We start from the raw sequence: 113,779 nt of genomic DNA, 5'->3' as shown, positions 1-113,779 counted from the left end.
CGGCGTCGCGGCATGACGGCGCGACGCTCGAGCTGGTATCGGTCTCACCCAGCTTCTCGCACAGATAGCGCGCAGTCAGCCGGACGCGGTGGCGCAGTTCGGCGCGACCGCCGACGGTGCTGAGATCCAGATCACCGTAGCTGACCGATTGCGAGAGGCTCTGCGTGCTTTCCGGCACCTTTCCATAGCTACCCGAGACGATGATCTCTTCGTCTGCGGACTGGGCGAGCGCTGGTGCGGCGAGGCCCGCGAAGGCGGCGCCAGCGATCAGCCAGCTGAGTTTCTTGGGGAATAACAGTCGTTTCATTTTGGCATCCTTCCCAAAAGCCAGCCCATGATCACAGGCTTTGCTCCCCTCGGCCGGCGGGGATTAAACCCGCGCCTGCCGGGTCATGTTCCGGGCGCGGGCCGGCCGCCCGGCAAGTCCTTGGGCCGCTTGTGCTTTTGATCACCCCATCACGCGTTGTCCCGGGGCATTCTCGCATCATCTCGTGAGGGGAGCCCCAGTCCATGAAACTCGCAGCCCTATTCCTCGGGTTCCTGCTTTTAACCGGGGGCAGCACGGCACAGGCCCGCGGAATCGATTGCGCGAAGGCGGTCACAAAGCTTGATCGGGCCATCTGCGCCGATCCTGTCGCGCTGGACTATGACAGCCGGATGGCGGCGGCCTATGCCCGGGCGCTCGCCAGCTGGAACGGCGCGATTGCGCGCTATGTCCGGCTCGATCAGCAGGAATGGCTGACGAGCTTCCGCACGATCGAGCTGGAAACCGCGTTCGATTCGGATTGTGTCGTCACGGATCGGGCCTGCATAAGCGAGGAGCTGCGGCGGCGTGTCGACGATATCGAGAGCGGCGCCTATGTCCATTCGGGCGTGTACCGCACGGCGAGCGGGATGAAGCTGCTTCTTCATCCCGGACGCGCCAACGGTTATCGTGTCCGGGTCTATGATCCCGCCAGGGCCGGCAAGGTCAACATCGTCACCCTCGACGAAGACCGCGCCGCGCTGTGGGACGGGCCGCAATTCATGGTGTCGGCGATGGGCGATGCCAACGGCCTGCCTTTCGCGCCGGAGGACGGCTGCACGCTGCGCCTGTTGCCCGAACCGCTGTCGATCCAGGTGTTCCAGAAGGGGGCATGCGGCGGGCACATATTCGAGGGCACCTATAATCGGCTGCTCGATGAGACATTGCGCAGCTACGAGCTCGAACTGCACTGATCGCCAGCCGCTCATTTTCGACGAACATCCTGCACGGTCGACGGCGGTCATCCCTTCCGCTTGAGCCGCGGGGCCGGGCGCTCCACGATCCCGCTTTCAAAAAGGGAGAGACTGTCGATGCGCATTATCAGGATTCTGCCCGCGCTGGCCGGCGCGGCGCTGCTGCTGGCTGGGGTGGCGCACGCCGCGACGCCGGCCTATCTGACCGCCGCGGTCGCGGCGGCCGGGCGTCCCGCCAAGGCCACCGAGCTCGATGCCGGGCGCAAGCCCGCCGAGGTGCTGACGTTCCTGGGCCTGAAGCCCGGCATGGCCGCTGCCGACATCATGACCGGCTCGGGCTACTGGGCGGAGATCATGGCCAATGCGGTGGGGCCCAAGGGGAAGGTGACGGCCTTCGAACCCCAGCAATTCTACAATGATCCCGACGAGCAGAAGATATGGAAGGCGCTGACCGATCGCCGCGCCGACATCGATTTCGTCCGCTATCCGTTCGAGGATTTCTCGGCGGGCGGGCGCCATTTCGACATGGTGATGATCAGCCTCAACTATCACGACCTCTATTGGGAATCGGTGCAGTACAAGATCCCGCGTACCGATCCGAAGGCGTTCCTCAAGGCGCTCTATGCGGCGGTGAAACCCGGCGGCGTGGTCGGGGTGATCGACCATGTCGGGCCGGCGGGCGATACGCGCGCCGTGGTGGACAAGCTCCACCGCATCGACCCGGCGACGGTCGAGGCGGATTTCAAGGCGGCGGGGTTCACGCTGGAAGCGAAGAGCCCGCTGCTGGCGAACCCCGCCGACGATCATGGCAAGATGGTGTTTGACCCGGCAATCCGCGGCAAGACCGATCGCTTGCTCTATCGCTTCCGCAAAGCACGCTGACCAAAAATTTTCACGAATGGTCCGCCTGACGTAGGAAAGGCGTTAGCGCGGTTCGGGCGGACCTATTTTCAGCCGCATTTGCGGTGAAGCGAGGCCGGTCTTAACCTCTCATTAGCTGTCCGGTCCTAGGCTTCTCTCAAGGGAGAATGCCATGCCTGCGACCGTTATCGCCATTGCCCGGAGCCGCACCGCCGCCGCGCCGTCGCACGATGGACGCTGGCATCCCGCGCGGCGCGCGCTGACGATGGTCGCGCTCGGCGCGCTGGCCTGGGTCCCTGTGATCATCGCGGGCCGGCTGATCGTCAGCTAACGCAGCCCGAGGAACAGTCTTCGGCTCATCGTCCAGCGCACCAATATCGATTGCAGCAGCATCGGCCCCGCGATCGCGGCGGCCAGCCCGACGATCAGGTGCACCGCCAGATCGCCGATGCCTATATGGCTCAGCAGCAGCCGTGTGCCCACCACGAAGAAGATGTGGAACAGAAAGATCGCGAAGGAGGCATGGCCGATCTTCGCGAGCAGGGCGATGCGCGGAGCATGGGCGACCAGCAGCAGCGGGGCGAGACCGCCAATCACCAGCGACAGGATGGTGCCGCGACGCGCGCCCATATGCGGCGGCATCGTCGCGACATTGTGGATGTGCAGCGCCAGCGCCGCGCACAGGACGAGCGTGAGGATGATCGTCTGCTTGGGCGTGAACGCGCCGAAGAGGCGCCGGGAAGCGATGCCGATAAAGAAGAAGGGGCCTAGGAACATCGCCCCGTTGATCGACAGGAAATCGAGCGGTTCGGTGGGCACGGTGAGCGCGAAGGCGACCAGCACGGCGATCATAACCCCTTGCCAATGGCCGAGCAGATAGCGTTCGAGCAGCGGCAGAATCAGGAAGATCAGCAGCATCGCCTGCAGGAACCAGTAAATCTCATAGGAAAAGAAATAGGCGTGGAGCAGCCCGAGGGCGGCGGGGCCCGGCGGCATCGGCGCGCGTGCCAGCGCGACCAGATAGAAGAGCGTGGTCACCGACAGCAGCGGCAAAGCCAGCCGCCGCAGCTTGCCTTGCAGGAAAGGCCGCGGGGCCGCGGGATCGAGCGGTTTCAGCGCATAGACATAGCCGGAAATGAAGGCGAACAGCGGCATCCGGATATAGATCAGCACGTCGAGGATTTGCCGGGTGACCGTGCCATCGGCGATACGCAACCCGTCATTGGGATTGCCGCCGACCACATGGAACAGAACGAGCAACATGCAGGCGATGCCGCGTGTGACCTGGACCCGGTCGACTGCTGACCGGGCGGCGGCGGTTATGTGCGGCGGCGCGCCTTCGAGAGCGGGCTGTTTCACCGCAGCACCAGCGCGGGCAAATGCCGGTCCGCGGGCCGAGGCTGGAACTGCTGCCAGAGATAGCCGCTGCCCCAGCCGAGATGCATGATCATTGCCGCGATCCCGCTTGCTGCCGCGCAACCGGATCGCGCCCTGACGCCGATCATCAGGCCGTAGAGCAGGCAGATCGACGCCCAGCCCAGTGCCGGTAGGGCGAAGGTCGGGTGGAGGGGCGCGAGCAGCAGCAACAGCAGCGCGACGGGGACCAGCAGCGGCATGGCCTGCCGCGCCTTGAGCCTTGTGCCGTGGAGCCGCATCGTCTTCGCCCGCCCCTCGCCATAGCGGAAATATTGGCGGAGCAGCGCCAGCGGCGTCCGCCGGGGGTGATAGATGATCGCCTGACTGGGTTCGAGCCAGATCCGCCCCCCGGCGGCCTGGAGGCGCAGGTCGAGCTCGGCGTCCTCGTTATGGCTCTGGCTTTCGCGATACCCGCCCACCGCCAGGAACAGGTCGATCCGCATCAGCGCATGATGGCCGTGATCGACATAGCGGCCCTCGCCGACGTGGCGGTGCGGCGACCCGCCGGTGCCGATCAGCGAATTCTGCGCGAAGGCGCAGGCGCGCTGGAAGCAATGACGGCCTTGGGTGACCATCGGCACCACGACCGAGCTCGCGTCCCGGCGCGCCGCGCTGTCGAGCAACCCGGCCATATAGCCCGGTGGATAATCGCAATGGGCGTCGATGCGCAGCAGCCAGCGCTTGTCGCGTCCCATCGTTGTGACGGCGAGGTTGACCCCAGCGCTCTGGATGCGGCGCGGATTGTCGAGCAGGTGGAGATTGGGATGGTCACGTTGATAATCGTAAACGATCTCACGGCTCGCGTCGGTGCTGCCGCCGTCGGCGATGACGATGTCGGCGCCGTTGGCATCGGCGAGCAGCTGGTAGAGCAGCCGCGGCAGATTGGTTTCCTCGTTGAGGCAGGGGACGACGATCAGCACCTCGCGGGCGTCGGCAGCGAGGCTGGTCATCCCGCGCGTCCCATCATCGCAGCGGCCATACGGTCGCAGTCGAGCTGGCGGGTCACCAGATCCGCCGTGGGAATGCGATCCACGCGCGCTCGTTCGGCCTCATAGGCCGGTATGTCGAGCGGCCCGAAGAACAGGGGCAGGTCGCGTAGCGGATCGTCGACGAGCACGCCCGCATTGTGATTGAGGAGCCAGGCCCCGGTTTCCACCTGGCGCAGTGCGATCGGTATCGATCCGTGGAAGCTCCCTTCATAAAGCCGGTTGGGTAGCAGCCAGGCGGAGTTCAGGCCCTCTTCGAAATAGTCGATCGCCCAAGTAAAGTGTGTTCGCCGATACAGTTCTGCCAAATCGTCCGGGCGATATGCGCCGAAATATTCCAGTCCATCGATTCCCGAAACCGCCGAGTCGAAATCCTCTATCTCCGAATAAGCTGGCTTCCCGGCGATCAGAACTTTGATGCGCCCGGCCGAGCCGACGACCAGCGATGTGAGAATTTCGAGCGATTTGCGGCATCGCAACATGCCAAGCCATCCGATCGTCCAGGGTGGACCGGCCTCGCGGACGAGGTTCGGACGCGTCGAGGGCCGCATGATCCGCAGGACCTTGTTTTCCAGAAGCAGCGGGGGCTCCACGGGATCCATGCGTGGCAGGAAATAGTTGGACAGGAAGGCGGGTGAACTGGTGATCAGCAGGTCGATCCGCCGCAGATAAGCGCGCTCGATCGACTGGATCAGTCGATGCGTCCACCGCCGCCCGAGCAGGGTCCGGTGGATGTCCAGGCATTCGTAGACCAGCCGCGCGCTGCGGCGTTTTCCCATCGCTCCAACAGCCAGAATCAGCGATTCCAGGTTGCGCGCGACGATGATCGCGCATCCCTGCACCGCCTCGCGGATGCGCCCGCCGAACAATCGGTTGCGCAGGATCGCGGCGGCGCGCTGGGCGAGTCTGGCGTCTGCGGTGCGGCCGAGATCGACGACCGGAGCGCCGCCAATATCTGTCGGAATGGCGTCGCTGCGCCGGAAACCCAATATCACCGGATCGAGCCCGGCGGCCTGCATCATCGAGACCCGCCGTGCCACGGCGGCGTCATGCAGGTCATGAACGAAATAGGCGACCTTCAACCTGGATCCTTTCGCGGCCCCCCGCTTTGATCCCCCGTGTCGCCCGATTCCCCTTATTGCACTGCACTATCCATGTTGCGGCAAGAAACGAAGATCTGTCAACGCCGCGCTCTTCTTCGACGATCCGTGTATTTTAGCGGGCCGGGCGAAGGGTTTCGAGCCTGTGCCTGATCTGTATTTGTATATGCTTGCAGAAATGCCATCCCAGACCGTCTGCGTGATCATCGCCGCTTATAATGGTGAACGAACGATAGCGCGGGCCGTCGCCTCGGCGCTGCGCGAGCCGGAGGTTTGCGAGGTCGTCGTGGTCGATGATGCGTCGTCGGATGGCACCTCCATATGCGCGGCGTCGGCGGACGATGGCAGCGGCCGGCTGAAGATCCTGCGGCACGACGTTAACCGCGGTCCCTCGGCGGCGCGGAACCTGGCGTTGCGTTCGAGCCGCGGCACGCTGGTCTCGATCCTCGACGCGGACGACTTCATCGTGCCCGGCCGCTTCGCGCGGCTGCTGGCGGTATCGGGCTGGGACGTGATCGCCGACAATATCGCCTTCGTGCCCGAACCCGCGGTGCCCGGCTTCGCCTTCCACCAGCTGCGCGATTTCGCGTCGGGTGACCACAGGATGAGCCTGGCCGACTTCATCGGCGGCAACATCCCGCGCGCCGACGTCCCACGCGGCGAGCTCGGCTTCCTGAAGCCGGTGATCCGCCGCGATATGCTCGAGCGCGCGGGGATCGGTTATGACGAGACGTTGCGGCTGGGCGAGGATTTCATCCTCTATTGCCGCATATTGGCGGCGGGCGGCAGCTTCCGGCTGGTCGGCCAATGTGGCTATGTCGCGGTCGAGCGGCCCCATTCGTTGAGCGGGCGGCATCGCACCGCCGATCTGGCGGCACTGGCAGCGGCGCATGAGGGGCTGTTGCGTGAGCCGGCTTTGTCAGCCGCGGAACGGCGGCTTTTGCTGCAGCACCGCGACCACGTCCTGCGCAAGCTTGGCCATCGCGATTTTCTTGACCGCAAGCATGAAGGGGGGCTGGCGCACGCGTTGTGGAACTATGCGGCGCGGCCGAAGATGCTGTTCGGAATCGCTTGCGACATAGCGAGGGACAAGTTTTCCCGGCGCCCCATGCGGACGCCGAAAGCCGAACAGATACCACGCTATCTGTTTGGATGAGGGGGCGAGCCGCCGGGGCGGCCGACATTGGAAGGAAGCGCCGTCATCTGAACAGGGAAAGCGATGATCGTTGATTTGAGCGAGGTGGCGGGAAGCCGCCTGTCGGTGACGACCGGCATCTGTATCATCGGCGGTGGGGCGGCGGGCGTCACCATCGCCAAGTCATTGCTCGACCGTGGCATCGAGGTCTGCCTGCTCGAAGCGGGTGGAATGAAGCTCGAGCAGGAGCAGCAGGCACTGCTCACCGGCGAGTCGATCGGTGAGCCCGTCAAGATCGAGGAGGGGCGCTTCCGCCGCCTGGGCGGCGCGACCGGCAGCTGGACCGGCCGCTGCGCCGAGCTCGATCCCATCGATTTCGAGCGCCGCGACTGGGTGCCGCGGAGCGGCTGGCCGATCGGACTGGACGATCTGAAACCCTATTATCGTTCAGCCGAGGCGATGTGCGGCTTCACCGAGCCCTGGCGTCCCTCGGTGCCCGCCTTCGAACGGCTGGCGACGCTCGGCCTGCCGGATGACGAGGCGGTGACGCCCTTCCTGTGGCGTTTCGCGCCGAAGGGGCGAAATCGCTATCAGGATTGGGGCGAACGCTATCTGGCCCTGCTCAAGCGGTCGCGCACCGCCAGCCTGTTTCTCCATGCCAGCCTGACACGCATCGAGGACAGCCCCCATGACAGCCGAGTCCACGCCGTCGTCGCCACCTCCTCGACCGGCGGATCGGTGCGGGTGCAGGCGCAGCATTTCATCCTGTGCTGCGGCGGCATCGAGAATGCCCGGTTGCTGCTGAACGCGGCGATCAATGCGGAAGGGCCGCTGCGTTCGATCGAGGGCATCGCAGGGCGCTATTTCATGCAGCATCCACGGGTTCGCGTGGCCGAAGTATCGCTGAACCCTGCCGGGGTCGCGCTGCAGAATCTGCTCAACCGTTTCTCGGTGCGCAGCGGCACCGAATATGAGACCGGCTTCGCATTGAGCGACCGGCAGCAGCGCAGCGAGCGGCTGTTGAACGCGAGCGCCATCATCCGCTACGCACCACGCGCCGGCTCATTACGCTATGCGATCCAGCAGCTTCGCGCGGGATCGCCTTTGCGCGACATAAGGCTGACCATGCCATCCCACGGCATACGCCCGGCTGGGCTTTGCCGGGAGGTCTGGCGCTACGCCCGAGGGGTCCATCCCTTGCTGGCCGATCCGGTCGCGACTATCGTCGTCGATGTCGAGCAGGCGCCCGATCCCGCGAGCCGGGTCGCGCTGTCTAATGAGAAGGACTTGTTCGGCCTGCACAAGGTGCGCGTCGACTGGCGGATCGCGGATATCGAGCGGCGCACCGTGGCGCATTTCTCTGGCCGTATTCGTGACATGTTCGCCCGCCATGGCTGGGGTGCCTTCGTTCCGATCAACGATCTCGACCATACCGGCGGCCTGACGCGCGAGCATCTGCTGGAAAGCTATCATCATATCGGCGCGACAAGGATGTCGGACAGCCCGGCAACCGGCGTCGTCAATGCCGACTGCCGGGTTCACCGCATGGCCAATCTCCATGTTTCAGGCGCGTCGGTGATGCCGACCGGCGGCCATGCCAACCCGACCTTCACCATCGTCGCGCTGGCGTTGCGGCTCGCCGATCGGATCGGTGCGCAGATGCGGCTCAACTGACCAGCAGCGGCCGCACCCCATACATGCCCTGGTCGGTTCGGCGTGCGTCGAGATAGGGCTTGATCGCCGTCCGCCGCAGCAGGTGGCGTGCCATCATGCCCAACTGGCCCAGTTCGAACTTGCGGTCGGTCACCCCGGTCAGCCGGCGCATCCGATAGGTGACCGGCAGCAGCAGATTGCCTTCGATCGCCCCGCGCAGCGGCCTGGGGAAGCCGGCAATCGCGCCGAAGAAGCGCTGCGCCTCGTCGCGGTTCTGGAAGATCGAGCGCGCTCCACGCTGGAAGATCCGGCGCAGCGCCGACAATTCCTGCCCGCACAATGTCGATACGCCGAGCGCGGCGGCTTCATGGGCGGCCTGCTGGAAATCGGCTACGGCCAGGTCCCATAGGCCCTTGCGCGCCATGATACTGCCGCGCTGGATGCGCGCGGTGAGCAGCTGGCGGTCGGTCAGCGCCCCGGCGCCGCCGATGTAGAACTCGTGGAGCTGGTGGCTGAAATAGATTTCCCGGAAGATAAGGTGGTTATATTTCCGCCAGGCTTGCTCGACCTCATGCGCCTTCACGCTGGCGTTCTTCGGCCCGCGCACCCCCTGGTGATGGCGCTGATGGAACGCGACGATCGGCACCGCAATGCCCGGAAAGTTGCGGCCCAGCCGCAACGCCATCTCATAATCCTGCGATCGTGCTAGCCGGGTATCGAACGGTCCGACGACGTCATAACAGCTCCGCCGCGCCAGCATCGCACCCTGCCAGATGAAGAAATCCTCCATCAGCCGCACATAGAGGGCAGCGCGTTCGTCGGAGGCATAGGCGGTGTTGCGCTCGCGCGCGTCGTTCGGCCACTCACCGAAGAATTTGTCGCACAGGCCGTAGGAATAGCCCGCCTCGGGGTGATCCGCGAGCGCCTGATGCAGCGCTGCGAGCGTGCCCGCCGCCGCGATGTCGTCGTCGTCGAAGATCCAGACGAACTCCTGCGTGGCGTGGGAGAGGCCGTTGTTTAGGGCGGTCGCCTTTCCGGCGTTGTCCTGCCGTATATAGCGGATCCGCGGCAGGAAGCGTTCGACCACCACCGCCGTATCATCTTCAGAGCCATCGTCGATCACGATCACTTCGGCGGGAGGGGGCTGCTGCCCCAGCACGCTTTCGAGCGCCTCGGCGAGATAATGCGCCCGGTTGAAGGTGGGCATCAGCACCGTCACCGGCAGGGGGGAAGTGTCGTCTGGGGTCGTCAACATCATGTCTCCGCTATCACGCCTCCCCGAGGGCGATTCGGGTTGAATTTCAATCCTATCCGTAACGATTCGACGCTTTGCCCCCCTGCGCCGCCGCCGATTAGCGGCGCAAAGCCTTATAAGTCCGGCTCAAAAATCTAATTCAGCGCTCCGCTTAAAAAAAGATGGTTTTATGCTGCAGTGCGAATATAACTGATTGCCGGGGGCAGTAAACACTAGCCGAAAAGGTGGTGAACTGCCATGCGGACTGGGCCGGTGAAGGGGTCTTCCGAACCAACTACTAATCTTCGGCGCAGTGCTGTTCATGGAACGGTGGCTGTTGGTGGCGCTCAAGCCATAAAGTTCCTTACACAATTACTATCCGTCGTGATTCTGGCACGGCTCCTCGCACCTGTTGACTTCGGCCTTTTCGCAATGCTGATGCCGGTCGCAGCTTTCGTGATGATGGTGCAGGACATCGGCCTGTCGCAGGCCGTCGTCGCCAGCGGCGATCTGACCGATGAACAAGTCAGCACGATGTTCTGGATCAACGCCGGGCTGTCGATGCTGCTGGCCGTGCTGTTCGCTGTGTGCGCGCCGCTGATCGCCTGGTTTTTCGGCGAACCGAAGCTGCTGGCGCCGGCGCTGGCGCTGGCCGCGACGGTGCTGATTTCCGGTCTGGCGACCCAGCATTTTGCTTGGCTGTCCAAGTCGTTGCGTTTCGGCGCGGTCGCGCTGATCGATGTCGCGTCGACGCTTCTGGGCTTCGCTGCCGCGGTCGTGGTCGCGCTCGTCATGCCCGGAATCTGGGCGCTGGTCGCTTCTGTGCTGGCGAGCATGACGGTGGGGTTGATCGGCGCATGGAGCCTGGCGCGCTGGCGGCCCGGACGGCCAGCGCCTTTCGCCGAAGTCCGCGACTTGCTTCGGCTCGGTGCGGGCTTGTCGACCTTCACGCTGACCAATTTCTTCGCGCGCAATCTGGACAATGTGATGATCGGCCGCTGGGCCGGCGCGGTGCAGCTCGGTTTCTATGATCGGGCCTACAAGCTGCTCCTCTTCCCGCTTCAGCAGATCAACAATCCGATCGGCCGGGTGATGGTGCCGGTTCTCGCGAAGCTCCATGACGAGCCGCACCGCTATCGGCATGCCTATAGCCGGACGTTACGGCTGATGCTGCTGTTCACCGTCCCAGGCGTCGCCTTCATGCTCATGTTCGCGAAGCCGCTGATCGTCCTGCTGATGGGCGACCGCTGGGCGCCCGCAGCGGCGATCTTCACCTGGCTGGCGATCGCGGCGCTGCACCAGCCGATGAGCGCCACCTTTGGCTGGCTGTTCATCAGTCAGAAGCGCGGCGGCGATTTCGGGCGCTGGGGCGTATTCAACATGGTCACCAGTATCGGGGCCTTCGCGATCGGATTGCCCTGGGGCGCAATCGGCGTTGCAGCTGCCTATGCCCTAAGCGACCTTCTGATCCGTATGCCGGTGCTGTGGTGGTGGGTCGGCCGCACAGGGCCCGTGCGCCACCGCGACCTCCTCGAGATCGTGAAACCGTTTGCGTTCGCACTCGCGGGAACTTTAGCCGCCTTGTATCTTTATCGAAACATGTCTGGCGCGGTCCATTTGCCGGAGATCGTGCTGGGCGGATTCCTCGCATTCGGTTGCTTCTGGACGTTGCTCGCCACCTGCGTCGGCGGCCGGGAAAGCTTGGCTGAGGCGGCACGCCTGCTTGGCGCGCGGCTCGGCCGTTTTCGTAAAGGCGACGGGATGAGCCGGCGCGGCGACGGACGCAGCGGGAGCGTGGCGCGCGCCACAGTGGATTGATTTTTTAGTGCAATAGGGAGGGGGGCCCAAAGGTTCAGTGGAGGTTGATAGTCGGTCATGACAGAGCATGTGCAGGAATTCCCGACGCTCGAGGCCCGTCCTGAAGGCAGCCGCCTGAAGGGACTGCTGCCGGACCCCGGCCATATGTGGATGGTTTTCAGGCGTCACCTGTGGCTCTTTCTCTGCGTCGGGGCGGCGGTGCTCGCCCTTGTGGCTCTGCGTACGCTGACGATGATGCCGGTCTATACCAGCACTGCCAGCGTCGTGATCGAACCGCGCAAGAACGACGTCATCAAGGTCGATTCGGTGGTGCCGGACCTTCCCGCCCAGAGCGACGTCGTCGACACCGAAGTCCGCATGATCACCTCGCCGACGCTCGCCATGCGAGTCGTCACCGACCTGAATCGTCAGGGCTATGACATGGGCCCGATCGCGACCGAGACCCAGCTGGAGCGCGCCGCCGCGAAGCTGTCCCGGAACATCGCCGTGGTGCGCGCCGGCCTGACCTACGTCATCGACATCACTGCCAGCTCGGACAATCCGGACCTGGCCGCCGCGATCGCCAACACCGTCGCGCGCCAATATGTCGCCAGCCAGAAGGACGCCAAGGTCGGTGCGACGCGCTCCGCGAATGTCTGGCTGAACCAGCGTCTCGCCGAGCTTCGCAACGCGGCCGGTGCCGCCGACGCCGCCCTTCAGAACTACAAGGTCCGCAACGGCCTCATGAGCGCGCAGGGCGCGACGATGGCCGAGCAGGAGGTCTCGTCGCTCAACCAGCAGATTTCGCTCGCCCGCGCCGATCTTGCCGAAAAGCAGGGCCGCCTGTCGGCCGCGCGTGCGCAGCTGTCGCGCGGCGGCGGCGGCGCCGATGTCGGCGCGGCGCTCGGCTCGGGAACGGTCGGCGGGCTGCGCGCCCGCGAGGCCGAGGCAAGCCAGAATCTGGCGCAGCTCGAAGCGCGTTACGGGCCGCTTTATCCCGACGTCCAAACCGCGAAGAGCCAGCTCGCCGATATCCGCGCGCAGATCCAGCAGGAGATCAACCGCATCCTGTCGAGCCTCGAGGCGGATGTGCGGGTCGCTTCGTCGCGTCTCGGATCACTTCAGGGCAGCCAGTCGTCGGCGCGGGGGGCGCTCGCTTCGAACAGCACGGCGCAGGTCGGTTATATGGAGCTCGAACGGCGCGCCGAGGCGAGCAAGCAGATCTACGAAGCTTTCCTCAACCGCTCCAAGGAGACGGCGGCGCAGGAGGGCCTGCAGCAGCCGGACGCGCGGATCTCATCTTTCGGCACCGTACCTGCGCTCCCCGATTCGCCCAATTATCCGATCGCGACGCTGTTCGGAATCATCGCCGCGCTCGTCGCGGGGCTGATTGCGGTCGGCCTTGCCGAATATCTCCAGCGCGGCGTCCAGACCAAGAACGACGTCGAGCGCCGCCTGCGCGTCCGCTATGCCGGCGCGGTGCCCAGCCTGGAATCGACGCTGAGCGGCATGCGGGAGACCGAGGCGCCGCAAGACTATATCGTCTCGCATCCCTTCTCGTCCTTCGCCGAATCCTTCCGCAGCCTGCGGGCCTTCGTCGCGCTCCGCAGCCGCGCCCGGGCGCTCGCCATCTCGTCGCCGTTGCCGCAGGAGGGCAAGACCACGACCTCCGTCTGCCTCGCGCGGACCGCTGCGCTTTCGGGGACCAGCACCGTCCTCGTCGACTGCGACCTTCGCCGTCGCGGTACCAGCAGCCTGTTGCTGCGCGAGCCCAGGGCCGGGCTGGTCGAGGTGCTGACTGGCGAGGCGCGGCTCGAGGATGCTCTGGTGCTCGACGAGGCGAGCGGGCTGTATGTGTTGGGAACATCGGAATCGCCTGCGACCACCTTTGATCCGCTGACGCCCGCCAATCTCGACAAGCTGATCAAGCAGCTCAAGGAGCGCTTCGAGTTCATCGTCATCGATACTGCGCCGGTCCTCGGCGTCGCCGATGCGCGTGCGGTGGCGGCAGCGGCCGACAGCGTGCTGGTGATCACCCGCTGGAGCAAGACATCGATCAACGCCGCCGAGGCCGCGATCGAGCTGCTGCTCGATGCCAACGCCAATGTGGCAGGGCTGGCGCTGACCCAGGTCGACATCCGCCGCTACGCCAGCACCGGCCAGAGCGACGTCTACGGCTACCACAAGAAATTCTCGGGCTATTACCAGAACTGAACAGCCTTTGGGGGCAGGCAAAAACCCATCCAGAGGAGGTTCCATGCGAAAGGTTGCGATATTGGCCGTGCTCTCGGGCACGGCCCTGGGCTCGGTCGCCCAGGCTCAAGACGTTCCCCCGAATGTCGGGGTAGCCGATCGCCCGCGGCCGGCGTTCGACGCGCTGGGCATCCGCGCCGGATCGGTCTTCGTTTATCCGAGCGTAACCGGGCGGGTCGAATATGACGACAACGTCCTTGCGAGCCCGGCCGGCAAGCGCGGCGACACCATCTTCTATGTCGAGCCGGAGGTCCGGGTGCGCAGCGACTTCTCGCGCCATGCCTTCGACACGCGCTTCTATTATGGGCGCAGCTTCCACAACAAGCTGGGGAGCGAGGATAGCAGCCAATATGGCGCTACGGGCCGCGGTGTGCTCGACGTCACCCGGCGCACGCGCATCCGCCTTGGCGGCAGCTATGAACATCGGGCGGAAAATCGTGCCAGCCTGTCCAGCTTCACCGGCTCGCGCACGCCGGTCAAATATGACCGCGCCGCAGCGTCGTTGGGCCTAGAGCAGGAAGTCGGCGACTTCGTTCTGCTCGGGCGCGGCGAATATCGGCGGCTGAAATATGACGATGCCGTCGATCCTTTGGGCAACCCGATCGATCTCGATTTTCGCAACTTCAAGATGCGGATCGCGACCGGGCAGGTCTCCTATCGGCTGCGCTCGGGCACGACGGCGTTCGTGCGGGTACAAGGGGAGCGGCGCACCTACGATCTCCGCCCCGGCGACCCGGGCTTCGACCCCTTCACCCAGACCGACCGCAGCAGCACGGGATTCCGGGCGGAGGCCGGCCTTGGCCTCGAACTTACCCGGCTGATCTACGGCAACATCCGCGCCGGCTATATGCGCCAGAAATATAAGGACATTAAGCTTCGCGACACGAGCGGGCTGTCCTATGGCGCGGACATTTTGTGGAACGTTACCCCGCTCACCACCTTCCGGCTGACCGCCGAGCGGAGCGTCGACGAGACGAGTTCACAGACCACCGCCGGCAATCTGCGCAGCGAGTTCACCGCCAACGTCGACCACGAACTGCTGCGCTACGTGATCCTTTCCGGCGGCGTTCGTTACGCGCGCATCAACCCGGCGGGACTCAGCCCGAACAGCCGGGAATATGAGGCCAATCTTGGCGTCCGCTATCTGATGAACCGCTATATGGAGCTTCGCGGCGGCTATTCTTATGAAAAGCGCAGTTCATCTGCCAATGTGATCCGCTACAGTTCCAACCGGGTGTTCGTTGCGCTCACTCTGAAGCGCTGAACTCAGGACGGGTTCCGCACGGGGCGCCGGGCCGCGCTCCAGTCGGTCCGGGGTGGAACCCGTCCTCCACATAACAGCCCGAGCAGCGCAGGAGATATCCGCCGAAGGATCATCGCCGCGCCAAGGCCGGCGAGCAGCGCCTGAAGCGGCGCGGTTGCGAAGAACAATGGGTAGAGCGGGTGATCGTAGCTGATCCCTGCCGCTTCCAGCAGGTGCCAGGCCAGCGCCAGCCACAGCACATGCGAACAGAAGATGATGAAGATATAGGGTTCGATCGCCTGGATCAGCGGGTTCCACCGCTGCCGCAAGGTCCAGCGCGCGACGATCCAGACGAACCAGGCGACGCAGATACGCTCGACGATAAGGCCGATCGTGAAGGCGAGTTGCAACCAACCAGCGCTCGCGGGCCCGACCAGCATCTCGACCATCACGGCCGCCGTGAAGCCCGGCACGAGCAAGGCGGCGATCATGAGCAGGCGCTTCTGCCGGGGATCGGGTTCGGCCGACAATTTGCCCAGCGCGATCGCGACGCCCGCCGTGAAGAACAGCAGCGGACCCGATCCGATAAACAGCGGATAGGTCCACCCCGCTAGCGACACGATCGCCACCAGCGTCAGCGTCGCTACCGGCGCGCGATCAATCGCGAGGCGGATCAACGGGAAGAGCAGCGCACACAGGAAAATGTCGCGCAGAAAATATAGCGGGCGGATTGCCGGCTCTTTGCTGATCGCAAGCAGCCCGTTCGTCCATTCACCCACGGTTGTGTAAGGAGCATGCCGGGTCAGCGCCGTGGTGAGGAGGACGGCGATCAGGTTCCACCCGACCAACGGTATGAGCAGCGAACGGGCCTTTTTGCGAAGTCGCGTGGCGGCGTTCATCGCGCCGTGCTGCTGAACCATCAGATAGCCCGAGATGACGCTGAGCAGCGGCACGCTGGCCCGGCCAAACAGTTCCTGACAATAGAGGAAGAACAGGTCGAACGCCTCGATTGACCGGGGGGGATCGCCGAGGTCGATGCGCCAGGGCGGGACGTGGATCATGACCAGGCCCAATATGCCGATCACCCGCGCGACCCGGATCGAATCCGATATGTCAGGTCCCATCCGGGTCACCGGCAAGTCGCGCGTCCGCGCGCTGTCAATGAACCCTCTGGGCGACGATCACCCGCCGCCGCTCGCCGCGGAAGATGCTTGGCCGTACGGCTTCAGCGGTGTTGCCGTCGAGCCAGCCCATGCCGATGACCAGCGCGGCGGCAATGAGCGAGGTGGTGTAGTGGAACGGACCGGTGCCGATCGATTCGAACGGCATCCGGACGATCTCGTAAGTCAGCAGCGCGCACCAGCCGACCATGATCGCATTGGGGCGGATCATCGTCCGGAGCAGCAGCAGCACCGCGAGAATCGCGAAGGTCGCGGCGAACAGGATCATGCCGATCATGCCGAAATGGACCATCAGTTCGGTCGGTGTGCTGTGGAAGTTGAAGCCCGAACGCGAGGTGATACCCGCATGACGCCAGAGCCCTTCGGCGTCGAGATTGCCACGCCGCCAGAAGGCGTTGTAGCCGAGGCCCAGCAGCGGCCGCTCGTGGATCAACGCTGCGGCCCGATCCCAAAGATAGACGCGCCCGGTCAGGGTGCTGTCCTTGCCCATCGCCGTCGACAGCTGGTTGATCAACGGTTGCAGCCAGATCTTCTGGGTAAGCACCGCCGTCGCGATCGAGATGATCGCCACGATCGCAGTGACGACGCGCGCAGGCCGCGAGAATAGCCGGGAGAAATTCCACAGCATGAGCAGGGGCAGGGCGATCCCGACCGCCATGATCGCGCCTGCCGATCGCGCGGCGATCAGCGCCTGGAGTTGTACCGCGACGCCGCCCAGCGCCAGCATGATAAACAGGCGCTTCCGCTCCTCGATCGAGTCGATTAATATCGTTATCGACAGGATCAACCCGACGGCGGCGCAGTCGCCCGCCGTGTTCTTGGCCTGGGCAAGCCCGGCGAAGGCCGAATTGCCCATCGCTCCGCCACCCCATGTGACGCTGCGCCCGAAGATAATCGCCGCGATCCCATATATCGCAAACGCTAGGAACACGCCGCGTGTAGCGGCTTTCCGGTCCAGCCCCGCTCCGATGATGCAACCGATCAACGCGGTGATCAGGAATTGCAGCCCATAATAGCGGGTCGCATAGGAATCGACGGACCACAGCCAGGATGCCAGCGCGAAGGCGGGCAGCAGCAGATAGGGTGCCGACGAGGCGAGCATCCGGGGCAGATCCTCGCGCCGCCAGACGACGTGAATGGCAAGCAGTCCGAGCAGCAGCAGCGGCGTGAGCGACTTCAGCTGCGGCACGAACAGCATCAGGCTGATCGCGGCATAGCCGAAGAAGATATCATAGCCTTTGGCGGCCCGAATGCCGCGCATATCCGTCGGCGCTGTCAGCCGCGCCGGCAACGCAAGGGTGGCCATGGGACGGCTCCTAGAAGAAGCGTTCTCCGACGCGGATCGTATCCCCCGGGGCCAGCGTCACTGCGATGCCCTTGATATCGACGGGGCGTTCCGAGGTGTCGAGCGCACGCTTTATGAAGACGCGACGGGTATTTGCGCGGTAGCTGAAGCCGCCCGCCATCGCCACCGCCTGCTGGACGGTGATGCCGTTGACGAAGGGATATTCGCCGGGCTTGTTGATCTCGCCCAATATGTAGAAGGGGCGATAGTTCAGCACCTCGGCGGCGACCCGCGGATCCTTCAGATAGCCAGAGGCCAGCTTGGCGCGGATATCTTCCTGCACGGCCTCCACCGTGTGTCCGCGCGCCGGAATATTGCCGATCAGGGGGAAGGAAATCACCCCGGTGCTGCTGACGACATACTCTCCGTCCATCTTGGGTTCGCCGAAGACACTGATCCGGACCTTGTCGCCGGTCCCCAGAATATAGGCCGGTGCTTCGGCGGAAACCGGGGCTGCCGCTTGATTGTCGACTGCCGCCGCCGGCACGGCCAGGCCGATGCTCATCAGCAGGAGAAGAGCGATTTTGAAAAGGCGCATCGGCGCCGCCAACAGAGGCAATGTCATTCTTATACCCTTTCCCGTTTCGGGCTTGGGCGGTCCCCTCCGATCAATAGGCCTGTTTGTGGAAAAACAGGGTGATCGCCGTCCTTGCTATGATGATCAGGTCGAGAGAGATCGACCAGCGTTCGATATATTCGAGGTCGCTGTCGATCCGCCTTATGATGTCCTCCTCGCGGAGGGTATTGCCGCGATAGCCGCGGACCTGGGCAAGACCGGTGAGGCCGGGGAGCACCCGATGCCGTGCCGGATAGCGCGCGACCACTTCCTCATAGAGACGGTCCGCCGCCTTCGCGCCATAGGCGTGGGGGCGGGGCCCGACGAGCGACATGTCGCCACGCAGAATATTGATCAGCTGTGGCAGCTCGTCGATGCTCGAGCGGCGGAGGAACGCGCCAACTTTAGTCACCCGCGAATCGCCGCGCGTCACCAGGCGGTCGGCATTCTGGTCGGTCGCTTCGAGATGCATGCTGCGAAACTTGAACATCGTGAAGGGTTCGTTGTTCATGCCGCGGCGCTTTTGCCGGAACAGCACGGGGCCGGGCGACTCGATCCAGATGGCGAGCGCGCAGAACAGCATCAGCGGTCCGAAAAAAAGCAGGGCGAGGGCGGCGACGGTGCGGTCGATCGCGATCTTAACCAGCGCACCGATACCCTGCATCGGGCGCTGATAGAGGGCGATAGTAGCAAAAGGGCCGCATCGTTCGATTCGCATCGTCCGGCGGGCCAGCTGTAATTCCGATGGCACGATCATGACGTCGACATTCACCTCTTCCAACCTGCGGACGACCTGTTCGATCACCCCCTGGTCGCTCCAGGGCAGGTTCAGTAGGATCGCGTCGATATGTCCGGCGCGGGCCCGGGCGATCAGATCGTCGAGGCCACAACGCACATCGATCCGATCGGGTGCCGCGACTTCGACATCGTCATTTTCGCCATAGATGCTGTCGATCTGGAACCGGCGGTCATTCTTCTGAAGAATGTTGAGCAGATGCTCGATCCGCCCGTTGGTGCCGTAGATGGCGAGCCGGTCCCCGAGCGTGCCGCTGCGGTGAAGCGAGGCGGACAATTGCTCGGACAGCGCCATAACGATGAAGATGACGCCGCAGCCGGTCACGATGCCGGTGCCGAGCCACATGCGTGACAGCTCGAGATGATCCTTGGTCAGGAAGGCGACGACAATCATCGCACCAGCCGCCTTGAGCCAATAGCCGATCTTTTGCGCCAACCGGTCGGTCATGCAGTCGAGCGGCGAATCGCGGCCGACGGCACACAGCCCGGCATAGGTGGCCAGCCACAGCATCGTTCCCCAGAAGACGCTGTTCGGCTGATAGATGATCCAATTCGGAAATAGCGAGGCGCTGAACATCAGTGATGCGGCGAGCGCGGCAAACTCGCACGCGCGCCGCGTGTCGCGGGCGATGTGAAAGGAAAGCCCCTTCTTGCGAAGCGGAGCCGGGCCAGCAGCACCTGCCGACGCATCACCGATGATCTCGTCGGGACGCAGCGGCGTGCTGGCAACGTCATTACTGGGCTGCAGCCGGAGGTGCATCGTCGAACGAAGCATTGAGAATCTCCCTAAACCCGCATCGACGCGAGTTTCGATCTTCCCCCTGCGATTACTTTGCAATGCACCATGAAGAGGGTCAATCGCGGTCGGCCCGGAAATGGGGATTTCCGCCATATTCACCGCATGTACGGCACATTTCACCGAGGGGTGGTTTTGTTCCAGCTTTTTAACGCCGGACCAAGATTTTTTTGGCGTGATAATAACGGTTTGTCGGCAATTTCGTTCCGCTCATCTAAATATTGGCCGTTGTGTCTTTTTGACGCGTTTCCATTCATCGCGGCGAAATGTTTCGGCGCTGCGGAATTGTTCTCAGGCCTTCGTGCTGCGTTGCAATAAAGGAGCGGATCGTGAGCCGATTTCCATCGAATATAACTGCACTTACTGTGTTCGCGGTTGCAGCCGGCGCAATCAACGGGATTCCGGTCAGCTCCGCAATAAGGTCAGGCCCGCCAGCCGGGCTGGCCATGTCCCCCAGCTTCGTCGAGGAGTTTGACGGCAGCCGCCTGCGTCCCGATGTCTGGCGTCATGCCTTCAAGGGCTGTGGACGGCCCGGCACGATCGCAAACCGCAGCCTCTATGGAAATCGTGAGCGGCAAATCTATTTCGACCCCGAGTTCCTCGACGCGGGAGTTCAGCCCTTCTCGCTTAAGAACGGGGTGCTTACCATCACGGCACGGCCGCTGGAGTCCCGCGTCCAGGGGCGGTTGCGCGAAGCGCTGGCAAAGCAGCCTGAGAGGATCCGCAACAGCGCGTTGCGCGACGTCCGCTACAGCTCGGGCCTGATCACCACGAAATGCAGTTTCCAGCAGACCTACGGCTATTTCGAGATGCGCGCCCGCTGGACCGGCGGGAAAGGCGTATGGCCCGCCTTTTGGCTGCTGCCCGCCGGCGGCGGCTGGCCGCCCGAGATCGACATCATCGAGGCGCATGGCGACAAGCCTGGCACCGCGTTCCAGAGCCTCCATTCGAAGGTCCACAAGCCGGTCACGCGCAAGGTCGCGATGAACGGCTCCAGCGACCAGTTTCATCTCTATGCGGTGCTGTGGACCCCGGAGACGCTCGATTATTATATCGATGGCGTGAAAACGGCTTCGATCCCGACGTCAGCAGACGCTGACAAGCCGATGTATATGATCGCCAATCTCGCGATCGGCGGAAAATGGCCCGGCGACCCCGATGCATCGACAGTGATGCCGGCGCGGATGGAGATCGATCACATCCGCGCCTGGCGCTTTACGGGCAGCCCACGCTGAGCGCGGCCATCGCGATCGCCGTCAGGCGACCGCGGGGGCGGTGCGACGCGCCGCTTCCTCCGCTGGCGCGACCGGAGTGCGGCCGATCGACAGATAATGGAAGCCTGCCTTTGCCATGTCGGCGGGCTCGTAGACATTGCGCAGGTCAACGAACAACGGATCGGCGAGGAGATCGCGGACCCGGCCCAAGTTGAGCGCGCGGAACTCGTTCCATTCGGTCAGCAGCACGACGGCCGCCGCGCCGTACACAGCGCGATAGGCGTTGTCGACGAAATCCACGCCGGGCAACAGCGATTCGGCTGCGGTGCGGCCCTCGGGATCATAGGCGCGCACCGTTGCGCCCGCTGCCTGGAGTTCGGGGATCACGACGAGGCTCGGCGCGTCGCGCATGTCGTCGGTGTTGGGTTTGAAGGTCAGGCCCAGCACCGCGATCGTCTTGCCCGCGACGCTGCCGCCACAGGCGGCGATCACCCGGCGCGCCATCTCCTTCTTGCGCTCGTCATTGGCCGCGACCGTCGCATCGACGATTCGCAGCTTGGCGTTCGCCTGCTCGGCCGTCCGCAGCAGCGCCAGCGTGTCCTTCGGGAAGCAGGACCCGCCATAGCCCGGGCCGGGGTTAAGGAACTTGTTGCCGATGCGCCGGTCCATGCCGATGCCCTTGGCGACGCCCTTGACGTCAGCGCCGACCGATTCACACAGGTCGGCGATCTCGTTGATGAAGGCGATCTTCACCGAAAGGAAGGCGTTGGAGGCATATTTGATCACCTCCGCGGTACGGCAGTCCGTAAACAGGATCGGCGTCTCGCGCAGGAAAAGCGGGCGATAGATCTCCGCCAGGACGCGCTTGGCATAGTCGTTCGATACGCCGACGACGACGCGGTCTGGCCGCTGGAAATCCTCGATGGCAGACCCTTCGCGCAGGAATTCGGGGTTGGAAGCTACGTGCAGTTGCTTGCCCGGCGCGACCTCGGCGATGATCGCCTCGACTTCGCTGGCGGTGCCGACCGGGACGGTCGACTTGTTGACGATCACGCAGCCCTCGTCGCAGACGGTGGCGAGATCGCGCGCGGCGGCGAAGACATAGCTGAGGTCGGCATGGCCGTCGCCGCGGCGCGATGGCGTGCCCACCGCGATGAACACCGCTTCGGCGCCCTTCACCCCTTCGGCGAGGTTGGTGGTGAAGGACAGGCGTTCGCCCTTCACATTGCGGCGGATGAGATCCTGAAGCCCCGGTTCGAAGATCGGGACGCGTCCGGCGTTATATTCGGCGATGCGATTCTCGTCGATGTCGACGCAGGTCACGACATGGCCGAACTCGGAGAAGCAGGCCGCCGAGACAATTCCGACATACCCCGTTCCGATGATCGTCAGGCGCATAATCTTGCTTCCTCGTTGCTGTGGGGTGGTCGCGCCGCAGATGTTCCGGCGAGCCATTCCCGAAATGATTGATAGCATGCATCGGGTGAAAAATGCACCCGGGCGGTGGTCAGGGCGCGCTCCGCAAGCGCGCCGCGCGCTTCGTCGGAGTCGATAAGCTGCAGGATCGCCGCTAGGAAAGCCGGGGAGTCGTCGGCGCGGGCGACCGCCGGACCGGCGGTTTCCTCGACCCCTTGCAGTGTCACTGCCGTCGCGACGGTCGCCTTGCCGCGGGCCAGCGCCTCGATCAGCTTGATCTTCAGCCCCGAGCCGTGGAGCAGCGGTGAAATGACCACCCCGGCGCGCGCGTAGAAGGGCGCGAGATCGTCGACCAGGCCGTGAAAGACGACGCCTTCGGGCCCGCCCGCCGGAAAGGCCGCGGCGACCGCGCCCGCGACATCGAGCACCACGCCGGGACGCGCCGCGTGCAGATCGGGCCAGACAGTCTCGATGAACCAGCGCAGGCCATGGACATTGGGCGCGGTGTTGCTGCCGACGAACAACAGGCGATCGGAAAGGCCGGGTTGCGCCGCTTCTACGGGGTGCGCAGCCATCGGAGCCAGTACGACCGCGCTGTGCGGCAGGGCCCGCCGCACGAAACCCGCTTCGGCGGCCTGGATCGCGATGACGGCATCGGCCCTGCCGAGCAGCGCCAATTCGCTGTCGCGGCTGATCCCCGCCACGCTGTCGCGGTCGCCGGTGGCGGCGAAGCCGTCGGAGCGGGCGTGGAACAGGTCGTGCATCACGATCGCGGTCGCGGCGTCGGGCCGCGCGGCATAGGGAAAGGCGCGCGCCAGGAACATATAATCGGCGATCATGATATCGGCCTTGGGGCGCGCATGGGCGGTGACAAAAAGCTGATCGGCCTTGGTCCAGGGAGCGGTGACCGCATAGGGGGCGGGGCGGTCGATTGTCCAGAGCGCGTCGATGCCGAACCGGCGCGCCGTCCGCCGCACTATGCCGATCGTTGCATTTGCCCAGACATGCGGATCGCGCGCGATCATCCACGCGCCGATCCGCCAGCCGCCACGCAGGTGGTGCGAGGCAAAGACCTGCATCTCGGGGCGCAGGCGGAAGAAGGGCGTCCGCCCAAACAGCGCCGGAGAAGGCTGGACCAGGTGCGGCGCGTAGCCCGCCGTGCGCGCCGCGCGCGCCAGATCGATCAGATAGGCCGAACTGCCATTGGTCGCGCCTGCGATCCGCTGGTTGCTGATGAAGCAGGCTGCCGGCGCCGAGCGCGGCGGAGCTTCGTCGGCCTTCCGGTTCAACAGGCTCCTGAGCTTCGCTGCGACCGGCATCCGGAATAGGGGAAGCAGTCCCGGATGGCGGATCGCGGTCGCCGCCGCCCCCGCCAGGCGGCGGGTCTTCAAGGCTTCGATCGTCAGGGTGAAGTCCCGGCTGTTGCGTAGCGCCCGGTTGCGGCGTGCGAGAGCGCGGCGGACGTCGGCAGGCGCACCGCGCAGATCGGCGGCCAGTCGTTCGCCCGCCAGCACCATCGCCTCGATATTGGCGAGCGACAGCCGGTGCGAGATCGACGCGCCATGCTTGCGATAGAAATAACCGGCCTCGGCGACGGTACGGTAGCGCGCCCCGGCGCGCAGCAGCTGGATGATCAGATCGTCATCCTCGGCGATCCGCAGGCGCTCGTCATAGCGAATGCCATGGTCCCGGATCAGGTCGAGCCGGATCAGCGGCTTGAGGAAGCCGAGGTTGGGCGCTCTTCCATAAAGGACGCTTTCGCGGAAATAGCCTGCGAGCGATACCCAGTCTCCGCGTTTCGATCGCGGTGCTGCGAAAAAGCCCGTGGGAGGCGTTTGGTCCGCGTCGTCGAAGATGATGAGATCGTCGGCGATCATGTCGGCTTCGACCGCATCGCAGACCGCCACCAGCCGCTTGAGCCGCTCGGGATGATAGAGATCGTCGCTGTCGAGGATCGCGACGAACCGGCCCTGCGCCAGGTCGAAACCGCGGTTGCGCGCAGCGGCGGGACCGCCGTTGCTGTCCATCCGGTACAGGCGGACGCGGTGGTCGGTGGCGGCGAGTTCCTTTGCGATCGCCTGGCTTCCATCGGTCGAGCCGTCATCGACGATGATCACCTCGATCTCGCGCAACGACTGGTCGAGCGCCGAACTCACCGCGGCGCGGAGATAGGCCGCTGCGTTGAAGCAGGCCACGATCACGCTGACCAGGGGGCGATCCGCTGGCTGGGTCATGCTGGAACACTTGGCAAGATCATCTCCGCTGCGGGAAGGCCGGGCTTCAATCTGGCGAAGCGGGCATGCGCGAGCGAGGATGACCAGCGATCAGCAGGAATTCCATGACGATTCAAGTCGTTCCGTCCTGCGGATACAAGCAGTCGTCTCAAAAATATCGCGGCGCTCTGGAGCGTCAAAGCAAAGCTATTCAGTATTAACACAAGGTGAATCGTGGCTTGCTCGCGACGGATGATAGCTTTACACCAGTTGGCGTGGAAAGCGCGCCAGATAAGATAGGAACGGAGACCGGAGAGGACGCCCATGGCAAACCGCTCAGCGCTGCCTTCTTGTCTGTCCGCCCAGCGGTATCTCCGGCTCGTAGCCTGCGCGCATATCTGCGTAAGCGGATGGAGCAGCCCATCACTATAACCGACAATGAGTATCGGTTCCCCGGTGCTGTGCGTGCTGCCGTAGCCGTGTCGCTTGCCATCGGTTCTTGGGCCGTCATTCTTGGCGGCGGATGGATGATCGCCCGCTATATATTCCGCTGAGTTACACGCGCGTGACATCGCCGCGCTCCTCACCGGTCTGAATCAAACGCACATCGCCATCCTCGATCCTGATCGCCGTCAGAATTCCTGATCGGTAGGCGCCGGTATCGATACCGATACGGTTCGGACGGATGCATGCTTGCTCTTCGATCGTGTGGCCATGAACGATGATCTTCTCGAAGCGCGCGTTCGATGCGGTAAATTCCCCGCCTATCCACAGCAACGCGTCATCGCCTTGCTCGGCCAGCGGTGTTCCCGGCCGAATGCCGGCGTGGACGAAGGCATAATCGCCCAGCACAAGCATGGACTCGGCATGCTCGAGGCAATGAAGGTGCGATGCGGGCATCTGCTCGAGCATCGCATCGCGCGCTTCGACGAAGCGGGTCGGCGGCGCGCCGGTCTCCGGCGGTTCGACGCCATAGGATCGCAGGGTCGCATCGCCGCCGAACATCAGCCAGTCGTGAGGCCCGGGCTGTTCCAGGAAATCGAGCATGGCCCGCTCATGATTGCCCATGAGCTGCTGGAACTCGATGTCGCCGCGCCGCTGGAGCCACGCCGCGGCCTCGACGACCTGCGCCGATTGCGGGCCCCGGTCGATCAGGTCACCCAGCTGGATGATGATCGGCCGTCGCCCCTGCGCGCTCGCGGCGGCGTCGGCGGCAATCCTGGCCAGCAGGTCGCGGAACAGGTCGTAACAGCCATGAACATCGCCGATCGCATAGACGAGCTGGCCTTCGACATCGCCCGGACGCGGCCGACTGGCCGGTTCTGGGGCGGTTAGGACGGCGCTCGTCATATCCGGTCCCGCCGCCGGCCATTGACCGAAAGCCGCTCGAGGTCCTCCGCGAGTTCGCGATAGCCGGCGACGACCCCGTCAGGGTCACTCGAGGCGCGGTCGCGCAATTGGGTCCAGCGGCGCTGATGCGCGACGAGGAAGCGCCGCTCGACGCCCTCACGGATCGCATTGGCATAGGCCAGACGCAGCATCCGATCCGCCTTCAATATATCGTGGCGCAGGCACCAGTGACGTTCCAGCCGGTCGCCCTCGCACTGGGCGCCGAGCGACGCGGGTTCCGCAGACACCATGCGTTTCTCGGGCGGTTTCGCGGGCTCCTCCGGCCTGTCCACTTTGGCAAGGCGAACCGGGTCGGGCCGCTTGACCGGTGTCAAAGTGGTGGGGGAGGGAGCTGCCTGCTCAGCCGAGGGCGCCGCCGCAGCGGGCGCTGCCGCAGCGGGCGGCGTTGCATCTTCGAAGGGGCTCGCGGCAACGGTCGTAGCGGGCGCTGTCGCCGACGTGTCCGGCGCAGCATGGCCGATGAGCCGAGGCGTCCCGATCGCGGCCATGCCGACTATCAGCCCGGCAAGCCCGGCGGCGAGGAGCGGGGCGGGCTTCAGGTTCCGGCGCGCCGGGGGCAGTGGCGGGGGTTCCGCTTTCCGGAGCGGCCTTGTGCGCTGCGGCCCGGCGTGGCCCGTAATCGCATTCTCGCCGAAGATCGCGGCCATATCCCGCCGGACGTCGGCCAGCCGGGGCTGGGCCGACGGCTTGCGCGATGCGGCGGCCAGCGGGGCATCGGCGTGGTGGTCGGTTTCGATGATCATGTCAGAAGCCGCCTCCAATTCCCGAAGCGCCTACGTGTTCCCTCGTGCGGTTCGCCAGAAGCCGTCTGCCACATGCGGCGATCCGAGACGTCCGCGCCAAAGCGCCTGAAAAACAAGGCTGGGACGGATAGCGGCGCGAGCCGGTTAGCCGTGCGTTCCGTTCGTGACGACTTGAAAAGCGCACGCTTCGACGCGAAACACGATAGCAGAAATTCCGTAAAATAAAGCAACATCGCGGTGATACTCCGGCTTATCCGGCACCACCCCCAATTATTTCTCCCAAAACGACAAGAAGGAGATTTATTTCGATATCGTATCGAATATCTCTTCTTCATGCTGATTGTTCGCGTGCGATATGTCAACCGGTTGCATTGCACAAAAACGGTTGACGCAACGAACAGATCATGTTCCTATTTAGCCGTTACAAGTCCGATCCAAGGTTTGTCTTAACCTGAATTACACGGGGTTTGCTGGCGCGGTTTTCGGTGTGGGGCCGAATCCGGGCTGGCTTCTACTGGTGCGCGGGGGGCGTGCCGGGGCCTGCTGGTCCTGGCCGTGACATATCTGGAAAGGAATGTGCATGCGGATCCTCGTCACCGGCAACATGGGCTATGTCGGCCCTGCCGTCGTTCGGCGCTTTCGCGAGATTTACCCCGGCGCAATCATCGACGGCTTCGACAATGGCTATTTCGCCCATTGCCTCACCGGTGCGGTCCGCCTGCCCGAGCTGCTGCTCGACCGGCAATTTTTCGGCGATGTCCGTGAGCTCGATGAAAATGCTCTGAAGGGTTACGATGCGGTCGTCCACCTGGCGGCGGTGTCGAATGACCCTATGGGCAGCCGGTTCGCAGCGGTCACGCGCGCCATCAACCAGGATACGTCGGTTCGGATCGGCCGGATGGCCAGCGCGGCGGGCGTCCGCAACTTCGTCTTCGCGTCGAGCTGCAGCGTCTATGGCGTCGCCGAGGGCGGCCCGCGCCGCGAGGGCGATCCGCTCAATCCGGTGACCGACTATGCCTCGTCCAAGATCGGCACCGAGGCCGAGCTCGAGCGACTCGATGGCGATATGGTCGTCACCTGCCTGCGCTTCGCCACCGCGTGCGGCATGTCGGACCGGCTTCGCCTCGATCTCGTGCTCAACGATTTCGTCGCAGGCGCCCTGGCCGCAGGCGAGATCACCGTACTCAGCGACGGCACCCCTTGGCGGCCGCTGATCGACACGCAGGACATGGCCCGCGCGATCGACTGGGCGGCGACGCGCCCGGCCAGCAATGGCGGCCGCTTTCTGGTCGTCAATGCGGGGATCGACAGCGCCAACTACCAGGTTCGCGATCTCGCCAATGCGGTGGCGGCGGCGGTGCCGGGAACGACGGTGAACATCAACACCGAGGCGCCTGCCGACAGTCGGTCCTATCAGGTCGACTTCAGCAAATTCGCGGCGCTGGCCCCCCATCATCTGCCGTGCATCACGCTCGACCAGTCGATCGCAGAACTGGTTGCCGGGCTGAGCGCCATGGGATTCGCGGACCGCGACTTCCGGGCATCTCCGCTGATCCGCCTGCGAATATTGCAGGACCATATCGCCAGCGGGCGGCTCTCCGAGAGTCTGCGCTGGCTGCGTCCTTCCGACACCGCCGCCATCGCGGCCTGAGCGGAGGGATCATGCGCAAGATTGCCCTGCTCGCCGGCGGGTTCGGTACCCGTTTGAGCGAAGAAACCACCGTACGGCCAAAGCCGATGGTCGAGATCGGCGGCCGTCCGATCATGTGGCACATCATGAAGATGTACGCCTATCACGGTTATAAGGATTTCGTGGTGATCGGCGGCTACAAGGTCGACTTCATCCGCGATTATTTCCTCAGCTATCGCAGCCGCGCCTGCGACTTCACGATCGACCTCAAATCGGGCGCGGTGGACTGGCTCGAGGCGGTGGGCGAGGACTGGCGGGTAACGGTGGTCGACACTGGGATCGATACGCTGACCGGTGGGCGCTTGCGCCGCGCCCGGCACTTGCTCGAAGGCGGGCGTTTCGGTCTGACCTATGGGGACGGCGTGAGCAATGTCGATATCCCGGCGCTGGTCGCGACGCATGAAGCGACCGAAGCCTGGTGCACACTGACAGCGGTCACCCAGCCGGGGCGCTACGGCGCCCTGCGGCTCAGCGACGACCGCAAGCTGGTCCACGGCTTCCGCGAAAAGGGCGCGGCGGACGGCGGTCTCATCAATGGCGGCTTCTTCGTGTGCGAACCGGAGATGCTGGACCTGATCGACGGCGACCAGACCACGCTGGAGGCCGAGCCGATGGACCGGCTGATCGCGCACGGCAAGCTGGCCAGCTATCACCATGACGGCTTCTGGCAGAGCATGGACTCGCTGCGTGACAAGCATCTGCTCGAGGATTTGTGGGCGAAGGGCGACGCCCCGTGGAAGGTCTGGGAATAACGTACCGCCCGGGTTCAGGGAGAACAGGCGAATATGATCATAGTCGATACGGCCTTGCGCCGCCGCGCCGAGGAAGGACGCCCGATCCGCGTCGGTATCGTCGGCGCGGGCTTCCAGGGCGCCGCGGTCGTCCGGCAGGTCGTCACCGCGACGCCGGGTATGACGGTGGTGGCGTTGGCCAATCGTAACATCGCCCCGGCAAAGGCGGCGTTCGAGATGCTCGGCCTCGTTCCGCGCCCGTGCGATTCGCGTCTCGCGATCGAGGCGGCGATCGCCGCGGGCGTTCCAGCGGTGACCGAGGACGCGGTCGGCCTTGCCGAGGCAGACGGCGTCGACGTCGTCGTCGAGGTGACCGGGTCGATCGACTATGCCGCGACGGTGATCGTCGCCGCGATCCGCGCCGGCAAGCATGTCGTGCAGATGAACGCGGAGGTGGATGGAACGGTCGGCCCAATCCTGAAGGCCAAGGCTGACGCCGCCGGGGTGATCTACAGCTTCTCTGACGGCGATCAGCCGGGCGTGCAGATGAACCTTTTCCGCTTCGTCGCCGGGCTGGGCGTCAAGCCGGTGCTGTGTGGGAATATCAAGGGGTTGCATGATCCCAAGCGCAACCCGACGACCCAGCAGGCCTTTGCCGAGAAATGGGGGCAGAAGGCGGCGATGGTCGCCTCCTTCGCCGACGGCACCAAGATTTCCTATGAACAGGCGATCGTCGCCAACGGCACCGGCTTTGCTGTCGCGCGCCGCGGGATGATTGGACCAGACTTCTCCGGCGGGGACCCCACGTCCCCCCTGGTCCCGCTGGAGGAGACCGTCTCGGCCTTTGCCGATGCGCTCGATGGCGCGGCGACGGGCCTGGTCGACTATGTCGTCGGCGCGCGGCCGGGGCCCGGAGTCTTCGTGCTGGGCACGCATGACGACCCGCGCCAGCAGCATTTCCTCAATCTCTACAAGCTCGGCGCTGGGCCTTATTATTGCTTCTCGACGCCCTATCATCTCTGCCATTTCGAAGTGCCGACATCGATTGCGCGCGCTGCGCTGTTCGGTGACGCGGTGCTGGCGCCCGCCGGAGCGCCGCGGGTCGGGGTTATCGCGATGGCCAAGAAGCCGCTCCAGCCCGGCGAGCTGATCGGCGAACTCGGCGGCTATGAGGCCTATGGCGTCGCCGAGAATAGCGATGTGATCGAGCGAGACGGGCTTCTGCCGCTCGGCCTCGCCCTCGGCTGTACGCTGGTACGGCCGGTCGCGGAGGATCAGCCGATCGGCTGGGACGATGTGGCGGTTCCGCCGGGACGGCTGATCGATCGTCTCTACGCCGAGCAACGGCAATTTTTCAGCAACCAGCTTCAGGCGGCATGAGGACGCTCCATGATCTTTCACGAAACCACGCTCAAGGATGCCTGGCTGATAGACCTTCAGCCCTTTGGCGATGCGCGCGGCACCTTTGCGCGCACGATGTGCAGCAAGGAGTTCGCCGAGCACGGCCTGCTCACCAACTTCGTCCAGCAGAATATGTCGGTCTCCGCCGAGGCCGGGACGATCCGTGGCATGCATTATCAGCGGCCGCCCTATACCGAGGCGAAGCTGGTCCGCTGTGTGCGCGGCGCGATCCTGGACGTGATCGTCGACATGCGCAGCGGTTCGCCGACCTATCTGAAGCATGAAGGCTTCGAGCTTTCGGCGGAAAATCGCCGCCAGCTCTATGTCCCGCCGGGTTTTGCGCACAGCTTCCAGACGCTCGTCGGCGATATCGAGGTCAGCTATCTGGTGACGGCCCCCTATACGCCGGAGGCGGAGGGCGGGGTGCGCTACAGCGATCCGCTGCTCGACATCAGCTGGCCGCTGCCGGTTTCGACGATTTCGGACAAGGACGCCAACTGGCCGCTGATCGACCTGTCGGCGGAACCGCTATTCTGAAGCGTCGCGCCTCGGAAGCGGCGCCCCGCTGCCGCGCGGCTTCAGGCCGCGGCGACAAGCAGCGGCTCGGCCATCATCATGAAGGACTGCCAGCCGCTGGTGTCGATCGGTGCGTCGGCGGCCTCGATCGACGGGTGGAAGGCGATCCCGGCCAGCGTGCCCGCCGCGACGATCCTCGCCTTGCGGTACTGACCGGTCAGCAGCAGCTTCGCCGCCAGCTTCGCCTGGCGCGACAGATGGCGGGCGAAGGCGCCGGCCGACTGATAGCGGCGGACGTTATAGGCCTGGTTGCGCAGGAAATAATAATGATAGCCGATCCGCACCGGATTGGTCTCGGTGCGGATGTCGAGCCTGCCGTCGAGCTGGCGGACATGGACGGCGCGGCTGTTGCCGACCAGATAGCCGGCCTGCTCGCGCGTGATCCGCGCGGTATATTCGGTGTCCTCACCCCAGATGAACATCGAGGCGATCGGCAGGCCATAGGTGTCGAGCGTCGCGCGCGGCAGCAGGATCGACACGAAGGTCGCGCGCCGCACCGGCACCAGGCAATGTTCGAGCAACTCGGGCCAGTTCTGATAGGACAGGCTGTTCCGGCTCAGATCGATGTCGGGAACATTGGTGACGATGCCGCCCGGGGTCCGCGCGGTGGAGATGACGAAGGGCGGATCGAGGTCGCGGGCGCGCAGCAGTGCGTCGGCATCGATCAGCCGTTCGAGCGCATCTGGGTCGGGCATGACGTCATCGTCCATCACCCAGATGGCGTCGGCTTGCGAGCGATAGGCCATGCGCATGCCCGCATTGAAGCCGCCCGCCGCGCCGATATTCTTCGGCAGGACGTGCAACTCGATCTGGTCGGCCCAGTTGCGGGCGAGCATCTCCGCCGTGCCGTCGGTGCTGCCATTGTCGATGACGACGATGCGCTCGACGGCGACGGTCTGGCCCTGGATCGCCCGCAGGCAATCCTCCACCAGTTCGCGCCGATTATAGGTGAGAACCACCGCGGATATCGATCGCATAAGGCCTCCTGGTGAACGCATGGCAACAACGATTGATGGTGCATTACCATAGACGGGTTGATATTACAAAGCATAAAGAAAGAAATTATCTCTAACATGTGACATGGATCACGTTCAAAATGGATTTAAATCATGAATACTATTGATGTCGTTGTAGTGGGTGGCGGCGTCATAGGGTTGTCTATTGCGCGTACACTTTCTGTTTTCGGCCATGAAACGATTATCGTTGATGGGGAGCCGTTGCACGGTACTTGGACGAGTTCTCGTAATAGCGAAGTTATCCACGCGGGTATTTACTATCCGCAAGGATCATTGAAGGCGGCGCTCTGTACGCGCGGACGTGCGCTGCTCTACCGATATTGTGCCGATAATGGCGTGCCGTATGCGCGCACGGGCAAGATCATCTTCGCGGCCGATGCGGCGCAGTCGGCGCAGCTCGACGCTATACAGGCCGCCGCCGATGGAGCCGGGGTCGATGATCTGCGCCGTCTGTCGGCGCGTGACGCCGCAGCGCTTGAGCCCGAACTCGCATGCCATGAAGCCTTGCTGTCGCCGTCGACCGGCATCATCGATTCCCACGCCTATATGAACGCGCTGCTTGGCGAGGCGGAGGCGCATGGCGCAGTCTTCGCCGGCCAATCAAAGGTCACGCGGCTGTCGCGCCGGCCGGACGGGTGGGGCGTGCACGTCAATGGCGAGCGCGAACCGGCGGTGGCGGCGCGCATGGTGGTCAACGCCGGCGGGTTGGCCGCGCATGAGGTCGCGCGCGTCACCGACGATCTGGCCGACGATGATATTCCGGACGTCCGCTATGCGCGCGGCGTCTATTTCACCTATGCGGGAAAGGTGCCGTTCCGCCATCTGGTCTACCCGGTTCCGGTGCCCGGCGGCCTCGGCACCCACCTCACGCTCGACATGGGCGGGATGGCGCGGTTCGGTCCCGACGTCGAATGGATCGACGCGATCGATTACAGTGTCGATCCCGCGCGGGGCGAGCAGTTCCTGGCCGCGGCCCGGCTGATCTGGCCCGGGATCGATCCGGAAAAGCTCCAGCCCGGCTATGCCGGAATCCGGCCCAAGATCGGCGGCCCGGATGCGCCGGTCGCCGATTTTCGCATCGACGGCCCCGAGCGCCATGGGCTGCCGGGCCTGGTCAATCTGTTCGGAATCGAGTCACCGGGGCTTACCGCCTCGCTCGCCATCGCCGAGCTTGTTGCGGCGCGGCTGGACATCGGCACCTGACCGGCGGGCCGGTCAACTTGCGCTTCTGACGGGGTGAGCCGAGCGCGGGTTCGGGAACGCAGGACCGGCGTCGCGCATTTTTTTCCGATATGGGCGGATGACCGCACGATTTGCCTCGTGGCTATACCGCTTTGCAGCATGGGCCATTACCGCGCAGAAATAATGTAGTACATTCAAATAGTTGGGGTTGCGGGGTGTGCAATCGCGCCGTGTTGAGCTGGAAACAGGGTAGATGGAGTATCTCTTCCGATGGAATACCGCTCCTTTGCCGATCTGGCGGCGAGCATCACCCGCAACAGCTATCGCTTGCCGCATGACATCGACCTGATCGTCGGTATCCCGCGCAGCGGCATGCTCGCCGCGAACTTGCTAGCGACCCATTTGAATCTGCCGTTCGTCGATCTAGAAAGCTATCTTGCGGGTCTGCGCCCTTTTGTCGGGCGCACCGTACGCGACACCATGCGGGTCGACGGATCGGTCGCGCCGGATCGCGTTCTGGTGGTCGACGACAGCATATTGTCGGGCACATCGATGGCTGAAGTGCGCGAGCGCATCGAAGCCGAGCGCCCCGGCGCCGATATCACCTATTGCGCGGTCTATGCGGCGCAGGACGAACATCCCGAGATCGACGTCTGGCTGGAGGTCGTCCAGCATCCGCGCATCTTTCAATGGAATCTGATGCGCCACAACCGGCTCGCCGATTCCTGTTTCGATATCGATGGGGTGTTGTGCCACGACCCGGCGGATGAGGATAATGACGATGGAGAACGTTATCAGCAGTTCCTTCTGAATGCTCGTCCGCTGCTCCAGCCCGGGGTGCGCATCAAGCATCTGGTGACTAGCCGTCTCGAAAAATATCGCACCGAGACTGAAAACTGGCTGCGCGAGCATGCCGTCGACTATGAGCATCTCTGGATGCTCGACGGCGTCACCGCCGAGGAGCGGCGGCGGCTCCGGCTTCACGCCGTCCACAAGGCGAAGGTCTATTGCCGCACTAATGCCTGCCTGTTCGTCGAAAGCGACGATCGTCAGGCCGAGGAAATCTCCGAACTCAGCGGGCGGCCGGTGCTTAGCGTCGAAGGGCAGCGGATGGCCTGGCCGTCGACGCGCACGGAGGCCGCGCGTCAGCGTTTCCAGCGGGAGAAGGGGAACGGCCGCGCCGGCGGGCAGGGCCTGCGGCACAGTGTCGCGCAAATGGTGAAAGGTTCGCCGCTGGGCGCGGCTTTCGTCCAGCGCCTGCGATCCTTGAGAGTCTAGCGCCCGGCTCTGCCCAGTGGCGCCGCGGCGGAAATCGTTCGGGCGCGACGATACGGTCGGATGATGCGGTAATGCCTCGCCGCTCCCAAACATCCTGCTGGGGCGGTTCGGTCGCGATCTGGCCCGCCGATCATTTCTGAACGCGCCATTTCGAAGAGCAATCCATCAAGGCCAAGTCGGCGCTGCGGGGCTTCATGAGCGGGGCCGGCCCTTTGCTGACGATCGTCACAGCCGTGAAAACCTTCGCCGTGACGCCGCTCTCCTACGCGGCGGTCGAGCTGCCGGTGCGGGCGCTGGGCCAACGAATCGGGAGCCGGCGCGAGACTTTTGAGGAACGCGAGAGCATTCAGAGCGCCCATCCAAGAGGGCGCTGACTGGACTAAGGATATTCATGCTGCGGCGCGGCGCAATTTGGCCACCACACATCGCACCGCTTCCGCAATAGGTCGTTTGGAATATTCATCAGTCGCTCAATGGCAAATCGGTAAAACCCCCTAGTGACTGTGGAACGGTGCAATAGAACTGTTATTTTTTTGAGATTTTTATTTATTTCGGAAGGAACAAAACCGAATATGCAAGATATATTGTATTTTCCGAATATAAGCATGGTAAATCTTAATTTTATCGGGGTGTTAGAAAAGATATTGGAAAGATCGAAGTGATTGTTCCATTGCCATTGAAAAAATATGGGCCAGATTTATTTTCGATAACGCTGGAATATTGATCGTAGCCTGCTTCATCCAATCTGGATGAAAATGAACGCTACATTGAAGTGTACTGTATGTGACTTTTGCGCTTTGTTGACAGCGTCATGGCCTGACCACACTCTCCTCTGGACCTGCTTGGGCGCTTGTCGCCCAAGCCCGGTCATTGTGTGTGGAGTATGGAGGTTGGAAATGCCCAAAGCCGACTATGAAACCCCTGAGCTCACTGAAGTGGGTTCGTTCGAGGCGGTGACTCAGGGGGGTGCCGACGGCACTGTTCTGGACGCTGCATTTTCCTCTGGAACGCCCGTCTCGGATCTGACTTTTTCCTGATCCTGTCGACGTTTCGAAAAAGGCCAACTGCGGGTCATCCCGCAGTTGGCCGCCACACACCCATAGTCTGATCGGATCAGGGACCATGCCGCTCGCCATGGCGATACCAGCCTCTTCGGTCATCGTGCCGGGTCAGGACGTTGTTTCCTGCGATCTGGACGGCGACGCCGTGCTGCTCGATCTCGAGACCAGCCGCTATTTCAAACTCAATCGTGTCGGCGCGCATATCTGGGAGGCGCTGGGTGGAGGTGCATCGGTCGGCGAGGTGCGCCGTTCGGTCATGGAGAGCTTCGACGTCGATCCCGATCGGTGCGTTAGGGATGTCGACAATCTGCTCGCCGCTCTGCGCACGGCCGGACTCGTCAAGATCAACGATGTTCCGGTTGCGTAGACGCGTGGCGCTGGCCTGGCGTCATGCCGGGCTGCTTTTGCACGCCCTGTCGGCTGTCGCGGTCATCCGCCTGGGCTTGCGGCTGATCGGTTATCAGCCGCTGCTGCGCAGGATCGAGCGTGCTCGCCCGGCGCGGAAGCCCGCCGGCAACGTCCACCTCGCCATGTGGGCGATCCGCCACTCCGCCCGGCTGGTGCCCGGCGCAACCTGCCTGACCAAGGCGCTGGCGGGGCAATATTTCTGCGTCCGCGCCGGACATCCCGCCATCGTGCGAATTGGGGTGCAGCGCCGTGAGGGGCGTGTCGCGGCCCATGCTTGGCTGGTCGACGATCATGATGTCCTGATCGGCGGACAGGAAGAGGATCTGGCCGGGTTCACGCCGCTGGTCGACCTGCGGGGCGCCGCCCGATGAGCGCCTTCGCGGGGCTGTTCCGGCGCGATGGCGCGCCCGTCGCCGCACATGGTGCGGGCGCGATGGAGGCCGCGTCGCGGTCCCGTGGCCGGCTATTCTGGCATCATCGCTACGACTGGGCGGCGGGCGCATCACGGCCGCTCGCGGGGCGGGACGACGCGGCCCCCGTCGTGGTGGCCGCCGACGTTCGGCTCGACAATCGCGACGAACTGGCGGCTGCCCTTGGTTGCCCTGCCGAGACGTGCGAAGCCGGGATCATTGCCGCCGCCTATCTGCGCTGGGGCGAGGAATGTCCGGCAAAGCTCGCCGGCGATTTCGCCTTCATCGTGCATGACCGCCGGCGCGACATGCTGTTCTGCGCGCGCGATCATCTCGGCGTACGTCCCTTCTACTATCATCTCGACGATCGCCTGTTCGCCGCCGCGACCGCACCGTCGATGCTCACCGCCATTCCGGCGATCGGCGACGATCCCGATGAGGCTGGGATCGCCAGCCTGATGGCCGGCGGCTACACCGATCGCACCACCACCGTCCATCGCGGCATAGAGCGGCTGCCGCCGGGCCATGCGCTGCGCGTGACGCGGACGGCGTCGCACGTTACGCGCTTCTGGAGCCCGGCCGATGTGCCGCCGCATAGCCAGTGCGATGCACCGGAGGCGTTTCGTGCCCTGTTCCACGACGCCGTTCGCCGTCGTCTGGAACCGGATTCGGCCGGGGTGATGCTGAGCGGCGGGCTCGATTCATCGTCGGTCGCGCTCGAGGCTGCCTCGATCCGTCCGGTGCGCACCCTGTCCCTGACCCTCGACGGCACGGCCGGCTGGAACGAGCGCCCGTATATCGAGACGGTGCTCGATGCTGGCCGGTTCGACGCAGACTTCATCACGAGCGACGATCATGATCCGCTGGCCGAACTGCCCGGCCTGCTCGCCGAACAGGACGGGCCGTTCATCGCCTACAACGCTAGCCTGTCGCGGCGGCTCTACGCACGTGCGGCGCAAAGCGGCGTCGGCGTGCTGCTCGACGGGCATGGCGGTGACGAGGTCGTCTCGCACGGTCTCGGTCGGCTCAACGAGCTGGCGGCGCGTGGCGATTGGCGCAGCCTCTGGCGCGAGGGCGCGGGGATAGCCGGGATATATGGCGCTTCGCGCTGGCGGATAGTGTCGCCCTATCTCAGCCATAATCGCTATGTGCGCGCGGCGCGTTCTCGTTGGGACAGCGCGCGGGCGGTACTGGGCCATGAGCGCGGAGCATCGGCCGCCGGGCTGGTCGCCGCTGCACTGGCGCGGCGCGTCAGCCTGTCCGACCGGCTCCACAAAATGCCGGCCCGCCGCTCGGCGCGGCATAGCGAGCGCGACTTGCATGTCGAAATCCTGTCTGCGCCGCAGCAGGCCTATGGTTTCGAAGTGCTCGACCGGATGGCGGCCGCGGCCGGCGTTGCGGCTCGCTATCCTTTCTATGATCTGCGGCTGGTCGAGTTCTGTCTCTCGCTGCCGTCGCACGAGAAATTGGCAGACGGTCTGCCGCGGCGCGTCCTGCGCGAGGCGATGAAAGGCACGATGCCCGACACGGTTCGCCTCCGCCTCGACAAATATGACTTCGCCCCTGCGCTTGCCGATGCGCTGCTCCGCCGCCGGCTGGCGCTTTGCACACTCATTCGCGACAACCGGACGGGAGTGGGCAGCTATGTCGACATGGATGCCGCCCGCGCCGCGCTGGCGAAGCTTCTCGACCAGGGGCGGCGGGTGGATGGAAGCTCGCTGTTCGCGGTGTGGCGGACGGTGATGCTCGCGCTCTGGCTGGACCGGCGCGGCGCCGCGGCCGATGCTTGGGCGGAGAGGGCCGCGTGAAGATGCTCAGCCAGGAAGACGTCGGCAGGGCCGCGACGATCCAGCAGCCGCCCGCCACCGAATATTTCGCCTTCGGTCTGACGATCCGCTCGCACATCGCGCTGCCCGAGCTCTCGCCTTCGGAACTGACCGGACGTGAGCCCGATCTTACAGTCGGCCTTGCCCCTTGCGGCCGCCCGCCGCCTCCCCGCGACGCAGGCGTCGTGGTCGATCTCGATCCATCGGGCCGGCATTATCTCGCCTGGCCCGGCGTCGCCGCCTTTCGTTTCGACGGCCTGCGCCGCATCGATGTCGAGCCCTATCCCGGCGTGCCGATGTCTTTCCTGGCCTTTCCGCTGCTCGGCCCAGTGTTCGGCCTTCTGCTTCACCTGCGCGGGCTCGCGGTGCTGCATGCCAGCGCGGTCGAGATCTATGGCCAGACGGCGGCCTTCGTCGGCGACAAGCTGGCGGGCAAGTCGACCACAGCGGGAGCTTTCATCCGCGGCGGGCACCGCCTGCTGACAGACGATCTTCTTGCGATCGATCTTGTCGATCCGATTGTTCCTCGCATCCTTCCGGCCTTCGCCCAGCTCAAGCTATCCGACGAGAGCTCCACCGCCGTCCCGCTGGCCAACGCCGAGGCGTTGCCGCTCGCCTATGACGGTTTCACCAAGAGGCAGTACCGGCTCGCCGCTTCCTCCTTCTCGCATCGCCAGCTGCGCCTCGATCATGTGTTCATCCTCGACCGGGGCGGGGACATGCCGGCGATCGAACCGCTGCATGGCTTCGACGCGCTTGGAGGACTGATGCGCTTCTCTTATGTCAGCCGCTTCGGCAAGGCCTTGCTCGAGGGCCGCAACGAGGCCGACCATCTCCAGCGCTTCGCCCGCCTGAGCCGCCAGATCGCCGTGTCGCGATTGCGGATCCCGGCGGATCTTTCCCGGCTCGACGAGACCGTCCTGCTGATCGAGACCATGATCGGGGAACGCTGAGATGATCGGGCGGATTGCCGATTTCGGCCGTTTCATCGTCCGCCAGACGCGTGGACGTGCCTTGCTGGCATTGCTCTTCCTTATCCTCGGCAGCCTTACCGAGGGCGTTTCGATCCTGCTGCTGATCCCGCTGCTCCAGCTGGCGGGGCAGGGCGGCGGCGGCGTGACGACCGGTCAGCTGCCGTTGATCGGATCGCTGCTGGGGCCTGGCATGCATATAGCGCTCGTCCCGTTGCTCGGCTGCTTCCTCGGATTCGTCATCATCCAGGCGCTGTTCTCGCGCTTCCGCACCGTGCAGATGGCGGAGATGATGCAGAGCTGCGTCGATGATATCAGGCTGCGGCTGTTCGGCGCCATCGGATCGGCGCGGTGGCGGCTGATCGCCCGCACCCGCGCTTCGGACATCCAGCAGGCGCTGTCGGGTGACATCGAGCGGATACGCGCGGCGACCTTCAACCTGCTGCTGCTGTCGCAGGCGATATTGATGGTCGGGCTCTACGCCGCGCTGGCCGCGGTCATATCGCTGAAGATGACCTTGTTTGCGCTGGCGGTCGGCGGCACGGTTCTGGCCGCGCTTTATCCGGTCCGCCGCCGGGCGGCCCATTTCGGGGAAGTGCTCACCGCCTCGTTGCGCCTGCAGCAGCAGACGGTGTCCGAGTTCCTCGGCGGGATGAAACTCGCCAAGGCCTATAATGCCGAGGCCGGTTATGTGGCGCGGCTCGCCGCGATGCTGGGCGATGTCCGCCGCGAGATGATCCACTATGCCCGCGCGGCGGCCAACGGCACGCTGGCCTTTCAAGTCGCCGGGGCGGTTGCGGCGGTCGGATTCATCTATGTCGCGGTGGCTGTCCTGCATCTGCCCCTCGCGCGAATCGCCGTGCTGCTGTTCCTGTTCGTGCGGATCGGTCCGCGCTTCACGATGATCCAGGATGCCATTCAGCAGCTCCTGTCCAACCTGCCCGCCTTCGACAGCGCGCGGGCGATGACCGCGCGCTTCGAAGCCGATCGGGAAAGCGCGGACGAGGCGGACCAGAGCGCGCTGCCGCCACTGCGCCGGGAAATCCGCTTCGATGGCGTCAGCTTCCGCTATCCCGATGGCGATGGCGATATATTGCGCGAGGCGAGCTTCGCAATTCCGGCTGGCGAAATAACGGCGATCGCCGGCCCGTCGGGCAGCGGCAAGAGCACCATGGCGGACATCATCATGGGTCTGGCCGAGCCGAGCGCGGGCCGGGTGCTGATAGACGGGCGGCCGCTCGCCGCCGCCCGGTTGCGCGCCTGGCGGTCGCGGGTGGCCTATGTGCCCCAGGAGGTTTTCCTGCTCAACGACAGCATCGCGGCCAATCTCACGCTCGCTGCGCCCGGCGCTTCGGAGCAGGCGATGTGGGCGGCGCTGGAAGCGAGCGGCGCGGCGGGCTTCGTCCGGCAACTGCCGCAAGGGCTATATACGGCCGTCGCCGATCGCGGCATCCGCCTGTCTGGCGGCGAACGGCAGCGCATCGCCTTGGCACGCGCATTGCTTCGCCAGCCCGATTTGCTGCTCCTCGACGAGGCGACGAGTGCGCTCGATCCTGAGAATGAGCGGCTTATCGTCCAATCGCTCGAAGCCCTGCGCGGCACGATGACGATCGTCACCATAGCGCATCGCGCGCAGATGACCACTCTCGCGGATCAGCTGATCACCATAGAACCGCGGCAAGCGGAGGGAGAGAATGGCGATCGAAGCAGGGTTGTCGCCTTCCATCCGGCGCAGCACGCCGCGCGGTCCGCGAACAGGCCGGTGTCGCATGGCGAGTGAGAGTATCTTCGTCGGGGGTTTGCGGTCCGGCGGCGATGCCGCCGTCCCCAGCGACAGCATCAACGAGCGTCGGGACCGGTCGGCGCGACAAGCGGCCGCCGGGCAAGATATCTGGCTTTCGCCGGAGATAGTCGACCATGCGCCACAGCGTCATGCGCTTCTCCGCCTGCTGGCGGCGGCGATCGACGGTGTCGCTCGGCCGGAGCCGTGGCTCGACGAACAGCTTGATTGGGATGCACTGATCACGACGGCGGCTGCGGGCAGGTTGCTGGCCCATGTCTATCATGGCGCGATCATCTGCGGGATCGATGCGCCACGGTCGCTGCGTGAGGCGGCGCGGGGTTTCCGCGGCAGGAGCCTGCTGGTCAACAGCGTCAACCTGTCGACGATTCAGCGCGTCAGCGGCGCGCTCGACCGCGACGGTCTGGCCTTCGTGGTCATCAAGGGGCCGTTGCAGTTGCACGCGCTCTATGGCGATTATTTCGTTCGGCCGTCATCCGACATCGATCTGCTCGTGGCCCGCAAGGATTATGATCGCGCTGCGCGTGTTCTGTCGACGCTGAACTATCAGCCTGCCGATCGCTGCCGATCGCGCTGGTGGACGCATTATCTCGGCGAGCAGCATTTCATGGCGGACGACAAGACGCTGGCCACGGTGGACCTGCATCACCGCGTTCAGCAGCCCGGCTGTCCCGCGCCGCGCGAACTGCAATCCTATATCGATGAGGCGCGCCGCGTCGCTCTCGGCCATGCCGCGGTGCCGGTGCTGTCCCCGGTCCACGCCTGCTTGCTGACGGCGGTCAGCTTCGTGAAGGCCGTCTACCACCGTGAGCATTCGATGCGCTACCTGTGTGATTTCGCCATGATGTTGCGGGCGATGAATGAGACGGATTGCGCCAGCTTGCGGCGGACCGCCGAGGCGCAGGGGCTGTGCAACCAGCTGATCTTTGCGTGGCGCTGTGCGGCCGATCTTTTGCCGGTGGCTATGCCGCTCGTTCCTCCGCGGCAGGAAGCCGCTCTGTCGCGTTCGGAAATGATAGGAGAAATCGTCCTGTCGCCCGACAGCTCCGGCATCGTCTGGCCCAAGCGGCGCGAGTTGCTGTGGCATCTGTGCGATCCGCGCGGACCGTGGGGGCGGGTGGGCCCATATCTGCGGGAGGCCAGCTTCGCCGCCGCCGCTGAGTTGAGCCGCCTCCGTAACAAATAGAGGCGAATCGTTTTGACCGTATAAATATTACACCACGGAAATCATATAGAGCACGGCCTGCCACGCGTCCGGAACGAGCTGTCTTAAAAGGAAGGCCTGTTTAGACCTTCGTACAAACATAGGTGCACTCAGCAAGGTTTTGTTAACCTTGAAGGCACTGTTGGAGATCGCGAAGCAAGGAGCGATCTTCATGGCGAATTCAAGAGTTTTCATTACCACAGACTTGCAAATGATTTCGGGCGTAAATCTGATTGACGGCGATAAAGATGATGTGCAGTCGCTGATCCATTCGCTCCTCTATCAGGATAAATATGAAATCGTCGGTATCGCTTCGAGTACTTCGGCGCATCAGCCAGGAAAGAACAGTGCCGACCTTATTCATCGTGTTATCGACACTTATGCAAAGGATCGGGACGCCCTTGCCGCGCATGGCAGCGGGTTCAAGACAGCCGATCAACTTCATGCGATAACCTATCAGGGCACGAAATATCTCGCCGGCAGTTCGGGGCTGGTCGCGCCGACCGCCGCATCGGCGGCCATCATCAAGGCCGCGCGCGCCGCGGAAGACGACGGCGTGCCGCTCTATGTCACCGCGTGGGGCGGTGTGGGCGATATCGCCCGCGCACTCCACGATGCGCCGGATATCGCCGACAATATTCGCCTGCTGTCGGTCTCGGGCAAGGTGCAGGAACCCAATGCCCATGCCTATATCTCGGCGAAATTTGCCGGCAAAGGCGAACTCTGGTGGATCAACGAGGCAAGCACGCACAGGGGCGTTTATGGAACGCCCGACAGCAGGGATCCGATTTCGGATGCCTGGGCGCTAGCCAACGCCAAGGGCCACGGCGCCCTTGGCACCATGTTCTATGACAACACCCAGGACGTGCGCGGCCTGGGCGGCACCGTCGACGGGATGAAGATGGGAGACTCCCACACGATCTTCTACCTGATCGATTCTGCGAAGAACGATGATCCGACTGCGGAAAGCTGGGGCGGCGAATATCGCAAGATCGGCGACAAGCTGTGGACCGACCGTACTGACGGCGCCTTCAACTGGACGACCACGACCACCAGCACCAACGGCGCGCATACGATCTATGAGGATCGTGCGGCCTGGACCTCGGATTTCGCCAAGCGGCTCGACTGGCTGAAGGACACGGTGTCGACGACCGCGCCGATCGCACCCACGACCAGCAAGGTCGGAACCAGCGGCAATGATTCGATGCTCGGCACTTCGGCGAACGACACGCTGTCGGGCGGGGCGGGCCATGATACGCTCGACGGAGCAGGAGGCAGCGACCGCATGGCCGGCGGCACCGGCAACGACGCCTATTATCTGCGCCAGACCGGCGATGTGGTCGTCGAGAATGCCGGGGAAGGCACCGATCTGGTCCATGCCTATGTTAACACCACGCTGTCCGCCAATGTCGAGAACATGAATCTGCGCACCGCGGCGTCGATCAATGGCACCGGCAACGGGCTCGCCAACAATATCAGCGGCAACAGCGGGCGGAACGTCATCGACGGCAAAGGCAGCAACGACACGATCTACGGCGCCGAAGCCAATGATACGATCATCGGCAATACCGGCAACGACCGGCTCGCCGGCGGCACCGGCAATGACCTGTTCATTTTCCGGGCCGGGGACGGAGACGATGTGATTACCGATTTCGTGGCGGGCGGGACCGACGATCGCCTGCAGATCATGGGGTACACCCACTATGATGCGAAGACTCAGGTGGGCGCCGACACGCTTCTGACCTTCAGCGACGACAGCATCCTGCTTCGCAACGTTGACGCTCGCGACCTGACAGGTGCCGATTTCCTGTTCGCCTGAGCGAAAAAGGCGTGAAAGGGAGGGATCATGAATTTCGTTTCGGATTCGTGATTTCTCCCTTTTTTTCAATGATTAAACTCGGTTCGTCGCATTTTATCCCCAATTCCGTAGCGAAATCGTTTCGCCCTTAGTGCGCTTTAACGTTTGATAAACCAGACGAGTTCATCCAAAAACCGACCTTAACGGGTGGGCTAACATGATCTATTCTGGCGAAATCGTCGGGGATTCTTCCTCGTTTACTTATTCTATTGGTACGGTAGCGAAATATATTGTCGAGCAGCCGGGAGGCGGCATCGACAAGGTCATTGCGCAAACCAACTATGTTCTGCCGGACAATGTCGAAAACCTGGAAATCTGGGGCGCCTATGCCGGGGTCGGCAACGGCCTGGACAACCGTATCATCGGCAACGGTGAAGCCAACCAGCTGGAAGGGCGCGGCGGCAACGACATCCTGACGGGTGGCAATGGCAGCGACGTTTTCATCTTCGGTCCGGGATCGGGCCGGGACGTCATCAATGATTTCAAGGCCGGAAATGCCGACGACGCCGACACCATTCGGCTGACTGGGCTGAGCAATTTCAAGAGCTTCGATGCCGTTGTTGGCGCGATGACTCAAAACGGCTCGGACGTCGTGCTGCGTCTGTCGGCCAATGATGCGGTGACGATCAAGAATACGAGCATCGACGGCTTCACCGCCTCCAATTTCCAGCTGCCGCTCGATATGTCGGGGATGCAGCTGACCTTTTCGGACGAGTTCAACACGCTGAATCTCTGGAATGGTGACAATAGCGGCGGCGTCTGGAAGACCTGGTATGGCGGCGGAACCTACAAAAGCGGCCTCGACAACCGCACGCTGCGCGGCAATGGTGAGCTCGAAGTCTATGTCGATCCGCAGCTGAAGGGGACCGGGACGAGCCCGCTGGGCCTCAATCCCTTCTCGCTCGACAAAGGCGTGCTCACCATCACCGCCTCCAATACCTCCGCGGAAGCCGAAACCGCGCTCTGGGGCTATGACTATATGTCGGGGGCGTTGACGACGCGCGGCACCTGGGGCCAGACCTACGGCTATTTCGAGGCGCGGCTGCAGCTGCCCGACGACAAAGGCGCCTGGCCGGCTTTCTGGCTCATGCCGACCGACGGCAGCTGGCCGCCCGAGATCGACATCATGGAGGCCTATGGCAACGAGCAGGCCGTCCAGACGCTCCATACCAAGGAGACCGGCGTCCACACCCAGTCCTACACCAAGACGTTCGTCGATGGCGCGACGACGGGCATGCACACCTATGGCCTGCTGTGGACCGAGGATTCGCTGACCTGGTATATCGACGGAACGGCGGTGAAGACCGCCGAAACGCCCGACGACATGCACAAACCCTTCTACATGATCGTCAACCTGGCGGTGTCGCCGGGGACGACGGGCTCGCTGTCGTCCGAGTATAAGGTCGATTATATCCGTGCCTACAGCCTGAGCGAGGCTCCTTCGGCGGCGCCCTCCGCTCCGGCTGCTCCAGCAGCGCCAGCGGTGCCGGGGCAGGGCACGACGGGCGACGACGTGCTGGACGGCGACAGCGGGCACAATCAGATCATGGGCGGGGCGGGAGCCGACACGATCCACGGCGGCGCCGGTAACGACCATCTGTTCGGCCAGTCGCCCAATGGCGGTGCCGATGCGGCCGACCTGATCTATGGCGAGTCCGGCAGCGATTATATCCAGGGCAATGCCGGCAACGACACGCTCGACGGCGGCGACGGCTCCGACCGGATCAATGGCGGCGCGAACGACGACCTGATCCATGGGGCGGCGGGCAACGACAGCGCCAACGGCAATCTCGGCAACGACATGATCTATGGCGACAGCGGGAACGACCTGCTGCGTGGCGGACAGGGCAACGATACGCTGAACGGCGGCGACGGCAACGACACGCTGTCGGGGGATCTGGGCGTCGACCGGCTGACCGGCGGCGCGGGCGTCGATCTGTTCGTCTTCACCGGGCCGGGATCGCCGATGGCGACCCCCGATGTCGTCACCGACTTCCAGGACGGCGTCGATCATCTGTCGATCGGTTACCTGCCGGTGGCGGTATTGACGGGGGCGGCGCAGACGACGCTGGAATCAGCGGCGAGCTGGGCGCAGCATCTCTTCGACGACCATGCCGGGACCGGCGAAGCCGCAGCGATCAGGGTCGGGACCGACACCTATCTCTTCTATGCGGGCAATGGCGGCGCGACGGTCGATGCGGCCGTCAATCTCGGTGCGATCGATCCGCTGGCGATCAGCGTGGCGGACTTCCTGTAAGGATCGCCTGGGTGCCGGTGGATTATTCCACCGTCACCGATTTGGCGAGGTTGCGCGGCTGATCGACGTCGGTGCCCTTGGCCACCGCGACATGATAGGCGAGCAGCTGGACCGGGATCGCATAGACGATCGGCGCAATAAGCGGGTGGACCTTGGGCATGGTGATCGTCGCCATGCACCCTTCGCCCGCTGCCTGGATCCCGTCATAGTCGGAGATCAGCACCACCCTGCCGCCGCGCGCCTGCACCTCCTGCATGTTCGACACGGTCTTGTCGAACAGCGGGCCTGACGGCGCGATCACGATCACCGGGACATTCTCGTCGATCAGCGCGATCGGGCCGTGCTTCATCTCGCCCGCGGCATAGCCTTCGGCGTGGATATAGCTGATTTCCTTGAGTTTTAGCGCGCCTTCGAGCGCAAGCGGATAATCGGTGCCGCGGCCGAGGTAGAGCACGTCGCGCGCGCCTGCGATCGCGCCGGCCATCGCTTCGATTGCCTCGTCATAGGCGATCGCGCCGTTGATCGCGGCGGGCGCTTCGGACAGATGGCGGACGATTGCCTTTTCCTCGCCCGGCGAGAGGCGGCCCTTGGCGCGAGCCAGATTGGCGGCAAGCGCGGCGAGCACCGCGAGCTGGCAGGTGAAGGCCTTGGTCGAGGCGACGCCGATTTCCGGCCCGGCATGGGTGGGCAGCAGCAGGTCCGCCTCGCGCGCCATGGTGGAGGTGGGGACGTTGACCACCACCGCGATCTTCTGCCCTTCCGTGCGGGCATGGCGCAGCGCCGCCAGCGTGTCGGCGGTCTCGCCAGACTGGCTGATGAACAGGGCGAGCCCGCCTTCCTCCATCACCGGCGCGCGATAGCGGAACTCCGAAGCGACATCGAGGTCGACGGGCACGCGGGCGAACTGTTCGAACCAATATTTCGCGACCATGCCCGCGTAGAAGCTGGTCCCGCAGGCGACAATGGTGACGCGGCGGATCGCCGACAGGTCGAAATCGGGGACGGGGAGGGAGACCTGGTCCTCGAGGCGGCGAACATAGGATTTCAGCGTCTGCGCCACGACGATCGGCTGTTCGTAGATTTCCTTAAGCATGAAGTGGCGGTGGTTGCCCTTGTCGACCGACAGGTTCGACACGCCCGAATTGACCACGGCGCGCTCGACCGGTAGGTCGTCGCGGTCGTAGATCTGGGTCTTCTCGCGGGTGATGACGACCCAGTCACCTTCCTCCAGATAGGCGATCTGCTGGGTCAGCGGGGCGAGCGCGAGCGCATCCGAGCCGAGATAGCTTTCGCCATTCGCGCCATAGCCGACGACCAGCGGCGATCCTAGGCGCGCGCCGATCAGCATGTCGGGGTTCTGCCGGAACAGGATGGCCAGTGCGAAGGCGCCGTGCAGGCGCTTGAGGTTGGTCCGCACCGCCTCGACCGGGTCCATGCCGCCTTCGACATCGGCGGAGATCAGATGGGCGACGACTTCGGTGTCCGTCTGGCTCTCGAATGTGCGCCCCTTGGCGATCAGTTCGTCGCGCAGCGGTTTGAAATTCTCGATGATGCCGTTGTGTACCAGCGCGACCTCGCCGGTCGCGTGCGGATGGGCGTTGTCCTGGGTCGGCGCGCCATGGGTCGCCCAGCGGGTGTGTGCGATGCCGATGACGCCGGGCAGCGGCTCGGCGGCCAGCTTCTTCGCCAGATTGTCGAGCTTGCCTTCGGCGCGGCGGCGATCGAGCCTGCTATCGTGGATCGTGCAGATGCCCGCCGAATCATAGCCGCGATATTCGAGCCGACGCAGCCCTTCGAGCAGTCGGCCCGCCACGTCTTCCTTGCCCAAAATGCCGATAATGCCACACATCGACCAACGCCCCACCAAACCGGATCACAATGCGCTCAAAGCATTATTCGGCGCGGCTTACAATCGGGCAGAAAGAGCAGACGCGATCGCTTATTTTTTCGCGGCCTTCTTCGCCTGCATCGCGTTCCGGAAACGCATGGCCCAGCCGGCGCGCGCCTCCTGCTTGCCCCGCGCCACGGCCATGGCGTCGGCCTCCACGTCGCGGGTGATCACCGAGCCGGCGGCGACGATCGCGCCGTCGCCGATCGCCACGGGCGCCACGAGCGCGCTGTTCGAACCGATGAACGTCCCTTCGCCGATCGTGGTGCGGTATTTCAGGAAGCCGTCATAGTTGCAGGTGATCGTGCCGGCGCCGATATTCGCCTTGGCGCCCACGGTGGCGTCGCCGACATAGGCGAGGTGATTGGCCTTGGCGCCCTTGCCGAACAGGCTGTTCTTCACCTCGACGAAATTGCCGACCTTCGCGCCTTCGCCGATGTCCGCGCCCGGCCGCAGCCGCGCATAGGGGCCGATCTCCGCCCCCGCACGCACGGTCGCGCCCTCGATATGGCTGAAGCCGTGGATCGTCACGCCGTCCTCGATCACGGTCTTCGGGCCGAAGAAGACATCGGGCTCGATCACGACGTCGCGGCCGACCACCGTATCATGCGAGAACCACACCGTTTCCGGGGCGATCAGCGTCGCGCCGTCGGCCATCGCGGCGCGGCGTCGCCGCTGCTGCCATTCGGCCTCGACTCCGGCGAGTTCGGCGCGGCTGTTGACGCCCGCGACTTCCCACGCCTCGGCCTCGATCACGATCGAGCGCTTGCCCTCGGCATGCGCGATCCGGACGATGTCGGGTAGATAATATTCGCCCGCGGCATTGTCGTTGCCGACGAGGGCGAGCAGCCGCCACAGCTGATCGCTGCGTACGGCCATCAACCCCGAATTGCACAGGTCGATCGCGCGCTGCTCGGACGTCGCGTCCTTATATTCGATCATGTCGTCGATCGTGCCGTCGCCGCGCGCGAGGATGCGGCCATAGGCGAGCGGATCGGCGGGACGGAAGCCGAGCACGACTGCGACGGGAGCATCGTCGCTATTCAGCCGGTCGAGCATGCGGCGCATCGTGGCGGCGGGAACCAGCGGCACATCGCCATAGAGGATCAGGACATCGCCTTCGAAACCGCGGAGGGCGGCCTCGCCCTGCTGCACGGCATGGGCGGTACCCAGCTGGGGCTCCTGGGTCGCGACATCGACGCCCAGCGGGGCGACGAACGCCTCGACCTGCTCGCGCCCAGCGCCCGTCACGACCAGCTTGCGCGCGGCGCCGAGCACATCGACCGCCGCGATCAGATGGCCGAGCATCGGCCGGCCCGCAATCGCGTGGAGAACCTTGTGAAGATCGGATTTCATGCGCGTCCCCTTGCCGGCGGCAAGGATGAGCGCGGCGAAGGGGCGGCTTATCATGCGGCATCATTTGCCACGAAGCGCTTGCCTTTTCCATATGGGCGGGGTGAAGGATCGGCCATGACAGCCGATTTCCCCTTCGATGTCGTCGCCTTCGATCTCGACGGCACGCTCGCCGATACCGCGCCCGATCTCACCGCCGCGCTCAATCATGCGCTTGGCGAGCTTGGCCGCCTGCCGGTCCCGGCGGAGGATGTCCGCCACATGGTCGGCCATGGCGCGCGTGCACTGCTCCAGAAGGGGCTAGCGGCGACCGGGGAAATGACAGAAGCGCTCGTCGAGCAGGGCTTTCCGATCTTCATCGACTATTATCTTGCCCATATCGCCGACAACACGACGATTTTTCCGGGCCTGAACGCGGCGCTCGACCAGCTCGCCGCGCGCGGGGTAAAGCTGGCGGTATGCACCAACAAAGCCGAAGGACTGGCGCGGCGCTGCATCGACGAGCTGGGCTGGGCCGACCGCTTCGACGCGCTCGTGGGCGGCGACACGCTCCCCGTCCGCAAGCCCGACCCCGCGCCGCTGTTCGAGGCGATCGCGCAAGCCGGCGGGGGCAGGGCGGCCTATGTCGGGGATTCGATCACCGATACCGACACCGGCCGCAACGCCAATATCCCGACCGTCGCGGTGAGCTTCGGTTTTTCCGATCGCCCCGTCGAGCAGCTCGATGCGATGGCGCTGATCGATCATTTCGACGAACTGATCCCCACGCTCGAACGGCTGGGGCAGGCCGAAAGCTGGCTCCGCTGCAATATCTGTGGATCGACGAAGTTCGTCGCGCGGCAGCAGCGCGGCCATGTCCAGTGCGCGGGATGCGGTTCGAACGAGCGGGCCCGGTTGCTCTGGCTGATGCTCGAAACCCATGGCCTGTTGCGTCCCGGCCTGCGCGTCCTCCACCTCGCGCCGGAGCGAGCGCTGGCGGAACGGCTGCACGCGACCTACGGGGACGGCTATGAGCCGGTCGATTTCGATCCGGCGGGCTATCCTCATGTTCCCGGCATCCGGAAGATCGACCTGATCGAGGATGCCGCGAAGCTGCCCTCAAACCTTTATGACGTGATCATTCATTCGCATGTTATGGAGCATATTTCCTGTAATATCACAGCGATACTCTATCATCTTCACAGATCGTTGAAGTCTGATGGCAAGCAGGTCTGCTGCGTTCCTATCACCCGGGACGGCTATTATGCCGAGGAACTCGGGCCGATCAGCGCGGAGGACGCCACGGCGCGTTTCGGCCAGGAGGACCATGTCCGCAGCTTCGGGCGGCACGATATCCAGCGGACCCTCGGCATGATTTTCCGGCTGCCGGAGAATTACGATCTCCTGCGCGATTTTGATGAGGCGACGCTGATCGAGTGCAATATTCCGCGGGTGAACTGGCGTGGCTGGTCGCCCAATTCGGTGTTGGTGCTCGGCAAGGACGACCTGCTGCTCAGGCCCTAGCGTCGAACCAAAGCCGCACCGCCTTCATGGGCCGCAGGGTCAGGCGGCTGACCGGTTCTGGCCTGGCGATGTCGGGATAGCGCAGCCGGAAGGCGCGGACGATGGTGGCGAGGATCAGCATCCCTTCCTGCTGGGCGAAACCGGCGCCGATGCAGATGCGCGGGCCCTTTCCGAAGGGTAGATAGGCGTGGCGGCACGCCTGCACCTCTTCGGGATCGTCGAAGCGCTCCGGCGCGAAGGCGTGGGGACATTTCCAGTTGTTGCGGTTGCGCTGGATCAGCCAGGGCGAAATCACGATCATCGCGCCTTTCGGCAGCAGCTTGTCGCGCAGGCGGGTCGGCGCGGTCGCCTCCCGCACGAGGAAGCTCACCGGCGGATAGAGGCGCAGCGTTTCGCGGAACAGGTTGCGGACCCCGTTCATACCGCGCAGATGCTCGAAAGCGATCGGCGCGCCCTCGGTCTCGTTCGCGATCTCGGCAGCAAGCGCATCCTGCAGGTGCGGGCATTCGGACAGAAGATAGAGCGACCAGGTCATCGCCGAAGCGGCGGTCTCGTGGCCCGCGAGGAAAATCGTGGAGACCTGCTCCATGATCTTCTCATAGGTGAAGGCCTCGTCCGTCTCCGGATGGCGGGCTTCGAGCAATGACTGGAGAATATCCGCCTGCGCCGTGCCGCCGCCGCCGTGCCAGGCGTCGTAACGCGCCCGGACGATCGGGCCGAAGACGCCGTGGATGTCGGCCGCTGCGCGCCGCGCCCGCTTGCGATAGCCGAAAAGCGGCAGGCCGTAGAGCGTCAGCATCGCCCCCGGCTGGATATTTTTCTGATAGCGGTGAAATGCGTGGTAAATCTGGTCTGCACTCGCCTGGTCGAGCTTCACCGAGAAGATCGTCCGATAGATGATGTCGGCGGCGACATGGGTCATCAGCGGATCGACCTCGATCGGGTTCGACCGGTCGAGGGTAGCGATATGCGCGAGCAGGTCGTCCACCGCCGCCTGCATCGCCGGAAAGACGCGCTTGAGGTTGGTATGCGCGAAGGCCGGATTGACCATCGCGCGCTGGTCTTCCCAATCCTTGCCGTTCGCCGAGAAGACGCTGTTGCCGATAAGCGGATCGAGCAGCTCGTTGAGGAATTCATGCTTAGGGAAGACCTTCTCGCGGTCGTCGAGCACCTGGTCGACGACATTCAGGTCGTTGGCGATGTAGAAGTCGAGCCGGGGCAGGCGGATTTCGCCCATCTGCATCGTGTAGCTGCGGTCGAACAGCGTATGGATCCAGCTGTTCCAGCCGGTCAGGAAGCGCTTGAACAGTGATGCCTTGCTCTTGTGCGGAACCGGGTAGGGGGGCGTGAACAGGCCGTCAGACATGGTTTTCCGCCTTGAAGGCATCGATCGATGCTTCGAGTGGCCGCGGACCCGCGCTGATCGCGATATAATCGAGCGGTGATATGCGGTCGAAGGTCCGCAGATAGTCGAAATGGGTCTCATATTTGTTGCGGCGGCGCGCCTCGTAGGTCGCCGGGTCGCAATATTTGAACCATCGCGGGCTGGTCTGGAACAACCGCGCCTTTCGCGGCTGCGCGCAGCTAATGCAGGGATCGATGCCGGCGATGCATGCGCCGTCGGTGATCGAGCCGATGTCGAGCCACCGAAAGTCGCCCTGTCCGACGCTTTCGAGCAGAGCGTGGAAGCGCTTGCTGTCCTTGCGGTTGCCGATCAGTGCGATGCACGATCCCAGGGTGACGAGGCTGAATCTGTCCGGCAGCCGGTTGCCGCAGCGTTCGAGCAGCCGCGCGACGATCGGCACCGCCATGATCGATCCGTTGCTGTGGGTGACGAATAATATCTCGTCCCAATCCTCGTCGAAGGCGGCCTGAATCTGATCGGCGAAGGCGGCCATGCGGTCATCGACATCGGCGGGCAGGCGATCCTTGGCCAGCGTGTCGTTGAAGATGATGAAGCGCAGTAGCCAGAACCCCTGGATCTTCCTCACCACGAACATCGCAACCGCTGCGCCTATCAGCGCGGCGGCGGCGAGCCCCCAGCGCCAGCCCAGCAGGGCCCCCAGCGGGAGGGTCAAGATGATGCCGAACAGGATCGGCAATAAAATCGTTGATATTCCAGGATAATAGAAGGCGAACCTAACGCCGAAAGGGAAGTTTTTAACGATAGGCCAGTCGAGCAGGCGGGTGAAATTCCAATAGGCCGTCAACGATCGCTTCAGCAGGGCAAGCGGATTCTTCGCCCAATGGGTTCGAACCACGTCGTCCCAGCCGAGAAAGACATAGTCGGTTTCGACGCCCGCCTGGCGGTCCTCGACCGACCAGGCGGTCGAATGCGGCGGGAGCCGGCGGCGCTTGCTGATCTCGAGGGGGCGTCCGGCCGTCCGGCCATAGGCGTCGGCCTGCTCCGCGAACAGCTGATGATAGAAACGTGCGCCCCTCGGGTCGAAACCGCTCAGATAGAAGATTTTGCGCTTGAACGCCGGCATCGCCGCTGCTTACTCGCCCCATGGCTGACAAAGAGCGTCGCTACTGCATCTTCATGGACGGCTCCAAGCATAATCGGAACGCCGGCTGCCGCGCACACGACAATGCCTATGGCATATATGGCGGCGGGACCGAGCGCGACCGCCGCCAGGCCGATCTCGCCTTGTACCGCCACATGCGCGCCAACCGCGACTGGCTGGCCCCCGTGGTGCTGTTCTTCGTGACATTCTACGGCTGGTTCTTCTTCAACTATCATGGCCGCCCCTGGCGCGGACAACTCATCCGGAAAATTTTTCCTGGCTATTGAGGTCCGGCATCCGGCGGCAACCTCCACTTCGACGGGGCGTTCTCCCTTCAAACCCTTGAAAGGAGAGCCTTCATGCAGATTTCCCATGATGCCCTTGTCCTGGTGGCTGACGGCCGCAAGTCGCTGTTCCTGCGCAATGAAGGAGATGCCGAGTTTCTCAATCTCGTGGTCGAGGACCAGCGCGCCCAGGCGGACCTCGCCGACCGCGACCTGAAGAGCGACGCGCCGGGCCGGGCGATGAGCCAGGTCGGTGGCCGCCAAAGTACGATGGAAGAACCCGACTATCACCAGATCGAAGAGGATCGCTTCGCGGCGGAAACGGCGGCGATGTTGTCCAGGCGCGCCCAGGCTAAAGACTATGAGCAGCTGATCATTGTTGCTCCGCCGCGCACACTGGGCGAACTGCGCCGCCATTATGACAAGGCAATCGAAGGCAGGATCGTCGCGGAGGTCGACAAGGATCTGGTCAATCATCCGATCGAGCGGGTCGAGGCGGCGCTGAAGGCGCTCTGATCCGGGCGATTGATCGTCCGTCCCCCGGCGGATAGTCTCCGTCTATGGGGATGGGCGCGGATATCATCGCGGTCTACCGGCGTGCGGGCGATTTTGCCCGCGCGGTGCTGCTGATCGTTGCCTTACCGATAGCGGTGGAAATGGCGCGTCATGCGCTGATGTCACCCGGATCGAACCCGCGCGCCATCGTGCTGGCGTTCACCCTGCTCAGCACCGCCACCATGCTTTTCGTGCTGGTGACGGCGCTTCGCTGGTGGCGCTTTGAGGGCGACTGGGCACGGATCCGGATGCTGCGGTGGCGCGTGCTGTGGGGCATCGTGGCGATGATGGCGATCCAGCTGGCCGACGAGATGCTATTTACCGCGGCGGGGCATATGCTAGCCAATCTTGCCGGACATGACCGTGCGGCGTTCGTCTGGGGCGCTCAGCTGATGTGGCTTTTGGTCTCGGTGCCCCTGTTCCCTTGGTATGTGGCGATGATGAGCGACGACCCCCTTACGCTGGCGGAGGCGATCCGGCGCATGCGGCCGTGCTGGCTATATGGTTTCGGCGTCATTCTGGGCGCATTGGCACCCGTTCTCGCGCTCGCCGGGCTGGTGCGCGGGCTACATCCCGTCGTCGGTGACATTGCCGAACAGGTCGGCATAGCCCTCGCCAACGGCATCATGATCGCCGCGACGATGCTGGTCACCGATGCCGCTTATTTCGGCGTCTACCGGATAGCGCGGGCGGAGGACGATGCCTCCGCCGCGCGATAGGGATCAGTCTTCGCTCGCAGTACCGGCTTCGCCGCCATCGGCCAGATCATCGCCGATCGCTGCGTCGTCAGGGGGCGCGATCTCGGCCTCGCCGTCGCTCAGGTCGGCGTCGGCCTCTTCTTCGCTCTCTTCGATCCGCGCCGCGCCGACGACATGCTCGTCCTCAGCAACGTGGAACAGCCGGACGCCTGCCGAATTGCGGCCGATGACGCGGGTGTCGCCGACCGACAGGCGGATCAGCTTGGCCTGGTCGGTCACCAGGATGAGCTGTTCGCCATTGTGCGCCGGGAAGCTCGCGACCACCGGGCCGTTCCGCTCCAGATTGTCGATGTTGCCGATGCCTTGGCCGCCACGGCCGGTCTTGCGATATTCATAGGCCGAGCTGCGCTTGCCATAGCCGTTGGCGCAGACCGTGAGGATGAACTCCTCGGCGTTCTGGAACTCGGCCATACGCTCGGGCGACAGGGTCGGCTCGGTCTCGTTTTCCTTCCAGGGCGCAGCGCGCAGATAGGCGTCGCGCTCCTCGGTGGTGGCTTCGAAGCCCTTGAGGATCGACAGCGAGATAACCTCGTCGCCGCCCTTGAGCAGGATGCCGCGCACGCCGGTCGAGGTGCGGCTCTGGAATTCGCGGATATCGGTCGCGGCGAAACGGATCGCCTTGCCGCCGCGCGTCGCGAGCAGGACATCGTCCTCCTCGGTCAGCAGCGCGACGCCGATCAGGCGATCGGTCGCATCCTCGTCGAAGCGCATCGCGAATTTGCCATTGGTCGGCACGTTCGCAAAGGCGTCCATCGAGTTGCGGCGGACATTGCCATGCGCGGTCGCGAAGACGACGTGGAGCGCGCCCCAGCTCTCTTCGTCCTCGGGCAGCGGCAGCACCGTGGTGATCTTCTCGCCATCGGCCAGCGGCAGCAGGTTGATCATCGGCCGGCCGCGCGCCTGCGGCGCGCCTTCGGGCAGGCGCCACACCTTCTTGCGATAGACCTTGCCGTGATTCGAGAAGAACAGCACCGGCGTGTGCGTCGACGTGACGAACAGTTCGGTGACGGCGTCCTCGTCCTTGGTCGCCATGCCTGAGCGGCCCTTGCCGCCACGCCGCTGCGCACGGAAGGCTTCGAGCGGGGTGCGCTTGATGTAGCCGCCATGGGTGACGGTGACGACCATGTCCTCGCGCTCGATCAGGTCCTCGTCGTCGATATCGTCCCCGGCGGGGGCGATCTCGGTGCGGCGGGGCGTCGCAAACTCGGCGAGAATCGCGTCGAATTCCTCGACCATCACCTCATAGAGACGGACGCGGTTGCCGAGGATTTCGAGCAGCTCCGAGATCGACTCGGCAAGCTTGGCGAGTTCGTCGCCGATCTCGTCGCGGCCCAGCGCGGTGAGGCGGTGCAGGCGCAGGTCGAGGATCGCGCGAACCTGTGCATCGGTCAGCTGATAGGTCGGTGAATCGTCGATATGATCGACCGCTTCGACGAGCTTGATGTAGCTCTCGATCTCGCCGCGCGGCCATTCGCGCGCCATCAGAGCGGCACGCGCCTCGGCCGGGCTCGACGAACCCCGGATGATCCGGACGACCTCATCGAGGTTGGTGACGGCGATGACGAGGCCGAGCAAGATATGGGCCCGGTCGCGCGCCTTGAGCAGCTCGAACTTCGAGCGGCGGGTGATCACTTCCTCGCGGAACTTGACGAAGGCTTCGACGATGTCGCGCAGCGTCAGCGTTTCGGGGCGGCCGCCGCGGATCGCGAGCATGTTCGCCGGGAAGCTGGTCTGCGCCGGGGTGAAGCGCCACAGCTGGTTGAGCACGACATCCGGAGTGGCGTCGCGCTTCAGTTCGATGACGACGCGGACGCCTTCACGGCTCGATTCATCGCGAATGTCGGAGACGCCCTCGATCCGCTTGTCCTTGGCGGCCTCGGCGATCTTCTCGACGAGGTTGTTCTTGCCGACCTGATAGGGGATAGCGGTCAACACGATCTGACGCTTGTCGCCGCGGCCTTCCTCGACCTGATGGCGCGAGCGCATGATGATCGAACCGCGCCCGGTATGATAGGCCTGACGGGCACCGCTCTGGCCCAGGATCAGCGCGCCGGTCGGGAAATCGGGGCCGGGCACGATCTCGATCAATTCGTCAATCGTGATCGCGGGATTGGTGACATAGGCTTTGCAGGCCGCGATTACTTCACCCAGATTGTGCGGCGGAATGTTGGTCGCCATGCCGACGGCAATGCCGCCTGCGCCGTTGACCAGAATGTTCGGGAAGCGCGCCGGCAGCACCTGCGGCTCTTCGCGCGAACTGTCATAGTTCGGTGCGAAGTCGACGGTATCCTTGTCGAGATCCTCAAGCAGCGTCATCGCGACCTTGGCGAGCCGCGCCTCGGTGTAGCGCATCGACGCGGGCGGATCGGGATCCATCGAGCCAAAATTGCCCTGACCATCGATCAGCGGAACCCGCATCGCCCAATCCTGCGCCAGACGCGCGAGCGCGTCGTAGATTGAGCTGTCACTGTGCGGGTGATAATTGCCCATCACGTCGCCGACGATCTTCGCCGATTTGCGATAAGGCCGGCCCGGTACGAAGCCGCCCTCCTGACAGGCATATAGGATTCGGCGGTGCACCGGCTTCAACCCGTCGCGCACGTCGGGCAGCGCGCGCGAGACGATCACCGACATGGCATAGTCGAGATAACTCGACTTCATCTCGTCGATGATCGAGATGGGGGAAATGTCGCTGTTTTCGATGGGCGGCGGTGCGCTGGCCAAAGTCTGTCAGTCCGTTGTTAAAGCTGTCTCAGCCCCGGAAACAGGGCGTGGGAAAGCTCCTAACGAAGGACGGCGGCGAAGGCTAGTACAATGCAGTCTCCACTACGTCACACAGCGCGGAGAGCCCGATTCAGGTGCTCAGCATGCCACTGAGCAGGACGATAGCGAAAGCGATGATGACCAGCGCCAGCCCCCATACGAGCACATAGCGGGTGACGTGCGGTGTCGCGCCGGACCGCGCTTCCTCGGTGGAGAGTTCGACGCCGTTACCCTTGTCCTCGTCGGTCGGATGGACGTGGCTGTTCATGATCCTGGCTCCCGTAAATCTTGTCTTATCAACGGGCCGGACCGGGGGATGTTCCTGAAACGGGCTAGGCTGTCTCAGCGACCCGCTTGCGCACGAAGCGCCAGATGGCGTCGTCCGAACCATCGGCCACGAAGCGATAGCCGTCGCTGTCGAAGCCCTTCAATCCCTCGGGATCGGTGATCCGGTGTTCGCACATCCAGCGCGCCATCATGCCGCGCGCACGCTTTGCGCCGAAGCTGTTGAAGGTCAGCCCCTTAGGCCCGTCCTCGCGGAAATCGATCGTTACGATCCGCACGCCCTTCGGCGGCGATTGTTCGACCGCGTACCAATATTCCTTGCTGGCGCAGTTGATGATGACGTCGGACCCTTCGGCGATCAGGTCGGCGGCGATCGCATCGGAAATCTTGCTGTCCCACAGCTGATAGAGGTTTTTCTTGCGGCCAGGGGCCCAGCGCGTCCCCATTTCCAGCCGGTAGGGGCGGATCAGGTCGAGCGGGCGGAGCAACCCGTAGAGACCCGACAGGATGCGGACATGGTCCTGTGCGAAGCCGATAGCGGGCTCGTCGAGGCTTTTCGCCTCGAAGCCGACATAGACATCGCCCGAGAAGGCATAGAGTGCGGGACGTTCCTCCTGATCGGCGAAGCCGGCATAGCGTTCGGCATTGAGCCCGGAGAGCTTGTCGGAAATGCTCATCAGCTTCGACAGCTTCTTCGGCCCCAGCTTTGCCGCAGCTTGCGCGGTGCTCAGCGCCTCGTCGGCGAAGCGCGGTCGGCTGGCCGTCACGTCGGGGAGAGGGCTGGTATAATCGAGGCTTTTGGCGGGCGAGAGCAGCAGGATCATGTCTCCGCCCTAATCGGGGCCGCGGGCCGGATCAACAGCCTCCGGTTCAATTGCCATTCAGCGAGTTGTGCCTACACCGCGACGAGTTAAGCCGGATCGTTTCGCCCATGCTTGTGCACGGGCAAGGGAGCGATTAGTCAACCGGCGTGTTTTAAGGGCGGCCGCCCCTTTCGGCCGCCGTCTAGGAGGCCTGAAGCATGAACCTTACGTCCCGTTATGCGCTCGTCGCGGCGCTTGGCTTCGCCATCGCCGCGGTGGGACCGGGCGCCCCCGCATCCGCCAAGAAAAAGGAGGAGGCGGCGCAGAGCGCCCTCAAGCTCGGCGATGCGATCCGCAAGCCCCTTAGCGAAGCGCAGAATGCCTTGGCTAAAAAGGACGTGCCGGCGGCCGAGGCTGCTCTCGCAACCGCTCGCGGCATAGCGCAAACCCCCGACGAGAAATTCTATGTTGCGCAGTTGGGGCTCAATGCGGCCCAGGCCTCCGGCGATCAGGCCAAGCTCGCAGCGTCGCTGGACGAGTTGATCACTGCCGGCGAGGCGGCGCAGCGTCTGACCCAGACCGATCGTCAGAAATATTATTGGTATCAGGGGCAGTTCGCCTATCAGGCGAAAAATTACGCCAAGGCCGAGGCTGCGATGAACGCCGCCATCGCCGCCGGCACGCCCGAGCAGGACGCCTATGCGATCCTCGCCGATTCGCAGAGCAAGGCTGGGAAGTCTGCCGAAGCGGTCGCCACGCTTCAGAAGGTGATCGACGCGAAGGCCGCCGCGGGCCAGCCGGTGCCGTCCGAATGGTATGGCCGCGGCGCCGACATCGCGTCGCGCGGCAAGCTCAATAACGAGTTCCTGAAGATCAGCCAGTCGTGGCTGGCGGCCTATCCGGTCAAGCAGAACTGGCATGATTCGCTGTTCATCTATCGTCAGAACGCCGGGCTTGCCGGTGATACCGAACTCGATCTGCTGCGTCTGGCGCGCGCGATAGGCGTGCTTCCGCTGTCGGCGGGCTCGAATTACACCGACTATGCGCTGGCGGTCTATCTCCGCTATCCGTCCGAAGCGGTCGACGTGCTGAACGAGGGCGTTGCCGCAGGCAAGCTCAACCCGGCGACCAGCCAGAACACCCGTGAAGTGCTGGCGCTGTCCAAGCCAAAGGTTGCCGGCGACAAGGCATCGATCCCGGCGGCGGTAACCGCCGCAAACGGAGCCAAGGCGACCTACAAGTCGGTCCTGACCACGGGCGACCTCGTTTATGGCTTCAAGGACTACGCCAAGGCGGCGGAGATGTACAAGCTGGCGCTGACCAAGCCCGGCGCCGACCTCGGCCAGGGCAATTTCCGCCTCGGTCTCGCGCTGGCGCAGGCCGGTGACAAGGAAGGGGCCAAGGCCGCCTTCAACGCGGTTACCTCCGGTCCCTATGCGGCGCTCGCGGGCTATGGCAAGGTTTGGGTAGATCACCCTACCACGTCGTAAGGTGCCAGTTCGGCCGGGCGGCGATACCGTCCGGCCGTCGCCACCTGCCGTCAGATCCCGTCGACCGGCACGCCCGCTATATCTTTCGAGGTGCGGATCGTCAGTGACGTCTTGACGCTGGCGACGTTGGGGGCGGTGGTCAGCTGTGATGTCAGGAACTGTTGAAAAGCCTGAAGATCGTGCGCGACGATCTTCAGGATGAAGTCGATCTCGCCATTCAGCATGTGGCACTCGCGCACCTCGGGGAGCGCGGCGACGTGCGATTCGAAATGCCGAAGGTCTTCCTCGGCCTGGCTGCGCAGCGACACCAGCGCAAACACCGTGATGCCATAGCCGAGCGCCGCAGCGTTGAGCCGCGCATGATAGCTCTCGATCACCCCTGCTTCCTCGAGCGCACGAACCCGGCGCAGGCAGGGCGGGGCGGTAAGGCCGGCTTTTCGCGCCAGATCCACATTGGTCATCCGCCCGTCCTCCTGCAATTCGTGCAGGATGGTGCGATCGATTTGATCAAGCGACGGAGCCGTCATGGAGCAACCTTTCAAAAACTGGGGCTAGCGTTAGAATAAAGTTACGGGGAAGTGCAATTAAAATAGCACGCGCTCCCGCCATCAAACGCCCTTTCCGCACGGTCCATTGCGATTTACACTCATGCCATCGGGGTACGGTCCGGGCGCAGCCTGGGGCCGAGTGGAGTCGGGCCTTTGCGTTTCGATGATATGTTGGCCACGTTGCTCGCGCAGCCCGCGTCGACGCCGGAGGCGCGAGCGATCTTGTGGCGCCAGGTGGTCGATGTGCTGGCGCAGGGCCGGGGTCATCATGTCGATGATCCGCTGGTCGATGCGCCGCGCGCGATGGACGCCTATAATTTCCTGCGCGCTGTGCGCCCGGAAATCCCGGTCGAGTTGCGTCTGGCCGCCGGCCGTGGCCTGGCCGGGCGCCGGGTGCCGCCCGATCTCGTCCTGCTGTTCGCCGAGGATCTGCCGCATATCGCCGCGCCGATGCTGGGTCACGTCCTGCTGTCCAGCCGTCAATGGCTGGATCTCCTGCCGCGCCTGAACCCCAGCGCGCGCAATCTGCTGCGCAACCGTCGTGATCTCGGCGGCGAGGTGGAGCAGGCGCTCGAAGGCTTCGGCGCGAGCGACTTCCTGATCAAGGGGCCGGCGCCCACGCCTGAGGCCCCGCTGGCGCCGCTGGCCGCACCGATCGAGGAACTGGTCGCGACGGCAAAGGTCGAGAATGCTCCCCCCGCGCCGCCGCCATCCGTTCCCGCCGCCGACGTGGAGCCGCCGGTCGCCGGAGCGGTTTTCGCGGTTGCGGAGGACGAATCGGCGGACGACGCGTCGACGCTTCACAGTGAGAGCCAGATCCGCGACCTCCTGTCCCGGATCGAGACATTCCGGACCCGCTATCCGCAGCTGGGCACCCAGCCCGGCGGTGCGGAGGTGCTGCCGGGCTATGGCGATAGCCATGATGCGACGGCGCCGATTGAGAGTTTCCGGTTCGAGACCGGGGTCGACGGGGTGATTTGCTGGGTGCAGGGCGCGCCGCGCGGCCCGCTGATCGGCGAGACGATTGCCGTGGCCGCGCGCCAGACCGATCATGGCGTCGATGGCCATGCTGCTGGCGCCTATCGCAGCCGCACACCGTTTCGCGATGCCCGGCTGACCATCGCGGGGGAAGGGCCGGCGTCGGGCGAGTGGCGGATCTCGGCGGTGCCCTTCTTCGATCAGAAGGATGGGCGGTTCAGTGGCTATCGTGGCACCGCCCGCCGGCCGCGCGCCGACGAGAGCGCGAATCCGCTAGCCGGGGACCGCCGCCGCGACGCCAGTTCCGGCCGCAATGATTCGCTGCGCCAACTCGCCCATGAACTGCGCACGCCGCTCAACGCGATCATCGGCTTTTCGGAGATGATCGACGGGCAGATGCGGGGGCCCGCGTCGGCCGCCTATCGCAACCGCGCCCAGGACATCCTCGAACAGAGCAAGAAGCTTCTCAGCGCGGTAGAGGATCTCGACCTCGTCGCATCCGCGCGCGCCGCCGAGACGATGCCGGCGCCGGCCGCGGTCGACGCCGCCGAGATCCTCACCCGGCTCCACGCCAATTTCGAGACGGTCGCCAAGGAACGCGCGTCGGGCCTCGCCTTTCGCATCGATTCGACTCTCCCGCCGGTCGCGGTCGATGCGCCGACGGTGGAACGAATGCTCTCGCGGCTGCTGGCGGCGACGATCGCGATGGCCGAGGAGGGGGAGAGGATCAGCGTTGACCTGCAGCGCGATCCGCGCCGGTCGACCCATCTGCTGCTGACGATCATGCGTCCGCGCGCGCTAATCGGCCGGGACGAGAAAATGCTGCTCGATCCGGGCTATAATCCCGACGGCAACTGGCCCGACGCCCCGGTGCTCGGGCTAGGGTTTGCCTTGCGACTCGTCCGTAATCTCGCCATCGCCAGCGGCGGGATGCTCGAAATCGATGCCACCCGCTTTCATCTCAGCTTGCCGCTGCGCAATCGCCCCGGGCGCGCCGAACAGGATGTGATCTAGATCAGCTTTTTGCCAAATCTATTTTGCAGTGCAGCGAGGCTCCTGCCCAAGCTGCGGCTAAGCGTTGGTTTTCAGCGGTTTTGATGCTCGAACTGTGCGCAAGGAAACAGATGGAAATCCTGCGCCGCAATAACATGGCGGTAAGGCAGGACCCTTCCATGACCATGTTGGACCGAAGCTATTATCTTCTCCGCGCCGAAGCCGAACTGGCCATCGCGCGCGCCGCGACCCATCCCGCCGCAATGCGGGCCCATTATCACCTCGCCGGATACTATCTCGACAAGGCGCATGGCATGGGACGCGGCGATACCGTGGCCCCGGCGCCTGCGGTGTTCAGCCCCGCCTGATCCGGTGTCGCCGACGCCCCTTTGAAAACGCTGGTGGGCCCGGCAGGACTTGAACCCGCAACCTAGCCGTTATGAGCGGCCAGCTCTAACCAATTGAGCTACAGGCCCCTACCAGCGCCGGTGCGATAGCCGAGGCCCCGCCGTGCGGCAAGACGCCGACGATCGTCGGGAAACCATTTTTCATTACGAACTGTTTACGAAGCCCATGCTCTGTTACGGTGCCGGCAGGGGGATCGGCCAGTCGGGCGCGTGCGCATTCGACGGTTTCGGAGACGTCGATTGACCGACAGAGTTGCGGATCAGATCCCGCGCCGGGGCGTGGAGATCGCCGCCTTTCATGATCACGGGCCGCCGCCCGCGGACTTCCGCACGCTGTTCCTTGCGGGAATCAGCCTGCCCGAGAAAAGCATTGCAGGACAGATGCTGTTCGACCGGCGGTCGACCGCCTTTCGCCGCCTGTGCACGCTGCCCGAATATTATGTGGAACGCAGCGAGCTCGAAATCCTGCGCGACCGGGTGATGGAAATCGCGGAGAAGCTGGGTCCCGCCATCCAGCTGGTCGACATGGGGCAATGTTTCGGGCCGCAGATCGCTCAGCTGCTGGCCACTCTCGACCGGCCCTGGGGCTATGTCGCGATCGATCGCGACAGGGAGCCGCTGATCGTCGACGCCCGCCGCGTCCAGGCGCGTTATCCGAAACTGTGGGTAGAGGCGGTCCGCGCCGACATGCGGCAGGCATTCGATCTGCCGCCCAACGCCGGTGGCGGCCGCCGCGTCGCCTATCTGCCGGGGAACGCGATTGGCAACGTCGATCCCACCGACGCGCTGGAGATGCTGTCGCTATGGGGCCGGGCATTGCGGCCCGGCGGGCTGATGCTGATCGGCGTGGATCTGCGCAAGAGCCTGCTCGTCATCGAATCTGCCTATGACGACCCCCATGGCCTCAACGCGGCGCTGATGCTCAACCTGCTGGAGCGCGCCAATCGCGAACTCAACGCCAGCTTCGACATCCGTCTTTTCCAGCATCACGTCCATTTCGATGCCGATCGCGGGCGGGTGCGATCCGATCTGGTCAGCGCGGTTCAGCAGGACGTGCAGGTCGCGGGCCGGATCGTGCACTTCGCCGAGGCCGAGGCGCTCCATGTCAGCGACAGCTGGAAATATTCAGTCGAGGATTTTCAGGCACTAGCGCGTGGCGCGGGCTTCCGGCCGGTCGAGGTGTGGCTCGATTCCCGCGAACTGTTCAGCCTTCACCTGCTTGCGGCGGGCTGAGTGAGTCGCCTCTTTTCAGCCGCGATGCGGCGGCGCTAAAGAAAGCCGATGGCGGGGCCGAGTTTCAAGTTGGAGAAGACGCATCCGATGCCGCTGGCCGGCGTCGACGAGGCGGGACGCGGGCCGCTGGCCGGCCCGGTGGTGGCCGCCGCGGTGATCTTCGAGACGCGCCGGGCGCCGAAGGGGATCGACGACAGCAAGAAGCTGTCGGCCCAGACCCGCGCCGATCTTTGCCACCGGATCCGCGACAGCGCCCATGTCGGCGTCGGCATCGCGACGGTCGAGGAGATCGACGAGATCAACATATTGTGGGCGTCGATGCTGGCGATGGAGCGCGCCGTGGCGGCGCTCGCGATCGAACCGGCGATGGTGCTCGTCGACGGCAATCGCTGCCCGCGCTGGACACGCCCCTCGCAATGGGTGATCGGCGGCGACGCGTTGTGCCTGTCCATAGCCGCCGCGTCGATCATCGCCAAGGAAGAGCGCGATCGGATGATGGCCGATTACGACGCGCACCATCCCGGCTATGGATGGGCGCAGAACAAGGGCTATGGCACGGCCGCGCATCTGGATGCTCTGTCGCGGCTCGGGCCGTCGCCGCTCCACCGCCGCAGCTTCGCACCGATCGCTCAATATTCTCTGTTTTCGGCCGCCTGAACGGTCAGACGCCGCCGGTATAGTCGAGGCAGCCGCGACGGAAGCCCCAGCTGTCGTTGGGGCATTCGGTGGCGGACTGGATCGCCTGCAACGTCGCCCAGCGATAGCCCAGATCGCGCTCCGAGCATCCTTCGCATCCCGCTGCGGCGCCGGCGTCATATCCTTCGTCGGTGGTGTTGCCGGCGGCATAGCCGCTGCCATAGCCGCTATTGCCGCTCCGGCTGATCAACATGGGTGGGTCGACCGGGCCGTAACTGTTCTGGCGCAGGCCGTAGACCGCCGTCGTGCCGGCCATCATTCCGCCCGCCAGTGCGAACATCGCGCACAGCGCAGGCGGGGACAGGCGTTTGAACCACGGCGTCATGCGCGCAAAAACGAAAGGTCCGGGACGCCGTTCCCGATTTTTTTCGCGAAACCGAACTGGTGAGTCCTTCGCGCCACACCACAAGCGGTTGAGTCTCCCGCCAAGGGCAAGACTCAACATCCGGTAGCGGACTCCTTTCGTTCGCCTTGCTGTCTTGCTCTCTCAGACTCTCGAGGCAAACTATTGTTCTTGACCGCAGAGTCCCGATGAATCACCCTTTGCTGCAGGTTCTACAGGGGTGGTTTCGTCATGGGTGTTCTCGAAAAGATTCCGGCCACGCGCCGGTCGCGACAGGCTGCGGCCGTCATCGAAGCGCGCCTGCCGCTCAACGAGATCATCAAGGGCGATTGCATTGCCGCGATGAAGGCGCTGCCCGATCGCTGCGTAGACATGATCTTCGCCGACCCGCCCTATAACCTGCAGCTTGGCGGCGATCTTCATCGCCCCGACGGTAGCCAGGTCGACGCCGTCGACGATGACTGGGACAAGTTCGACAGCCTTGCCGTCTATGATCGCTTCACTCGCGAATGGCTGGCCGAGGCGCGCCGCATCCTGAAGGACGACGGTACGATCTGGGTGATCGGCAGCTATCACAACATCTTCCGCGTCGGCACCGCGCTACAGGACGAGGGCTTCTGGATCCTCAACGACATCGTCTGGCGCAAGGCGAACCCGATGCCCAATTTCAAGGGCACCCGCTTCACCAACGCGCATGAGACGCTGATCTGGTGCTCGAAGGCGGAGAAGGCGAAATATACGTTCAACTATCGCACGATGAAGGCGCTGAACGACGATATCCAGATGCGGTCGGACTGGACTCTGCCGATCTGTTCGGGCGGCGAACGTCTGAAGGATGACGATGGCCACAAGGCGCATCCGACCCAGAAGCCGGAATCGCTGCTCTATCGCGTGATGCTCGCCTGCACAGAGCCGGGCGACCTCGTTCTCGACCCCTTCTTCGGCACCGGCACCACGGGCGCGGTCGCCCGCCGCCTCGGCCGCCGCTGGATCGGCATCGAGCGCGAGGACAAATATATCAAGGTCGCTACCCAGCGCATTCAGGCGACCCTCCCGCTCGACGAGAGCGCGATGATGTCGATCCCCGAAAAGAAGGCCAGCCCGCGCATCGCCTTCGGCCTGCTCGTCGAAAGCGGCCTGATAGCGCCGGGATCGATGCTGACCGACGGCAAGCGCCGCTGGTCCGCCATGGTCCGCGCCGATGGCGTGCTCGCCAGCGGCTGCGGAAAGACAGGGTCGATCCATGGCCTCGGCGCGCAGCTTCAGGGTGCGCCATCGTGCAACGGCTGGAGCTTCTGGCACATCGAGACGCCCGCCGGTCTCGAGCCGATCGACGCTGTCCGCCAGCGTCACCTTGCGAGCATGGGGGAGTAAGGGTTAGGCCGGAGCCATCCTCGCTTCGGACCCATTATGACTTTCTCCCGCTACGCACGTCTCTATTTCCTGCCGACCGCTTTCATCGCATCGCCCTTCGATCGCGATGGGGAGGTGGCCCGGCTGGCGGGGGGGCTGGTCTGGTTCTCGGCCTATGAGGTGATCGCGGTCGATGGCGGTGTCCGCGCAGACAGCCGGCTCGTTCCAGTCCGCGACATCGACGCCTTCATCGCGACGCTGGCCGACGATCAGGCGGAGGATGCCCGCCGGACGATCGCGCGGATCACCGCGCCGCGCCCGCCAATCCAGCTCGGCGGGCGGACGCTGCGCCTCGATCAGCCGCAGATCATGCTGATCCTCAACATGACGCCCGACAGCTTTTCGGATGGCGGCGATCACCTCGACGATCCCGGCGCGGCGGCGAGCATCGCCTTTGCCATGATCGGGGCCGGTGCGGCGATCGTCGACGTCGGCGGGGAATCGACACGCCCGGGCGCGGCGCAGGTCTGGGAAGGCGACGAGATCGCGCGTGTCGAACCCGTCGTGCGCGCGCTGGCGCGTGGCGGGGCGATCGTCTCGATCGACACGCGCAAGTCGGCGGTGATGGCGGCGGCGCTGACGGCGGGGGCAGCAATCGTCAACGACGTGTCGGCGCTTTGCCACGATCCGCAATCGGCCGCGCTGCTCGCGGAGCAGGATTGCCCGGTCGTGCTGATGCACCATCAGGGCGATCCCGAGACGATGCAGGACCGGCCGCATTATGACGACGCTCTGGTCGACGTCTATGAATGGCTGGCGGAGCGGATCGCCTTTGCCGAGGAGGCGGGGATCGCGCGCAGCCGGATCATCGTCGATCCCGGCATAGGCTTTGGCAAGAATCTGCGCCACAATCTTCAGATATTGAATGGTCTGGCGCTGTTCCATGGCCTTGGCTGTCCGATCCTGCTCGGCGCGAGCCGCAAGCGGATCATCGGCGCGCTGGCGAACGAGGCTCCGGTTGACCAGCGGCTCGGCGGATCGGTCGCGCTCGCGCTGCACGGCGCGCAGATGGGGGCACAGATATTGCGGGTCCACGACGTGCCGGAGACTTTGCAGGCGATCCGCATCTGGCGCGGCCTGCGCGACGAGGCATTGACGCCGCGGCTTTAGCCTGCCTGCTCGATCCCAAGTTCGCCGAGCTTGCGGTAGAGGGTCGAGCGGCCGATCTGGAGGCGGCGGGCGACTTCGGTCATGCGGCCGCGATAATGGCCTATGGCGAGGCGGATCAAGTCGGCTTCGATCGCTTCCATCGGGCGGACATGGCCATCGGGGCCGAACAGCGCGACGTTCTGGATGGAGTTCCCCGCGATCGCGACGCCGCTGGACGGCCCGTCGTCATTGGCCGGGGCGTGGCTATGGGCATGGGCGAGCTGCGGGAAATCGCCCGCGCTCAGCCGCCCGTTGCGGCAGAAGATCGCCGCGCGGAACAGGACATTGTGGAGCTGGCGGACATTGCCCGGCCATTCATAACTGCGCAGCAGCGCGATCGCGCTGTCGTCGATGGCGAGGCGATCGAGGCCCAGTTGCCGTGCGATCCGGCCGAGCAAATGCTCGCTCAGCGGCTGGATGTCACCGATGCGCTCACGGAGCGGGGGCAATGTCACCGGTACGACGGCGAGGCGGTAGAACAGGTCTTCGCGGAAGCGGCCCTTTGCGACGTCGTCGGACAGGCGGCGATTGGTCGCGGCGATCACCCGGACCGAGACCTGCCGCGCCGATGACGCACCGATCGGGCGGATCTCACCCGATTGGAGGACGCGCAGCAGCTTGGCCTGGGCGTCGGAAGGCAGGTCGCCGATCTCGTCGAGGAAAAGCGTGCCGCCATCGGCATTGGCGAACAGGCCCAGCCGCCGCTCGAACGCGCCGGTGAAGGCACCGCGCTCATGACCGAACAATTCGGACTCGACGAGGTTGGCCGGGATCGCCCCGCAGTTGACGGTCACCAGCGGTGCGTCGGCACGCGGGGAGGCGCGGTGGATCGCTTGGGCGAGCACTTCCTTGCCGACGCCGGATTCGCCCTCGATCAGGATCGTCGCGGGGGCCGCTGCGGCGCGCATCGCGGTGTCGACCGCCTTGCGGAACGCCGGGGCCGAACCCACGATGTCCGGGAAATCGAGCGCCTGCGCCCACTTCTCGGCCAGCGGGCGCAGTTCGCCGGCCTTGTCTTGCGCAGCGATGGCGTTGTCGAGCGCGGCGAGCAGCCGGTGTCCGGCAACCGGCTTGATCACCACGTCGCGTGCCCCGGCGCGCACGGCGCGGACCGCGAGATCGACCGAATCCTGGGCGGTGACGACGACGATCGGAAGGTCTAAGAACGCGCCGCGAAGCGCCGTGATCGACCGGATCGCCTCCTGGTCGGGCGACCAGAGATCGATCAGCGCCGCGTCGAGCCGCATGTCGCTGCCGCGGACCAGGTTCGTCGCGGCGTCGACGTCCGGCGCGCGCAGCACGCGCCATCCGGCGCGCTGCGCGAGCGCGCTCATCAAGCCGGCCTGGGCGGGCTCGCTATCGATAAGCAAAAGCCCCGGGGGACTGTCGCGACGCATCCGCTACATCCTTTCAAGTCGGGGTTAGCATTGAAAAGCTAAGGAAAATTAAACCGGTACAAGCCGCAAAAAATCAGGGGCCTTTAGTCTTGAGGCTGCAAAGACCTCCAGCTAGAAGGGCCGCCGAAAAAGGCCACTCAGCGGGGAAGAACATATGTCCGACGATCATGGCGCGCCGATGGACTATAAGGCGCACAACAACACCTATTCGGGCTTTCTGACGCTGTTGAAATGGGGCACCATTCTCAGCGCGCTGACCGGCCTGCTGGTCGTGTTCCTGATCGCCCCGAAGGGCTGATCCCTTGAAAATCGCTGTCCTCAAGGAGGCTGCGGCCGGCGAAAGCCGCGTGTCCGCGACGCCCGAGACCGTGAAGAAGTTCATCGCGCTGGGCGCCGAAATGGCTGTCGAGCAGGGCGCGGGCGAAGGCGCTTCGATTTCGGATGCCGATTATGAAGCGGCCGGGGCGAAGGTCGGCACCCGTGCGGCGACGCTCAAGGATGCGGAGATCATCTTCGGCGTCCAGGGCCCCGATCCCGAATCGATCGGCGGCGCGAAGGCTGGGGCATGGGTCGTCGCGGGACTCAATCCCTTCGGGGAACGCGCCCGTGTCGATGCTTATGCCGCCAAGGGCATCGAGGCGCTCGCGATGGAGTTCATGCCGCGCATCACCCGGGCGCAGTCGATGGATATTCTCTCGTCGCAGTCGAACCTCGCCGGTTACAAGGCGGTGCTGCTCGCGGCGGCCGAATATGGCCGCGCCTTCCCGATGATGATGACGGCGGCGGGCACAGTCTCCGCGGCGCGCGCCTTCATCATGGGCGTCGGTGTCGCGGGATTGCAGGCGATCGCCACCGCCCGCCGCCTCGGCGCGCAGGTTTCGGCCACCGACGTTCGCTCGGCGACCAAGGAGCAGATCCAGTCGCTCGGCGCCAAACCGATCTTCGTCGAGGCCGTCGCCGGCATCGAGGGCGAGGGCGCGGGCGGCTATGCGACCGAGATGTCGGAGGAATATCAGAAGGCACAGGCCGAGCTGGTATCGAGCCACATCGCCAAGCAGGACATCGTCATCACCACCGCGCTGATCCCGGGGCGTCCCGCGCCGCGGCTGATCAGCGACGCCCAGATCGCGACGATGCGTGCGGGCTCGGTGATCGTCGACCTCGCCGCCGAAAGCGGCGGCAATGTCGAGGGCGCCGTCTCGGGGCAAACGGTCGTCAAGCATGGCGTGAAGATCATCGGCGCGAAGAACATGGCGGGCACGCTCGCCGCCGACGCGTCGGCGCTGTTCTCACGCAATCTGTATAATTTCCTCAGCGCCTTCTGGGACAAGGAGGCCGGCAAGCCGGTCCTCGACGAGGAGATCGGCAATGCGGTCCGCCTGACGCAGGGCGGTAAGGTTGTCCACGAACGGCTGCTGGGCTGATCAGGGGGAAAAGGGGCAAAATATGGATTTCATCTCAATCCTCTCGATCTTCGTCATGGCCTGTTTCGTCGGCTATTATGTCGTCTGGTCGGTGACGCCCGCGCTGCACACGCCGCTGATGGCGGTGACCAACGCGATCTCGTCGGTGATCATCGTCGGTGCGCTGATCGCCAGCGCGGCGGAGGGCAGTGCAATCGCCAAATATCTGGGTCTGGTTGCGGTGGTCTTCGCCAGCGTGAACATCTTCGGCGGCTTCGCGGTCACCGAACGGATGCTCGCGATGTACAAGAAAAAAGACCGCAAGGGCTAAGCGGGGGAAACCGACATGCATGAACTCGCCGCCACGCCCGCCTGGGCCTCGCTTGCCTATCTCGCCTCGGGCGTCCTCTTCATCCTCGCGCTGAGGGGCCTGTCGAGCCCCGCCAGCTCGCGCCGAGGCAACCGCTACGGCATGCTCGGCATGCTGATCGCCGTCGTCACCACGCTGATCCTGCACGGCACCGGACTGATCGAAATCGCCATCGCCATCGCGATCGGCGGTGCTATCGGCTTCGTCACCGCGCGCAAGATCGCGATGACCGACATGCCGCAGCTCGTTGCCGCCTTCCACTCGCTGGTCGGTCTGGCCGCGGTGCTGGTGGCGGGGGCCGCCTTCCTCAACCCGGGCGCCTTCGGCATCCTCGACACCGTCACCGGCCACATCCATCAGGTCAGCCGGATCGAAATGGGCCTCGGCGTCGCGATCGGTGCGATCACCTTCTCGGGATCGGTGATCGCCTTCCTGAAGCTCAACGGCAACATGTCGGGCGCCCCGATCATGCTGCCCGCGCGGCACGTCATCAATCTCGGCACGCTTGCCGCGATCATCGGCCTGATTGCCTATTTCGTGACCGACGACGCGCATTGGGTGTTCTTCACGATCACCGCGCTCAGCTTCGTGATCGGCTTCCTGTTGATCATCCCGATCGGCGGCGCCGACATGCCGGTCGTCGTCTCGATGCTGAACAGCTATTCGGGTTGGGCGGCGGCGGCGATGGGCTTCACGCTGCACAACACGGCGATGATTATCACCGGCGCGCTGGTCGGCAGCTCGGGCGCGATCCTCAGCTACATCATGTGCAAGGCGATGAACCGCAGCTTCATCAGCGTGATCGCGGGCGGCTTCGGCGGCGGCGATACCGCGGCGGCGGGCGGCGGCGAGAAGGTCGATCGTCCGTGGAAGCGCGGCTCGGCCGACGACGCGGCCTTCCTGATGGGGCAGGCCGAGCAGGTCATCATCGTCCCCGGCTACGGCATGGCGGTGTCCCAGGCGCAGCATGTGCTGCGCGAGATGAGCGATCTGCTGAAGGCCGAAGGCGTGCGCGTCAAATATGCGATCCACCCGGTCGCGGGCCGCATGCCCGGCCATATGAACGTGCTGCTCGCCGAGGCGAACGTTCCCTATGACGAGGTGTTCGAGCTGGAGGACATCAACAGCGAGTTCTCCCAGACCGACATCGCCTTCGTCATCGGCGCGAACGACGTCACCAACCCGGCGGCGAAGACCGATAAGTCGTCGCCGATCTACGGCATGCCGATCCTCGACGTCGAAAAGGCCAAAACCGTGCTGTTCCTGAAGCGCTCGATGGGCGGTGTCGGCTATGCCGGCGTCGACAACGACGTCTTCTACATGGACAACACCATGATGCTCCTCGGCGATGCCAAGAAGATGGTCGAGGAAATCGTCAAGGCGATGGCGCACTAATCCACCGTTGAGAGACGGTATCGATCACGCCGTCCCGGCCTTTGCCGGGGCGGCGTTTTCTTTGGGCTGACAGCTGCGTAGTCCGGGCGGCGTTGACGAAGATATGCCGGTGCGATTGTGGAAATCGAATGCAAGGATATGGTGCGGACATGTGGCAACTGGCTATCCTGGCTTTGGCGTCATCCGTTCCCGCGGGGCAACAGAGCTTTATCGTTGATGGCGAAGCCTTTGGGCCGCGGCGAACCCTCACCTGCACCTGGTTCACCAATTTCGAGAATAGCCGCTTCGAGCAATGTCAGGATGCAAAGGGCAAATTGCTTCGGGACGGCGATGGGGCGGCTGTCAAATGCCTTCGAGACCTATGTGCACGACTGGATGCCGAAGCCCGAAAAGCGGCCGATTGGCGAAAGCCAGAACCGCCCTGGGGAAGGTTCAAGGTGCGATTGACCGGACGGGTAAGCCTCAACCCTCATGAAAAGCGCTACCTCGGCGACGCCACCAGAACCGTCCTCATAGAGGAACTCGCGAGCGTCAGCGTCTCGAAGTAGCGGCCCCGCGTCATGCGCTCCGGGGCTAGTCTCCGGCCGAGTGACGGATAAGCTCGGGATAGCGCGACGCCATGGCGGCGGGCGACACGCGCTTGCCGGTCAGGTAGCGGTCCAGAAAGGCGAGGCTGGTCGCGTTGATCGCCTCAGTGGCCCGCGCGCCGTCGATCGTGCCGAGCAAGACGTCGCGTTGCGGATCGCGGGGCGCCAAGATCAGGTCGGTCATGCCCATATGGGTGATGTTGCTCAGCCGATAGCGGAAGATGTCGCGATGCCGTCCCGCCGTCGCCCAACGCTCATAGGCGAGATCATAGCTGGTGAAGGTGCGGCCGGCGGGTCCGCCATTGGGGTGAATCGTCCAGTCGCTCTGGATCAGCAGCACCGGCTTGCCCGCGTCGCGGTCATATAGCGTGCTGTCGAACTCGATCCCGTCTAGATTGATCGCGGCGGCGCATCGCGGCTCGCGGACGCAGGCCGAGACCGAGGAGGAGCCGCCGAACGACATGCCGGCATAGGCGAAGCGTCCTTGCCTGATCGCGCTCGCAATCGGGCCGAGGGCCGAGGCGCGATGCGGTCCGATCGCCGCATCGGCGGTGATGCGCAGATCCTCGCGCCAGGTCGTCAGCCGCCTCTCCATATCGCGCATGCGCGTGGATCGCCACAGTGCCGGCAGCAGCTTGCGTTGCGCCGCACGGTCGGGCGCGGCCCAGAAGGCCTCGATCGTCTTCGGATCTGGCTCGGGCGCGACCGGACCCAGCGCGGTCGCCAATGGCCCATGCGACGACGGGAGGTCGGCGGAATCACGGGGATGGGGCACCGACAGCACGACATAGCCCGCCGCCGCTAGCCGCTCCATCAACGCGCTGTTCTGCCGCGGATACATCAGGAAGCCATGGCTGAAGACGACCAGCGGGAAACGCCCGCGCGCGACCGGGGCATCGGGTTGCGCCCGGGTCGACAAGGCGGCGAAATTGTCGAGCATCGTCACGGGCCAGCGGAAGGTGCGCGCCAGGGCGGGGGCGGTGACGGCCTTCTCGGCCTCGGTGAAATAGGGCGCGCGGGGTCCGTCGCTCCGGGCCGCAGGATACCAGGCGACGATGCCGAGCGGCGTGCCGTCGGCGCGCGCGAGTTCGAAAGACCGCACGCCCACCGCATAGCGGCCCTGGAGCGCTGGCCAGGCGATCGGACCGAGCCGATATCGGGACGGATAGGATGGCGGTGTGTTGGCCGCGGGCGCTGCCGCGGCGCCCAACGCAGCAGCCGTCAGAACGAGCCTCTTCATGCGCAACATATCGGAGGCTATGCTTTCTCGTCGGCGTCGACGGTGCGATTCTCGACGATCAGGCCGCGCTCGCGCGAGACGCGCACCGCGTCGCGCCTTTTGCTGACGCCGATCTTCCGGAAGATCGACTTCAGCCGATATTTCACCGTGTCGGGCGACATGCCGATCAACCGGGCGATTTCCTTGTTCGAATAGCCGAAACTCAGATGCTCCAAGATCGTTGCCTCGGCTTCGTTGAGGCCGCCGTGCGAAGCCAGGTTGGGCGCACGGTTGGCGCGCGAACGGGTGATCGTCTTCAGGAACTGCGCGCGGAAACGGTCCATCTGCGACGAGCTGTCCGCGGTTCCGGCGAGCGAGGGCTCGACGAAGCGCCAGCCGTCGATGAAGGGGCGGGCGATCCCCTGGAACATGGCGCCACCCACGGCTTCGTCGAAGCTGGTCTGCGACAGCGCGATCTCGCCGGTGTTGCGCAGACCGTGCGCCATCAGGATGTTGACGTCGATCAGCATCCGTCCCGCGCCATGCTGGCTCGCCCAGCGCTTGAGCTTGCGGAGTTCGGCCAGCGCCGTGGTGTCCTGCCCTTCGAGCAGCACCAGCCGGGCGCGGTTGAGCGACGCAGCCGCGGCGACGGGCCGATAAACCGGCGATTCTTCGGCCATCGCATCGGCCAGCTGGTCGAGCTCGATCGAATCGGCATAGGCGCGCGCCGGCTCGGCCTCTGGCTCATAATGGATCAGCAGTTCGAGCTCGCACAGGCTCGCCAGCAGATCGAGCTGGCGCAGCCGGCGGCGTGCGGCGAGGCGGCGGGCCTGTGCGATCACCTGCCGTGCTTCGTCCATCTGTCCCATCGCGGCATGGGCCCGCACCGCGGTCAGATAGGCGGCGGCGTAGACGTCGACCCAGCCGTCCGACTGTTCCATGTGCGGCAGCGCCCAGCCGAGCAGCGCCAGCGCCTCGTCGGGCTGATCCTGCTCATAGAGGAGTTCGGCCTCGAACGCGGCACAGTTTGCGGCGAGGTCCGAGCGCGCGCCGAAGGCGATCTCGATCTCCGACTGGGCGGTCGACAATATCGCGCCCGCTTCCTTGACCCGTCCCTGCGCCCGCTTGATGCGGGCCTCCAGGAAACGGGTGAAGATGTCGCTGTAGAGCGAGCCGAGCGCCTGATAATGCTCGCGCGCGGTCAGCGTCGGCTCCAGCGCGCGCTCGATCCAGCCGCCTTCGAAATATTTCGCGCCCAGCGTCTCGCTGATGTTCGCGACGATCAGGTGGTCGTCGAGGGGCAGGGTGCGCAGCAGCGCCTCTCGCGCCAGCAGGTCGTCGAAGGTCGTCGGGACATTTTCATAATCGGCCAGCGTATCACCGACGACGCGGATTTCGTTCCAAAGGTCGGCGGAGATATCGGCATCGGCGACCTCGGCGACGAACCGGTCATAGCTGGCGCGCGCGAGCACCATCTCGCCGCGCTTGATCTCCAGATAGACGCGGGCGAGCATCAGGCGCGGCCACGCCGTCACCATGTCTTCGGGAAGCGTCGCAAGCGCGCGCGCCGCGATCGCCTGGTGGCCCTGCGGAATCAGCCGCCAGCCGCCGGAGCTTTCGAAGATGGTGGCCAGGAGCATATTGTCCTCGGCCTGGAGCGCATGGTCGAGCGCGGCGGTGACGTCGCCCTGTTCGAGGAACCAGCCCGCCGCGCGCCGGTGCAGCGCACAGAAGTGCGCCTTGTCGCGCCGTACCAGCCGTTCGCGCAGATATTCGGCGAAGAGCTGATGATAGCGATAGGCCTGCCGCTCGGGCGCCAGCGAGGACAGGAACATGCCCTGCTGCTCCAGCCGCTCGAGCATCAGCCAGCCGTCATTACAATCGCACAGCAGATTGACGACCTCGCCGGTCAGCTCGCCCAGGATCGATGTACGCAGTACGATCTCCTGCGTCTGTTCGGGCAGGGTCATCAGCACTTGCTCGGACAGGTAGCGGGTAAGGTCGGTGCTGGGCACGCCGAACCGCTCGATCAGCTGCCGCTGGTCGACGCCGCGCTTCAGCGACAGCGAGGTCAGTTGCAGGGCGATCGGCCAGCCTTCGGTGCGCTCCAGGATCATGTCGAGATCGCACAGCGCCAGCGCATCCTCATTACCCCCGCCGAGCAGGGCTTCGGCCTCGGGTTGGGAGAATTTCAGGTCGTCGCTGTGGAGCTCGAGAAGCTGATCCTCGGCTGCGAGGATCGATTGCCCCAGCCAGGGATAGTCGCGCGACGCGATCACAAAATGGCAGTTTTGCGGGGCCAGCCGGATCAACGAGGTCAGAAACTCTATTACCGGGGGACTCTCCGCCTGGTGAAGATCGTCGAGGATCAACACCACGGGCCGGGTTTCGCGGGCGATCCGATTGATGATCGCCGACAGCGCTGCGCGCGGGGGCAGGTCCGGCGCAGGCGGATCGCCATCGTCGCCGCGCTCGGCAGGCTGATCCGACGCGTTGAGCGCCAGCGCCAGATATTGGCCGAAGCGCTTCATATCGGCGTCGTCGCGTTCCAGCGTCAGCCAGGCGACGAAGGCCTTATCGTCCATGCGGCGCCGCCACTGTGAAAGGAGGCTCGTCTTGCCATAGCCGGCGGGGGCGTGAATCAGGGTGAGGCGCCGGTTGAGCGCCTCGTCGAGCCTGGCGAGCAATGCGTCTCGCCTGATCTGGTTGCCCAACCAGACGGGTGGGGCGACCTTCGTATGAATAAGCCCGTGCACCCTGCGAAAACCCCTTTCGCCGAGGCGACCATATCCTTCTGTCGCGTCAATTATCGCCATGAGCCTATGCCAGTGGCGACGCCTTCTCAAGCGCGGGGCGGCCATTACCCAAAACCGGGTAATGGCTTACCCATTAGCGCTGACTGCGCCCCGTTTTACGCGTTGCCCGAAAGACCTCGCGGCCTTTAGCTCGACAGTGTTCGAAGATGATATTTGGAGTGAGGGGCAGTGCGGATCGGCGTGGACGTTGGGGGGACCAACACCGATGCGGTGCTGATGGACGGCCGCACGGTGGTCGCCTGGACCAAGCAGCCCACCACCGCCGATGTGAATGCAGGCGTGGTCGCTGCGATCGGCGCGGTGCTCGATCAGGGCAAGGTCCGCCCCGACGCGATCGACGTCGTCATGATCGGCACCACCCATTTCACCAATGCGCTGGTCCAGCGCCAGGCGATCGACCAGGTCGGGATATTGCGGCTCGCCAGCCCATCGGGCGAGGCGCTCCCGCCGCTCACCGGCTGGCCCGAGGAACTGACCGAAACGGTCGGTAGTCACGTCTTTCTTCTCCCCGGCGGCTATGAGGTCGATGGGCGCGAGATATCGCCGTTCGACGAAGCCAGGGTCGCGGCGGCGGCGCGAACGTTGCGCAGCGAAAGCATCGATTGCATCGCGATCAGCTGCGCCTTTGCGCCGATCAACGCGAGCATGGAGGAGCGCGCGGCCGCGGTGGTGCGCCGTGAGCATCCGCACGCGGTCATCAGCCTGTCGAGCCAGATCGGCCGGATCGGCTTCATCGAGCGGGAGAATGCCGCCATCCTCAACGCCGCGCTGACGACGCTGGCTGGCAAAGTGGTTTCGTCCTTCGAACGCGCGCTGGCGGATATCGGCATTTCCGCGCCGCTCTATATCTCGCAGAATGACGGCACGCTGATCTCGGCGGCACAGGCGGCGGCCTATCCGGTGCTGACGATCGGGTCGGGCCCTACCAACAGCATGCGGGGCGCCGCGTTCCTCGCGGGGATCAGCGATGCGATCGTCATGGATGTCGGCGGCACCACCACCGATATCGGCGTGCTCGCCGGGGGCTTCCCGCGTGAATCATCGATCTCTGTGGATATCGGCGGCGTCCGAACCAATTTTCGCATGCCCGATATCCTGGCGATCGGTCTTGGCGGCGGTACCCGCATCCACCTCGATCCCGCGCATTATGAGGACGAGGCGCTCGCTCCCGGCAACCTTCGGGTCGGGCCGGACTCGGTCGCCTTCCGCCTGATCGAGGAAGGCATGCTGTTCGGTGGCCGGACGCTGACCGCCAGTGACATCGCGCTGGCGTCTGGCGACGTCAGCTTCGGTGATCGCTATCGCTTGCCTGTATTCAGTGCACAGGTGCTGCTGGCAGTGCGCGAACGGTTCCGCGCGATGCTCGAAGAGGGCGTCGACCGTATCAAGACCGCGCGTGGCGATGTCGCCGTGCTTGCGGTCGGCGGCGGCAGTTTCCTCATTCCCGAGGGGCTGAAAGGGGTGGCGGAGGTCGTCCGGCCGCCCCATGCCGCCGTCGCCAATGCCGTGGGCGCTGCGATCGGCCAGGTCGGCGCGCAGGTCGAGCGGATCGTCGATTATGACAGCGTCCCGCGCGACGCCGCGCTCGACCGGTTGCGCGACGAGGCGCGCGGCAAGGTGATCGCCGCGGGCGGCGATGCCGACACGGTTCAGCTCGTCGAGGTGGACGAGGTGTTCCTGAGCTATCTTCCCGGGCGCGCCGCCCAGGTCCGCGTCCGGGCCGTCGGCGACCTCGCCGGCGCGAAGCCGGCCAATGTCGATTCCAGCCAAGGCCTTTATGCACATCATGACCATTGATCGCGCGGCGCTGGCCGATCTCGCCCGCGGCGCGGCGTTCCTCGGATCCGGTGGCGGCGGAGACCCCTATTACGGACAATTGGTAGGGGAGGCCGAGCTGGCGCGTGGCGTCCGCTTCGAGCTTACCACGCTCGACGCGCTGCCCGACGACGCTCTCGTCGTGCCGTGCGGCTGGATCGGCGCGCCCACGGTCTCGGTGGAGAAGCTGCCCAACGGCAGTGAGGTGATCGCCGGGCTGCGGCGGCTGGAGGAGATCATGGGCCGCCGCGTCGATGCGGTGCTGCCGATCGAGATCGGCGGCGGCAATGGCCTCGCGCCGCTGGCCGCGGCCGCGCATCTCGGCGTGCCGATCGTCGACGCCGACGGCATGGGCCGCGCCTTTCCGGAATCGCAGATGGCTATCTTCAACATCCGGGGCCTCTCCGCCTGCCCATCGGTGCTGACCGCCGCCTGCGGGGCGCTGACGGTGATCGAGACGCCCAACAACATGACCCATGAGCGGATCGCGCGCAGCTTGGCCGTAGCGTTGGGGGGCATCGCCCATATGGTCGAATATCCGCTCAGCGGCCGCCAGGCGAAGGACCATGCCATCCGCGGCAGCGTGTCCGCCGCGATCGCGGTCGGCGCAGCGATCCGGACGGCGCGGACGAGCGGCGAGGATCCGTTCGAGGCGCTGTTCGCGGCTTTGCGCCGATCGGGCCTCTATCCCTTTGCCGGGGTGTTATTCGACGGCAAGATCGTCGATCTGGAGCGGGAGACCCGCGACGGCTTTTCGGTAGGCCGGGTGGTGATCGAAAGTTTCGAAGCAGGTGGGCGCATGGAGCTGATCTTCCAGAATGAGAATCTCCTTGCCCGTCGTGACGGCGCGGTCTGCGCGATGGTGCCCGACCTGATCACGGTGATGGACCGTGAAACTGCCGACAGCATCACCACCGAGCGGTTGAAATATGGCCAGCGGGTCAAGGTGGTGGGGGCGGCGGCCCCGGCGATGCTGCGTGAGGAACGGGCGCTTGCGCTGGTCGGGCCGGAAGCGTTTGGCTTCACCGACGCCTATGTTCCGATCGAGGATCTCAACGGCTGGAAGACCGCATGAGCGGGGGCAGCGGCATCAGCCAATATGCCACCACGCCTGTTCCGGATGACCAGTCGGTTCCCGGCTGGCGCGTCGCGCTGATCATCGCCAGCTTCTCGATCGCGTTGCCATCCTTCCTCAGCGGTGCGCAGACCGGCATGGCGCTGGGCTTTCGGGATTCAGTGCTCGCCTCGCTGCTGGCCGGGATCATCCTGTGCGCCGGCGGATGCCTGACCTCGATCATCAGCGTGCGGTCGCGGCTCACCACCTATCTGCTGGTGCAGCGATCCTTCGGGCGGCAGGGCGCGACGGTGGTCAATCTTGTGATCGCCGCGGTCCATTATGGCTGGTTCGGCGTCAACGTATCCTTCTTTGGCAGCGCCATGGCCGCCGCAGTGGCGCGCGTCTATGGCGTCCAGGGCGATTTCACGACCTTCGTGATCTTTGGCAGCGTGCTGATGACGGTATCGACGATCTTCGGCTTCAAGATGCTCGACCGGCTGGCACTCATCGCCGTGCCGTTCCTCGGCATCATCCTCGTCCTTCTCTGCTATTATGCGGTGCAGACGGGTGGAGTGGTCACCGCGCCGGCCCCCGTGCCGCCGGTGCCAATGAGCTTCGGCATAGCGCTGTCGGCGCTGATCGGCGGCAACATGCTGGCGGTGGCGGCGATGCCCGATCTCTCGCGTTACATCCGCACTTCGCGCAGCGCGGTGGTCGCAATGCTGCTGTCCTTTCCGGTAGCGGCTCCCATCCTTGCGGTCGTCGCGGCACTGACCGCGCTGGCGACCAACGAGGTCGACATCATCGCGCTCGTCGTGCGCTTCGGCCTGGGCCTGCCCGCGCTGGCGATGCTGGTGCTGTCCTGCTGGACGATCAACGGCTCGAATCTCTATTCGGCCAGCCTGTCGGTATCGGCTACCTTCCCGTCGGTGCGGCCCTGGGTGTTCACCATCGTCGGCGGCTTCATCGGCGGTGCCTTTGCGTTGATGCACATCATCGATGCCTTCATCCCCTTCCTGCTGTTCCTGGGACTGATCATCCCGCCGATCGCCGCGATCTACGTGATCGACGGCTTCACGAAGTTCCGGGAGGCCGATGCGGCGGAGTCGATCCGCGACCTTCCCGCCGTGCATTGGCCCGCGCTCGGCACCTGGATCGGGTCGGTCGCGATCGCGCTGCTCGCCGAATGGGCGGGGCTCAGCCTGACGACGGTGCCGACGCTCGATGCGACGATCATCGCCGCGATCGTCTATTTCCTCTGGCTGCGGGCGGTGCGGCGATGACGGCCGAAATCGGTTCGCATGGCGAAATCGCCGACCTCGACGCCCATGCCCAGGCAAGCCTGGTCCAGCGCGGGGTGGTGCCGCCTCATGCATTGGTCGAAGCCGCGATCAAGCGGATCGAGGCGGTCGATCCGATCGTCAACGCGGTCAGCCACCGCGCCTTCGACCATGCCCGCAAGGCGGCACGCAAGGTTGACCGCATGGCCCCGATGGCGGGCGTGCCTTATCTGCTCAAGGCGTCGATGGAATATCCTGGATTCCCCGTCGTCTCGGGCTCTCGCACGCGGCGCGACGCGGTCGCGAAGCGGCAATTCCCATTCTCGCGCCGGCTCGACGAGGCAGGATTGATTCCCTGCGGCATGTCGACCATGCCCGAATTCGGCTTGCTGGGGGCAGGGGAGGCGCTGGTCTATGGGCCGACGCGCAATCCCTGGAACCTCGACCGCAGCAGCGGGGGATCGAGCGCCGGGGCCGCCGTCGCGGTCGCGACCGGCATGGTCCCCTTCGCTACTGGCAGCGACGGCGGCGGATCGATCCGTATTCCCGCTTCACATTGCGGGATCGTCGGCTTCAAGCCCAGCCGTAACTGGAACCTGCGCGCGCGGGCATCGAGCCTCGTCGACGATTTCCTCACTTCCGACGCGCTCTATGGCCGGTCGATGCGCGACACCATCTGGGCGGCGCGGCTGTTGCGCCGTCAGCCGCCCGCGCCGATTGAAGCCGCACCGCCGATGCGGATCGCGGTCAGCCTGCGCGGGCTGGACGGGGAGATGCCCGATCCCGATATCGCCAAGGTAATAGAGCGCACGGCAGAGCTCTGTGAGACGCTGGGCCATCATGTCGATCATCGCGAATTGCCGATCGATCATGCGGCGCTTAGCCGCGCCTTCGACGTGCTGTGGAGCTATGGCGGGGGAGAGGTCGCCGACCTTTATGGCGGCGTGCGTGGCCCCGATGGCGAGGGGTTGCTCGAACCGTGGACGCTGGGGTTGGCGGCGCGGCGCGATGCGATGACGCCCGAGGATCTTGCCACGGCGCTCGAGCAACCCGGCTTGCTCCATCGGCGGCTCGAAGCCTTCTGGCAGAACTATGACGTGGTGCTGTCGCCGGTCACCAGCGGCATCGCGCCGCTGCTCGGCGTGCTCGCTCCGGATCGTGACTTCGCGGCGCTGTGGCGCGACCATTTCCGCCATGTGAACTACACCCAATTGCAGAATATGGGCGGATTTCCAGGCCTTTCGCTGCCGCTGTTCGAGGCCGCCGAGGGCGTGCCGGCGGGTTCGATGTTCTGGTCGCGCCAGGGCGCGGACAATCTGTTGCTGGCGCTCGGCGTGCAGCTCGAAGAGGCTAGGCCCTGGGCCGCGCGCCGGCCGCCTGTGATCGCGAGCCACGCGAAGGCCGCCTGATCGAGGCGGCCTTCGCGCAGCCCTTAGCTCTCGACGTAGCTGAGCGTGGTCACGTGGACGAGCCGCGCGACATCCTCGCCGAAGCTCTTGGCCGCACGCTCCTCATTGGCGCTGGCTTCGATGATGTAGCGACCCTTCTCCGTGGCAGGCACGGTGACGCGGCCTGCCGCGTCGGTGGTCAGCTTCGTCTCCACGCGCTGCGGCGAGAAGACCGACACCGCCGCATTGGCAACCGGCTTGCCGCGGAGCAGCAGCGTGAACTGGCGGCCGCCGCTCTCGACCGGGACAAGCTCGAAATCTAGCTTCGGCGCAGTGTCGTTGCGGCCCGCACGCGCATAGAAGATGTTGCCGTGGCGGACGCCGCCGTCGGTCCATGGCGCGAACACCTGGTCGTTGCGGAGCCGGACATCGCCCTTGTCCGCAACCGATGCGACGAAATGCCTGTCCTGTTCCTTGCGGATGAGCGCGGCTGGGCGGGCAGGATCGGCGGTGAAGACGACCGACGTCTTCAGCCGGTGGGTCTGATCCTCCTCCTTCTCCTTGGGGGCGATCTCGTCCAGATATATCCGTACGGGGCCCGCATTGTCGCGTTCAAGCCATATGGCATGGGCGGAGGCGGTGCCGGCCAAGGTCAGGGCGGCTGCCCCGGCTAGGAAGATCCTGGCTAATCTCGTCATCATCATTCTCCCAAGGTGCAGTTTCAAGGCCGGACCACCGGCTCAGTTAATCAGGCGGAAGCTGGCTTCGAAGCGCATCCCCAGGACGATCGCGTCGCCGATCGTCGGATCTGCGCCGGGGTGGCGGACATATTGGACATGCGGCTGGATCGTGAACCAGTCGGCGAGCGGCGTCCGATAGGTCAGTTCGACCGCGGTCTCGGACTTGCCGCCGCCAAAGGCCGCGCGATAGTCGCGCGCGGTGAAGGCGGTGGCGAAGGCGAGGCCCAGTTCGTCCTCCTCTGCCCATGGGCTGGTGAGCTTCAGGCCCGCGCTGGCGAAGCGATCGAACATGTTCAGCTTGCCGCTGGCGGTGCCGACTCGGAAGAACCCGGCCAACTCGCCCGTCGGGCCGGAGCCGATCGGCGCTTCGCCGCGCAGATAGACGCCGGCATTGCCGCGCCGCCGTCCGCCGCCATGGTCGTCGAAACGCGCCGTGTAGCGCCAATGGCCGAGCAGCAGCCGCCCGCCGAGCATGGGCGCTTCGGCTTCCCCGATCAGCAATGCGCCATGATCGCCGCCAATGCCGGGTGCCCCGTCGAGAATGGCGGTGCGCAGCGCCCAGCCTTGGGCGGGCTTCACCTCCAGCCGCGCGGCGAGCGAAGTCTCCGGAAAGATCGATGGGCCGTTGAGGCCGGTCTGGGCGATGTCGGTGCCGATGCCGTGCGCGCTGCCGACGAACAGGCCTGCGGTCTCGAGACTGTCGAACTCCGAATTCAGATCGTACCGCCCGGCCTTGAGCGAGACATGCTCGCCGAACCTCTGATCGATCCAGGCTTCGTACAGCCGCAGCTTCCGCTTGCCTGTCTCGATATTGCTCACTGCCTGCGCATCGCCGGCAAGGTCCGAGATCGACCTGCCGTTATTGTACAGGCCGTAGATGTGCAGTTCCGCGCCACGCCATCCGGTCAGCGCCGCGAGGTCGGCTTCGAGCACGATGTCGAGATTGTCGAGGTAGCGCGTGCCCCGCCGCAGCCCGCCGTCGGCGACCGACATCACCTCGCCCGTATAGGTCGTTTCGAGCAGGACCGGGCCCTGCATCTCGTTGATCTCATGACCCGCATGGGTGTGGGCATGGGCGTGCGGGCCGGGCGCGGTAGCGGCAATCACGGTCGCGGCGAGGAGTTCCGTCAGCATCGTCAGACGCCCGGCATCGGGTTGAGGCGGACCCGGTTGAACCGGTTGCACAGGTATCGAGTCACGCGAAAGTCCTTTTCTTGCGACGCCGATGCCAAAGCAGCAGGCCGGTGATGATCATCGCGATCAGCCAGATACCGATCGCGAATATGAGCAGGCGGCCCCCGAGCCCTGCCACGCGTCCGGTGTGTATCGGGACGAGCGCATTGAAGGCGCGCGTCGCGAACGATGCTTTCACGATCGGGAAGCTGCCCCGCACCCGCCCGTCATTGGCGTCGACCAGGACACGGCTGGCGCCATAGGCGCGGCGCATTTCCTGCGGGGTCTGCAATCCTATCGTGTAGGTCGCGTCTTGGGCGGTCGGGAAGCCGACCGAGACGAGCATGCTGCCGGGCAGCGTCGCAAAGGCCGTTTCGATCGCCCGGCCCACGCCGACCGGCGCGCCATGCGCAGGTACTGGTGGCATGGACGGCGTATCGGCGCCGGCCAGATTGGCAACGCCATCGGGGAATTTGAGGAGCGTGCCGGTCACCGCCAGCACCAGCGCAGGCACGACCAGCCACAGGCCGATCGCGCGGTGCCAGCTGAAAAGCCGTGCGGCACTCGGGCCGCGGTTGATCGGTCTCACCACGCTTTTCCAGGGTGCGTTGCGCGGCCACGCCGCCATCGATCCGGCAATCAGGTTGCTGACCAGCAGCAGCCCGGTCACGCCGACGATCCAGTCGCCGGTCGTGCCCGCCAGCAGATTATGATGCAGCCCGACCGCTATATCGAGGATTCCGCCTGATGGTTCGTCGGGGCCGCGCAGGATGGTGCCGTCGCCCGCGATGCGTGCCGAGCGGTTCGCACCCGCTGCATCGGTGAAAAAGACGTCGTAGCGGTCGGGCAGGCCGGCGGTCGTCCACATCGAATCGACCGCCGCCTTCGTCCCGGGCGGCGCGAATCGGTTCAGGCGGCGCTCGATGCCGGCCGGGTCGGTTGGGCGGTGCAGGTCGCTGATCGCCGCGTCGCGGATTTCCCAGTGGAAGACGATCATCGTGCCGGTGATCGCCTGGAGCAGCCAGAAGGCCGCCGCCGCCAGACCGAGCCAGCGGTGCAGCTTGACGATCTTCGCGCGTAGCGGCGGCGCCCCCGTCGTCACGACATCGCCACGGCGTTTGCGTTGGCGAGAGCATGGCGGATCGGAATCATGCAGCGCTCCTGTTCATGGTCGCAGGCTGGTCGACGATGGATGGACCGGGAAACATCCAATTTGCAAAAGATTGAGGGGGCCAGTAGCGATCAGTGCGCCGCGCTGGCGAGCGCGGCTATCGCCGTGCGGCCTTCCTCCTCGGTCAGGCTGGCGAAACCGATCCTGAGGCCACGCGGCGCGTCTTGCGACGCCATGAAGGATCGCGACCGTGCGAAGCGCAGCCCCATTGCCGCCGCGCGCGCCTCCAGCGCGGTGAGATCGCCCCGGAAACGCAACCAGAAGGCAAGGCCGCCATCGGGCAGCCGGTAATCGGCGATCCCCGCGAGACTGCGGTCCATTTCCGCCGCGAAGGCCGTGCGCCGCTGGGCATAGATGCGCCATACCTTGCGCGCATGGCGGCGCAATTCGCCGCTCTCGATAAGTTCGGACGCGACATCCTCGGTCAGGCTGTTGCCCATGCCATCGGTCAGCGAGACGGCGTGCGCCAGCGCGTCGATCACCGGCTCGGGCGCCGCGACATAGCCGATACGCAAGGCGGGCAGCAGCAGCTTCGACAGCGATCCGACATAGAGAACCTGGCCCGGCGCATAGGCGGCCATCGGCAGCAGCGGCTGGGACTGGAAGTGAAACTCATGATCATAATCATCCTCGATGATCGCAAAGCCATATTGGCGCGCCAGATCGAGGAGCTTGAGGCGGCGTTCGGGCCGCAGCGACACCGTCGTCGGAAATTGATGGTGCGGCGTGACGAACAGCGCGCGGATCGGTTGCCGGCGGCAGACCTGCTCGACCGCGGCCACGTCGATGCCGTCGCCGTCGAGCGGAACCGGCACGATCTTCGCGCCCAGCGCGCGGAAGGCGGCGACCGCGGGTTCATAGGTCAGCTCCTCGACGATCACGGTATCGCCGGGCCGCAGCAGTATCTGGCCCGCGACGAAGATGCCGTTCTGACTGCCCCGGGTGATGCAGATGTTCGCCGCGGCGACGGTGAGGCCGCGCTGGCTGCGCAGCATCGCCGCGATGCTCTCGCGCAGCAGCGGTGAACCGCGAGGATCGCGATATTGGAAACCGTTGGTGCGCGATGCACGGTGGGCGGCGGCGCGGTAGGCGCGGCTGAGCAGTTCGGCCGGAAACAGCCGCCCGTCGGGCGCGCCTTCATCGAGTTTCAGGCCGGGCCCCTCGGGTAGCGCCAGCGGATGCTCGGGAGGCCTGGCATAGCTATAATGGATCGCCGGATCGACGCCGGGTGCGACGGCGGCCGGCTCCGCGGCTTTGGGTGCGGGCGTGGGCAGCGAGGCCGATACCATCGTGCCGCGCGTGCCGGCGGAGGTCAGCCAGCCCTGCGCGATCAGATCCTCATAGGCGAGCACGACCGTCTTGCGGTTCACCCCCAGCAACGCGGCGAGCTGGCGGCTGCTGGGCAAATAGGTGCCGGACACCAGCCGCTGCCGCTCGATGTCGCGGATCAGCGCCTGGATGATCTGCATATAGATCGGGACGTTCCCCGCCGGGTCGATGCGTTCGCTCAGGCTGATCTGCCATGGCCGCAGCATTGGCCCCCTCCATAACCATGTTTCGAACGAATGGATGGTCCAGTGTATAAGCGGCGACCAGGCGCGGCAAGGCGGTGACTGGACCCGCATGTTTTCCGTAATTGGGGTTTGCCGTCAGACATCGGCGCTGAAAAAAGGGCGCAAACCATAGGGACACATCGAACGTGACCGACCCACAGGCACAAAACCCTTTCGAGCGCCATTCGCATGACGATGTGCGCGCCCTGATCGGCGACTATCCGCTGGCATGGGTGGTCGCACAGGGCGGTGATGGCGACGAATCCAGCCTTTTGCCGCTGATCGGCGTCTATGGCGCGGATGGCGCGCTGGTCGAGTTGATCGGCCATATGGCGCGCCGCAACCCGCTGCACGCCGCGCTTGCCGCCGATCCACGCGCGCTGATCCTGTTTCAGGGGCCGCAGGCCTATGTCTCGCCCGATCAGGTGGGACGCCGCAACTGGGGCCCGACCTGGAACTATACCCAGCTCCGCATCCGCGCCGAGATCGAATTCACGCCGGACGAGACCCCGGAAGCGCTCGACGTGCTGATCGACGCGGTCGAATGCGACCGGGCGGAGCCCTGGAACGCCGCGGAACTGGGCGACCGCTACCCCGGCCTGCTCGGGGCGATCATCGGCTTCCGCGCGCGAGTGGTCTCGGTGCGGGGCAAGTTCAAGCTCGGCCAGGACGAGGCGGCGGTGGATTATCGCGGCATCCGTGCTACGACCCGCGACCCGGCCATGCTGCACTGGATGGACCGGTTCAACGGGAGGAAAGGTGCATGACGATCCTGCTGGTCGGCTGCGGCCGCATGGGCTCGGCGATGGCAAAGGGCTGGATCGGGCGCGAACGCGTGCTGGTCCACGATCCGGTGGCCGAGCCGCCCGAAGGCACGGAACGGCTCGATATGATTGATCCGGCGAAACTGCCCGATGATCTCATCCTGGTGCTCGCGGTCAAGCCGCAGGTTTTCGCATCGGTCGCGCCGATGCTGCGGCCGCTTGCCGAGCGTGGCGCGCTGGTGCTGTCGATCATGGCGGGCGTGACGCTCGCGGGCTTGCAAGGCGCGCTGGGTGGCAACGGACGGATCGTCCGCACCATGCCGAACACGCCTGCGGCGATCGGCGCGGGCATCACCGCAGCGGTGCCGGGCGCGGGGGTCAGCGCCGCCGATGTCGAGACGGTCGGTCAGCTGATCGCGGCGACCGGTGCGCTGGTATGGCTCGACGAAGAGGGCGATCTCGACGCGGTGACTGCCGTGTCGGGCAGCGGCCCGGCTTATTTCTTCCGCTTCACCGAGGCGCTGGCGAGGGCGGGGGAGGCTGCGGGCCTGTCCTCCGATCTCGCTATGCGGCTGGCGCGCGCGACCTTCACCGGCTCAGCCGCACTTGCGGGGCGGGACGATGCGCCGCTGTCGGCGCTGCGGGTGCAGGTGACGAGTCCGGGCGGGACGACCGCCGCCGGGCTGGCGGTGATGGACGCCGATGGCGCGATTGATCGGCTGGCCGGCGATGTGGTCGCGGCAGCGGCACACCGCTCGCGCGAACTCGCCGGATAGGTCGCGCTCAGTCCTCGCCGGCGGTCCTGATCACGCCGGCGTCGATCAGCGTATCGATCGCCGCATCGTCATAGCCGCAATCCGCGAGGATCGCGCGGCTGTCGGCACCGAGTGCGCGCGGCGCGGTATCGGGCAGGGGCGCTATCCCGTCGAACAGGACCGGCTGCGGCAGCGATCGGGCAATGCCGTCAGGATAGCCTTCGGGAACGTTGAAGAAGCCGATCTCTTCCAGATGCGGATCGTCGAGCAGTTCGGCGGGCGTCGCGATGCGCGAGCAGGGGATGTCGAGAGCGGACAGGGCCTCGATCCAGGCATCGGTGGTGCGCCCGGCCAGGCTGGCCGAGAGCAGCTGATAAAGCTGGCCGATATGCGCCTGCCGGGTGTTGGGATTGCGGAACCACTCCTCTTCGCAAATGTCGGCGCGGTTGATCTCGCCCAGGAAGCGCTGCCACTGGTCCTTCGTATAGGGCAGCACCGCGATCCAGCCGTCCGCGGTGCGGTGCGGACGGCGGTCGGGTGACAATAGGCGCGGATAGCCGACCGCGCCATCATCGGCGAATGTCGCCCCGGCGAGATGTTCGTTGAGCAGGAAGGCGGTCATCACCTCGAACATCGGCGCTTCGATGCGGATCGGCCCAACCTGGCCCCGCGCACGCGCCACCAAAGCGGCAAGAATGGCGTAGAGGGCGTGCAGCGCCGCGACCTTGTCGGCGATGATCGTTGGCATGAACTGCGGCTCGCCGCCCTTCATCGCCGACAGCCCGGCCAGACCGCTCGCCGCCTGGATGATGTCGTCGAAGGCGGGGCGGTCGCGATAGCGGCCCCGCTGGCCGAAGCCGATCGCCGCGCAATAGATGATGTCCGGCTTGATCGCGCTGACCGTGTCGAAGCCGATGCCGAGCCGCTCCGCCGCGTCGGCGCGCATATTATGGAAAAAGACGTCGCTGCGCTCGATCAGCTTCGCGATGGCCGCCTGACCCTCCGGGCGCTTGAGGTCTATCGCCAGCATCCGCTTGTTGCGATTGTTGCTCAGGAACAGTGAGCCGCCACCGGCGCCCTGGGGATGCGCATAGCGTGCGATGTCGCCTTCCAGCGCCTCCACCTTGATGATTTCCGCCCCCATGTCGGCGAGCATCTGGCCGACATAGGGGCCGAGTACCACGGCCCCGATTTCGATGACCTTCACGCCTTTCAGCAGCGGAACCACGCTTTGCCCTCCCGTGAGGATGTTGACATTAATTTCTATATGGAGACAATAATGTACACGAATAGAAATTGAAAGGCATGAGCCGATGGCTGCACCGTTCCGATTCGACCGTCTGTTCATCGGAGGCGAGTGGGTCGAACCGATCGATGGCGGGGTGCGCCCCAGCATCGATCCATCGACCGGCCAGCCATGGGGGGATGTCGCTTATGGCGGTCGCGGGGATATCGATCGCGCTGTCGCTGCGGCGAAGGCCGCGTTCGAGGGGCCTTGGCGCAGGATGCCGCCATGGGAGCGCGCGGCGCTGTTGCGCAAGTTCGCCGATCTCTACGCCACCCGGGTCGATGATCTCGCGCGCGTCGAGGTGACCGACAACGGCCGCGCAATCCGGGAATCGCGCGCCGACATCGGCATCCATTCCCAATATTATCATTGGTTCGCCTCGTTGGCCGACAAGCTCGGCGGGCGTACCATTCCGATGGACGACAGCGTCCATGCCTTCACCTCGCGTTTGCCGATCGGCGTCGTCGGCGCGATCATGCCGTGGAACGTACCGCTGATGGGTGCCGCCTGGAAGCTGGGGCCCGCGCTCGCGGCGGGCTGCACGGTCGTCCTCAAGCCCGCCGAGACCACGCCCGCGTCGTCGCTCGCGCTCGCGCATCTGTTCGAGGAGGCGGGCTTCCCGCCGGGCGTGGTCAACGTCGTTCCCGGCGATGGCCCGGTTGCCGGAGCGCGGCTGGTCGAGCACCCCGACGTCGCGAAGATCAGCTTCACCGGGGAGGGCTCCACGGCGAAGGCGATCCTCAAGGCGGGCGCGGACACGCTGACGCGCTGCACCTTCGAACTGGGCGGCAAGGCGCCGCACATCATCTTTGCCGATGCCGACCTGGAAAACGCGCTGAACGCCGCCACCGGCTCGGCCTGGGCACTGTGCGGACAGACCTGCGCGCTGGGCAGCCGCGTGCTGGTAGAGCGCCCGATATATGATCGGGTGGTCGAGGCGTTCCGCGAACGCGCGGGCCATGTCCGCGTCGGCATGCCGCTCGACCCGGCGACCCATATGGGGCCGCAGGCGCATCTCCAGCAGCTCGAAAAGACGCTGTCCTATATCGATATCGGCAAGCAGCAGGGCGCGGAACTCGCCGCCGGCGGTTCTCGGATCGAGCGCGACGGCATGGCGGGGGGCTATTTCGTCGAGCCGACCGTCTTCGCCAATGTATCTCCAGACATGCGGATCGCGCAGGAGGAGATTTTCGGGCCGGTCGCATCGCTCATCCCGTTCGATGGCGAGGATGAGGCGGTCGCGATCGCGAACGGCACTAGCTACGGCTTGGCCGCTGGCCTCTGGACCCGCGACACCGGCCGCGCTCATCGCGTCGCCGCGCGGATCGAGGCCGGCATGGTCTGGGTCAATACTTATCGCTACATCCGCTGGTCGACCCCCTATGGCGGCGTCAAGGCCAGCGGCTGGGGCCGGGAGAACGGGATCGAAGGGCTCGACCCCTTCCTCGAGACGAAGACCACCATCGTCTCGACCACCGGCACCTTCCCCAATCCCTACGCGAACTGAGGAGAGAATTTCATGCGGCTTCAGGGCAAGCTGGCGATCGTGACCGCCGCGGCATCGGGCATGGGCCGCGCCGGGGTCGAGCGGTTCGTGCGCGAAGGCGCGCGGGTCGCCGCGATCGACTTCAACGGCGCGGCGCTCGACGCGCTCGTGGCGGAGATCGGGGCGGACAAGGTCGTCCCGATCGTCGCCGATCTGAGCACGCCGGAGGGCGCGCGCGACAGCATCGATCAGGCGGTCGCGGCGCTCGGCGGCGCGGACATCCTCTGGGCGCACGCCGGCATGCCGGGCCCAGCGTCGGTCGAGAATCTCGACATGGCCGCCTATGACAAGGCGATCGCGCTCAACATCACCTCGGCGACGCTCGGCGCGGGGCAGGTCGCGCAGCATATGCGCAGGCGTGGCGGCGGATCGATCATCTTCACCGCGTCGGTATCCGGCCTGGTGGGGTCGATGATGAGCCCGATCTACTCCGCCGCCAAATGGGGCGTGGTGGGGCTCACCAAGTCGCTGGCGCTGGCGCTGGCGCCCGACAATATCCGCGTTAACGTCGTCTGTCCCGGTCTGGCCGATACGCCGATGAAAGTGGGTTTCACCGGCCGCAGTGGCGATCCGGCGGAGGCCGCGGCCAACGAGGCCAAGCTGATGGCCAACGTGCCGATGGGCCGCCTGGTCAAGGCGGGCGAGGTCGCCGACGCTGCGCTGTGGCTCGCCTCTGACGAAGCGAGCTTCGTCACCGGCGTCGCGCTACCGGTCGACGGCGGCTTCACGGCGCGCTGACGATGTGCGGCCGCCCGATTCCTTTCGACAAGGCTTTTCCGGGCGGACCGCTTGCGTCATATCGCGATGTGCCGCCTCGCGCGCGGCCCTGTTTCCTCGAATCTGGTGATCGCTCCCATGTTAGTGCGCCAAGCCGCCAATGCATTGCAGATCCTGGAATATTTCGCGGAGCGGCTCCGCCCGGCCAATGCCGCGGAGATTGCCGACGATCTCGGCTGGCCACGGTCGAGCACCTTCAAGCTGGTCGGAACGCTGGCGGCGAAGGGCTATCTCTACGAGCCGCGCGGGCGGGGGAATTATTATCCGAGCCCCCGCTGGCTGGTCCTGGCCGAGAAGGTGGCGCGCGCCGAGCCATTGCCCGCCGAACTGCACCGGCTTGTACAGGACGTCGCCGCCGCGACAGGCGAGACGACCGCGCTCGTCGCCCCAGCGGGGGTCGATGCGATGTTCGTCGATGTCGAGGAATCGCTCCAGCCGGTGCGCTATTTCGCGCGGGTCGGCGATCGGGTGCCGATCCACGCCAGTTCGGCGGGGCGCGCGCTGCTGGCGCAGATGAGCGCCGAGGAACGCGACAGCCTGTACCGCAAGATCGACTTCAAACCCTATTCTCCGACCGCGCCGATGTCGGTCGAGCGCGTCGAGGCCGATCTCGCCGAGGCGGCGGCGCGCGGCTATCACCAGAGCAATTCGGAATATACGCCCGATCTGGCGGGCGTCGCCTTGCCGATCCCGTGGCGGGAACGGCGCCTGTCGATCGTGGTCGTCGGCCCGAAGTCGCGCTGTCTGGAGCAGCGGCCCACCATGGCTGCCACGGTGGCGGCGCACCTCGCGGGGCTGCGGCTGGATATAGCGGCGAACTGACCGTCATCCATCGTTGGAACAAGAACCGGCCGACTCGTTGAGCACGGCCCGCTGGTCGTTGGGAGAGAGGGATATGCGCGAGGATATCGGGACGTTGCTGGCGGCCGCGCCGATGCGCCGGCTGCAGATCATGGTCGTGGCGCTGTGCATCGCCCTCAACGCGCTCGATGGCTTCGACGTGCTGGCGATCAGCTTCGCCGCCCCGGGCATCGCCCAGGAGTGGGGGATGGACAAGGCCGCGCTCGGGATCGTGCTGTCGATGGAATTGTTCGGCATGGCGGCGGGGTCGGTGCTGATCGGCAACCTGGCCGATCGGATCGGGCGGCGGCCCGTGATCCTCGGTTGCCTGACGGTCATGGCGGCGGGCATGTTTTGCGCGACGGCGGCTAACGGATTGGTGATGCTATGCGTGACCCGCGTGATCACCGGACTCGGCATCGGCGGCATGATCGCGTGCACCAGCGCTATGGTGGCCGAATATTCGAACGATCGCCGCCGCAATCTCAACGTCGCGCTCAACATCGCGGGCTATTCGACCGGGGCGATCCTGGGCGGGCTCGCCGCGGCGGCGTTGCTCGAAGCGGGGCATAGCTGGCGCGCGCTATTCCATTTTGGCGGGATCGTGACGCTCGTGGCGCTACCGCTTGCCTTCTTCTTACTGCCCGAATCGATCGGCTCACTGCTCGCGCGCCGTCCGGCCGGGGCGCTGGAGCGGATCAACACCATCCTCGCCCGGCTGCGCCATGCGCCGCTCGACGAGCTTCCCGCGCCGGCCGCCAAAGTCGAGCGTCCGTCGTTCCGCACGCTTCTGTCCGGGGAATATGGCCGCGCCACGCTGTTGCTGACGGTCGCCTATTTCGCGCAGATCATGCTGTTCTACTATGTCGTCAAATGGATACCGAAGATCGTCGTCGACATGGGCTTCGATGCGGCATCGGCCAGCCGGGTGCTGGTCGGCGCCAATATCGGCAATCTTTCCGGTGCGATCCTGATCGGCATCGCGGCGCAGCGTTTCAGCGTCCGGCCGCTGGTGATCGGCGCGATGCTGCTGGGTTTCGTCGTGATCAGCCTATTCGGCCTGGGCAGCGGTGATCTGACCCGCCTGACGGTCATCGCCGGGGTGGCGGCCTTTTTCATCAATGCGGGCGTGGTCGGCCTCTATCCGATCCTCGCCGGAACCTATCCCGCGGCATTGCGGGCGAGCGGAACCGGTTTCGTGATCGGTATGGGCCGGGGCGGATCGGCGCTCGGGCCGGTTGTCGCGGGCGCCCTGTTCGCCGGGGGCGGGAGCCTCCTGACCGTCTCGATGACGATGGGAGCGGGAGCGCTGATCGCCGCGGCGATGCTGTTCCTGCTCCCGGCGGTGCGCGAACAGGAACAGCCGGCGGGTTAATTACCCTCGATGATCGCCTTCTTCTGCGCGTTGCTCATCGCGTCGGCGTTGACATCGGCATCGTCGATCGCCTTTTCCTTGGCATCGCCCGCCGCACGGACGGCGTCTGCCTGTGCTTCGGTCGCGTCCTTGGCGGTGCCGGTCATGGTGTCGGCGGCTGCGTCAAGCGCATCGGCGCGGTTATCGGCGGCCTTCTCCGCCTGATCGCCCAGTTTATCATCCCCCTTGCCGCCGCATCCGGCGAGGGTGATGGATGCCGCGGCTACGGCGGCAAGCATAAGATTTCGCATGGGGAACTCCTCCGGCAAGACCCGAAGCACAGCGCATGCGTGCGGCGAAGGTTCCGTCAGACGGCGGGTTTGCGGGACGCTCTCGCCTTCGCCGGCTTGGCCGACGCGTCGGTGGGATAGGGCATCACCATCGTGCCGTCCGGCGCCGCGGTGAAGGTCGTCTGCGTGAGATAGGCGAAGTCGATCCCCTCCGCCGCGAACCGCTCTAGCAGGGTGATGCACACTTCGTGTCGGACATGGTTGAACACCTCGCCATCCTCGTCGATCACGTCGAAGACCAGCTCATAGTCCAAGCTCGAAGCGCCGAGATTGACCATGCAGCAATGGAGGAAAGCGCTCTTGTCCTGTCGGGTCACGATCTCCTTCACGATGTCGGGAATGCGGCGGCAGAGCGCGGGCGGCGTCTGATAGGTGACGCCGATCATCAAGGTCGCACGGCGCCGCATCGTGTGGGCGAGGTTGTGCAACTCCTTGTTCAGCAGATTGGTGTTCGAGATCACCACCTCCTCGCCCGTCGTGGCGCGGACGCGTGTCGTCTTCATGCCGATCGCCTCGACGGTACCGGTCGTCTGGTCCCATTTGACGGTGTCGCCGCGGCGGAACGGCCGGTCGAAGATGATTGCAAGGCTGGCGAACAGGTCGGAAAAGATGCCCTGCGCGGCAAGGCCGATGGCGATGCCGCCGATGCCGAGGCTGGCGACGAGGCCGGTGATGTTGACGCCGACATTGTCGAGGATGACGAGCATCGCGACGATGAAGCAGACCGACGTCACCAAGAGGCGGATGATCCCGATCGCCGATGCCAGCGTCGATGCGCCGCCCTCCTCGTCTCCGGCGCGATGCTCGACGATGCCGATGATCAGCTCGCGCACCCAGAGGGCCGCCTGGATCGCGGTGGCGACGATGAACAGGAATCGGATCGTGTCGTTCACCATCGCGGGCGGCTGCGCATAGCCGCTGACGATCCGGGCGGAGAGCATGACGATGAAGAACAGGTTGGTCCGCGTGATCGCGCGGCCGACGATGCGCGGCCAGTGGCCGAGATGCTGGCGGCGGCACAGGCGCGCCCCCAGCATGCGCAGGCCATAGAGCAGCGCGATGATGACCGCCCCCGCCGCACAGGCGATCGCGATGTTGAAATAATGGCTGGAAATCCAGGCGAAGGTCTGATCCCAGAACAGCTGGATGTCGGCTGCCGACTGGATCAGCGGAGCATTGCCGTTGTCGATGTCGGCTGCGTTGCCGGTCTTGTTCATGCGGTGACTCGAACTCTCATTTCTGGCTTACAGAGCCCCAACGGGGCTGGGTGCGGCGGCGTTCCGCCATGGAGGGCACGGGTTCGGCGACATCGGCGTCTTCGGGCTGTTCCTTGCCGTCAGGTTGATGTTCGGGTTCGGCCTCGATGTCGCGCTTGCGTTTGCGAAACGGATTCCAAGCGCGTTTCTTGACATAGGTTTGAACATAGCGGTCGAAGCCGATTTCCACGGCGACGATGAAATAGATGAAGGGCTGGAAGGCGATGCCTACGAACGAGCTGCCGAGCATGTAGATCAGATGCGCGTTCTGAAGCGCGCCGGCCAGCGGCGCGACCCATTTATTGTCCCCTTCATGCTTCGCGTAGGTTCGTCGGATGACCTCCATGCGGAATATGCCGATCAAGTGGATCATGAGGAACAGGGCGAGCCCCGGATAGCCCTGTTCACCCAGCATCTCGAAATAGGCGTTGTGGAAGGAGCGGCCGACGTCATAGCCGATCACCTTGACCAGCGTGCCGTCGGCGGTCTTGTAGCTCATGTCGATTTCGAGCTTGTTACCGATATAGGCATTGAACCCGCCGCCCAGCGGATTGCGGCTGGCATAATCGATCGTCCATTTCCACACCGCGATGCGGGTAGCGGCCGAGGCGTCGGCCTTATAGGTGCCGATCGTGTCCATCCGCTCGGTGTAGCTTTTCGGCAGGAAGGGAATACCGGCGATGACGATGCCGGCCATGATGCCGAGATACAGCATCCGCCGCCGCGCGGCGCGCAGTTCCATGAGAGCCATCAGGACGATGCAGAGCAGGCCCGTGCGCGTCTGCGTACCGATCGGGATCAGCAGGCAGGCGAAGGCCAGCGCGTACCAGTAAAGGCGCGCGAAGATCGACGGCGGCACGATCGTCGAATATTTCGACATGTAAAGGATCAGCGGAATCGAGCAGATCGCGAAGGCCGAGATCGTACTGCTCTCATACATGCCGCTGTTGTTGGCGACCATCAGGTTGAGCGTGCCATAGCCGCCACCGCCCGCCAGCGTCTTCGCTCCGCCCACCACGGCGATCGACGAGATACAGAGCAGCATGAACAGCAATATGCCTTCGATGCGGACGCGGGTATAAAGCGTCATCGGCATGAATATCGCGAAGACCAGCGCCTTCCAGACCCAGTCCCATTTTTCATAGGCGGCGTCGGGGTGATCGGCGGTCAACGTCGTGAAACCGCAGAGCAGTAGCAGCAGCACCATCATCACCTGCCGGGGCGTCGGCTTGCTCAACGTCTTGTCGTCGTTGATCGCCCAGCCGAGAAAGGAAGCGGTGAAGAAGATCAGCGAGACCGGAACCGAGCTCAGCAGATAATAGGACAGGCGCTGCGGCGAGACGATGTCGACATAGATATAGGCGCACAGGAACAGGAACGGCCGGCGGAAGCCAAGCACGGTGATCATCACCATGAAACCGATGAGGAAAAGGTCACGCACGGTTCGAGCCGGGCCTGGCTTCACCGGTTTCGACTCCGGCGCGTTTCGGGGGCTGCTGCTTCTTGGGCAGGATCTGTTTGAAATGGCGTCCCGACTGGATCGGCTCGACGTTCAGATCGGGATGGAGCATCAGCTTGATGGCGACGAAACCGAGCAGGAAGTGCGCCAGCAACAGCGATAGCGTGTCTATCATCGGCGCAGCCCCGAGTTGAATCCGGTTGACAATCAAAGCCTCTTCATGCGCGTTCGGCGCACATGAAGATCCTCCACGTCCTCGATCATAGCCTGCCCATTCACAGCGGCTATACTTTTCGTACCCGGGCGATCCTCAAATCGCAGATCGCGATGGGCTGGGAGGTGCGCGGGGTGACCGGACCGCGTTACAATGCGACCGCGCCCGATCCGGCGGAGGAAGAGGGATTGATCTTCCACCGTACCCCGCCGGTCAAGCCTGCGCGGACGCCGGTCGGCGAGTGGCGCGAAGTGCGGGCGCTTACCCGGCGTGTGGCTGAGGTTGCGGCCGCTTGGCGGCCCGACATCATCCATGCCCATAGTCCGGCGTTGGTAGGCCTCGCCGGGCTGCGCGCCGCGCGGCGGCTGAATATTCCTTTCGTCTATGAGATCCGCGCCTTCTGGGAGGATGCGGCGGTCGGCAACGGCACTGGGCGGGCGGGATCGGCGGTCTATCGGATCACCCGAATGCTCGAAACCCACATCGTCCGCCGCGCCGACGCGGTGGCGGTGATTTGCGAGGGGCTGCGATCCGATCTCGTCGCGCGGGGCATCGCCGCGGACAAGATCATGGTGTCCCCCAACGGCGTCGACCTCGACCTGTTCGGGGAACCGCCGCCGCCGGATCGCGCGCTGGCCAGCGCGCTTGGGCTGGAGGATGCCGACGTCATCGGCTTCATCGGCTCCTTCTACGATTATGAAGGCCTCGACGACCTGATCGCGGCGATGTCGATGCTGGTCGCGCGCCGTCCGAAAGCGGCGCTGCTCCTGGTCGGGGGCGGGCCGATGGAGACTGCCCTTCGCGCCCAGGCGGCGGCGTCGCCGGCCGCGGGCAATATCCGCTTCGTCGGTCGTGTTCCGCATCAGGAAGTCGAGCGTTATTATAGTCTTACGGATATTCTCTGCTATCCACGCAAGGCGATGCGACTGACCGATCTGGTGACCCCGCTGAAACCGCTCGAAGCGATGGCGCAGCGGCGGCTTGTCACGGCATCGAACGTCGGTGGACATCGCGAACTGATCGAGGACGGCGTGACCGGGACCCTGTTCGCCCCTGACGATCCGGGGGCCATCGCCGACGCACTGACCGCACTGCTCGACGATCGCGCCCATTGGGACGAGCGCCGTAGCGTCGCGCGCGCCTTCGTGGAACGCGAGCGTAACTGGGGCGTCAATGTCGCGCGCTACCGCCCGGTCTATGAGCGGCTGCTGGCTCGTTAGGCGGACGGAAATTGTTCTGATCCTATAACGGATCAAAGAGAATCCAAATTTTGCCGTAATATAAGGCGATAGATTGTCGAATATGGGCTTACCGATGGTGCAGAAGGACACGCGGCGGCGATCCAGCCTGATTTTGGGCATCCTGCTGGCGTTGCTGCTGGGGGTCGCGGCGGGGCTGTTCGTCCTTGCGGTGCCCGTCCGTATGCTCGAGACGGTGACCACCTTCACCCGCCTGTCGAAACTGATGGTCCAGGCCGAACCGCCTATCTCGCCAAGCGACAGGAGCTTGCTGGCGGTGTTGGCCGGCATCCTCACATCGGGCATCGGCTGGGTTCTGGTCGATTGGCTGCTGTTCGGCCGGGCGGGTCTGAACAGGCTGATCAAGCCGCGCGAAGACGAATATGAAGACGAGGATGGCGACAGCTTTCGTCCAACCGATCCGCTCGACCTCGTCTCGCCGGTTTCGCTGCCGGTGCCTGAATGGACGCCGTCGCCGGCTGGCGACACGCGCCGTCCGCTCTCGGCGCGCACCGACATCGGCGATCCTCCGAAGCCTGCCACGCCCTTTGGCGGGGGCGAACCGCCGCTCAATCCGTTCGGTCAGATTTTGCCCGGCGTTGGTGGCTCCGCCCCGCCGCTTCAGCCGGTGGTTCCACCGCTCGGCCAGCTACCCTTGGGTGGAGGCTGGGGTAGCCCAGACCCAGACGCCTCCGGCGCGGCGCCGGTTGCATCCTGGCCCCCGCTCGACTTCATCACCGGTGCGCCAGCGCCCCAGGCTGGCGCTCCGGAGCAGCGTGCGCCGGCCCCGACGGGCTGGCTGCCCGTACCCGGGGCCCGGCCCGATGGCGGGCAGCCGGGTTTCGAGGCCAGCCATCCGGTGAATGCTCCAGTGCCCGTCGAGCCTCAGCCTGCTGTGATACCGCCTTTGCCGGTTCCGCCCGCACTGACGCCAGTGTCCCAGAATGAGGCCGAGCCGCCACAGCCGCCGGCTTTTCCTGCCCCTCGGGAAACATTTGCTGCCCCGCCGCTCGAACCGCTGACGCCGCCACCGGCCGCGTTCGAACCGCCGGTTGCGCCGGCCCCCTTCATCACACCGGTCCTGGCTGCGGTCGAGCCCGCGCCGGCTGCGCCCGATCCCGTAGTGGCTCCGGTTGCTCCCCCCATGCCCGCGCCAACGCATGCTCCGGCTCGGGAATCCGCGCCTGCCAGGGGGCCTTCGGAAAGCGGTTTCGACAAGGCGCGTCTCGAGGAGTTGCTCGTTCGGCTGGAGCGCGGGCTCGAGCGGCGGCGGGCTGCGGCCGCGGCTGCCGCGACGGCGGTTTCCGCTCCGGTCAAGCCTGCGGCCCCCGTCGCCGCGCCCGTGGCCGCTCCGGCGGCGCATCCCGTACCAGCGCCGGCGTTCAGACCGGAGGCGCCGGTCGAGCCGCCCGTTGCATATGCCGCGCGGATGCCGGACGTCCCGCCCGTCATACCGGCTTACACGCCGCCGCCGGCTGAGCCCGCGCCGGTCTTCACCATCGCGCCTTCGATAGCGCAGCCGCCTGCACCGGAGCCCGCGCCGGTCGCCGTGCCGACGATCGCGCTGCAAACGCCGGAAACCGCGGCGCGCAATGACGGCATGCTCGACCAGCCCCTGCATGTGACGCTGGATCTGCTGCGCAGCATGGTGAAACGCTGACGGTTAGGGGGCTTCCCGCCGCTCAGGCCCGAATCGTCAGAGCGTCGAGCCGGACTACGGCGTCACCGGCTTCGCGATCTATCCCGATTATGCTGATCTCCGCGATCAGATGGCCGGGAATCTCGAACTCGGGCGCCGCGATCTCGGCGGACAAGGCCTCGATCGCCGCATCGACACGGTCTCCACCCAGGCGGATTTCGATCCGGTGCCGTCCGCCGTCGAACAGCAGGCTTTGCCATGAAGCGCTGTCGCTTCCTTCAAGCGAAAGATCGGCGAGAGCGCCGCATCGCCGCCGGATTCGCCCGGCGATAGCCTTGACAGCATCCGCCATCAGCGCTGCCCGGGCGCGTGGGGGTGGTCGCTCAGATAGGCGGCGACCCGCTTGACGGTCGCGTCGCGCGGTTCGCGGCCCCGGCGCAGCATCGTGACGAAACACGGATCGCCCACCGCGTCACGCCCGAAGCGCGAGGCGGTCACGCCGCTCTCCCGCAGATAGCGCTCGATGGTCGATAGCAAATGCATGGTCCTTGTCCTCCTCGACTCATGTGTTCGCTATATGTTCTTTTTTGATTCCCTACTTGTCTAGGAAAAATCCTATCGGTATTGGATGGAGATGGCCGATGAAGTCCGTGAGGCGCTCGACGCCCTGATCCGCAAGCATGGCGAGGATTACAGCGCCATATCGCGGCTGCTCGGCCGCAACCCGGCCTATATCCAGCAATATATCAAGCGCGGCACACCACGGCGGTTGTCGGAGGAGGACCGGCTGCGGCTGGCGGCCTATTTTCGCGTGCCGGAGGAACGGCTGGGCGGGCGCTCCGGTGCCGTCGCGGAGCCCGCGCCTGGGTTGCTGGCTGTTCCCCGGGTCGATATCGGCGCGTCAGCCGGCCCCGGCGCAGTCGCCGAGATCGAGGAGCAGGGGCCGCCGATCGGTTTCGATGCCGCGACGCTGCGGGCGCTGGGAGTGAAGCGGGCCAGCCGCGCCTCGATCATCCGCGTGACGGGCGCCTCGATGGAACCCACGCTGCAGGACGGCGACGACATATTGGTCGACCGCGATGCCGTGACGATCCGCTCGGGGGCGATCTATGTGCTGCGGCTCGATGATATGCTGGTCGTCAAACGGCTGGTCCGCGAGGGGGCGGGGCCGCTCGTCATCCGTAGCGACAATGACGCTTACCCGGATATCGTCGATTATGATCCCGCTGCGCTGGCCGTGATTGGCCGGGTCTTGTGGTGCGGGCGGAAGCTTTAGCGGCGCGTGCGATCATAGAGATATAGCGCCAGCGAGATCGCGACGCCGATCGCGGTGCCGGTCACCATGCCGATCGACGGCTGGCCGAAATGATTGCCCGTTATCGCTCCGGCCAGGATCGAGAAGGCGATGATCGCGCCCCCGGCGCGCGAGGCGTTGCCGCTTTGCTGTTCCATCCGCGCCCCATGCCACGGCAGGCCGGATTGCGCCAGATATGTCCCGGGCGTGTCATATCGGGACGGCCTGTGCCGCTGCGGGATTTGGTAAACCCATTGTCGACCATTCAAGTGGCGGAACTCCGCCATTTTTCATTTTCTGGCACATGGCTTGAGTGGTGAGGGGCCTTAGTATGCTTACACCGGGGTCACTCGCTTGGAAGAGTTGTTCTATATCGCCAATCGCAGCAGCATCGCCCAGGCCGAGGATCTCCTCGCTCAATTCGGCATGATGGCGATCGACGAGGCGGCGGCGCGCAGCCGTCATTATCGTGAACTCGGCAACGCGATTCGTTTCTGCGAATGGCGGCAGATCGAACGCTTCCTGCTGGTGCTCAGCCAGGAGGCGGCGGTCGGGACTGTCCACTAGGCATTGGCCGATACCGCGCGTGCGCCGCGCCCCGCTGCTCCGCACGTTTCGACTACGCTGAATCCCGGATCGGCCAGCATCGCGTCACTAGCCTCTGGCGGGCGGCACGGGCTGTCGCTAGGGTCGCGCCATGAGTGCTCCCCGCACGCTGCCCCGTGCTCCCTCGATCATTCTGGGTGCGATGATGTGCGTGTCGGTTGCGGCACAGGCGCAACCCGTCGCGCCGCCCGCCGGGGATCAGGCGGCGCTGCCCGATCTCGACCCGTCGAGCGAGATGGCGCCGCTGCCCGACATGGAGGTGGCCTGGCCCGATCCGCTCGATGCTGCCGAACCTGCGGAGACTGGAACGGCCGCTACGCCGACGCCTACTGAAGCACAGGCTGCCGATTCCCAGGCCGATCGCCGCTACCGGGTCGCGATCGACGGGCTGAGCGGGCAGGAGGGGCTGCCGCCGGAAACCGAAACGTCCATCCGTACCCGCTTCCGCACGCTGTCCGCGCTGGAGGAGGGCAAGGGCGCCGGCAACACCGCGCAGATCGATCGGCGCGCGCGTCAGGACGAGGCGCTGCTCGAGCAGCTGATGCGCGCCGCCGGCTTCTACGACGCCGACATCACCACGCGGATCGAGGACGAGAGCACCGGGCGGCTGGCGGTGACGCTCAACGTCGAACCGGGCGCGCTGTACACGCTGTCGGCGATCGACCTGCCCGGCATCGAGCAGGCAGGCGGCGATGGCGATGAGCTTCGGCGGGCCCTTGGCCTGGAGGTTGGGGGCCCCGCCGATTCGGACCGGATCGCAGCCGGACAGGCCGCGCTGAAGGCCGAGCTGGGCCGCAAGGGCTTCGTCTTCGCCAAGGTCGGCGACCCGAAGCTCACCGTCGATCATGACGAGCATCATGTCGCCTTGGCGATGCAGGTCGACAGCGGCCGCGCGCAGCGGATCGGCAACATCGTCATCGAAGACCGCAAGCTGTTCAGCGCCAAGCATCTGGGCCGGATCGCGCGCTTCAGGTCGGGCGATGTCTATGATGCGGCGAAGATGGACGATTTCCGCCGCGCGCTGATCCAGACCAGCCTCGTCTCTTCGGTCACGATCAAGCCGGTTGCCACCGCCAATCCCGAAGTCGTCGACATCGCTGTCAAGCTGGAGCCTGCGCCGCCGCGCACCATATCGGGTGCGATCGGCTATGGCACCGGCGAGGGCTACCGGCTCGAGGCCAGCTGGCAGCATCGCAACCTGATCCGGCCCGAGGGCGGCGTCACCTTCCGGGGCGTGCTGGGAACGCAGGAGCAGTCGCTGGGCGCGGTGCTTCGCCGCAACAATTACAAGGCGCGCGACCGGGTCCTGACCGGGCAGCTGCTGTTCAGCCATCTTCAGGAGAATGCGTTCGAAGCGCGTTCGGTCACGCTCGCAGCGGGTCTGGAGCGGCAGACCAACATCATCTGGCAGAAGAAATGGACCTGGTCCTACGGCGCGGAGCTCACCGCATCGAAGGAAGATGATACCGTCAAGGCCACCGGTGCCCCACGCCGCCGCCAATATCTGACCGGTGCCTTACCATCGAGCCTGTCCTATGACGGATCGGACGACCTGCTGAACCCGAGCCGGGGCTATCGGCTGGCGGCGCGCGTTTCGCCCGAATTGTCGTTGCAGGGCAGTGCCTTCGGCTATGTGAAGGCGCAGGTCGACGGCAGCACCTATCTGCCGGTTGGCGGGCGCACGGTGATCGCGGGCCGGGCGCGGCTGGGTTCGATCATCGGCGCATCGGCCGAGCGGATCGCGCCGACCCGGCGCTTCTATGCGGGCGGCGGAGGATCGGTGCGCGGCTTCGGCTATCAGAAGATCGGGCCGATCGACGTCAACGGTGATCCGGCGGGCGGGCGCAGCCTTGCCGAATTCTCGATCGAGGCGCGCGTCCGCTTCGGCGACTTCGGCGTGGTGCCGTTCCTCGACGCGGGCAATCTCTATTCGGCGAAGCTGCCCACCTTCCGCAACCTGCGCTACGGCGCGGGCCTCGGCGTGCGCTATTATACCAGCTTCGGGCCGATCCGCGTCGACGTTGGCACGCCGATCGACCGCCGCAAGGGGGATTCGCGGGTCGCGATCTATGTCTCGCTGGGGCAGGCCTTCTGATGTCGGGCGAAGCCGCCATGGTCGGGGATAGGGTGAGCGGCTGGGGCCGCCGCCATCCCGTCCTGCGCGTTTTCGCTATCGGCCTGCTGTCGGTCCTGCTGCTGCTGTCGACGGCGATCTGGCTACTCGACAGTGGTCCCGGCCACCGGCTGATCATCGACCGGATCACCGCGTTGAAGCCGTCGTCGGGCCTGCGGATCAAGATCGGGCGGATCGACGGGTCGATCTGGAACAGGGCGCGGCTGCGGGATCTGCGCCTCTATGACAGCCAGGGACTATTCCTCGAAGCGCCGGAGATCGACCTCGACTGGCGGCCGGCGGCGTGGATCGCCAATAAGCTGTGGATCCGCAGCGCCGAGACCGATCTGCTGATCCTGCACCGTTTGCCCAAGCTGAAGCCGTCGCCGAAGAAGGGGCCTTTGCTCCCCGGCTTCGACATCCATGTTGGCAAGCTGGCGATTCGCCATCTCCGCCTCGATCCGCCCGTCGCGGGACGGCGGCTGGTCGCGCGGATCGAAGCGGAGGCCGACATTCATGATGGGCGTGTCCTCCTCAAACTGGCGGGGTCGTCCAATGGGCGTGATCGGGTACGGCTTCAGCTCGATTCGGAGCCCGATCGCGATCGTTTCGACATAGACGCCAAGATCGAAGGGCCCGCCGATGGGGTGATCGCTGGCGTCACGGGATGGAAACGGCCGGTCGACGGCGTCATCTCGGGAACGGGGACATGGAGCGGCTGGAAGGGTCGAACGACGCTCGACGTCGGCGACATCCGGCTGATCGAACTGGGCCTGACCGCAGACCACGGAAAATATGCGCTCGCCGGCCAGCTTGCGCCGAGCAGCTTCCTCAAGGGCAAGCTCCAGCGGCTCACCGCGCCGGTCGTCCGGATCAGCGGAGCGGCGACGCTGGCCGAGCGCAAGCTCGAGGGCAATCTGGCGGTCGACACGCCGGCGATCAGCTTCGCGGCGTCGGGCACGCTCGACCTTGCCGAAAGCGCCTTCATCGGCGTGGTCGTCGACGGGCGACTGCTCAAGCCGCCCGCGATGTTTCCGAATATGACGGGCCGCAACATAAGGCTGCACGCAACCTTTGACGGGCCGTTCGGCACCGCTGCCTATGGATATGCGCTGACCGCCGATCATGTCGCGTTCGACAATACCGGCTTCGATGTCGTCCGCGCTGATGGCAGAGGGCATCTTTCGAATGCGCTGGTGAAATTGCCGGTGCGCCTGTCTGCCCGGCGCGTTACCGGCGTCGGCGATGTTGCGGGGGGCATTCTCGGCAATCTCAAGGTCGACGGCGTGCTGCTCGTCACGGCGAATATGGTGACTGGCAACGTACTCAAGCTCAGTTCGGACAAGCTGAGCGGCAAGCTTTCGCTGCGCCTCGATCTGCGCACCGGTCAATATGACGTCGCCCTGACCGGCAAGCTGCTTCGCTATTTCATTCCCGGCATCGGAATTGTCGACGTCAATTCGGAGCTCAAGGTCGTGCCCGGCGCGAATGGGCGGGGGACGATGGTCGCGGGCCGGGGGCGGGCCTGGGTGCGCCGCTTCGACAATGCCTTTCTGCGGTCACTGGCGGGCGGCCTGCCGTCGATCGACACACGGCTGCGGCGCGGGCCCGATGGCGTACTGCATTTCGAACGGCTGGTGCTGACCGGCCCGTCGATCTGGCTCATCGGCAATGGCTTCCGCCGCCGCGACGGCACCTTCTATTTCAAGGGCAGCGGCACACAGGCGAGCTATGGCCCGGTACAGCTGACCCTCGACGGCAATATCAGCCGGCCGAAGATAGACCTGCTGCTCGCCGCGCCGATCGAGGCGCTTGGCCTGACAAATGTCGCGGTGAAGCTTGATCCGACCCCGCAGGGCTTCAGCTATGCCGCGACAGGCGGATCGCATCTCGGCCCCTGGGACAGCAACGGCGCGATCCTGCTCCCCGCGGGTCAGCCCGCCACGATCGCGGTTGCCGAGGTTGCGGTGAGCGGCGCCAAGGGCGGCGGCACCCTGCGATCCGATCCGGGCGGCTTCACGGGACGGATCGACCTGGCGGGCGGCACCATGACCGGGCCGCTGCTTTTCTCGGTCGAGCGCGGCCTGCAGAAGATCGAGGGGCATCTGCGCGCGCAGCGGGCGAGCTTCGCCGGCCCGATGCCCTTCACGGTCGGGCGCGGGCGGATCGACGGCACCGTGCTGCTCGATCCGGCGGGCGTCCAGATCAACGGGACCGCCAATGTGCTGGGTGCGACGATGAACGGCGTCAGCCTGGCGCGCGGCCGGGCCGAGATGCGGATGAACGGGGGCAGCGGCAGCATCACCGCCAATCTTTCGGGATCGCGCGGGCGCGGCTTCCAGTTGACGGCGGTCAGCCGCTTCACGCCCGAGAATGTCACGCTGACCGCCGAAGGCGCGATCGATCGCCGCCCGATCCGGCTGGAGACCCCGGCGGTGCTGCATCGCGACGGCGATGCCTGGCGGCTCGAGCCGACCCAGCTCGCCTTCGCAGGTGGAAAGGCGACCCTGGCCGGCCGGTTCGGCGGCGCCGCCAACGAGGTCCGGGCAGGCGTCCAATCGATGCCGCTGTCGGTACTCGACATCTTCTTCCCGCAGCTCGGTCTGTCGGGCATCGCGACGGGCGACGTCGACTACCGGCTCGAACGCGGCGCGCGCATCCCCACCGGGCGGGCGAATCTGAAGATCGCCGGGCTTTCGCGCTCGGGCCTGGTGCTCACCTCGCGGCCTGCCGACGTCGCCGTATCCGGCGTCCTGACCGACCGGGTCGCGGCGGCGCGCGCGGTTGTGTCAAGCGGCGGCAAGGTGATCGGCCGGGGGCAGGCGCGGATCACCAATCTGCCGGTCGGCGGCGCGCTGCCCGATCGGTTGCGCGCCGGCAACCTGTTCGCGCAAATTCGGTATGGCGGCCCGGCCGACACATTATGGCGGCTGATCGGAATCGAGACCATCGACATCTCGGGGCCCGTCTCGATCGGCGCCGATATCAGCGGCACCGGCGCCAACCCGGTCATCCGCGGATCGCTGCGCTCGACCGATGCGCGGTTGGAAAGCGCAGTGACCGGCACGGTGATCAACAAGATCGCGGCGGCGGGCCGCTTCGACGGCTCGCGGCTGCTGATCGACAAATTATCGGGTCAGACGCGCGGCGGCGGCACCGTCGCCGGCCGGGCGACCTTCGATTTCGCCGGCGGCAAGGGGCTGGGCATGGATGTTGCGATCGACGCGAACAATGCACTGCTGCTCAGCCGCGACGATATCGGCGCAACGCTCACCGGGCCGATGACGATCAAGTCCGACGGTAACGGCGGAACCATCGCCGGCGACATGCGGCTGGTGCGCGGGCGGTTCCAGCTCGGCCGGGCGGCGGCGGTCGCGGCGATTCCGCAGTTCGAGACGATCGAGCTCAACCGCCCCGATGACGACGGTGTGGTCGTCCGCCGCGCGCCATGGCGGCTCGACATCAAGCTCGACTCGCGCAACCAGCTGGCGGTGACCGGCCTCGGCCTCGACAGCGAATGGCGCGGCAAGCTCGATCTCGGCGGGACGATCGACAATCCTGCGATCACCGGCCGGATCGATCTCGTTCGCGGCGGCTATGAATTCGCCGGGCGGCGCTTCGATCTCGACCGCGGCGCGATCCGCTTCCTCGGCGAAGCGCCGCCGGATCCGCTGCTCGACATCCAGGCCAAGGCCAATCTCAACGGCGTCAGCGCGACGATCACGGTCAGCGGTACCGGTCAGAAGCCCGAGATCAACTTCACCAGCATTCCCGCGCTGCCCGAGGACGAATTGCTGTCGCGGCTGTTGTTCGGCACCTCGATCACCAACCTGTCCGCACCCGAAGCGCTGCAGCTGGCCGCGGCGGTGGGCTCGCTGCGCGGCGGGGGCGGGGGGCTCAACCCGATAAATGCGGTGCGCCGCGCCGCCGGGCTCGACCGGCTGCGCATCCTGCCCGCCGATCCGACGATCGGCGCGGGCACCGCGGTGGCTGCGGGCAAATATATCGGGCGGCGCACCTATGTGGAGGTGATCAGCGACGGGCAGGGCTATTCGGCGACCCGCGTCGAGTTCCAGATCACCCGCTGGCTGTCGCTGCTGTCGAGCATCTCCACCATCGGGCGCCAGAGCGCGAGCGTGAAAGTGTCGAAGGATTATTAGCCGAAGCTGTGCTTGAACTTCACCATCGGCAGGATGTGCCGGTTGCGGATGCGGAGTTCCTGGCCGCTCGGATCGGGATTGGTCCGATCCGGCGTGAAGAAGGTGCGGCGGCGGCCGATCTTCGCCTGGAGGATGTTGCCGAGCGTGAGGTTCAGCGTCGTGCGCGCGCTGGGGCGATATTCGGCGAAAATGTCGACGGTCGGGTCTTCATAGAAGCGGTCGAGTTCGTCACGGCGGAAGGCCGTGGCATGCGTGACGCCCTCGGCTTCTATGCCCCAGGCGAACCGGCCGAGATCCTGCCGGAACTCCGCCTCATAGGCAAAGGCGCGATGTTCGGAGAAGGGGCGGCTGCGCAGCGTATAGGGATCGGTCACCGAACTGCCGACATAGGATCCGTAGAGGGTCAGGCGTCCGCCCTTCACCCCGAAACGGCCGAGCGGAGCATCGAGTTTCGCCCGCGCAATCCATTGCCTTGCGCTGCCCAGATTGCCGGGGGCGTCGAAGCCCTCGGGCGTCGGAATGCGGTCCTGAAGCTTTGAGATGCGATTATGGCCCAGCTCGATCTTGATCAGGCCATTGCCCAATATCGGCCGCTCGACCGTCGCGAGCAGCTCCCAGGCGCGCTGCGGCACCAGATCGGCGTTGCCGCCCTCCACCTGTCCGCTCGACAGGGTTGCCACGCTGATGAAGTCCTCGAACTGCAGTTGCGCGACGGTTCGCGCCAGCGATAGCTGCGCATGCCAGCCGCCACCCGAGCGCCAGTCGAGCGTTGCCTTGGGCTTCAGGAAGCTCAGCGACCGGTCCGCGCGGGCATCGCCGCGCACCGTCAGCCTCGACGTCTCATAGGTTAGCCCCAGGTCGAGGCGCAGCCGTCCGGTCAGCGGACGGCCCGCATTGACGAACAGCTCGCCGCGCTTCTCGCGCACCACCGCCTGATCGATCGGCAGGTCGATGCGGCTGCGCGTGCCGTCGGCGGCGACGTCGAACAGGCCGACATCGCTGTCGAGCTTGTTGAGCACGCCTTCGGCGCCCAGCTCGACCGACCAGCCGTGCAGGTCCGCGCGGTTCCAGACGAGCCGCGCGAGGCTCTCCGCCTTCTCGTCTTCGAGCGATTGTTCGGATCCCCCGGCGACGACGCCGCCGGGACGGAACAGCGCCACATCGTCATTGTCGCGCTTCCGCCGGGTGATCAATCCGATAAGCTTGATTCCCCCGCCCGCCAGCGGCCGCGTCACGTCGCCGCCGATCTCGAAATCGCGGCGATGGTAGCGCTGGGTGAGGATGTCGTTGCGGGCGGGGGCGCCGACCGGGGTCACGGCGTTGCTCTGGTCGAGGTAGAACCAGTCGCGCGAATAGCGGCCGTTGAGATGGGCGGTGCGACTCGTGCCGTCGTCGAAAGCCCATGATCCCGACACCGACGCATAGGGTTCCTTCTGCCGATTCAGCTTCACCCGTGATTCGCGGAGCGCGCCGCCGGGCAGGGCGGTGATCGTGTCGGTGCCGCCATCGGCGGACTGGTCGTTGGTCAGCGAGGCCGAAACGTTGAAACTCGACCGGCCGCGCTTGACCAGCGCCGATGCGCTGCCCGCCGGAAAATAGCGCCCGCTGAAGTCGCGCTTCAGACTCGCCTCGACCGTTCCGGCGATGCCGCCGGCGTCGCTGAGAATCAGGTTCAGCACCTGCGCCTTGGTCGAATATTCGGATCCGAAGCGCTCGCCCGATCCTACTTCTACCCGCAGCACCCTGTTGGCCGGGATCCGCGCCAGGATCACGTCGATCGTCTCGGACTTGGAACTGGGGCGTTGGCCGTTGATCACGACATTGCCCGCAGCCTGGCTGAAACCGCGAATATCCTCCTCGACCTTCTCCAGCACGAAACCGGGGACGCGGTTGACGATCTCCAGCGCATTGGCGGGCGAGAAGGTTGCGAAGAAGCTGACGGGATAGACCAGCTGACCCTGTGTTCGGCTGACCTGCGCGGCGGCTGGCGCAGGCATGGCAAGCAGCGCCGCCGTCACGGCGAGGAAGCGAAGGCGGGCCGTCACGACGGCGTATGAGGCTTTGCTGACACCCCATCGCATCTACGGTACATCGCGCCGCAGCAGACAGCGCGTTGGTCGAAGGCTCAGGTTGTTGGTCGATCGATCGTCCGAAGCATGCCCGGGTTCGCTCAGGGGGCTGGTGTCGGTATCGGATGACGGCCGTGGAAAAGCCGTCCGCGCTCGACCAACAATATGATGATCAGCGCCGCCAGTGAACTGAGCAGGCACCCCAGCGCCAGCGGCAGGGTCGATCCGGCGAAGGACTGCCCGATCGCCAGCCCGACCCCCGTGCTGACCATCATCCCGAGAAATCCCTGAACCGAGGATGCCATGCCCGCCAGATCGCCCATCGGTTCCATCGCGATGGCGTTGAAATTGGAACCTACCAGCCCGATCAGGAAAAAGGTCAGCCCGCTCAGCAGCGTGAAGCTCACCAGGCTTTCCCAACCCATAAGCACGACGGCCAGCCTGATGCCACAGACCAGGATGAAGCCGAGCAGCGCGGCGTGCGACACGAGGCGGCTGCCCAGCCGCTCGACGATGCGGGAATTGACGAGCGCGGCGACGGACATCATCCCGCCCATGATCGCGAAGCACAGCGCGAGCAGTTTGGGCGCATGAAAGACATGTTCGATGATCTGCTGGATCGAGTTGAGGAACCCGAACATTCCGCCGAAGGCGCAGGAACCGGCAATCGCGTAGCCGATCGAGTAACGGTTGCTGACGACCTTCTTCGCACCCGTTGCGATCATGCGGATATTGATCGGCCGCCGCAGGGCGGGGTCCAGCGTTTCAGGCAGCCTGAGGCCCGCCCAAAGCATCACGAAGAGCCCGAAGCCGGCTAGAAAATAGAATATCCAGTGCCATGGTGCGACGAGCAGGATGAGCTGCCCCATCGTCGGCGCGAGCACCGGCACCGACAGGAAGACCATGAAGGCGAGCGACATCACCCGGGCCATTCGCCGCCCGGAATAGCAATCACGAATGATGGACGTCGATAGGATACGGGACGCCGCTGCCGATAGGCCCTGGAAGGCGCGGGCAAGCAGCAATGTTTCGAAGCTGTTGGCCAGTGCGGCGATGACGCTCGTCAGCGCGAAGACGATCATCGCGCCGAGCAGCACGGGACGGCGGCCATAACGGTCGGCCAGCGGGCCATAGATCAGCTGCCCCAGCCCGAAACAGCCGACATAGACCGACAGCACCAGCTGCTGGTGATTTTCCACGGCGATGCCGAGGTCCCTGCCGATCACCGACAGAGCGGGCAGCATGATGTCGATGCTCAGCGCGTTTACCGCCATCAACGCGGCCATCAGTCCGACGAATTCGCGGAAGCGCAGTCCGTGGCGAGCCTGGTCGGCGCTGGAGATGTCGAGCTGGTTCATGGACGGTCCTGACGGTGAGGAGCGGATAGGGGGCAGGGGAGGGGCTGGCAACCAAAAGAGAAAGGGCTCCGGGGCATGTGCCCCGGAGCCCTTTTCCGTAACGCTCGCTGACGGATCAGGACGAGTAGTACATGTCGAACTCGACGGGGCTCGGGGTCATTTCCCAGCGAGCGACTTCCGGCCACTTGAGCTCCATATAGGCCTCGATCTGGTCCTCGGTGAACACGCCGCCCTTGACGAGATAGGCATGGTCTTCCGCCAGGCTGTTCAGCGCTTCGCGCAGCGAACCGCAGACGGTCGGAACCTCGGCCAGCTCTTCCGGCGGAAGATCATAGAGGTTCTTGTCCATCGCCTCGCCCGGGTGGATCTTGTTCTCGATGCCGTCGAGGCCGGCCATCAGCAGCGCTGCATAGCAGAGATAGGGATTGGCCATCGCGTCGGGGAAACGGAACTCGACGCGCTTCGCCTTGGCGCCCGCGCCATAGGGGATGCGGCACGAAGCCGAACGGTTGCGCGCCGAATAGGCGAGCAGCACAGGAGCTTCGTAACCGGGCACCAGGCGCTTGTAGCTGTTGGTGGTCGGGTTGGTGAAGGCGTTGAGCGACTTGGCGTGCTTGATGACGCCGCCGATGAAGTACAGGCACATGTCCGACAGGCCCGCATAGCCATTGCCGGCGAACAGCGGGTTCCCCTTGTCCCAGATCGACATGTGGGTGTGCATGCCCGAGCCGTTATCTTCCTTGATCGGCTTCGGCATGAACGTAACGGTCTTGCCGTACGCCTGAGCGACCTGCCAGCAGACATATTTGTAGATCTGCATGCGGTCGGCGGTGGTGACGAGCGTGCCGAAGGTCAGGCCGAGCTCGTGCTGGGCCGCAGCGACCTCATGGTGGTGCTTGTCGCAGGGCAGGCCCATTTCGAGCATGGTCGAAACCATCTCGGCGCGGATGTCCACGGCGCTGTCGACCGGGGCGACCGGGAAATAGCCGCCCTTGGCGCGGGGACGATGGCCGAGGTTGCCGCCCTCGAGCGCCTTGCCGGTGTTGGTCGGCAGTTCGATATCGTCGAGCTTGTAATAGCTCGAGCTGTAGTTCGTATCGAACTGGACGTCGTCGAACATGAAGAACTCGGCTTCCGGGCCGACATAGACG

Annotated in this window: 100 protein-coding genes and 1 tRNA gene (2 of these 101 only partly in view); 59 read left to right on the top strand and 42 right to left on the bottom strand. The window is 65.1% G+C overall.

Annotation, left to right across the window (positions count from 1 at the left end; all coding sequences use genetic code 11):
* On the bottom strand, positions 1-307 hold the 5' portion of the coding sequence (locus ASE00_RS05770) for a UrcA family protein (RefSeq protein ID WP_056378188.1). 131 nt of this gene lie to the left of the window's left edge; the window shows 307 of its 438 coding nt (coding positions 1-307); the start codon lies at positions 305-307; its stop codon lies beyond the left edge, outside the window.
* Between the two features lie 203 nt (positions 308-510).
* Between ASE00_RS05770 and ASE00_RS05765 the strand changes: the two genes are divergently transcribed.
* The 3 genes from ASE00_RS05765 (at position 511) to ASE00_RS23310 (ending at position 2,410) form a co-directional block, all read left to right on the top strand.
* Positions 511-1,218, top strand: coding sequence for a hypothetical protein (locus ASE00_RS05765; protein ID WP_056378187.1), 708 nt, complete (start codon positions 511-513; stop codon positions 1,216-1,218).
* 117 nt (positions 1,219-1,335) lie between these two features.
* Positions 1,336-2,100, top strand: a complete 765-nt coding sequence (locus tag ASE00_RS05760) for a class I SAM-dependent methyltransferase (protein ID WP_056378186.1) — start codon at positions 1,336-1,338, stop codon at positions 2,098-2,100.
* Positions 2,101-2,251: 151 nt separating this feature from the next.
* Positions 2,252-2,410: a hypothetical protein gene (locus ASE00_RS23310; protein WP_156405283.1), complete on the top strand. Its 159-nt coding sequence runs from the start codon at positions 2,252-2,254 to the stop codon at positions 2,408-2,410.
* Here ASE00_RS23310 and ASE00_RS05755 read toward each other — a convergent pair.
* Genes ASE00_RS05755 through ASE00_RS05745 form a run of 3 tightly spaced genes read right to left on the bottom strand, consistent with a single transcriptional unit; the run spans position 2,407 to position 5,563 of the window.
* On the bottom strand, positions 2,407-3,438 hold the full coding sequence (locus ASE00_RS05755) for an acyltransferase family protein (protein ID WP_056378185.1): 1,032 nt from the start codon (positions 3,436-3,438) through the stop codon (positions 2,407-2,409). The genes ASE00_RS23310 and ASE00_RS05755 overlap by 4 nt on opposite strands.
* The gene (locus ASE00_RS05750) at positions 3,435-4,445 is read right to left on the bottom strand and encodes a glycosyltransferase family 2 protein (RefSeq protein ID WP_056378184.1); all 1,011 of its coding nucleotides are present in this window, start codon (positions 4,443-4,445) and stop codon (positions 3,435-3,437) included. The genes ASE00_RS05755 and ASE00_RS05750 overlap by 4 nt, the downstream gene beginning before the upstream one ends.
* A complete protein-coding gene (locus ASE00_RS05745) occupies positions 4,442-5,563 on the bottom strand; it encodes a hypothetical protein (protein ID WP_056378183.1) in 1,122 nt (373 codons plus the stop codon). Before ASE00_RS05745 ends, ASE00_RS05750 begins: the two co-directional genes overlap by 4 nt.
* Positions 5,564-5,759: 196 nt before the next feature.
* On the opposite strand from ASE00_RS05745, the gene ASE00_RS05740 reads away from it, so the two are divergent.
* Together ASE00_RS05740 and ASE00_RS05735 are read left to right on the top strand one after the other, a co-directional pair.
* Positions 5,760-6,737, top strand: a complete 978-nt coding sequence (locus ASE00_RS05740) for a glycosyltransferase family 2 protein (protein WP_235538544.1) — start codon at positions 5,760-5,762, stop codon at positions 6,735-6,737.
* A 63-nt stretch (positions 6,738-6,800) separates the two neighbouring features.
* Positions 6,801-8,390, top strand: coding sequence for a GMC oxidoreductase (locus ASE00_RS05735; protein WP_056378181.1), 1,590 nt, complete (start codon positions 6,801-6,803; stop codon positions 8,388-8,390).
* On the opposite strand, the gene ASE00_RS05730 is transcribed toward ASE00_RS05735, so the two are convergent.
* Complete coding sequence (locus tag ASE00_RS05730) at positions 8,383-9,627, bottom strand: glycosyltransferase family 2 protein (RefSeq protein ID WP_056378180.1); 1,245 nt, start codon at positions 9,625-9,627, stop codon at positions 8,383-8,385. The genes ASE00_RS05735 and ASE00_RS05730 overlap by 8 nt on opposite strands.
* A gap of 234 nt (positions 9,628-9,861) precedes the next feature.
* On the opposite strand from ASE00_RS05730, the gene ASE00_RS05725 reads away from it, so the two are divergent.
* Genes ASE00_RS05725 through ASE00_RS05715 form a run of 3 tightly spaced genes read left to right on the top strand, consistent with a single transcriptional unit; the run spans position 9,862 to position 14,917 of the window.
* Positions 9,862-11,421 carry a lipopolysaccharide biosynthesis protein gene (locus ASE00_RS05725; protein ID WP_082594479.1) on the top strand — a complete coding sequence of 520 codons (1,560 nt, stop codon included), beginning with the start codon at positions 9,862-9,864 and terminating at the stop codon, positions 11,419-11,421.
* A 57-nt stretch (positions 11,422-11,478) separates the two neighbouring features.
* Entirely contained in the window at positions 11,479-13,614 is a 2,136-nt protein-coding gene (locus ASE00_RS05720; protein ID WP_056378178.1) for a GumC family protein, read from the top strand.
* 43 nt (positions 13,615-13,657) lie between these two features.
* Positions 13,658-14,917 (top strand): outer membrane beta-barrel protein, encoded by a 1,260-nt coding sequence (locus tag ASE00_RS05715; RefSeq protein WP_056378177.1) that lies wholly within the window; start codon positions 13,658-13,660, stop codon positions 14,915-14,917.
* Between the two features lie 2 nt (positions 14,918-14,919).
* Here the strand turns inward: ASE00_RS05715 and ASE00_RS05710 are convergent, their stop codons facing one another.
* The 4 genes from ASE00_RS05710 to ASE00_RS05695 all read right to left on the bottom strand — a co-directional run bounded on the left by ASE00_RS05710 (position 14,920) and on the right by ASE00_RS05695 (position 19,548).
* Complete coding sequence (locus ASE00_RS05710; RefSeq protein WP_056378176.1) at positions 14,920-16,020, bottom strand: acyltransferase family protein; 1,101 nt, start codon at positions 16,018-16,020, stop codon at positions 14,920-14,922.
* Between the two features lie 34 nt (positions 16,021-16,054).
* Positions 16,055-17,383, bottom strand: a complete 1,329-nt coding sequence (locus tag ASE00_RS05705; RefSeq protein WP_056378175.1) for an O-antigen ligase family protein — start codon at positions 17,381-17,383, stop codon at positions 16,055-16,057.
* A gap of 10 nt (positions 17,384-17,393) precedes the next feature.
* Entirely contained in the window at positions 17,394-17,960 is a 567-nt protein-coding gene (locus tag ASE00_RS05700) for a polysaccharide biosynthesis/export family protein (RefSeq protein ID WP_235538543.1), read from the bottom strand.
* A 70-nt stretch (positions 17,961-18,030) separates the two neighbouring features.
* The gene (locus ASE00_RS05695) at positions 18,031-19,548 is read right to left on the bottom strand and encodes an exopolysaccharide biosynthesis polyprenyl glycosylphosphotransferase (RefSeq protein WP_056378173.1); all 1,518 of its coding nucleotides are present in this window, start codon (positions 19,546-19,548) and stop codon (positions 18,031-18,033) included.
* A 69-nt stretch (positions 19,549-19,617) separates the two neighbouring features.
* On the opposite strand from ASE00_RS05695, the gene ASE00_RS24000 reads away from it, so the two are divergent.
* A complete protein-coding gene (locus ASE00_RS24000) occupies positions 19,618-19,887 on the top strand; it encodes a hypothetical protein (protein ID WP_235538542.1) in 270 nt (89 codons plus the stop codon).
* A 128-nt stretch (positions 19,888-20,015) separates the two neighbouring features.
* On the top strand, positions 20,016-20,804 hold the full coding sequence (locus ASE00_RS05690) for a glycoside hydrolase family 16 protein (protein WP_056378172.1): 789 nt from the start codon (positions 20,016-20,018) through the stop codon (positions 20,802-20,804).
* A 21-nt stretch (positions 20,805-20,825) separates the two neighbouring features.
* On the opposite strand, the gene ASE00_RS05685 is transcribed toward ASE00_RS05690, so the two are convergent.
* Together ASE00_RS05685 and ASE00_RS05680 are read right to left on the bottom strand one after the other, a co-directional pair.
* The gene (locus ASE00_RS05685) at positions 20,826-22,181 is read right to left on the bottom strand and encodes a UDP-glucose dehydrogenase family protein (RefSeq protein ID WP_056378171.1); all 1,356 of its coding nucleotides are present in this window, start codon (positions 22,179-22,181) and stop codon (positions 20,826-20,828) included.
* Positions 22,172-24,433: a glycosyltransferase gene (locus ASE00_RS05680; RefSeq protein WP_056378170.1), complete on the bottom strand. Its 2,262-nt coding sequence runs from the start codon at positions 24,431-24,433 to the stop codon at positions 22,172-22,174. Before ASE00_RS05680 ends, ASE00_RS05685 begins: the two co-directional genes overlap by 10 nt.
* Before the next feature lie 218 nt (positions 24,434-24,651).
* Between ASE00_RS05680 and ASE00_RS23995 the strand changes: the two genes are divergently transcribed.
* Positions 24,652-24,966 carry a hypothetical protein gene (locus ASE00_RS23995; RefSeq protein ID WP_235538541.1) on the top strand — a complete coding sequence of 105 codons (315 nt, stop codon included), beginning with the start codon at positions 24,652-24,654 and terminating at the stop codon, positions 24,964-24,966.
* A gap of 1 nt (position 24,967) precedes the next feature.
* Here ASE00_RS23995 and ASE00_RS05675 read toward each other — a convergent pair whose 3' ends face one another.
* A complete protein-coding gene (locus ASE00_RS05675; protein WP_056378169.1) occupies positions 24,968-25,762 on the bottom strand; it encodes a metallophosphoesterase in 795 nt (264 codons plus the stop codon).
* The gene (locus ASE00_RS05670) at positions 25,759-26,565 is read right to left on the bottom strand and encodes a hypothetical protein (RefSeq protein WP_056378168.1); all 807 of its coding nucleotides are present in this window, start codon (positions 26,563-26,565) and stop codon (positions 25,759-25,761) included. The genes ASE00_RS05675 and ASE00_RS05670 overlap by 4 nt, the downstream gene beginning before the upstream one ends.
* A 580-nt stretch (positions 26,566-27,145) precedes the next feature.
* Between ASE00_RS05670 and ASE00_RS05665 the strand changes: the two genes are divergently transcribed.
* From ASE00_RS05665 to rfbC, 4 genes are read left to right on the top strand one after another with little or no spacing between them, the layout of a single operon-like run.
* Positions 27,146-28,216, top strand: a complete 1,071-nt coding sequence (locus ASE00_RS05665) for an NAD-dependent epimerase/dehydratase family protein (protein ID WP_056378167.1) — start codon at positions 27,146-27,148, stop codon at positions 28,214-28,216.
* An 11-nt stretch (positions 28,217-28,227) separates the two neighbouring features.
* Positions 28,228-29,007 (top strand): glucose-1-phosphate cytidylyltransferase, encoded by a 780-nt coding sequence (gene rfbF, locus ASE00_RS05660; protein WP_056378166.1) that lies wholly within the window; start codon positions 28,228-28,230, stop codon positions 29,005-29,007.
* A 33-nt stretch (positions 29,008-29,040) separates the two neighbouring features.
* A complete protein-coding gene (locus ASE00_RS05655; protein WP_056378165.1) occupies positions 29,041-30,366 on the top strand; it encodes an NAD(P)H-dependent oxidoreductase in 1,326 nt (441 codons plus the stop codon).
* A 9-nt stretch (positions 30,367-30,375) separates the two neighbouring features.
* On the top strand, positions 30,376-30,924 hold the full coding sequence (rfbC, locus tag ASE00_RS05650) for a dTDP-4-dehydrorhamnose 3,5-epimerase (protein ID WP_056378164.1): 549 nt from the start codon (positions 30,376-30,378) through the stop codon (positions 30,922-30,924).
* 41 nt (positions 30,925-30,965) lie between these two features.
* Here the strand turns inward: rfbC and ASE00_RS05645 are convergent, their stop codons facing one another.
* The gene (locus ASE00_RS05645; RefSeq protein ID WP_082594478.1) at positions 30,966-31,940 is read right to left on the bottom strand and encodes a glycosyltransferase; all 975 of its coding nucleotides are present in this window, start codon (positions 31,938-31,940) and stop codon (positions 30,966-30,968) included.
* Between the two features lie 132 nt (positions 31,941-32,072).
* Here ASE00_RS05645 and ASE00_RS05640 point away from each other — a divergent pair, with 132 nt between their 5' ends.
* The 12 genes from ASE00_RS05640 to ASE00_RS05585 all read left to right on the top strand — a co-directional run bounded on the left by ASE00_RS05640 (position 32,073) and on the right by ASE00_RS05585 (position 46,235).
* On the top strand, positions 32,073-33,182 hold the full coding sequence (locus tag ASE00_RS05640; protein WP_056378162.1) for an NAD(P)/FAD-dependent oxidoreductase: 1,110 nt from the start codon (positions 32,073-32,075) through the stop codon (positions 33,180-33,182).
* 249 nt (positions 33,183-33,431) lie between these two features.
* Entirely contained in the window at positions 33,432-34,439 is a 1,008-nt protein-coding gene (locus ASE00_RS05635; RefSeq protein ID WP_056378161.1) for a phosphoribosyltransferase family protein, read from the top strand.
* 212 nt (positions 34,440-34,651) lie between these two features.
* The gene (locus ASE00_RS05630) at positions 34,652-34,813 is read left to right on the top strand and encodes a hypothetical protein (RefSeq protein WP_156405282.1); all 162 of its coding nucleotides are present in this window, start codon (positions 34,652-34,654) and stop codon (positions 34,811-34,813) included.
* Positions 34,814-35,335: 522 nt separating this feature from the next.
* Positions 35,336-35,476, top strand: a complete 141-nt coding sequence (locus ASE00_RS23305) for a lasso RiPP family leader peptide-containing protein (RefSeq protein ID WP_156405281.1) — start codon at positions 35,336-35,338, stop codon at positions 35,474-35,476.
* A gap of 97 nt (positions 35,477-35,573) precedes the next feature.
* Positions 35,574-35,867, top strand: coding sequence for a PqqD family protein (locus ASE00_RS05625; protein WP_056379352.1), 294 nt, complete (start codon positions 35,574-35,576; stop codon positions 35,865-35,867).
* Complete coding sequence (locus tag ASE00_RS05620) at positions 35,860-36,279, top strand: lasso peptide biosynthesis B2 protein (protein WP_235538540.1); 420 nt, start codon at positions 35,860-35,862, stop codon at positions 36,277-36,279. The genes ASE00_RS05625 and ASE00_RS05620 overlap by 8 nt, the downstream gene beginning before the upstream one ends.
* A complete protein-coding gene (locus tag ASE00_RS05615; protein ID WP_056378158.1) occupies positions 36,276-38,126 on the top strand; it encodes an asparagine synthase-related protein in 1,851 nt (616 codons plus the stop codon). Before ASE00_RS05620 ends, ASE00_RS05615 begins: the two co-directional genes overlap by 4 nt.
* A gap of 2 nt (positions 38,127-38,128) precedes the next feature.
* Complete coding sequence (locus ASE00_RS05610; RefSeq protein WP_235538594.1) at positions 38,129-39,097, top strand: serine kinase; 969 nt, start codon at positions 38,129-38,131, stop codon at positions 39,095-39,097.
* Position 39,098: 1 nt separating this feature from the next.
* Positions 39,099-40,895: an ABC transporter ATP-binding protein gene (locus ASE00_RS05605; protein ID WP_056378157.1), complete on the top strand. Its 1,797-nt coding sequence runs from the start codon at positions 39,099-39,101 to the stop codon at positions 40,893-40,895.
* The gene (locus tag ASE00_RS05600) at positions 40,885-42,102 is read left to right on the top strand and encodes a nucleotidyltransferase family protein (RefSeq protein ID WP_082594476.1); all 1,218 of its coding nucleotides are present in this window, start codon (positions 40,885-40,887) and stop codon (positions 42,100-42,102) included. The genes ASE00_RS05605 and ASE00_RS05600 overlap by 11 nt, the downstream gene beginning before the upstream one ends.
* 190 nt (positions 42,103-42,292) lie before the next feature.
* The gene (locus tag ASE00_RS05590; protein WP_082594475.1) at positions 42,293-43,939 is read left to right on the top strand and encodes a nucleoside hydrolase-like domain-containing protein; all 1,647 of its coding nucleotides are present in this window, start codon (positions 42,293-42,295) and stop codon (positions 43,937-43,939) included.
* 196 nt (positions 43,940-44,135) lie between these two features.
* The gene (locus ASE00_RS05585) at positions 44,136-46,235 is read left to right on the top strand and encodes a family 16 glycosylhydrolase (RefSeq protein WP_056378153.1); all 2,100 of its coding nucleotides are present in this window, start codon (positions 44,136-44,138) and stop codon (positions 46,233-46,235) included.
* 22 nt (positions 46,236-46,257) lie between these two features.
* Here the strand turns inward: ASE00_RS05585 and glmS are convergent, their stop codons facing one another.
* Both glmS and glmU read right to left on the bottom strand, forming a co-directional pair.
* A complete protein-coding gene (gene glmS, locus ASE00_RS05580; RefSeq protein WP_056378152.1) occupies positions 46,258-48,084 on the bottom strand; it encodes a glutamine--fructose-6-phosphate transaminase (isomerizing) in 1,827 nt (608 codons plus the stop codon).
* Between the two features lie 90 nt (positions 48,085-48,174).
* Entirely contained in the window at positions 48,175-49,533 is a 1,359-nt protein-coding gene (glmU, locus tag ASE00_RS05575) for a bifunctional UDP-N-acetylglucosamine diphosphorylase/glucosamine-1-phosphate N-acetyltransferase GlmU (protein WP_056378151.1), read from the bottom strand.
* A 60-nt stretch (positions 49,534-49,593) separates the two neighbouring features.
* Here glmU and ASE00_RS24310 point away from each other — a divergent pair, with 60 nt between their 5' ends.
* Positions 49,594-50,979: an HAD-IA family hydrolase gene (locus ASE00_RS24310; RefSeq protein ID WP_321164004.1), complete on the top strand. Its 1,386-nt coding sequence runs from the start codon at positions 49,594-49,596 to the stop codon at positions 50,977-50,979.
* Here ASE00_RS24310 and ASE00_RS05565 read toward each other — a convergent pair.
* Entirely contained in the window at positions 50,969-52,345 is a 1,377-nt protein-coding gene (locus ASE00_RS05565) for a cytochrome P450 (RefSeq protein ID WP_056378150.1), read from the bottom strand. The genes ASE00_RS24310 and ASE00_RS05565 overlap by 11 nt on opposite strands.
* On the bottom strand, positions 52,338-53,468 hold the full coding sequence (locus tag ASE00_RS05560) for a hypothetical protein (RefSeq protein ID WP_056378149.1): 1,131 nt from the start codon (positions 53,466-53,468) through the stop codon (positions 52,338-52,340). Before ASE00_RS05560 ends, ASE00_RS05565 begins: the two co-directional genes overlap by 8 nt.
* Before the next feature lie 20 nt (positions 53,469-53,488).
* Between ASE00_RS05560 and ASE00_RS05555 the strand changes: the two genes are divergently transcribed.
* The 3 genes from ASE00_RS05555 (at position 53,489) to ASE00_RS05545 (ending at position 55,044) form a co-directional block, all read left to right on the top strand.
* The gene (locus ASE00_RS05555; protein WP_056378148.1) at positions 53,489-53,773 is read left to right on the top strand and encodes a hypothetical protein; all 285 of its coding nucleotides are present in this window, start codon (positions 53,489-53,491) and stop codon (positions 53,771-53,773) included.
* Between the two features lie 72 nt (positions 53,774-53,845).
* A complete protein-coding gene (locus tag ASE00_RS05550) occupies positions 53,846-54,286 on the top strand; it encodes a host attachment family protein (protein WP_056378147.1) in 441 nt (146 codons plus the stop codon).
* A 50-nt stretch (positions 54,287-54,336) separates the two neighbouring features.
* Positions 54,337-55,044: a hypothetical protein gene (locus tag ASE00_RS05545; protein WP_156405280.1), complete on the top strand. Its 708-nt coding sequence runs from the start codon at positions 54,337-54,339 to the stop codon at positions 55,042-55,044.
* A gap of 3 nt (positions 55,045-55,047) precedes the next feature.
* Here the strand turns inward: ASE00_RS05545 and gyrA are convergent, their stop codons facing one another.
* The 3 genes from gyrA to yaaA form a co-directional block, all read right to left on the bottom strand.
* Positions 55,048-57,807: a DNA gyrase subunit A gene (gene gyrA, locus ASE00_RS05540; protein ID WP_056378145.1), complete on the bottom strand. Its 2,760-nt coding sequence runs from the start codon at positions 57,805-57,807 to the stop codon at positions 55,048-55,050.
* 130 nt (positions 57,808-57,937) lie between these two features.
* Positions 57,938-58,114 carry a hypothetical protein gene (locus ASE00_RS23830; RefSeq protein WP_200957877.1) on the bottom strand — a complete coding sequence of 59 codons (177 nt, stop codon included), beginning with the start codon at positions 58,112-58,114 and terminating at the stop codon, positions 57,938-57,940.
* 64 nt (positions 58,115-58,178) lie between these two features.
* The gene (yaaA, locus tag ASE00_RS05535) at positions 58,179-58,955 is read right to left on the bottom strand and encodes a peroxide stress protein YaaA (protein WP_056378144.1); all 777 of its coding nucleotides are present in this window, start codon (positions 58,953-58,955) and stop codon (positions 58,179-58,181) included.
* A 197-nt stretch (positions 58,956-59,152) separates the two neighbouring features.
* Between yaaA and ASE00_RS05530 the strand changes: the two genes are divergently transcribed.
* On the top strand, positions 59,153-60,424 hold the full coding sequence (locus tag ASE00_RS05530) for a hypothetical protein (protein WP_056378143.1): 1,272 nt from the start codon (positions 59,153-59,155) through the stop codon (positions 60,422-60,424).
* Positions 60,425-60,474: 50 nt separating this feature from the next.
* Here ASE00_RS05530 and ASE00_RS05525 read toward each other — a convergent pair whose 3' ends face one another.
* Positions 60,475-60,951 (bottom strand): Lrp/AsnC family transcriptional regulator, encoded by a 477-nt coding sequence (locus ASE00_RS05525; protein WP_056378142.1) that lies wholly within the window; start codon positions 60,949-60,951, stop codon positions 60,475-60,477.
* Between the two features lie 174 nt (positions 60,952-61,125).
* Here ASE00_RS05525 and ASE00_RS05520 point away from each other — a divergent pair, with 174 nt between their 5' ends.
* Positions 61,126-62,964 carry a sensor histidine kinase gene (locus ASE00_RS05520; protein WP_056378141.1) on the top strand — a complete coding sequence of 613 codons (1,839 nt, stop codon included), beginning with the start codon at positions 61,126-61,128 and terminating at the stop codon, positions 62,962-62,964.
* Positions 62,965-63,122: 158 nt separating this feature from the next.
* Positions 63,123-63,311, top strand: a complete 189-nt coding sequence (locus ASE00_RS05515; protein WP_056379348.1) for a hypothetical protein — start codon at positions 63,123-63,125, stop codon at positions 63,309-63,311.
* A gap of 31 nt (positions 63,312-63,342) precedes the next feature.
* On the opposite strand, the gene ASE00_RS05510 is transcribed toward ASE00_RS05515, so the two are convergent.
* Positions 63,343-63,419, bottom strand: a tRNA-Ile gene (locus ASE00_RS05510).
* 171 nt (positions 63,420-63,590) lie between these two features.
* Between ASE00_RS05510 and ASE00_RS05505 the strand changes: the two genes are divergently transcribed.
* Together ASE00_RS05505 and ASE00_RS05500 are read left to right on the top strand one after the other, a co-directional pair.
* On the top strand, positions 63,591-64,583 hold the full coding sequence (locus ASE00_RS05505) for an L-histidine N(alpha)-methyltransferase (protein ID WP_056378140.1): 993 nt from the start codon (positions 63,591-63,593) through the stop codon (positions 64,581-64,583).
* Between the two features lie 48 nt (positions 64,584-64,631).
* Positions 64,632-65,240: a ribonuclease HII gene (locus tag ASE00_RS05500; protein ID WP_056378139.1), complete on the top strand. Its 609-nt coding sequence runs from the start codon at positions 64,632-64,634 to the stop codon at positions 65,238-65,240.
* 4 nt (positions 65,241-65,244) lie between these two features.
* On the opposite strand, the gene ASE00_RS05495 is transcribed toward ASE00_RS05500, so the two are convergent.
* Positions 65,245-65,604 (bottom strand): hypothetical protein, encoded by a 360-nt coding sequence (locus ASE00_RS05495; RefSeq protein WP_056378138.1) that lies wholly within the window; start codon positions 65,602-65,604, stop codon positions 65,245-65,247.
* A gap of 249 nt (positions 65,605-65,853) precedes the next feature.
* Here ASE00_RS05495 and ASE00_RS05490 point away from each other — a divergent pair, with 249 nt between their 5' ends.
* Positions 65,854-66,996 carry a site-specific DNA-methyltransferase gene (locus ASE00_RS05490; protein WP_056378137.1) on the top strand — a complete coding sequence of 381 codons (1,143 nt, stop codon included), beginning with the start codon at positions 65,854-65,856 and terminating at the stop codon, positions 66,994-66,996.
* A gap of 36 nt (positions 66,997-67,032) precedes the next feature.
* Complete coding sequence (folP, locus tag ASE00_RS05485) at positions 67,033-68,145, top strand: dihydropteroate synthase (RefSeq protein WP_056378136.1); 1,113 nt, start codon at positions 67,033-67,035, stop codon at positions 68,143-68,145.
* Here the strand turns inward: folP and ASE00_RS05480 are convergent.
* Positions 68,142-69,581, bottom strand: coding sequence for a sigma-54-dependent transcriptional regulator (locus tag ASE00_RS05480; RefSeq protein WP_056378135.1), 1,440 nt, complete (start codon positions 69,579-69,581; stop codon positions 68,142-68,144). The two genes, folP and ASE00_RS05480, sit on opposite strands and share 4 nt — an antisense overlap.
* Before the next feature lie 154 nt (positions 69,582-69,735).
* Here ASE00_RS05480 and ASE00_RS22800 point away from each other — a divergent pair, with 154 nt between their 5' ends.
* The 5 genes from ASE00_RS22800 to ASE00_RS05460 all read left to right on the top strand — a co-directional run bounded on the left by ASE00_RS22800 (position 69,736) and on the right by ASE00_RS05460 (position 73,297).
* A complete protein-coding gene (locus ASE00_RS22800; RefSeq protein ID WP_082594474.1) occupies positions 69,736-69,879 on the top strand; it encodes an aa3-type cytochrome c oxidase subunit IV in 144 nt (47 codons plus the stop codon).
* Positions 69,880-69,883: 4 nt separating this feature from the next.
* A complete protein-coding gene (locus ASE00_RS05475; RefSeq protein ID WP_056378134.1) occupies positions 69,884-71,005 on the top strand; it encodes an NAD(P) transhydrogenase subunit alpha in 1,122 nt (373 codons plus the stop codon).
* Between the two features lie 22 nt (positions 71,006-71,027).
* A complete protein-coding gene (locus ASE00_RS05470; RefSeq protein ID WP_056378133.1) occupies positions 71,028-71,315 on the top strand; it encodes an NAD(P) transhydrogenase subunit alpha in 288 nt (95 codons plus the stop codon).
* Positions 71,316-71,330: 15 nt separating this feature from the next.
* Positions 71,331-72,749: an NAD(P)(+) transhydrogenase (Re/Si-specific) subunit beta gene (locus ASE00_RS05465; protein ID WP_056378132.1), complete on the top strand. Its 1,419-nt coding sequence runs from the start codon at positions 71,331-71,333 to the stop codon at positions 72,747-72,749.
* A gap of 149 nt (positions 72,750-72,898) precedes the next feature.
* On the top strand, positions 72,899-73,297 hold the full coding sequence (locus tag ASE00_RS05460) for a hypothetical protein (protein WP_156405279.1): 399 nt from the start codon (positions 72,899-72,901) through the stop codon (positions 73,295-73,297).
* A 25-nt stretch (positions 73,298-73,322) separates the two neighbouring features.
* Here ASE00_RS05460 and ASE00_RS05455 read toward each other — a convergent pair whose 3' ends face one another.
* Together ASE00_RS05455 and ASE00_RS05450 are read right to left on the bottom strand one after the other, a co-directional pair.
* Complete coding sequence (locus tag ASE00_RS05455; protein WP_056378130.1) at positions 73,323-74,576, bottom strand: hypothetical protein; 1,254 nt, start codon at positions 74,574-74,576, stop codon at positions 73,323-73,325.
* A gap of 17 nt (positions 74,577-74,593) precedes the next feature.
* Positions 74,594-77,311: a helix-turn-helix transcriptional regulator gene (locus ASE00_RS05450; RefSeq protein ID WP_162256410.1), complete on the bottom strand. Its 2,718-nt coding sequence runs from the start codon at positions 77,309-77,311 to the stop codon at positions 74,594-74,596.
* Positions 77,312-77,539: 228 nt separating this feature from the next.
* Here ASE00_RS05450 and ASE00_RS05445 point away from each other — a divergent pair, with 228 nt between their 5' ends.
* From ASE00_RS05445 to ASE00_RS05430, 4 genes are read left to right on the top strand one after another with little or no spacing between them, the layout of a single operon-like run.
* Positions 77,540-79,168: a hydantoinase/oxoprolinase N-terminal domain-containing protein gene (locus tag ASE00_RS05445; protein WP_056378128.1), complete on the top strand. Its 1,629-nt coding sequence runs from the start codon at positions 77,540-77,542 to the stop codon at positions 79,166-79,168.
* On the top strand, positions 79,158-80,261 hold the full coding sequence (locus ASE00_RS05440) for a DUF917 domain-containing protein (RefSeq protein ID WP_056378127.1): 1,104 nt from the start codon (positions 79,158-79,160) through the stop codon (positions 80,259-80,261). Before ASE00_RS05445 ends, ASE00_RS05440 begins: the two co-directional genes overlap by 11 nt.
* Positions 80,258-81,526 (top strand): purine-cytosine permease family protein, encoded by a 1,269-nt coding sequence (locus tag ASE00_RS05435; RefSeq protein ID WP_056378126.1) that lies wholly within the window; start codon positions 80,258-80,260, stop codon positions 81,524-81,526. The genes ASE00_RS05440 and ASE00_RS05435 overlap by 4 nt, the downstream gene beginning before the upstream one ends.
* The gene (locus tag ASE00_RS05430) at positions 81,523-82,932 is read left to right on the top strand and encodes an amidase (RefSeq protein WP_056378125.1); all 1,410 of its coding nucleotides are present in this window, start codon (positions 81,523-81,525) and stop codon (positions 82,930-82,932) included. Before ASE00_RS05435 ends, ASE00_RS05430 begins: the two co-directional genes overlap by 4 nt.
* A gap of 23 nt (positions 82,933-82,955) precedes the next feature.
* Here ASE00_RS05430 and ASE00_RS05425 read toward each other — a convergent pair whose 3' ends face one another.
* From ASE00_RS05425 to ASE00_RS05410, 4 genes are all read right to left on the bottom strand, one after another.
* On the bottom strand, positions 82,956-83,609 hold the full coding sequence (locus tag ASE00_RS05425) for a DUF4198 domain-containing protein (protein WP_162256409.1): 654 nt from the start codon (positions 83,607-83,609) through the stop codon (positions 82,956-82,958).
* 42 nt (positions 83,610-83,651) lie between these two features.
* Complete coding sequence (locus ASE00_RS05420; protein ID WP_082594470.1) at positions 83,652-84,785, bottom strand: carbohydrate porin; 1,134 nt, start codon at positions 84,783-84,785, stop codon at positions 83,652-83,654.
* 61 nt (positions 84,786-84,846) lie between these two features.
* Positions 84,847-85,926, bottom strand: coding sequence for a PepSY-associated TM helix domain-containing protein (locus ASE00_RS05415; RefSeq protein ID WP_056378123.1), 1,080 nt, complete (start codon positions 85,924-85,926; stop codon positions 84,847-84,849).
* Between the two features lie 140 nt (positions 85,927-86,066).
* Complete coding sequence (locus ASE00_RS05410) at positions 86,067-87,530, bottom strand: PLP-dependent aminotransferase family protein (protein WP_056378122.1); 1,464 nt, start codon at positions 87,528-87,530, stop codon at positions 86,067-86,069.
* A 164-nt stretch (positions 87,531-87,694) separates the two neighbouring features.
* On the opposite strand from ASE00_RS05410, the gene ASE00_RS05405 reads away from it, so the two are divergent.
* Positions 87,695-88,315 carry an FMN-binding negative transcriptional regulator gene (locus ASE00_RS05405; RefSeq protein WP_056378121.1) on the top strand — a complete coding sequence of 207 codons (621 nt, stop codon included), beginning with the start codon at positions 87,695-87,697 and terminating at the stop codon, positions 88,313-88,315.
* Positions 88,312-89,088, top strand: a complete 777-nt coding sequence (gene proC, locus ASE00_RS05400; protein WP_056378120.1) for a pyrroline-5-carboxylate reductase — start codon at positions 88,312-88,314, stop codon at positions 89,086-89,088. Before ASE00_RS05405 ends, proC begins: the two co-directional genes overlap by 4 nt.
* Before the next feature lie 7 nt (positions 89,089-89,095).
* On the opposite strand, the gene ASE00_RS05395 is transcribed toward proC, so the two are convergent.
* Entirely contained in the window at positions 89,096-90,295 is a 1,200-nt protein-coding gene (locus ASE00_RS05395) for a CaiB/BaiF CoA transferase family protein (RefSeq protein ID WP_056378119.1), read from the bottom strand.
* A gap of 85 nt (positions 90,296-90,380) precedes the next feature.
* Between ASE00_RS05395 and ASE00_RS05390 the strand changes: the two genes are divergently transcribed.
* The 4 genes from ASE00_RS05390 (at position 90,381) to ASE00_RS05375 (ending at position 94,893) form a co-directional block, all read left to right on the top strand.
* Positions 90,381-91,862 carry an aldehyde dehydrogenase gene (locus ASE00_RS05390; protein ID WP_056378118.1) on the top strand — a complete coding sequence of 494 codons (1,482 nt, stop codon included), beginning with the start codon at positions 90,381-90,383 and terminating at the stop codon, positions 91,860-91,862.
* Between the two features lie 12 nt (positions 91,863-91,874).
* Positions 91,875-92,639 carry an SDR family NAD(P)-dependent oxidoreductase gene (locus ASE00_RS05385; protein ID WP_056378117.1) on the top strand — a complete coding sequence of 255 codons (765 nt, stop codon included), beginning with the start codon at positions 91,875-91,877 and terminating at the stop codon, positions 92,637-92,639.
* A 117-nt stretch (positions 92,640-92,756) separates the two neighbouring features.
* Entirely contained in the window at positions 92,757-93,500 is a 744-nt protein-coding gene (locus ASE00_RS05380) for an IclR family transcriptional regulator (protein WP_056379344.1), read from the top strand.
* 73 nt (positions 93,501-93,573) lie between these two features.
* Positions 93,574-94,893 carry an MFS transporter gene (locus ASE00_RS05375; protein ID WP_056378116.1) on the top strand — a complete coding sequence of 440 codons (1,320 nt, stop codon included), beginning with the start codon at positions 93,574-93,576 and terminating at the stop codon, positions 94,891-94,893.
* Here the strand turns inward: ASE00_RS05375 and ASE00_RS05370 are convergent.
* From ASE00_RS05370 to ASE00_RS05355, 4 genes are read right to left on the bottom strand one after another with little or no spacing between them, the layout of a single operon-like run.
* Positions 94,890-95,183, bottom strand: a complete 294-nt coding sequence (locus tag ASE00_RS05370; RefSeq protein ID WP_056378115.1) for a hypothetical protein — start codon at positions 95,181-95,183, stop codon at positions 94,890-94,892. The genes ASE00_RS05375 and ASE00_RS05370 overlap by 4 nt on opposite strands.
* Before the next feature lie 56 nt (positions 95,184-95,239).
* The gene (locus ASE00_RS05365) at positions 95,240-96,439 is read right to left on the bottom strand and encodes a mechanosensitive ion channel family protein (RefSeq protein ID WP_056378114.1); all 1,200 of its coding nucleotides are present in this window, start codon (positions 96,437-96,439) and stop codon (positions 95,240-95,242) included.
* Positions 96,440-96,455: 16 nt separating this feature from the next.
* A complete protein-coding gene (locus tag ASE00_RS05360) occupies positions 96,456-97,919 on the bottom strand; it encodes a putative O-glycosylation ligase, exosortase A system-associated (RefSeq protein WP_056378113.1) in 1,464 nt (487 codons plus the stop codon).
* Positions 97,912-98,112 carry a hypothetical protein gene (locus ASE00_RS05355; protein WP_056378112.1) on the bottom strand — a complete coding sequence of 67 codons (201 nt, stop codon included), beginning with the start codon at positions 98,110-98,112 and terminating at the stop codon, positions 97,912-97,914. Before ASE00_RS05355 ends, ASE00_RS05360 begins: the two co-directional genes overlap by 8 nt.
* Positions 98,113-98,174: 62 nt before the next feature.
* Here ASE00_RS05355 and ASE00_RS05350 point away from each other — a divergent pair, with 62 nt between their 5' ends.
* Both ASE00_RS05350 and ASE00_RS05345 read left to right on the top strand, forming a co-directional pair.
* Complete coding sequence (locus ASE00_RS05350) at positions 98,175-99,371, top strand: TIGR04063 family PEP-CTERM/XrtA system glycosyltransferase (RefSeq protein WP_056378111.1); 1,197 nt, start codon at positions 98,175-98,177, stop codon at positions 99,369-99,371.
* A 94-nt stretch (positions 99,372-99,465) separates the two neighbouring features.
* Entirely contained in the window at positions 99,466-101,049 is a 1,584-nt protein-coding gene (locus ASE00_RS05345; RefSeq protein ID WP_056378110.1) for a hypothetical protein, read from the top strand.
* A gap of 22 nt (positions 101,050-101,071) precedes the next feature.
* Here the strand turns inward: ASE00_RS05345 and ASE00_RS05340 are convergent, their stop codons facing one another.
* Both ASE00_RS05340 and ASE00_RS05335 read right to left on the bottom strand, forming a co-directional pair.
* A complete protein-coding gene (locus tag ASE00_RS05340) occupies positions 101,072-101,380 on the bottom strand; it encodes a hypothetical protein (protein WP_056378109.1) in 309 nt (102 codons plus the stop codon).
* Positions 101,380-101,571 carry a hypothetical protein gene (locus tag ASE00_RS05335; protein WP_056378108.1) on the bottom strand — a complete coding sequence of 64 codons (192 nt, stop codon included), beginning with the start codon at positions 101,569-101,571 and terminating at the stop codon, positions 101,380-101,382. The genes ASE00_RS05340 and ASE00_RS05335 overlap by 1 nt, the downstream gene beginning before the upstream one ends.
* Positions 101,572-101,656: 85 nt before the next feature.
* Between ASE00_RS05335 and ASE00_RS05330 the strand changes: the two genes are divergently transcribed.
* A complete protein-coding gene (locus ASE00_RS05330; protein ID WP_056378107.1) occupies positions 101,657-102,304 on the top strand; it encodes a helix-turn-helix transcriptional regulator in 648 nt (215 codons plus the stop codon).
* On the opposite strand, the gene ASE00_RS05325 is transcribed toward ASE00_RS05330, so the two are convergent.
* Entirely contained in the window at positions 102,301-102,480 is a 180-nt protein-coding gene (locus tag ASE00_RS05325; protein ID WP_056378106.1) for a hypothetical protein, read from the bottom strand. The two genes, ASE00_RS05330 and ASE00_RS05325, sit on opposite strands and share 4 nt — an antisense overlap.
* 196 nt (positions 102,481-102,676) lie before the next feature.
* Here ASE00_RS05325 and ASE00_RS05320 point away from each other — a divergent pair, with 196 nt between their 5' ends.
* From ASE00_RS05320 to ASE00_RS05310, 3 genes are all read left to right on the top strand, one after another.
* Positions 102,677-102,889 carry a hypothetical protein gene (locus tag ASE00_RS05320; RefSeq protein WP_156405276.1) on the top strand — a complete coding sequence of 71 codons (213 nt, stop codon included), beginning with the start codon at positions 102,677-102,679 and terminating at the stop codon, positions 102,887-102,889.
* 130 nt (positions 102,890-103,019) lie between these two features.
* Positions 103,020-105,023, top strand: a complete 2,004-nt coding sequence (locus ASE00_RS05315) for an autotransporter assembly complex protein TamA (protein WP_056378105.1) — start codon at positions 103,020-103,022, stop codon at positions 105,021-105,023.
* Positions 105,023-109,201, top strand: a complete 4,179-nt coding sequence (locus ASE00_RS05310; RefSeq protein WP_056378104.1) for a translocation/assembly module TamB domain-containing protein — start codon at positions 105,023-105,025, stop codon at positions 109,199-109,201. The genes ASE00_RS05315 and ASE00_RS05310 overlap by 1 nt, the downstream gene beginning before the upstream one ends.
* Here ASE00_RS05310 and ASE00_RS05305 read toward each other — a convergent pair.
* The 3 genes from ASE00_RS05305 to glnA all read right to left on the bottom strand — a co-directional run.
* Positions 109,198-111,246, bottom strand: coding sequence for a TonB-dependent receptor (locus ASE00_RS05305; RefSeq protein ID WP_156405275.1), 2,049 nt, complete (start codon positions 111,244-111,246; stop codon positions 109,198-109,200). The genes ASE00_RS05310 and ASE00_RS05305 overlap by 4 nt on opposite strands.
* A 125-nt stretch (positions 111,247-111,371) precedes the next feature.
* Positions 111,372-112,628: a multidrug effflux MFS transporter gene (locus tag ASE00_RS05300; RefSeq protein ID WP_056378102.1), complete on the bottom strand. Its 1,257-nt coding sequence runs from the start codon at positions 112,626-112,628 to the stop codon at positions 111,372-111,374.
* A gap of 115 nt (positions 112,629-112,743) precedes the next feature.
* A protein-coding gene (gene glnA / locus ASE00_RS05295; protein WP_056378101.1) for a type I glutamate--ammonia ligase crosses the window boundary here: on the bottom strand, positions 112,744-113,779 show its 3' portion. Its footprint extends 377 nt past the window's final position; only the last 1,036 of its 1,413 coding nucleotides appear in the window; its start codon lies beyond the right edge, outside the window; the stop codon is at positions 112,744-112,746.

This window comes from Sphingomonas sp. Root710, assembly GCF_001429065.1.
Lineage (GTDB): Bacteria > Pseudomonadota > Alphaproteobacteria > Sphingomonadales > Sphingomonadaceae > Rhizorhabdus.
The sequence above is the reverse complement of the archived record's forward strand: the minus strand, read 5'-3'. Positions and strand labels throughout refer to the sequence as shown.

What these genes read in the sequence shown, in the direction of transcription:
- ASE00_RS05765 (WP_056378187.1), top strand. Translation starts at nt 511, where the DNA reads ATGAAACTCGCAGCCCTATTCCTCGGGTTCCTGCTTTTAACCGGGGGC.
- ASE00_RS05760 (WP_056378186.1), top strand. Translation starts at nt 1,336, where the DNA reads ATGCGCATTATCAGGATTCTGCCCGCGCTGGCCGGCGCGGCGCTGCTG.
- ASE00_RS23310 (WP_156405283.1), top strand. Translation starts at nt 2,252, where the DNA reads ATGCCTGCGACCGTTATCGCCATTGCCCGGAGCCGCACCGCCGCCGCG.
- ASE00_RS05750 (WP_056378184.1), bottom strand. Translation starts at nt 4,445, where the DNA reads ATGACCAGCCTCGCTGCCGACGCCCGCGAGGTGCTGATCGTCGTCCCC.
- ASE00_RS05740 (WP_235538544.1), top strand. Translation starts at nt 5,760, where the DNA reads ATGCCATCCCAGACCGTCTGCGTGATCATCGCCGCTTATAATGGTGAA.
- ASE00_RS05735 (WP_056378181.1), top strand. Translation starts at nt 6,801, where the DNA reads ATGATCGTTGATTTGAGCGAGGTGGCGGGAAGCCGCCTGTCGGTGACG.
- ASE00_RS05730 (WP_056378180.1), bottom strand. Translation starts at nt 9,627, where the DNA reads ATGATGTTGACGACCCCAGACGACACTTCCCCCCTGCCGGTGACGGTG.
- ASE00_RS05725 (WP_082594479.1), top strand. Translation starts at nt 9,862, where the DNA reads ATGCGGACTGGGCCGGTGAAGGGGTCTTCCGAACCAACTACTAATCTT.
- ASE00_RS05720 (WP_056378178.1), top strand. Translation starts at nt 11,479, where the DNA reads ATGACAGAGCATGTGCAGGAATTCCCGACGCTCGAGGCCCGTCCTGAA.
- ASE00_RS05715 (WP_056378177.1), top strand. Translation starts at nt 13,658, where the DNA reads ATGCGAAAGGTTGCGATATTGGCCGTGCTCTCGGGCACGGCCCTGGGC.
- ASE00_RS05710 (WP_056378176.1), bottom strand. Translation starts at nt 16,020, where the DNA reads ATGGGACCTGACATATCGGATTCGATCCGGGTCGCGCGGGTGATCGGC.
- ASE00_RS05705 (WP_056378175.1), bottom strand. Translation starts at nt 17,383, where the DNA reads ATGGCCACCCTTGCGTTGCCGGCGCGGCTGACAGCGCCGACGGATATG.
- ASE00_RS05700 (WP_235538543.1), bottom strand. Translation starts at nt 17,960, where the DNA reads ATGCGCCTTTTCAAAATCGCTCTTCTCCTGCTGATGAGCATCGGCCTG.
- ASE00_RS05695 (WP_056378173.1), bottom strand. Translation starts at nt 19,548, where the DNA reads ATGCTTCGTTCGACGATGCACCTCCGGCTGCAGCCCAGTAATGACGTT.
- ASE00_RS24000 (WP_235538542.1), top strand. Translation starts at nt 19,618, where the DNA reads ATGAAGAGGGTCAATCGCGGTCGGCCCGGAAATGGGGATTTCCGCCAT.
- ASE00_RS05690 (WP_056378172.1), top strand. Translation starts at nt 20,016, where the DNA reads ATGTCCCCCAGCTTCGTCGAGGAGTTTGACGGCAGCCGCCTGCGTCCC.
- ASE00_RS05685 (WP_056378171.1), bottom strand. Translation starts at nt 22,181, where the DNA reads ATGCGCCTGACGATCATCGGAACGGGGTATGTCGGAATTGTCTCGGCG.
- ASE00_RS05680 (WP_056378170.1), bottom strand. Translation starts at nt 24,433, where the DNA reads ATGACCCAGCCAGCGGATCGCCCCCTGGTCAGCGTGATCGTGGCCTGC.
- ASE00_RS05675 (WP_056378169.1), bottom strand. Translation starts at nt 25,762, where the DNA reads ATGACGAGCGCCGTCCTAACCGCCCCAGAACCGGCCAGTCGGCCGCGT.
- ASE00_RS05670 (WP_056378168.1), bottom strand. Translation starts at nt 26,565, where the DNA reads ATGATCATCGAAACCGACCACCACGCCGATGCCCCGCTGGCCGCCGCA.
- ASE00_RS05665 (WP_056378167.1), top strand. Translation starts at nt 27,146, where the DNA reads ATGCGGATCCTCGTCACCGGCAACATGGGCTATGTCGGCCCTGCCGTC.
- rfbF (WP_056378166.1), top strand. Translation starts at nt 28,228, where the DNA reads ATGCGCAAGATTGCCCTGCTCGCCGGCGGGTTCGGTACCCGTTTGAGC.
- ASE00_RS05655 (WP_056378165.1), top strand. Translation starts at nt 29,041, where the DNA reads ATGATCATAGTCGATACGGCCTTGCGCCGCCGCGCCGAGGAAGGACGC.
- rfbC (WP_056378164.1), top strand. Translation starts at nt 30,376, where the DNA reads ATGATCTTTCACGAAACCACGCTCAAGGATGCCTGGCTGATAGACCTT.
- ASE00_RS05645 (WP_082594478.1), bottom strand. Translation starts at nt 31,940, where the DNA reads ATGCGATCGATATCCGCGGTGGTTCTCACCTATAATCGGCGCGAACTG.
- ASE00_RS05640 (WP_056378162.1), top strand. Translation starts at nt 32,073, where the DNA reads ATGAATACTATTGATGTCGTTGTAGTGGGTGGCGGCGTCATAGGGTTG.
- ASE00_RS05635 (WP_056378161.1), top strand. Translation starts at nt 33,432, where the DNA reads ATGGAATACCGCTCCTTTGCCGATCTGGCGGCGAGCATCACCCGCAAC.
- ASE00_RS23305 (WP_156405281.1), top strand. Translation starts at nt 35,336, where the DNA reads ATGCCCAAAGCCGACTATGAAACCCCTGAGCTCACTGAAGTGGGTTCG.
- ASE00_RS05625 (WP_056379352.1), top strand. Translation starts at nt 35,574, where the DNA reads ATGGCGATACCAGCCTCTTCGGTCATCGTGCCGGGTCAGGACGTTGTT.
- ASE00_RS05615 (WP_056378158.1), top strand. Translation starts at nt 36,276, where the DNA reads ATGAGCGCCTTCGCGGGGCTGTTCCGGCGCGATGGCGCGCCCGTCGCC.
- ASE00_RS05610 (WP_235538594.1), top strand. Translation starts at nt 38,129, where the DNA reads ATGCTCAGCCAGGAAGACGTCGGCAGGGCCGCGACGATCCAGCAGCCG.
- ASE00_RS05605 (WP_056378157.1), top strand. Translation starts at nt 39,099, where the DNA reads ATGATCGGGCGGATTGCCGATTTCGGCCGTTTCATCGTCCGCCAGACG.
- ASE00_RS05600 (WP_082594476.1), top strand. Translation starts at nt 40,885, where the DNA reads ATGGCGAGTGAGAGTATCTTCGTCGGGGGTTTGCGGTCCGGCGGCGAT.
- ASE00_RS05590 (WP_082594475.1), top strand. Translation starts at nt 42,293, where the DNA reads ATGGCGAATTCAAGAGTTTTCATTACCACAGACTTGCAAATGATTTCG.
- ASE00_RS05585 (WP_056378153.1), top strand. Translation starts at nt 44,136, where the DNA reads ATGATCTATTCTGGCGAAATCGTCGGGGATTCTTCCTCGTTTACTTAT.
- glmS (WP_056378152.1), bottom strand. Translation starts at nt 48,084, where the DNA reads ATGTGTGGCATTATCGGCATTTTGGGCAAGGAAGACGTGGCGGGCCGA.
- glmU (WP_056378151.1), bottom strand. Translation starts at nt 49,533, where the DNA reads ATGATAAGCCGCCCCTTCGCCGCGCTCATCCTTGCCGCCGGCAAGGGG.
- ASE00_RS24310 (WP_321164004.1), top strand. Translation starts at nt 49,594, where the DNA reads ATGACAGCCGATTTCCCCTTCGATGTCGTCGCCTTCGATCTCGACGGC.
- ASE00_RS05565 (WP_056378150.1), bottom strand. Translation starts at nt 52,345, where the DNA reads ATGTCTGACGGCCTGTTCACGCCCCCCTACCCGGTTCCGCACAAGAGC.
- ASE00_RS05560 (WP_056378149.1), bottom strand. Translation starts at nt 53,468, where the DNA reads ATGCCGGCGTTCAAGCGCAAAATCTTCTATCTGAGCGGTTTCGACCCG.
- ASE00_RS05555 (WP_056378148.1), top strand. Translation starts at nt 53,489, where the DNA reads ATGGCTGACAAAGAGCGTCGCTACTGCATCTTCATGGACGGCTCCAAG.
- ASE00_RS05550 (WP_056378147.1), top strand. Translation starts at nt 53,846, where the DNA reads ATGCAGATTTCCCATGATGCCCTTGTCCTGGTGGCTGACGGCCGCAAG.
- ASE00_RS05545 (WP_156405280.1), top strand. Translation starts at nt 54,337, where the DNA reads ATGGGCGCGGATATCATCGCGGTCTACCGGCGTGCGGGCGATTTTGCC.
- ASE00_RS23830 (WP_200957877.1), bottom strand. Translation starts at nt 58,114, where the DNA reads ATGAACAGCCACGTCCATCCGACCGACGAGGACAAGGGTAACGGCGTC.
- yaaA (WP_056378144.1), bottom strand. Translation starts at nt 58,955, where the DNA reads ATGATCCTGCTGCTCTCGCCCGCCAAAAGCCTCGATTATACCAGCCCT.
- ASE00_RS05530 (WP_056378143.1), top strand. Translation starts at nt 59,153, where the DNA reads ATGAACCTTACGTCCCGTTATGCGCTCGTCGCGGCGCTTGGCTTCGCC.
- ASE00_RS05525 (WP_056378142.1), bottom strand. Translation starts at nt 60,951, where the DNA reads ATGACGGCTCCGTCGCTTGATCAAATCGATCGCACCATCCTGCACGAA.
- ASE00_RS05515 (WP_056379348.1), top strand. Translation starts at nt 63,123, where the DNA reads ATGACCATGTTGGACCGAAGCTATTATCTTCTCCGCGCCGAAGCCGAA.
- ASE00_RS05500 (WP_056378139.1), top strand. Translation starts at nt 64,632, where the DNA reads ATGGCGGGGCCGAGTTTCAAGTTGGAGAAGACGCATCCGATGCCGCTG.
- ASE00_RS05495 (WP_056378138.1), bottom strand. Translation starts at nt 65,604, where the DNA reads ATGACGCCGTGGTTCAAACGCCTGTCCCCGCCTGCGCTGTGCGCGATG.
- ASE00_RS05490 (WP_056378137.1), top strand. Translation starts at nt 65,854, where the DNA reads ATGGGTGTTCTCGAAAAGATTCCGGCCACGCGCCGGTCGCGACAGGCT.
- folP (WP_056378136.1), top strand. Translation starts at nt 67,033, where the DNA reads ATGACTTTCTCCCGCTACGCACGTCTCTATTTCCTGCCGACCGCTTTC.
- ASE00_RS05480 (WP_056378135.1), bottom strand. Translation starts at nt 69,581, where the DNA reads ATGCGTCGCGACAGTCCCCCGGGGCTTTTGCTTATCGATAGCGAGCCC.
- ASE00_RS22800 (WP_082594474.1), top strand. Translation starts at nt 69,736, where the DNA reads ATGTCCGACGATCATGGCGCGCCGATGGACTATAAGGCGCACAACAAC.
- ASE00_RS05470 (WP_056378133.1), top strand. Translation starts at nt 71,028, where the DNA reads ATGGATTTCATCTCAATCCTCTCGATCTTCGTCATGGCCTGTTTCGTC.
- ASE00_RS05465 (WP_056378132.1), top strand. Translation starts at nt 71,331, where the DNA reads ATGCATGAACTCGCCGCCACGCCCGCCTGGGCCTCGCTTGCCTATCTC.
- ASE00_RS05460 (WP_156405279.1), top strand. Translation starts at nt 72,899, where the DNA reads ATGTGGCAACTGGCTATCCTGGCTTTGGCGTCATCCGTTCCCGCGGGG.
- ASE00_RS05455 (WP_056378130.1), bottom strand. Translation starts at nt 74,576, where the DNA reads ATGAAGAGGCTCGTTCTGACGGCTGCTGCGTTGGGCGCCGCGGCAGCG.
- ASE00_RS05440 (WP_056378127.1), top strand. Translation starts at nt 79,158, where the DNA reads ATGACCATTGATCGCGCGGCGCTGGCCGATCTCGCCCGCGGCGCGGCG.
- ASE00_RS05435 (WP_056378126.1), top strand. Translation starts at nt 80,258, where the DNA reads ATGAGCGGGGGCAGCGGCATCAGCCAATATGCCACCACGCCTGTTCCG.
- ASE00_RS05430 (WP_056378125.1), top strand. Translation starts at nt 81,523, where the DNA reads ATGACGGCCGAAATCGGTTCGCATGGCGAAATCGCCGACCTCGACGCC.
- ASE00_RS05425 (WP_162256409.1), bottom strand. Translation starts at nt 83,609, where the DNA reads ATGACGAGATTAGCCAGGATCTTCCTAGCCGGGGCAGCCGCCCTGACC.
- ASE00_RS05420 (WP_082594470.1), bottom strand. Translation starts at nt 84,785, where the DNA reads ATGCTGACGGAACTCCTCGCCGCGACCGTGATTGCCGCTACCGCGCCC.
- ASE00_RS05410 (WP_056378122.1), bottom strand. Translation starts at nt 87,530, where the DNA reads ATGCTGCGGCCATGGCAGATCAGCCTGAGCGAACGCATCGACCCGGCG.
- proC (WP_056378120.1), top strand. Translation starts at nt 88,312, where the DNA reads ATGACGATCCTGCTGGTCGGCTGCGGCCGCATGGGCTCGGCGATGGCA.
- ASE00_RS05390 (WP_056378118.1), top strand. Translation starts at nt 90,381, where the DNA reads ATGGCTGCACCGTTCCGATTCGACCGTCTGTTCATCGGAGGCGAGTGG.
- ASE00_RS05385 (WP_056378117.1), top strand. Translation starts at nt 91,875, where the DNA reads ATGCGGCTTCAGGGCAAGCTGGCGATCGTGACCGCCGCGGCATCGGGC.
- ASE00_RS05380 (WP_056379344.1), top strand. Translation starts at nt 92,757, where the DNA reads ATGTTAGTGCGCCAAGCCGCCAATGCATTGCAGATCCTGGAATATTTC.
- ASE00_RS05375 (WP_056378116.1), top strand. Translation starts at nt 93,574, where the DNA reads ATGCGCGAGGATATCGGGACGTTGCTGGCGGCCGCGCCGATGCGCCGG.
- ASE00_RS05370 (WP_056378115.1), bottom strand. Translation starts at nt 95,183, where the DNA reads ATGCGAAATCTTATGCTTGCCGCCGTAGCCGCGGCATCCATCACCCTC.
- ASE00_RS05365 (WP_056378114.1), bottom strand. Translation starts at nt 96,439, where the DNA reads ATGAACAAGACCGGCAACGCAGCCGACATCGACAACGGCAATGCTCCG.
- ASE00_RS05355 (WP_056378112.1), bottom strand. Translation starts at nt 98,112, where the DNA reads ATGATAGACACGCTATCGCTGTTGCTGGCGCACTTCCTGCTCGGTTTC.
- ASE00_RS05350 (WP_056378111.1), top strand. Translation starts at nt 98,175, where the DNA reads ATGAAGATCCTCCACGTCCTCGATCATAGCCTGCCCATTCACAGCGGC.
- ASE00_RS05345 (WP_056378110.1), top strand. Translation starts at nt 99,466, where the DNA reads ATGGTGCAGAAGGACACGCGGCGGCGATCCAGCCTGATTTTGGGCATC.
- ASE00_RS05340 (WP_056378109.1), bottom strand. Translation starts at nt 101,380, where the DNA reads ATGGCGGATGCTGTCAAGGCTATCGCCGGGCGAATCCGGCGGCGATGC.
- ASE00_RS05335 (WP_056378108.1), bottom strand. Translation starts at nt 101,571, where the DNA reads ATGCATTTGCTATCGACCATCGAGCGCTATCTGCGGGAGAGCGGCGTG.
- ASE00_RS05330 (WP_056378107.1), top strand. Translation starts at nt 101,657, where the DNA reads ATGGAGATGGCCGATGAAGTCCGTGAGGCGCTCGACGCCCTGATCCGC.
- ASE00_RS05325 (WP_056378106.1), bottom strand. Translation starts at nt 102,480, where the DNA reads ATGGAACAGCAAAGCGGCAACGCCTCGCGCGCCGGGGGCGCGATCATC.
- ASE00_RS05315 (WP_056378105.1), top strand. Translation starts at nt 103,020, where the DNA reads ATGAGTGCTCCCCGCACGCTGCCCCGTGCTCCCTCGATCATTCTGGGT.
- ASE00_RS05310 (WP_056378104.1), top strand. Translation starts at nt 105,023, where the DNA reads ATGTCGGGCGAAGCCGCCATGGTCGGGGATAGGGTGAGCGGCTGGGGC.
- ASE00_RS05300 (WP_056378102.1), bottom strand. Translation starts at nt 112,628, where the DNA reads ATGAACCAGCTCGACATCTCCAGCGCCGACCAGGCTCGCCACGGACTG.